This is a genomic window from Rhizobium sp. Nf11,1 (assembly GCF_050587665.1).
GTDB lineage: Bacteria > Pseudomonadota > Alphaproteobacteria > Rhizobiales > Rhizobiaceae > Rhizobium.
The window spans coordinates 169,823-285,165 of record NZ_JBOBHU010000002.1 but is presented as its reverse complement, the minus strand read 5'-3'; the positions used below and the strand labels follow the sequence as shown (position 1 = coordinate 285,165).

Genomic DNA, 115,343 nt, shown 5'->3' with positions numbered 1-115,343 from the left:
ATGAAAATGCCGTGCGCAGAGTGACCGAACACCTGCTCGATCTCGGGCACCGGCGCATCGGGATGATCAATGGCCTGCGTGGCAAGACCTATTCAATCCATCGCGAACAGGGTTTTCGGATAGCCCATCAGGAGCGTGGGCTCACCGCAGATCCCAGCCTGATGGTCTGCGATAAATTTTCCGACGAGAGCGGCTTTCGCCACGCCCGCTCTTTTCTGGAGAGCGCCAATGCCCCGACCGCCATCGTTGCCGGTTCCACCATGACAGCTCTTGGTGTCTACCGTGCCGTCCGTTCGCTTGGGATGACAGTGGGGCAGGATGTTTCCGTCATCGCCCATGACGACGTCTTCCCCTATCTGACGGCCGAGAATATGGTCCCGTCGCTTTCGACCACACGATCTTCCATGCGTGCCGCGGGCACGCGCTGCGCCGAGCTGACACTACAGCTCATCGCTGGCCGCCCCGCAGACGAGATCCACGAATTGTGGCCAGTCGAGCTGATCCTGCGGGAGAGTACCGCGCCGCCGCCCTGATGAGAGCAACCACTCGATGCACGACTGTGCTGCAGCCGAAGTCCATCAGCCGGCATCGCGCCGCACTCCACCATTTGCCCGCACCAGCGCCATCAGCATCGGGCCGATCGCAAATTCGCCTCTCTCGGTCCTGCGGGTGAGATCGCGGAGATAACCGCCGGGCGAATTGATGTGTCCGCCCCTTTCCAGAATGCAGGCGATCACCGTCGCGGCGTTTTCCGGCCCCATGCCGGCGCAGGCTTCCTCATAGGCCGAGGGGCTGACGCCGAGCATCGAGCGGACGACGACGGCAGCCGACATCAGGTCGCGCCAGTTGCCGATCGTTCCGCCCGGCCCATAGTCGAGAATTTGCGGGCAGGCCTGAAGAACCAGACCAAGCGGGAAGGATTTCAGCGTATGTCCCGCCGCTGGTTCAGCCGCGCCGGATTTCCTGCCGCTTATTGCGCCGGCCGATGCCGGATGTTTCAATCTTCGCTCGTCCTGCGGGCCGGCGACCGGGTCGTTATCGGTCGCCGGCTTCGCGCCCTGCTTCGTGTCGAAGCTTGGTTCAAGTTCAGAAGTGGAATTGGGGTTTGAATTCTGTTTGTGACGCTCAGTTTGAGACTCATTGGCGTCTAATTTTTGTAATTTTATATGTCTTTCCAGCAGGTTGACGGCTTCGTCGCGCAGCAGCCCCATCTCGTCGAGCAGTAACGCCAATTCCTCGGCCCCCGCGACGCGTGGAATCCTGCGTACGAGACCGCGAAACATCAGCGACATCTGCTCCCAGTCGCCAGGCACACCTTCCTCGATCGCTACTGCGATCAGCTTCGAGATATCCCGCCGGCACACGGTGAGGCGCTCCCTGGTCGCTCGGATGAGTTCTCGATCGGCAACCACCTCGGCGGCCAGGTTTTCGATTTCAACCGCGCGCGCCAGCAGTGGCGCGACGCTGAAGCCGAAGGCCTCACCGATCTCCCCTTCCCTGTCGCGACGCGCATAGCGCTTTCCGTTCGGGCTGTCCTTGCGCAGGATCAGGCCAGCCTCGACCAGCACGGCAAGATGCCGCCGCAGCGTCGCCGGCGTCATACCCCGGGCGCGAAGCGAAAGCTGCGCATTCGAGGGAAAGACGATCAGGCCCTTCTCCTCGGAAATCTCGTCATCGGGATAGAAGGTCAGCAGCGCATCGAGCACCGTCAGCGCCCGATCGGTCACACCAAGCGCCGGCCGCGCCTCGCAGATCGCCCTGAACAGTTTCCACTTGCTGCGTCTTATCCCCGGCTCGATGCTCTCGGCCAGTTGCTGGCTTGCCAGCATGCCAAGCGACATCGGCCGCCGCCCAAAGGGCGTCGTCACATATCCACTCTCCATTTGCCTTCACCTTCGTTCAGGCAAAAGAAAACAGTCCACCACTTTGGTGCCTAAGACGCTTGACTGTGATTCGTGGAAATGCGATTCTCGATGTGCTTAAGATCTGAGAAGGGCTTCCACGACGGCGTCGTTGGGGGCCTTTTTCTTTTGCGCGCTACGCTCCTCTGTGCTTTTTGAACTCCTGGAACAGGCCCTGTAGCCGTTCCTGGACAAATTGGTCGAAACCGGGCGCAGTCTTGCCGTCGAAGACAAAGGTTGCGCCGGATGCTGTTTTTTTAACGGTCACCGGCACGCCGCTGACCTCGGATTTGACGACTGCCGGCTTCGATGCCGCGGCCTTTTTCTTTGCCAGAACGAATGCCCGGTGAAACCGCTCGTCGCTCGTCATCTTCCGCGCGTCGTCCGCGGACAACTCCGCGATGATCTTCTCGACATCGGCATTTTCGAGCTGCTCGCCGAGTTCCAGCCATCGCCGCCGGCCAATATCAGGCGCAGCACCTATGGCGTTGATGAGCGCCAACGGCACCTGCCGTATTACGATCAGCATCCTCGACAGCGCCGCCTTGTCGACGCTCAGCGCCGCCATGATGACGTCGCGGGCAAAGCCGCGTTCTTCCAGCCGCGACGCGAAGAGCGCGCGCTCGATATAGGAGAGATTGGTGCGGGCGCTGTTTTCCTGGCCTTGGCTGACGACCAGCTGGCCGTCGGTCAGGTCACGGACGACCGCGCGGACTCTGATGCCGATCTCTCTCGTGGCCGCCAGGCGGCGATGGCCATAGGCAACCTGATAGCGGCCTTTGGCTTCCGGATGCGGACGCACGAGGATCGGGACCTGCTGCCCATGCTCGCGGATCTGTTCGACCAGCTCGGCGAGTTCGCCAGCATCGATCGCCAGGCGATCGCTGACGAAAGACGCGTCGATCACGCCGGGATCGAGCTCGACGATCATCTGGCCCGCGGCAAGCTGCCGCTCCAGCGCGCTGGCGCGCTCCATCTTCTCGGTGATGTTGCCGAGTGTCTTGGTAATGCCGCCGACCGGCCCGCCACTGCGCTCCTGCGGCACGAAGCCGGCAATCGGACGATTTTCGCGCGGCGCGACCGCTTCCGCCCTCGCCGGGCTCGGTGCGGAAAATTCGATCAGGTTCTTGCGCGCCATCCTATCTCCTTCCCCAGGTGGAGCGAATATGCGCTTCGATCTCACCGTTCACGAGGTTCAGCGACTCGAGCGCCCGATCATAGGTTCCGCGTGTGAATTGCGAGCGCTCGACTTCGTAGAGTGTCTGCTTGGTGACGCCGGCATCGGAAACGGCCGTCGATTTCACCATCGCGTTGTGGAGCATGCGATTGCCGAAGATCGCCCGCATGAAGCCGGTCATCTGGCTTTGCGGCCCGTCATTCGGTTCGAACCGCGTCACAAGATAGCGCATCCAGTCATAGCTGGTGCGCCCGCCGGCCTTCTCGACGACAGACATGAGTTCACTGGTCATCGTCAGGAACTGCGACATCGACATGACGTCGAGCATTTGCGGATGAACCGTGATCAGCACCGAGGTCGCGGCGCAGAGCGCCGACATTGTCAGGAAGCCGAGCTGCGGCGGGCAGTCGACGACGACGATGTCGTAAAGGCTCTCGATATCGGTCAGCACCTCGCCGATGCGGGCAAAGAACATCGTCTCGGCCCTGCCCGACGTCATGGCCTTCGGTGTCTCGTGCTCGAATTCCATCAATTCGAGATTGCCGGGAATGAGATGCAGGTTCGGCGTATAGGTGGCGCGCACGATGTCGGCGATCGGGCGCGGATCGTCATAGCGGATCGCGCCGTAGATCGTTTCGCCCTCACCGACGTCGAATTCCGGCTGATGGCCGAACAAAGCAGACAGGGACGCCTGCGGGTCGAGGTCAACGGCAAGGACGCGGTAGCCCCGGAGCGCCATGAATTGCGCGAAGTGGGCCGCGGTCGTGGTCTTGCCCGAGCCGCCCTTGAAATTCATCACGGAGACGATCTGGAGCTTTTCGCCCGGCCTGCGGGCCGGCACATATTTCGGCGTGCCGTTCCGCTCGTCGAGGACCCGGCGGATCCGGTCCATGTCGGTTGCGCTATAGAGCCGTCGACCGTTTGCCAGCGGATCCGGACCATGGCCATCAGCGGCCACCTGCCGGAGATAACCTTCGCCGATGCCGATGAAGGCCGCAGCCTCCGCCGGAGAAAATGTCCTGATCGTCTTTTGCGACAAAGGGGGAAAGATTTTCGCCTGATGCTGCTGAAGTTGATAGGACAACTCCTGCGCATCTGTTGCCAGAAGTGACGGGAGATGCTCTTGATCGTCTTGGAGAGCAAGCCTCGGCTGCATATTGGTTTTCCCAAATAACTGCGCAATTTTGAACGAAAGCGCCTCAGTTGCGCAGTTACTATATGCCGCGATTCGTGGCTGGATTACAAATGCTTAACCAAAACACGCATCAGAGCCAGTAAAACGGGCTCCGAAACGCGGAGGTTTGGCGGATTGGACGGCGGTGATTCGCACCGCTCGCGATGCCGACGGGCAAGGCCTTCATTCTCGTTATGCATTTGGAATCATTGCGTTTTTGCGGCACGCTCCCGCGGCACAGACAGGCTCAAGGTAACGGTAGCCGGTCATCCTTCAGGTTTTGTTGCCGTTGATCAGCACGACACATCAAAGCGTCGTGCGGTTTGAGAATGCTTGGGGCTTTCCGTCTTGCCGTTCGTACGGCAAACCGGCAATTTCACCGCGGCGATGGGCGATCGGTTTCGTCCAAATAGCGTCGGCCAACGCCACGCTTGCGGCGATATACCGGTGGTCATGGCACTATGTCCTTGATGAGCAGCCGACAATCCGCCTGGCTGCTTCTTAGTCCCGGTTAGCAACCACCGGCAAGCTTCCTTCGTTTGGAAGACGGGATTCAGTCTGCCGTGCGGCGGAGGCAAGGCGTCGCTTTGCGCGGATCGAATGCCATTGTTGGTCGATCAGGACCCCGATGAGAATCACGCCACCCATGACGGCGAAGTTCAGCGACGAGGGAATGCCGAGCAGGTTCACAAGGTTTTGCAACTCCTGCAACAGGACTGTGCCCAGCACGGCCCCGACGATCGATCCCTCACCGCCGCGGAGTGAAAAGCCGCCGAGCACGGCGGCGGCAATTGCGTAGAGCTCGTAGAACTGGCCATGGCTGGCCGGCGAGATCGAGCGCGTATACATGGCGAAATAGATCGCCGAAAGCGCCGTAAGCAGTCCGCAGATGACATAGGCCGTCATAATCAAACGGTCAGTCCGGATACCTGAATAGCGAGCAGCCTCTTCGTTCTTTCCAATCGCGTAAAGATAACGTCCGAAGACAGAGCGATGAAGCACCAGCCACATGGCTACGGCAATGACGACCATAGCAATGAAGGTGCTCGGAATGCCATAGAATCGCCCGGCGGTCAGAAGTTCAAGCTCCGGGAAATTCTGGCCGAAAGCAAATCCCGCCGTTCCGTCGGCCGTATAGAAGCGCGCTGCCCCGCGGTAGATCAGCAGGCCGCAAAGGGTGACGACGAAGGGCTGCAAGTTGAGCCGGGTGATGAGCCAACCGTGGACGGCGCCTATGACTGCGCCGAGCAGGAGAATGAGCGGTAACGCCAACGTCCAGGGCATATCTTGAACGGCAATGAAATCGACGAACAGTACGCCAAGAAGCGCTACGAGCGAGCCCACCGAAAGCTCGATACCGCCCGTAATAATGACAAAAGCTTGGCCCATCGACAGGATTCCGAACAGGCCGATCAGGTTGGCGGTGTTCGCAAGGTTGATCGGCAGCAAGAAGCGCGGGTTGATGATGGCGACGACGACGCCGACAACGATGATCAAAAGCAGCAGTCCAAGATCTTTCTTGATCATTCGAGACCCATCCCCGATACCCATAATGGCCGCAGCCGCTATTTTACGCTTTTGCCGACAGCAAGCAAAAGGACGCTTTCCTGACTGAATTCGTCCTCTTCGAGAATGCCGGCGATCTGGCCCTCGTGCATGACGGCGATGCGGTCGGAAACGCCAATCACCTCTTCCATGTCGCTGGAGATCATCAGGATCGCGACACCGGCATCCGCAAGCGCTCGCATCAGGCCGTAGATTTCATTCTTCGCGCCGATATCGATGCCGCGTGTCGGCTCATCGAAGATCATTACCCTCGGGCTCATCGACAACCATTTGGCCAGAACCACCTTCTGCTGGTTGCCACCGGATAGAGTGCCGGTTCGCGTCGAAACGGAGGGCGCTTTGATACCGAGACGAACACGCTGCTTTTCAGCGGCCTCGATCTCCCGTTCAGCGGAGACCATGAAGCGGCTAGAAATCCTGGGAAGATCGGCAAGGGTGATGTTCTGGGCGATCGGAAGATCAAGAAGAATGCCATTACGCTTGCGATCCTCCGGCACCAGAAAGATGCCGCGGGCGACAGCGTCCCGAGCAGAACCGATCGCAATTTGGCGTCCGTCCTGCAGAATGGCTCCGCCGTAACTCCGGTCGATGCCGAAGAGTACCCTTGCAAGCTCGGTGCGGCCAGATCCGACGAGGCCTGCAAGCCCCAGGATTTCTCCGTACCTGATTTCCAGGTCAACGGGGCGGCTGGGATAGGCCTCGGTGCGCACACCATTTACCTTCAATGCGACCGGGCCTGGCGAACGCTGCGGTTTTGCCGTCCTGGCCGCGAGCAACCGGCCGATCATCAGCTTGACCATCTGATCATGGCCAATGTCCTTCTTGGCGAGCGTACCGACGAGCGTGCCATCGCGCAATACGACTACCCGGTCCGCTACGCGCTCAACCTCGTGGAGACGGTGCGAGATGAAGATCACACTGATACCATCCGCTTTCAGCGATTTGATGATGTTCAGGAGCCGCTCGGTTTCAGCCAGGGGCAGGCTGGAGGTGGGTTCGTCGAAGATGACAAGCCTGGCCTTGATCGACAGTGCCTTGGCGATTTCCACCATCTGCTGTTCGGCGAGGGAGAGCGCCGCAACGGGTGTATCGGCGGAAAAATGTGCCCCTACACGCTTCAAGAGCGGGGTCACCATCTCGCGAAGCCGAGCGCGATCGACAAACTTGAAAGGTCCCGCTTTCAACGGCTCACGGCCCAGGAAGATATTGGCGGCGACGTCGAGATTGTCAAAAAGGTTGAGTTCTTGATGCACAAAAGCGATGCCGGATGCGATGCTCGTCTCCACAGTAAGGTGGCGAAGCTCTGCGCCATCGAGCAGGATCGTGCCCCGATCCGGAGCGATCACGCCGCCAAGAATATTCATCAGCGTCGATTTTCCGGCCCCGTTCTCGCCGACCAAGCCGATGACCTCTCCCGGCACGATGTCGAGCGACAACCCGTCAAGCGCTACGACGCCTGGAAAAGTCTTGCCAACGCCGGAAAGCGAAAGGAACGGCGTCGCAGGCGCGTTCGGTGACGGGATGTCTGAGCTATGATTCATTGCCTGTCCATGACTGCGGGTGCTGCGGCATGAAACGTCTTTCGCGGCGGGGAGTACCCCCGCCGCGAGAGAGAATTACTTTCCAGCCATGGCCTTCAGGTTAGCGGCATATTTATCGACGTCATCCTTGCCGATGATCACTGTCGGAATGATGATCAAGCCGTTGCTGGGAATACCGGACTTGTCTCCCTTGAGGTAGGCGGCCATCAGCTTCATCCCCTGATAAGCCCATTCGAATGGCTGCTGCACGACGGTTGCCGCGACCGTGCCTTCTTTGACGCCGCCGAGCGTGATCGGATCGTCGTCAAAGCCGACGACAGTGATCTGACCAAGCTTTCCGGCGTCGCGCAGCGCCTCATAGATGCGTGGCGTGTTATAAGAGTAAAAGCCGACCATGCAGGTCACGTCCGGGCTGGCCACCAGCGCATCCTCGACATTCTTTTTTGCGCGTGTCTGGTCGATATCGTCGCCGCGCACATCCGTCAGCTCGATCTTCGTGCCCTTAAGTCCGTCCTTCATGCCCTGAATGCGTTCCTTGGCGTTATCGGCGCCGAGGAGCCCGACAAAACCGATGCACTTGCCGCCATCCGGCATTGCCTTCTTCGCGATTTCGGCCGCCTGCAAACCGGCGTCGATATTGGATGAGCCGATATAAGCGACGCGGTTGGTCTGCGGCGCGTCGCTGTCGGTCGTGAAGAGAGCTGTTTGTGAGCCGATCTTGTTCAAGCCCTCGGTCTGAGTCTTGGGATCGACTGCGGAAACCATGATCCCCTTGACGCCAGCACTGACCAGGTCTTCCATCAGGCGCTGCTGGATGGCTACCGATGCCTGCTCAGGGTACTTAAGCTCCAGTTGGTAATCTGGCAATTCGGCCTGAGCCTTCTTCACGCCCGCTTCCGCAGCTTTCCAGAAGTCAGACGCTCCGTTGACGACGAAAGCAAGAGTCGGTTTGTCGGCGGCATTGGATACTGCAATCGGCGCCGCGCTCAGCATCAGCCCGGCAAGGAACAAGGCTGCATTCCGTTTCAGCTGTTTCATAATATACCTCCCGAGGGGCCGCAGTCGCATGGGCCCGTTTGCGATTTACGGCCGGCCGAATGCGCGCCCCCTCCCAGGGCCGCCGCAAAAGCGACGAGTGGCATAGGTTCCGATCGCCCTCTGACGGTATACAAGAATCTTAATTAGTAAATAGTATTATCAATGCACATCAAAACATTTCATCGCGGAATAGTGAGAATGAAGTTCCAAAGTGAGCATTGCCAAGCATTGCAGGTGCTCGCGCGATTGCCAGCACTTTCGGATAAGTGCTAATATTAATTACCTAAAACGTAACTTCTTCCAAGATCCGGAGATCTTTCCCCCGAATGCGAAAGCCTAAGACCCAAAAGAATCCTGAAATGGATAAGCCTGCCCGCGTGACCATGATGGACATTGCCGCGGCGGCCGGCTGCTCACAGGCTGCTGTTTCCTTCGTACTCAATGACACGCCCGGCACCCGCATCTCACAGCAGACTCGCGACCGCGTATTGGAGGCGGCGCGCGCCCTCGGCTACATGGGGACAAGCTATACCATGAAGGCCTCTTATTCGGGCCTGGACAACGTGATCGGTTTCGCCGTGGATCAGCTCGCTACCAGCCCGGAAGCGATCGTCGCGATCGAGGGCGCCCGCCAAGCGTCGTGGAATACGGGAAACGTGCTGCTGGTTACCCAAACGCTCGGTGATCCCGTCATGGAGCCAAAAGCAATCAGGGCCCTGACGAACGGGGGCATATCCGCACTCATATATATGACAATCTATACCAGAGAGATCCAGCTCCCCTCTTATGTCTGTGAACTCAACATCCCGACGGTATTGTTGAACTGCTACACGGCGGATCATGCCTTTCCAGCCGTAGTGCCAAGTGAAATCGCCGGAGGCCAGAGCTCCACCCGGCATCTGATCACGCACGGCCACCATCGCATAGGGACGATCACCGGTGAAATCTGGATGCAGGCTGCACAAGACCGGCTGACGGGATACCGCCGTGCACTAGCGACCGCCGATATACCCTTCGATCCAGAATTGGTCGTTGAAGGCGACTGGTCGGCCGGTGCCGGCTACGCCGCTACGATGCAATTGCTTGCTTTGCAGGAACCCCCGACCGCGATCTTCTGCCAAAACGACCGCACTGCAGTGGGATGCTACGAAGCGCTCAAAGATGCCGGACTTCGCATTCCCCAGGACATGTCGGTGGTCGGTTACGACGACGAAGAAATTTCGAGACATCTGGTACCGGCGTTGACCACTTCGGTCCTTCCGCACCTCGCCATGGGTCAGTGGGCGATTGAACATCTCAACCTGCAGACCATGCCCGGCAAGCGCTATCCAATTACGAAGCTCGAATGCTCGCTGGTCAATCGTCATTCCGTCGCTGCGCCGAGGGCCAAGGCGCGGCATATCTTCGATGGGGCGCATGGGCCGCGATAGACTGGAGGTCGAGCCGGCGGGCACTGCACGGATGGAGCATGATCTCTCGTCTGGGTCTGCATCATTCTCTAGTTATTCAATAGGCTTCATCCTTTGGTGCGAAGACCAAACCGGCCGACAGTGTTGGAGCCGCCGCAAAAGCTTGAGCCGCCGCTGCACGAGATTTGATGAAATCTGCCATAACGCAGGTCTTCGCCTCACGAACTGGGCGCTATCAATTTCAACGAGGGGAAATAGCTGCGATAGCGGCCGCCATCTCGCGTCAGGAGCGGCAGCTGCTGCACGGCGGCATGAGCGCCTATGAAGAAATCGGGAAGCACGCCGGTGCGCGTACCGCCTGCTTTGCGATATTGCGTGAAAACCTTGCCGGCGAGAAACAAAGCGGATCTCGGCATCGGCGTCATCTCGAGGGCAGCCTGTTCAACAAAGGCTTCCAGCGCCTCGATCCTGTCGTATCGAACCGCAAGTTCGGCATAGACTACATCGTTAATGAGCAGGGGGCCCTCGATACTCGCGGCTTCCAGCTGCGCAATAGACCAGTCCGACCATTCCGGGTCGTCGGTTACGAGGTCTAGGAGCACATTGGTATCAACAAGGGTCACGTTTCGCCGCGCGTTAAAGCCATGATAGCGTCGGTATCGAGGCCCTTGCCGGCATGGCCGCGCAGTTTCTCAAAGCGGCTCGCCGGCCGCTTCTTGTCGGCGCGCGTCAGAACCACACTGCCGTCGGCAGCACGATGAAAATCGACCTGGCTGCCAGGAACGATGCCGAGCATGTCCCGTACAGGCTTCGGAATGGTCACCTGCCCTTTCGCAGTAACGGTGGTGGTCATAGCGAACGCCTTTGTAATACTCTCCAAGAAGAAGGTATTACTTCATTCGGCAGAATTCAAGATGGCCGCTAAGCCGCCATCGATCGGTAGAGCCACTCGGAGAGCTTCTGGGTCGCCACGCGCGCGCCGACATGAGGCAGCAACACGTCACCTGTCAGTTCGACCCCGAAATACGAGGTGGAGGGATCGGTTATCACCTGCCGCTGGTCTTCGTTGGCGGCGAGATAGATGCGGGCGACGTCGTCGATGGCGAATTGTTCGGGGCCGCAGATCTCGATGATGTTGCCCAAGGGATGTCCTGTTGCCAGTTCCGCCAGGAATGCCGCGACTTCACGAGCTGCGATCGGCCTCACGGAGGCCGGAGGCAAGCGAACGACGTTGCCTTCGGCACCGATGTCGATCACGCCGTTGATGAATTCGTAGAACTGGGTCGAGCGGAGGATCGTGTAGGGGCGAGTTGAAGCTCGAATGAGATTTTCCTGCACCGCCTTCGCGCGGAAATAATCGCTTTCGACCAGGCGCGGCGTGCCAACGACGGAAAGCGCGAGATAGTGCCGGACGCGGGATTCCGCCGCGGCTGCGAGCAGGTTCTTCGTCGATGCCTTGAAGAAATCGAGCGCCGAACTGTCGCCGAAGGAGGCGGCATTGGTCACATCGACAACGACGTCGGCACATGTCATTGCCGCTTCCAGGCCCTTGCCAGTCACCGTATCGACGCCGAGCGACGGAGATGCCGCCGTGACGTCGTGGCCCGAACGCCGTAGATCCGCCGTCAGTTGCGTTCCGATGAGGCCGTTTGCTCCCGCTACCATGATTTTCATCTCGGCATCCTCTGTTGCATCGTCTGTATGCTTGCGCCGACGGAGATTGACCGCAGCGCCGGACGGCTTCCATCATGCTTGAGGTCGGACGTTCGAGACGCAAGGCATAGCGGAGCCAGCCCAAAGTCCAGAATGCTCCATCGCTTACATTCCCGCGCAATGCATGGGTTTCCATGAGTTGCGGTTGTGGTGCGCCAGGATTACGGTTCCAATATGAGCGCGCCGGCCCCGAAGTGGAAAACAACTGCTGTAGGAAACACTGACGATCCCCAGGCTTTGCCTGTCCGGCCGGAGCGGTTGATGGAGAGGGTCTGGTTGCACCGCCCGCCATTCCCGCGTCTGGGGCTTTTCTTCCTCGCCTATGTGCTCGCCTGCGGCTTCGCCCAATCTCTGGCGATCGTGCCTGGAACCGGCATTTCCATCTGGCCGGCGAGCGGGCTTTTCATCGCGACGCTTATTCTCAGTTCCGGATACAGCTGGCCCTCGTGGGTGCTGGGCGGCTGCCTGGCGGAGATGTTCAGCAATGTCCTGTGGTTTCACAGTCCACCGCTTGCCGCCTTCCTGATCTATGTCGGCAACGCTCTGGAAGCGGTGGCCGGCGCCTGGCTCGTGAACCGCACTCTGCAGCGGCCTGTGCGGCTGGAAAGCCTGCAGGAGGTGCTGACTTTTGTAGCGCTCGGCGCCGGGATTGCTCCGATCGTCAGCGCCACCATCGGAAGCGCAACGCTCGCGTGGTTTAGCATCCTCTCGCAATCCTTCCTGACGGCATGGCCTCTCTGGTGGATCGGCGATGCGACCGGCGTTCTCATCGTGGCGCCGCTGGCGCTCGTCGTGCTCCACAGCTGGCGGGGCAGACCGCAGCTGTCGACCACGCAATGGATGGAGGCTTGCGTTCTCGGCCTCATCTTCCTCGCCGTCGCCGCGCTTTCCCTGAGCGGCTACCTTCCGTTCGCCTATATCATCATGCCGCCTCTTTTGTGGGCGGCAGTCCGCTTCGAGTTCAAGGGCGCGGCAATATCGCTCGTGCTGCTGGCACTGATTACGGCGGTCTTCACGATAACCGGCGCCGGTCAATTCGCGGGCGATCCGGAGTCCCAGAAACACAAGCAGATCATGCTGCAGCTTTTTCTGGCCATCTCGGCGCTTTCGGCGCTCATCGTCGCGGCCATATCCCGCCAGCATCAACTGGCGTCGCTTTCGTTGCGACAAAGCGTTGACGCATTGCGCGAACGGGAGCGCGAGCTATCGCAACTGGTGGACATGGTTCCGAGCCATGTCTGGCGTCTGACGCCCGCGGGCGAGCCGACCTTCTTCAACAAGCGCATGGTTGATTTCCTCGGCCTTGACGTGGCCGATGCCGACAAGCCGGATATGAGCCGCCTGGAAGCAGTCCTTCAAGCCATCATTCATCCCGATGACACCGCGGCGTTCAGAGAGTCGCTCAGCCATTGCCTCGTCGCGGGCGACAATTTCGCCATGCGGTATCGGCTGCGCCGCGCCGACGGCGTCTATCGCTGGATGTCGAGTCGCGCCGAGCCGATGCGCGATCAGGCGGGAAGCATCGTTCAGTGGTACGGGCTTTGTCACGATATCGACGATCAAGTCCATGCCGAAGAGACGCTGCGCCGGAGCGAACAGCAGTTGCAGCAGATGATCGACGCCGTTCCTGTCCGCATCTGGAGCGTGGAGCCGGCGGGCGGATCAATCTACTTCAACAAACGCTATCAGGATCACTTCCGCGCCGTCATCGCCGATTTCGACGCCGACGGCGAACCCCGCATCGACGAGTTGCTGCAGCAACTGATCCATCCTGATGAGGCGCCCGACGTTCAGCGCACGCTGCGCAAATGCTTCGAAAGCGGCAGCGGCACCGCGATGCGGTTTCGCTGGCTTGAAAAGGACGGCGTCTATCGCTGGGCGGAATGCAGGGTGGAGCCGCGGCGGGACGACGACGGCAAGGTCGTGCAATGGTACGGCGTTTCCCTCGATGTCGACGAAGAAGTGCGTGCGCTCGAGGCACTACGTGACCGCGAGCGCGAACTGTCACAGCTCGTCGACATGGTTCCGGTTCACATTGCCCGCATGGCGCCGAATGGCGAGCCAACCTTCTTCAGCAGGCGCACCCTGCAATCCATCGGGATGGATGATGTCGCAGCCTGGGACAAACCCGATCTCAGCCGTTTGGCGGTGCTCATCGGAGCAACCGTGCATCCCGACGATGGACCTCGCATGCGCGAGGTGCTCGGTCGTGCGCTCGCGACCGGCGAGCCCTATACGATAAAGTATCGCCGGCGCCACGCCGACGGTGCGTATCGGTGGATGGAGGGGCGCGCAGAGCCGTTGCGGGATCAAAATGGAACGATCGTGCAATGGTATGCCGCTGCGGTCGATATCGATGACGAGGTGCGAGCGCAACAGGCACTGCGCGAGCGGGAACGGGAGCTGTCGCAGCTCGTCGACATCGTGCCGAGCCTTCTCTGGCGCTTGAATGCGGATGGCGAGCCGACTTTCTTCAATAAGCGGCTGATCAATTTTCTCGGCCCGGACATTGCAAACCCAGAAAAGCCCGGCACGAACCGGCTGTCCGCCATAATAGAAGCCGCCATCCATCCCGACGATGCGGAGAGCCTTTCCGAGGCGCTGAAGCATTCCTTCGCCACCGGCGAGCGTTTCTCGAAGCAATATCGCCTGCGGCGCGCTGACGGCGTCTATCGCTGGGTCAGAGGCAGCGCCGAGCCGCTCAGGGACGAGAGCGGGCAGATTATTCAGTGGTATGGCCTGACGCATGACATCGACGATCAATTGCGCATCGAGCAAGAGTTGCGCGAGAGAGAGCGTTCGCTTTGGCAGATCGTTGAAACGCTGCCAGCAATGATCGATTGCGCGGCGCCGGATGGGGAGCCGGTCTATCGCAATCCACAGCTGCGCGACTTCCTCGGATACAGGCTCGAAGCGCTTGATGGAACGGGAAAAAGCCGGCTGGACGGCACGCTCGATGCCGGCGTTCATCCCGACGACGTGGCAGGGGTCAAGGAGAACTACGCCCATTCATTGCGCACCGGTGAGCCCTATGCGCGCAGGCATCGCCTGCGGCGGTTCGACGGCGAATACCGCTGGGTCGAGACGCGCGCTGCGCCGATGCGCAATGCCGAAGGCGCCATCGTCCAATGGAATGTCATCTGCCTCGATATCGACGGCGAGGTTCGGGCGGAGGAAGATCTGCGTCAGGCGCGAGAGGGTCTCGCGCGAGCGAGCCAGGTCGCGAGCCTTGCCGAGCTTTCGGCCTCCATCGCCCACGAGGTGAACCAGCCGCTCGCTGCCGTCGTCGCAAACTCACACGCCTGCCAACGCTGGCTCATGGCCGAACCGCCGAACATGGAGCGTGCCCAAAGGACAATCGAGCGCATCATTCGGGACGCCAACTCGGCCGCGGATGTCGTCAGCCGCATCCGCGCCCTGTTCAAACAATCCGCAGACAGGAGGGTTCATACGACGATGCCAGACATCGTCAACGAAGGGCGCAACCTCATGGCTGACGAGATGGCGCGCCGTCACGCCCGCATGGTTTTGCAGATCGACGGCAACCTCCCGCCGATCTCCGTCGATCGCACCCAGATCCAACAGGTTCTGATCAATCTCATCCGCAATGGCATGGAGGCAATGGAGGCCATTGCCGGCGACAGGGTGATCGAGGTGCGCGTGCGTCACATCGGCAATGCCGTACAGACGGAAATCAGCGATCGTGGCCAGGGGATTGAGTTTCCCGAAAAAATGTTCGAGCCGTTCTTCACGACGAAGGAAGACGGCATGGGCATGGGCCTGGCGATCTGCCGCTCGATTGTCGAACTGCATGGCGGACGGTTGTGGGCGGAGCAGAACAATCCGCGCGGAGCAACGTTGATCTTCACATTGCCCATTGAAACACAGGTGGCGTCATGACGGCGGACGACCATATTGTCTTCATCGTCGATGACGATGAACGCATTCGCGAGGCGCTCGGCGAGCTGCTGGACTCGCATGGCATACGCGCCATCGCCTTCGAGTCGGCCTGCAACTATGTGAAAGCGGACAAGCCGGATGTCCCCGCCTGCCTCATCCTCGATATCGAACTGCCCGATATCAACGGCCTCGACCTGCAGAGGCAGATAGCCGACGGCGATCATCCGCCGATCGTTTTCATCACCGGACATGGCGATATCCCCTCCTCCGTGCGCGCCATCAAGCGCGGCGCGGTGGATTTCCTGACGAAGCCGTTCAGCGACGAGCACCTGATGACGGCAATCCAGGCGGCGATCGCCCAGGATCGGGAAAAGAGGACCGAGCGTGCCGAACTCGGCATGCTGAGGCAACACTATCTCGACCTGACACCGCGTGAACGCGAGGTGTTGCCGCTCGTCGTCAGCGGCCTTCTCAACAAGCAGGCGGCGGCAGAACTGGGGATCAGCGAAGTCACGCTGCAGATCCACAGAAGAAACGTGATGCAGAAGATGGCGGCGGCATCGCTCGCCGACCTCGTGCGCATCGCGGAGAAACTGGAAATACCGATAACCCACTCGCGCCGGGTGGGAGGGAATTGAACATGAACAAGACAAGACATGTCGTGGCAATTGTCGATGACGATCCAAGACTCCTTGAATCGATGAGCGACCTTCTGGAATCGGCGGGCTATGTCGCCCGCGGCTTCTCGTCGGCAGGCTCGCTGCTCGTCAACGGACTGTCGGACCTCGATCTGCTCATCACCGATATCGGAATGCCCGGCATCGACGGCTTCGAACTCCGCGATCTCGTCAGGAAGTCACGCCCGGAGCTGCCGGTTTTCCTGATTACGGGTCGCCACGAGATCGCAGATCAGGGCCGCGCTCAAGGCGCCGGCGGATTCTTCCGCAAGCCATTCGATGCCCAGGCCCTGATCGCGGCCATCGCCAATGCCTTACACAAATCGAGAGATGGAGGGTGACATGAGGGTTGACCAGCCGTTCGTTCGTAGATCGGCGCCTTTGTCAGCGCAGCGTGAACGTGAAGAGGATCAGCCGCTCGTCATGATCGTGGACGACGACGCATCCATTCGCGAGGCGCTGTCGGAGCTGATCCTGTCGGCCGGTTTTCAGCCGGTCAGCTTTGCTTCGACGCGCGAACTGCTCGACGCGGATATATTGAACAGACCCGGCTGCCTGATCCTCGATGTGCGCATGCCGGGGGCAAGCGGTCTCCATCTGCAGAGCCATCTGGCCGAGAACGGCATTGCCAAGCCGATCATCTTCCTGACCGGCCATGGAGATATCCCGATGACCGTCCAGGCGATGAAAGCCGGCGCCGTGGATTTCCTCACTAAGCCGGCGCGGGATCAGACGCTGCTTGATGCCGTAACCGCCGCCATTTCAATGGACAGCGAACGACGAGCGGAAGCGGCGATCGCCAATCGCAATATCGAACGGCTGGAGACGCTGACGCAGCGCGAGCGGGAGGTTCTGCACGAAGTCGCACGCGGGCGCCTCAACAAGCAGATCGCCTTCGATCTCGGCATCAGCGAAGTGACGGTCAAGCTGCATCGCAGCAACGTCATGCACAAGATGGAGGCCGCCTCGATCGGCGAACTGATCCGGGCCTGGGAAACATTGCCGGCGCAGATGCGTCAGGCGGGGGCACGTTAGCTTTAATCAAGGTGCCAAGAACGCCGGCTGTCCATTTGATGCACGCCGTATCCGATTCACGCCAAAAAAGACGATGCGGCGCCGGCAATGGGTTTCGGCCCCGCACGCTTGCGTTATCTCTAAATTAAAGTTCGGGGATATGACACCGCACCCGGCTTTGGTTCCCCAAAGGAGATCTCGCCTTGAACAATCAATCGTCAGTCGCGCCTTCCCCTAAAACCAATGCCTTCGACACCGAAGCAACCTTCCTGTCGGCTATCGGGAATTCCAAACGGCTTCACATTCTGCATCTGTTGAGCGAAGGAGAAATGTCCGTAACAGTCCTGGCTGACGAAGTGGGATTGAGCCAATCTTCGACGTCTCAGCATCTGGCAATTCTTCGAGACCAGGAACTCGTGCAAACACGAAGAGCTGCGCAGACGATCTACTATTCACTTCAATCTGACGGGGTCAGGGCAATGCTCGATACGCTCGCGGACATCTTCGGATCTCATCGCCGTACGGCGGCAGAACGTTCCCGAGCCGTCGGCACCTGACGCCAATGGCGGAACGCTGATCTTGCCGCTCATGATTGGTCTCCAATTCTGCTGACATGCCCTTCGACCGCATCGATCGCTGATGTACGTTTGATGTACGCCTCCTAGACCACGGTGTGATTACGCCTCCATTGCGAATGGAGATAATGAACCACATCGGGAACGGAACGAACGGCCCGGCGCATGGAGGCGATCATGGACGTATATGAGGCAGTCACAAGCCGACGGTCGGTGCGCGGATTTAAAGACCAGCCTGTGGCGATGGAAATACTTGAGCGGGTGCTGGCTGCCGCGGCATGGTCCCCGTCAGGATCGAACATCCAGCCGTGGAATACCTACGTGATGACCGGCGCGCCGCTGGCCGAACTCAAGACATCAGCCGTCGAGCGCGTGGCGCATGGCGACGCCTGGGACAAGCGGCAGTATGAGATGTACCCCTCCGTGCTGAAGCCACCCTACGGCGAGCGCCGCTCCGCCTTCGGCAAGGAACGCTACAGCGCGCTCGGCATTGCGCGCGAGGATTGGGAGGCGCGCCAGCGGGCAGCAATCGCCAACTGGAACTGCTTCGGCGCGCCAGCCGCCCTGTTTTGCTACATCGACCGCGACCTTGGCCTACCCCAATGGGCCGACGTCGGCATGTATCTGCAGACCGTCATGTTGCTGCTTCGCGCCGAAGGACTGCACAGTTGCCCACAGATGGCATGGTCGCAGGTTCGCGAGACGGTCGCCGAGGTACTGTCGCCGCCCGATGGGCTGATCCTCTTCTGCGGCATGTCGATCGGCTACGAAGACCCTACGGTAAGTTACGCCCGCACGGGCCGCGCCCCGCTGGCCGAGACGGTCACGTTTATCGGCGAATAGTTGCTTGACCCAAAGGACAGAGACCCCATCGAGAATTCCGCGTATGATATGTCCTTTATCATGCGGGATACTGGAGAACGCCATGACCACGCATAAAGTAGGTTATCTTATCGGCAGCCTCGCCAAGGGTTCGATCAACCGCAAGCTCGCCAAGGCGTTGGTGCGCGTCGCCCCGCGGGAACTTGAAATGTCAGAGATATCCTTCAAGGACCTGCCACTCTACAGTTACGATTACGACGCCGATTACCCTCCGGCCGGCAGGGCATTCAAGGCGGCAATCGCGGCCGTCGACGCCGTGCTGTTCGTGACGCCCGAATACAATCGATCCATCCCCGGCGGGCTGAAAAACGCAATCGACTGGGCGAGCCGTCCCTACGGCACCAACTCGTTTACACGCAAGCCGTCGGCGGTGATCGGCACATCGCCGGGCGCGATTGGCACAGCCGTGGCCCAGCAGAATTTGCGCAGCGTGCTCAGTTTCTGCAACTCTCCGCAGATGAATGCTCCGGAAGCCTACATCCAATTCACTCCAGGGCTGATCACCGATGACGGCGAGGTCACGAACGAGAGCACCGCCGATTTCCTGCGAACGTTCATGCAGGACTTCCACGTCTTCATCGCGAGGGTTCGCTCAGTGCTGCCGAAAGACGCCTAGAGGCGCATGGAACTGGATCGCGATGTTCATGCAATGCCGGCAAACGTCGCCCCGCGGAAGCTGGCCGCGTCAATCCGGCGGCCAGCTCTCATTTAGCGTGTCACGCCCTCAAGCGAAGGCATAGGAGCCGTCCGGCCGCTTCGGCACGCGCCGCTGCCAATGGATATAGCCTTCCTCCTCCATCGCTTTTTCATCCATCTCGACGCCCCAGCCGGGCCGGTCGGGGCGCAGTTCGAGATAACCATCCTTCGGCAGATAAGGATCGACGACGTAGCGGGTTTCTCCCTGCCGCTTCTCGATGTCGAGGCCGCCATAGACATAGGCTTGGCCTTTTGGCAGCCGGTATTCGAGAATGCGGAAATTCTGGGCCGCGGCCGAAAAATGCACATTGACCGCCGTCGCCAGGGGGCCCATCGGATTGTGCGGAGCGACGCCGACAAAATAGGCTTCGGCAAGCGTGGCGATGCGGCGCATTTCGCTGATGCCGCCGACGACGCAGATGTCGGGCTGGATCAAGTCGGCACCCTTGACCTGCAGCAGCCGCAGAAATTCGTTCCTGTTATAGAGCGACTCGCCGGTGGCCAGGACGCAGTTGAGCCCCTGTTTCAGGTCGCCCCAGGCCTCGATGTTCTCGGGACGCAACGGCTCTTCGTAGAACAGCGGATCATAAGGCGCCAGCGCATTGCCGAGTTGCCTTGCGGCGATCGGTTCGAAAATCTTGGCATGAGCATCGAAGGCGATCTCGTATTCGTCATTCACCGTCTCGCGAAGAGAGCGGAAATAGTCGGCCGAGGCTTTTACCACATTACCCCAGCGGTGGGCATGCATGTCGATACGCCAGGGGCTGAGTTTGAATGCAGTGAATCCCCATTCCTCTTTCAGGCGATCGAACTCGTCGCGTGCGGCCGGCGCGTCTGGCGCGGTATAGACCCCGGCATAGACCTTGATGCGGTCGCGTACCTCGCCACCTAATAGTTTGTAGACCGGGACATTCGCGGCCTTGGCCGCCAAATCCCACAGGCAATGGTCGAGCGCGGAAATCGCGGCAAGGCCAAGTGCGCCAGGCGGGAAGCGGCTCTGCTGGATTAGCAGGTTGACGAGATAATCGACGCGTGTCGGGTCTTGGCCGGAGAGAAAGGCGTAGAGATAGTCGAGCAGCGGCGGCAGCGCCTTGTCGGGGCCGTGATTGTAGCATTCGCCCCAGCCCGTCAGACCGTCGTCGGTATCGAGTGCGACGATCACGCGGGGCCGGTCCTTGTCGCGGGTCATGAACACCCGCATGCGGTCGATCTTCATCATTCTGTCCTTCTAGCGATTGAAATAACTGCGGCGCGCCACGCGCGTCTGCACGTAGAGATGCTCGTTGTAGGTTCCGGGATTGTAGGAGCCGGCGGCCTCCGGCACGGGAACGGAGACATTGCCGCCGCTCGGAAACCGGGCGACGAATTCCTCGTCGATATCGCAGCCGAGTCCCGGGGCGTCGGGAACCGCGATCAGCCCGTCGACCTGCTCGGGATGCGGCACGATCGTCTGGCGACGGCCGTCCCAGTCGTCGTCGAGCCGCTCGAGGATCAGCGCGTTCGGGATGGCCGCAAGCAGATGCAGGGCCGCATATTCCGCCACCGGTCCGAGCGAGCCCGAATGCGGTGCCATCTGGATGTGGTGGGCTTCGGCCATGGCCGCGATCTTCTTCATCTGGGTGATGCCGCCGGCCCGGCCGGTATCGGGCTGAATGACATCGACCAGCTCTCTTTCGATGAGCTCGCGCTCCCCGAAGATCGTCGCCGAGCGTTCGCCGGCGGCAAGCGGCACATGGGCGGCATCGCGAATGCGCTTGTAGCCTTCGAGATTGTCGGGCGCGATCGGATCTTCCACCCACATGAGTTCATAGGGTTCGAGCGCCCGCACCAGACGGCAGGCATCCGCAGGGGTCAGCCATGGCGGCCCGTGCAGGTCGATAGCGATGTCCATATCGTCGCCGACCGCCTCGCGCAGTGCTGCGACCTTGCGGACGGGATCGGCCACGCCGCCGCACTTGATCGCCTTGATGCCGCGCTGTTTGCCGGCGAGCGCACGTTCGGGCGTATTGGCATGCGAATAGATGGGGATCTTGTCGCGCACCTTGCCGCCGAGCAGCATCCAGACCGGCACGCCGAGCGCCTTGCCCTTGATGTCCCAGAGAGCCATGTCGATGCCGGTCATCGCGCCGCCTCCGACCGTACCGAGCATGCCGTGCCCCATCATCGCGATATACAACTTCTGCCATAGGCGTTCGATATGGGCGGGATCTTCGCCGATCAGGAGCGGCGCCAGATCATGAATCGCCGTCTCAATAACGCGCGGCCAGCCGGAGCATTCGCCGATGCCGGTGACGCCCTCGTCGGTGTCGATCTTCAAAAACAGCCAGTTCCTCGTGCCCCGTAGCTGCTCGGATGCACCGTCTCCCGAACGCTCATCGGAGGCCCATTTCGACGGTTCGGGCTGACCTGCGTGCATGAGAAACGTTCTGACGCCGGTGATCTTCATCGCTGGGAGCTCCCGTTCTTCAGACTGTCGGGAGCAACATAGCGGAAGCGCCGCGAACGATCGCGGTCGCGTGGGTCAGGGCGCGGAATGGCTGATATGAGCGCCTGCGTATAGGCGTGCTCGGGGGTGCGGCAGACCTTCTCCGCCTCGCCGATTTCGACGAGCTGGCCCTTATACATGACGCCGACGCGGTCGCACATGTAGCGGATGACGCCGATGTCATGGCTGATGAAGATGTAGGCGAGCCCGAGTTCGTCCTGCAGGCGCATCAGGAGATCGAGCACCTGCGAGCGCACGGAGACGTCGAGCGCCGAGGTCGCCTCATCGGCGACGATGACGCGCGGATTGAGGGTGATGGCGCGGGCAATGCCGATACGCTGGCGCTGGCCGCCGGAGAAGGCGTGCGGATAACGTTCGCGCGCCCTGGGATCAAGGCCGACCTGCTCCATAAGGTGGCAAACGCGCTCGTCCAGCGCCCTCCCCTTGGCCATGCCGTTGACCAACAACGGCTCGCCGATGATCTGGGAGACGGTCATGCGCGGATTGAGGGAGCCGAAGGGGTCCTGGAACACCATGCGCAATTCGCGGCGCGCGGCGGCAAGCGTCTGACCTTTTGCCGCTGCCAGGTCGATGATGCCGCCATCGGCCCGGCGATAGAGGATTTCGCCGGCGGTTGGATCGAGCAGCCGCATGATCGAGCGGCCCATCGTCGTCTTGCCGGATCCGCTTTCGCCGACAATGCCGAGTGTCTCGCCGGGCAGAAGCGAAATAGAGACGTCGTTCAGCGCTTTCACTTCGCCAAAATCCATCGACACGTTGCGCAGTTCGAGGATCGGCGCTTTCGTCCTGTCCAGCGGCGGGCGCGCCAGGCGAATCTCAGCCTTCTGCTCCAGCTTCAGCACCGAACCAATCAACATGCGGGTATAGTCGTCTTTCGGTGCGTGAAAAATTTGCTCGACCGGCGCATATTCCTTGGCGACGCCATTGTGCATCACAAGCACATCGTCGGCGATCTGCGCCACGACGCCCATATCATGCGTGATGAAGAGAACGGCCATGCCGTTGGCCTTCTGCAGCCGGGCGATCAGGTCTAGGATTTCGGCCTGCGTCGTCACGTCGAGGGCCGTGGTGGGCTCGTCTGCGATCAGCAACTGCGGCTTGCAGGCGAGCGCCATGGCGATCATCGCCCGCTGACGCATGCCACCGGAATATTGGAATGCGTATCGATCCAGCGCCTTTTCAGGCGCGGGAATTTCCACCTGCTTGAGCAGCGATATGGCTTCCGCCCGCGCTTCCGCCTTGCTCATCCTGGTGTGAAGGCGAAGCGCCTCGATAATCTGGTTGCCGACAGTATGGATGGGCGACAACGACGACATCGGCTCCTGGAAGATCATCGCGATATCGCGGCCGCGGATCGCCCGAATCCGGCGCCCGCGCGGATTGAGGCTAGTCAAATCGATCGAGCCGCCCTTGGGGTGGTTCAGTGTGATCGAACCGCCGGCAATACGGCCGGGCGCATCGACGATCTGCAGGATCGAGCGCGCCGTCACCGACTTTCCGGATCCGCTTTCACCGACCACGCAGAGCGTCTTGCCCGGCTCTATTGTAAAGGACAGGTCGTTGACGGCGCGAAAGACGCCGGTGCGCAGCGGGAATTCGACGGTGAGGTTCTTCACCTCGAGCAGCGGCCTGCCGGCAATGGGAACGATGTCGGTCATGCCGTCCTCATTTGTTGTAGGGATCGGCCGCATCGCGCAGGCCGTCGCCGAGGAGATTGAGCGCCATGACGGCGACCACGACCGCGCAGCCCGGCAGGAAGAGCCAGGGCGCCGTGGCGATCGAGCGAATGTTCTGGGCCTCGCGTAAAAGCACGCCCCAGGAGATTGTCGGCGGCTGCAGCCCGAGGCCCAGGAAGGAAAGAGAGGTTTCGGCCAGGATCATCGCCGGCACCGCGAGCGTGATCGAAGCGATGATATGGCTGGCAAAGCTCGGCAGCATGTGGCGAAAGATGATGCGGCCTTCGCGAACGCCATCCAGTCTGGCGGCGGCGACGAATTCCTCGGTGCGCAGGGACAGGAAGCGGCCGCGAACGACGCGGGCAAGCTGGGCCCAGCCGGTCAGCGACAGGATGATCGTGATCATCATATATTGCAGCGTCGCCGGCCAATCCTGCGGCAGCGCCGCAGCCATGGCGAGCCAGATCGGTATCGTCGGCAGCGACAGCACGAAATCTATCACACGCTGCATGAAGAAATCGATGCGGCCACCGTAATATCCGGAGATGCCGCCGATCACGATGCCGAGCATCAACGACAGGAAGACGCCGACGAGGCCGATCGACAGCGACACCTGCGAACCCTGCACCGTCCGGCTGAAGACATCGCGCCCAAGCCGGTCGGCACCGAAGAGAAGCAGCGGCGTCGTCTTGTCGGGCGAGGCGATCAGATGGATGTTGGTGTTGAACAGACCGAACACGGAATATTCATAGCCGCGCCCGAAGAACTGCATGTCGATTCGCTTGGCCGTTTCTTCCTTGAAGATGGCGGCGAGAGTTTCCGGATCGCGGGTCAGCTTCATCGGATAATAATGCAGGCCGAAGGAAAACCCGTTCTCGGTATCGATCAGATGCACTTTCTGCGGCGGGTGAAAGGTCGCCCGCGCATTTTGCAGGTTGGGATCGTTGATGGCGAAGAAGCCGGGAACCAGGGCAACGATGTACATCATCACGGTGACGACGAGCGCCACCATGGCTAGCCGATGCCGGCGGAAAGCCCACCAGATCAGCTGCCACTGGGATGCGACGGCGGCGCGGTCCGGCTGAATATTTGTGACGGCGATGTCGGCCATATCGGGCTCCTATTCCAACCGGATGCGGGGATCGACCAGCGCAAGCAGGATGTCGCTGATCAGAGAGCCTATCAGCGTCAGCGCGCAGATCAGCAGAACGAAGGCGCCCGCCAGATACATGTCCTGGGCCATCAGCGCCTGTAGCAGCAAGGGCGCCGCGGTCGGCAGATTGAGGACGATGGCGACGACAACCGAGCCGGAGATGAGATTGGGCAGCAACCAGGCGATCGTCGAGATGAACGGGTTGAGGGCGATCATCAAAGGATATTTCATCAGCAGCCGGAACTCCGAGAGTCCCTTTGCCCGCGCCGTCGTCACGTAGGGCTTCGGCAGTTCGTCAAGCATATTGGCGCGCATCACGCGGATGAGGCTCGCCGTCGAGGACACGGCAAGAATGATGACGGGAAGCCAGAGATGCGAAAAGAGATCGCCCATCTTGGCAAAGCTCCAGGGCGCGTTCTCATATTGCGGCGAAAACAATCCCCCGACGTCCTGGCCGAATTCGACCGCCGCAATATACATCAGCACCAGCGCCAGCAGGAAGGACGGAACGGCCAGGCCGAAGAAGGTGAAGGCGGTGAAGAAGTAGTCGCCGATCGAATATTTGCGGACGGCGGAAAAGACGCCGATCGGCAGCGCGATTGCCCAGGTGGCGATCAATGTCGAAAGAGCGAGAACCAGGGTCAGCGCCATACGCTCCCAGATCAGATCGGACACCGGCTGCTGCCATTCGAAGGAAATGCCGAAGTCGCCGCGCGAGAGGATGCCCCATATCCATTTGAAATATTGGATGAGCATCGGGTCATCGAGGCCGAAGCGTTCGCGCAATTGTGCCGCGGTGTTCTGATCGACGATTTCGTTGGAAGCCGCCAGCGTCGCAATATAGGTCGTGACATAGTCGCCCGGCGGCAGCTGGATCAGCACGAAAGCGAGGAAGCTGACGGCAAAGAGCGATGGAATCATCCACAGCAAACGTTTGGCGATAAAGACCAGCATGGGCGCCTCTTGCATTGAGTACCGCCCTCCGGGCCTTACCAGCTCTCATCGCCGGCAAGGCATCTCGGAAGGCGAACCGAAGAAAGCGCCGTACCGTCGGTACGGCGCTCGATCAAAATCAGCTCGTGAAGGTGAACTGCTGCGGCATCGCAGGTCCCGGATTGGGCCAGGACCAGCTATCCGGCTGCTTCTCGGGAACATTGCGCAGATTATTGCGGATGATGCCGAAGCCGCCGACCGCAAGACAAAGGCCCACGGTCTCGAATTCCTCCGCGGCGATGTCGAAGATCTGCTTCATGATCGCGCCGCGTTTGTCGAGATCGGCCGTCGAACGCGCTTCGTCGAACAGCTTCATACGCTTCTTCTGGCTTTCCGGCGGCTCCTCGCCGCGCGCACCGTTTGACGTATACCAGAGCGTCCACGGAATGGCGTAACGCGAACCCTGCGGATGGAAGGCGAAGAAATCGCGCGGGTCGAGCATCGGGTCGAGCCCGCCCGGCCCCGGCCACACCTGCGCATCATGAGCATTGTCGTCGCCGCGGGTATAATAGAGCGCCCGCTCGATCGTATTGACCTTCATGTCGATGCCGATCTGCGACCAATGCGTCTTGACCAGTTCCAGGGCATCGACGAGATCGGGATAAAGCGTCGGAATGACGTCGACCGAGAAGAACACCTTCTGACCGTCGGGCCGAACGCGAAAGCCGTCGGGCCCCTTCTTATAGCCGGCCTGATCAAGCATCGCGCCTGCCTTGTCGGCGTCGTATTCGGTGAATTGACGCGCATATTTCTCGTGATACCACGGATGGGTCGGACGCGGCCCGGCCTGATAAGGCTCACTCTGCCCGAAATACACGATGTCGATGAGTTCCTGGCGATTGATGCCGATCGAGAGCGCCTGTCGGAACGACTTATCCGCAAACATCTTGCGCATGGCAGGATCTTTGTGGGTGATGTTGAAGTAGATCTGGCACTGTTGCGAGGCGGAAGGCACGAGCGTCAACAGGCGATAATCGCCCTTCTGCATGTTCTGGGAGAGCGTCGGCTTGTTGGCCAGGACGCTGATGTGACGTTCCTGAATGTCGATCTTTCCGGAGATGACGTTGAGCATCAGCGACTCGACGTCTTGCGATATGCCGAAATTGATCTCATCGATGTAAGGAAGCTGGTTGCCTGCCGTATCGACCTGCCAGAAATATGGGTTCCGGGCCATGACGACGCGCGTGGCGCCGCCGACATAGGGTTCCTTGACGACCCAGGGATCGAGCGTCGGCTTGTCGACGTTGCCCCAGCGCGTCGGAATCTCGATGTCACCGCAGCGGCTGCGGAAGAGCTCCGTCCAGCTAGTGACGCCCGCCTTCTTGGCATCGGCTTCGATGTTGGGATTGTATTTCGGCAGGAATTGGCTGCAATAATGCTTCGGGAAGAGCGTCGGATGCTGGCCGAGTGGCGTGGCAAGGTTTTCGAGATAAAGCGCGTTGGGCGCCGCGAAGGTGAATTTCACCGTATAATCATCGATCTTTTCGACCGTGACCGGCTTACCGGCAACGGCAAGCTGCGCCGGCGTCGCGCTGTAAAGCTCGGTGTTCTTCACGCAGTCTTCGATCGCGAAAACAACGTCGTCGGCGGTGAAAGGATGGCCGTCGGACCAGCGCACGCCTTCGATCAAATGGAAGGTGAATTGCGTCGCGTCGTCGCTGACTTCCCAGCGCTGGGCGAGGTTCGGCTGCACGGCGGTGAATTCCAGATTCCAGCGCACGAGGCTCTGGTTGCCGACCATGCGCAGAATGCCGTTATGGTCGGATGAACCGCGCAGGCCGCGGCGCAACGTGCCGCCATAGGTGCCGACCTTCTCGAACGGCGTTACCACCATCGGCTTCTTCGGCAGGCGCTCGGCCAGCGGCGGCAGTTTGCCGTCCTTGACCAGTTGCGCCAGCGCAGGCGCTTCCCCACCGGCGGCGAAGGCACGACCGGCGATGGACAGTGCTGCAGCACCAGCCATGCCGCCGAGAACGGCGCGGCGGGTGACACCGCGAGACAGAATTTCATTGGGCATCGATTCCTCCCCTTTTATGCCGGCACAGGCGGCTCCCGACCTGCCGTTTTGCGCCCTCCTCGGCGCTGGAACGAAACCATAGACACGTTCTCAAATGATTACAAGAGTTGACAGATAATTACAGATTCGATAGCCATGCCGCATCAAACACGACGCCAACCCATTGGCAATCCTGCCTTGGATAGGGATTGAAGACAGACCTGTCAGAAGCTGTATACAGGCCGCATCGCGGCCGGTGACGGCGCGACATCATCCCGGCGCATGGTCGAGTAGGCATATCCGGCTTCTGCTCGCCGGGCGAAGAGCCGATGGGGCGAATTCGTCACTTGGCGGGGGAGAAAAGAGCGATAATGACGTTTGCAGTCGATGCCGTTTCGAACCGGGGCGCAACGCGCTTCAGCGACATCATCTACGAGAAGATCGTAGGGATGATCGCGGACGGCAATTTTCCTGTCAACGAACGGCTGCCGTCGGAAACGAGACTTGCCGCCGATTTCGGCGCATCAAGACCCGTTGTGCGAGAAGCGCTCGAACGTCTGAGAGCCGATGGCCTCGTCGTTTCCCGCAAGGGCTCTGGTTCCTATGTCCGGCAGCGGCCGGATTCGTCGATGCTGAAAATGGTTCCGGTCGGCTCGCTTGCCGATGTCCAGCGGTTCTTCGAATTCCGCGCAGGTCTCGAGGCCGAAGCTGCGGAGCTTGCCGCGCGAAACTGGCAGCCGGCCGACAAGGAGCGGATCACGGAGGCGCTTCTTGCGATCGAACAATGTCTGAGGAACGGCGAACTCGGCGCCGACGAAGATCAGGCCCTGCACGACGCGATCGCGATGGCGACAGGCAATCAGTTTCACATCACCGTGCGCGAATGGTTCAAGCCACATTTCGCCATCGGCCATTCCGTAACGCGAAGCCTGAGCCTGAAACGGACGCCGGAGCAGATCCGCAGCGTTCAGGACGAGCATGCGGTCATCGTGGAGGCGATCTTCGCGCGACGGGAGGCCGAAGCGCATGACGCGATGAAGAGACACATACTGAATGCGCGCGCCCGCATGTTCCAGGGAGTTTGAACGACAATGGGAGGAAGGACGATGAGACGGATCGCAATGACGGGCGCCGCCGGACGTGTCGGGACGCTGTTGCGCCCGTTCCTCCGGCAGCATGTTGAGCATCTCCGCCTGATCGATATTCATGAGCCTACGGATCTGGGCGAGAACGAAAGCTTCGTCCGCGCCGATCTGTCAAAGCTCGAAGAGGCAACGGCCGCTTTGGGCGGCGTCGACGGTGTCGTTCATCTCGCCGGCCTTGCGGGCGGCGTTGATATCAACGCGATATTGCAGGCGAATGTGCTCGGCACCTACAATCTCTACGAAGCCGCCCGAATCAATAAGGTCCAGCGGGTCGTCTACGCCTCAAGCAACCATGCGACCGGCTTTTATCCGCGCGGCGAGGTCATTTCGCCGCTCGATCCCATGCGACCCGACAGTCCTTACGGACTTTCCAAATGCTGGGGCGAGCTGGTGGCGGGACTTTATTACGACACATCGGGCATCCGCTCCCTTTCCATCCGCATCGGCAATGCCGGCACCTACCCAAACAGCGAGCGCACGATCGCGATCTGGATCAGCGCCCGGGATCTGGCGCAACTGGTGCGGATCGGCCTCACCCATCCGCAGATCGCCGCAACGGTTGTTTACGGTGTTTCCGACACCGACACGAAATGGTGGGACAATGATCTGGCGACGCGGCTTGGCTATCAGCCGCAGGATCGGCCGCGTGATCACGCCCGTATCGAGGACGGAGCGGAGGGGCGGGTCGCCCGCTCGTTCCAGGGCGGCGGTTTCTGCGAATTCAATCACGACGGCAACATCCGCATGCGCGATGCCGAGGGCCTCGTCAAAGATCTGGAGACGGTCTCGTGAGGGCGCCGCGCATCATTGAACCGAAGATCCGTTCCGTGCTGCAGCAACCGCTGACGGTCGGTGAATCGCCGGTATGGGACGAGGAAACCGGCGCTCTCTGGCTTGTCGACATCCTGGCGCCGGCAATCCTGCGGCTTTTCCCGCAAGGCAAGGTCGATCGCTTCGAGATGCCGGCTGCGGTCGGCAGCCTCGGGCTCTGCGGCGACAACAGGATCATCGTTGGTCTGCAGACGGGCGTCCATCTCTTTGATTCTGTCTCAGGCGATATCGAATTTCTCTGCGATCCGGTCGGGCGCGACATCAATGGCCGTCTCAACGACGGCAAGGTTGGCCCGGATGGGCATTTCTGGGTCGGCTCGATCAGCGAGGCCAAGCCGCAGGTGAATGATGCGGCGCTCTTCCGCGTCGGCGCCGATGGCAGCACCCGGACCGTCGCAACGGGGCTAACGAGTTCCAACGGCCTTGCCTGGTCGCCGGACGGCCGGCGGATGTATCACTCCGACAGCCGACAGTGTTTTCTGCAAGCCTTCGATTTCGATCCCGCAACGGGCGAGCTCGGCGAGGGACGCCGCCTTCGCAGTTTCACGGAGGAACAAGGGCGGCCGGACGGGGCGACGACCGATCGCGACGGATTCTACTGGAGCGCCGGCGTTTCCGCCGGCCGCCTCAACCGGATATCGAGCGAAGGCGAAATCGTCGAAATCTACATTCTGCCGGTCGCAGCACCGACAATGCCGTGTTTCGGAGGGCCGGATTTCAGCACCCTCTACGTCACGAGCCTGTCGAGCGACCGCACCGGACGTTTCGAGGCGGGCACGGTCATCGCCTTCGATGTCGATGCGGAGGGGCTGCCGCCCTTCCGTTTCGGCTGACGATCAACTGGAAGAAAGCGAACGGGGGAGAAAAATGAGCATCGCGAGCATGCGCAAGGCGCTTAGGGGCGTGTCGGGCGTTCCCGTCACGGCTTATGACGCCGGGGGTGAAGTCGAGCCCCGGATTACCGCGAAGGTCTATGAGCGCGTGGCTGTAGCCGGCATTCACAACATCGTCGCCGCCGGCAATACCGGGGAATTCTATGCTCTGACGCCGCAGGAAATCCGGATCGTCCACGAGGCGGCGGTATCGGGAGTCGACGGCCGCGCGCCGGTGACGGCGGCGATCGGCCGGTCGCTGCGGGAGGCGATCGGCATGGCTCGGGATGCGGCCGCGATCGGCGCATCGGCGGTCATGTCGCATCAGCCCGTCGACCCTTTCGCGGCACCATCGGCCCAGATCGATTATTTCTGCAATCTCGCCGATGCTTCCCCCCTGCCGCTCGTCGCCTATGTCAGGGCAGAAGGTTTCAGCGTCGCCGAGATCGTCCGTCTTGCCAATCACGGCAATATTGCCGGCATCAAGTTCGCCACCACTGATCTGATGCTGCTGTCGCGGGCGATCCCCGCCGCCGATCCGAATGGCGCGCTGTTCGTCTGCGGCCTGGCGGAGAGCTGGGCGCCAACATTCACCGCAGCCGGCGCGCGCGGCTTCACCTCGGGTCTCGTCAACGTCGCTCCGAAGCTTTCGCTCGCCGTTCACGAAGCGCTTGAAAAAGGCGATTTCGCCGCGGCGAGAGCAATCGTCAACAAGCTCGAACCCTTCGAGCGGATGCGCACCAAGTTCCGCAACGGCGCGAATGTCACGGTCGTCAAAGAGGCCGTCACCTATTCCGGGCTCGATGTCGGCCCGGTGCGCGTGCCGGGATTGCCGCGGCTCGACGCGCAGGATCGCGACGAGCTGCATCGACTGCTTCGAGGCTGGGAGGCCGAGGGCGACATTCAAACAGACCGACGGGACGTCAAGGCAGCCGGCTAAGTTCGAAACATCATTTCCGCAAGCAACAGGATTGGGAGGTCTTGAGATGCTGAAACAGCTACTGACGACGATCGCAATGACAGGCGCCCTGATGGCGGCGCAGCCTAGCCTGGCGGCATCGCCGCCCAACATGCTTGTCATCGGCACGAATCTGACAGGTATCCGCACGCTCGATCCGGCTCAGAACAATGCCCGCACGGTATCCGAGCTGATCTCGAACCTCTACGACAATCTCGTGCAGCTGTCGCCTGATGACCTCAAGACGCTGAAGCCGATGCTTGCGACGAAATGGGTCGTCTCGCCCGACGGTAAGGTCATCACGTTAACCCTGCGCGACGACGCGGTCTTCCAGAGCGGCAACAAGGTCACCGCCGAGGATGCGGCCTGGTCGATCCAGCGCGTCATCAAGATGGGTCAGGTCGGCTCCACCGACGTCGCGCTCTGGGGCTTCACTGCCGATAACGTCGAAAAGCTCGTCCGCGCCAAGGACGAACACACGCTGGAGATCGAGCTGCCGCAGGCGGTCAATACCGACCTTGTGCTCTATTCGCTGGCAGGCGCCTCGATCGGCATCGTTGACAAGAAGACGGTGCTGTCGCATGACGCGAACGGCGATTTCGGCGGCGCCTGGCTCTCGGCCAATTCCGCCGGCAGCGGCCCGTTCAGCCTGGCGCAGTGGCGACCGAACGACGTGGCGATCTTCAATGCGCAGCCGAAATACTGGGGCGGCAAGCCCGCCATGGCGCGCGTCATCGCCCGCCATATTCCGGAATCCGGCAATCTCAGGCTTCAGCTTGAAGCCGGCGACGTCGATGTCGGCCAGTATGTGGCAAGCGGCGATCTCGATGCGCTCTCCACCAACAAGGATATGATCATCGAGAACGTTCCGGGTCTCGGCTTCTATTATATCGCCCTCAACCAGAAAGATCCCGATCTGCAGAAGCCGAAGGTTCGCGAGGCCTTCCAGCACGCTTTCGACTGGAAGGCGATCTCCGGCAATATCATGCGCTATACCGGCTTTCCCTGGCAGTCCATGATCCCGCGCGGGATGATCGGCGCTCCCGAAGAGGCTGATGTCCGCTACGATTACGATCCCGCTAAGGCCAAGCAGTTGCTGGCGGAGGCCGGATATCCCAATGGCCTGAAGAAAGTGCTCAATCCGTCGGGGGCACCAACCTTGCCTTTCGCAGAAGCGCTGCAGGCGAGCGCACGGGCGGCCGGCTTCGAGCTCGATCTCGTGCCTGGGGAATTCACGCCCGCCTTCCGCGAGCGCAAATTCGAAGTGCTGCTCGGCAATTCCGGCGCCCGCTTGCCCGATCCCTTCGCCGTCGCCACGCAATATGCCTTTAACCCCGACAACAGCGACGAGGCACGTCTCGGCAGCTATTATCTCTGGCGGACCGGCATGAAGGTGGACGAGCTCAACACGCTCATCGATCAGTCGATGAAAGAGCGCGACACGGGCAAACGCACTGACATCTTCAAGAAGATGGACGGCATCTATGCCGGCATGGCTTCCCCGCTGGTCATCTTCTTCCAGCGAACCGACCCCTATGTCATGCGCGCCAACGTCAAGGGCTATCACGGGCACACGACATGGTCGACGCGCTGGCATGACGTGACCAAGGAGTAGAGCGCGTGGCGAGCGCCGATCTGACATCGAAGCAGGAGGCGGGCCGCCGCTCGACGGAGGGCGGGTTCGCGGAGGCGGCCCCGCACCCTCTGATCAGCCTGCTGCGGCGCCTGGCGGGTCGCGTGGTGGCTGTCGTCACGACGCTGCTCGGCCTGCTCTTCCTCACCTTTTCGATGGGCCGCCTGCTGCCCGCCGACCCGGTGCTATCAATCACTGGGGCGGAGGTCAGCAAGGAGGTTTATGATCGCGTTTATAACGAGTTGGGCCTCGGCCAGCCGATATGGATGCAGTTCCTCTCCTACGTCGGCAAGATCGCCACAGGCGACCTCGGCATGTCGGCGACGACAGGTCAGCCGATCTTGACCGATCTGATGACGATATTTCCCGCGACGATCGAGCTTGCCATCATCGCCATGATCATCGGGGCGATCGTCGGCATCCCGCTCGGCATCACGGCCGCCGTCAGGCGCGGCACCGTCATCGACCACATTGCCCGGATCGTTGCCCTTGCCGGCCATTCCATCCCGATCTTCTGGACCGGACTGATGGCGCTCTTCGTCTTCTATGCGAAGCTGAAGCTCGTTGGCGCATCAGGCCGGATCGACGTCTTCTACGAAGGCCTTGTTACACCCTTAACGGGCTTTCTGCTGATCGATGCGGCGGTCCAGGGCCAATGGGACGTGTTCCACAACGCGCTCGGCCACATCATCCTGCCGGCGGCGATTCTCGGCTATTATTCCGTGGCCTATATCAGCCGCATGTCGCGAAGCTTCATGCTGGAGCAGCTGAGCCAGGAATACATCATCACCGCGAGGGCAAAGGGGCTCGGCACCCGCAAAGTCATCTGGCGCCATGCCTTCAGGAATATCCGCGTGCAGCTCCTGACGATCCTGGCGCTGACCTTCGGCGGCCTGCTCGAAGGCGCGGTGCTAATCGAGACCGTTTTCGGCTGGCCCGGGCTCGGGCAGTACCTCACCCGCGGGCTGCAGATGAACGACATGAACGTCGTAATGGGCTCGGTGCTGACGATCGGCGCCGTCTTCCTGACGATCAACATCCTGTCCGACGTCCTCTATCGCATCCTTGATCCGAGAACACGGTGACGCCATGACGATCTCCACCGAAGACGCAGACAGCACCCATGCCGGCCTTCGCAACTGGCTACGGGCACCGGAGCCTCAGGGGTGGTTTCAGTCGTCGGCGCAGCAGATCCATCAGGGCTGGCAGAAATTCAGCCTGCATCCGCTGGGGCTGGCAGGCCTCATCGTCATCGTGCTGCTGATCGTAGCGGCGACCGCTGCCCCGTTACTGACGAGCTACGATCCGATCGTCCAGGATATGGCCGCACGGCTTGCGCCGCCTTCGGCAGAACATTGGCTCGGGACCGATAATTTCGGCCGCGACGTCTTTGCCCGTGTCATCTACGGCGCGCGCACGACGCTCTATATCATCATGCTGGTGACGATCATCGTCGCCCCGCTCGGTCTGCTGATCGGCACATTCTCGGGCTATTTCGGCGGCATCGTCGATGAAATCCTTATGCGCATTACCGATATCTTCCTTTCCTTCCCCGGCCTCGTGCTGGCGCTCGGTTTTGCCGCCGCCCTCGGCCCCGGCATCACAAATGCGATCATCGCGATTTCGCTGACCGCCTGGCCGCCGATCGCGCGGCTGGCGCGCGCCGAAACGCTCAGCCTGCGCAAGGCGGATTACATCGCCGCCGTACGCTTGCAGGGCGCGACCTCGCTCGCAATCATCACTCGCCACATCCTGCCGATGTGCATTCCCTCGGTGATCGTCCGCGTCACGCTCAACATGGCCGGCATCATCATCACCGCCGCCGGCCTCGGCTTTCTCGGCCTCGGCGCACAGCCGCCATGGCCGGAATGGGGCTCGATGGCCGCAAGCGGGCGTGAGTTCATGCTTGACAGTCCCTGGGTGATCGCAGCGCCCGGCATCGCCATTGCGCTCGTCAGCCTTGCTTTCAATCTCGTTGGCGACGCACTTCGTGACGTCCTCGATCCCAGGGGGGCGGAATGACCAGGCTGATCGACATCCAAAACCTCGAAATCGCCTATGGCGGCGGCCATATGCGCGCGGTGCGCGGCGTGAGCTTCACGCTCGGACAGGAAAAACTCGGAATCGTCGGCGAATCCGGATCGGGCAAATCGACCGTCGGGCGCGCCATCATGAAGCTCTTGCCGCCGACGGCACAGGTCAGCGCCGATCGAATGCGCTTTGGCGATGTCGATCTGCTGAAGGCGGACGAGAAAACGATGATGACGATCCGGGGACGGCGGATCGGGCTCATCCTGCAGGACCCGAAATATTCGCTCAACCCGGTCATGCGGGTCGGCGAACAGATCGCCGAGACCTATAGCCTCCATCATCCCAAGGAGCGCACCGGGAAAGCTTATGGCCAGGCGCTCGAAATGCTCGAAGCGGTCCAGATCCGCGATCCCGAGCGCGTCGCCCGCCTCTATCCGCACGAGATATCCGGCGGGATGGGCCAGCGCGTGATGATCGCTATGATGCTGATCGCCGAACCCGAAGTGCTGATCGCCGATGAGCCGACCTCGGCGCTCGACGTGACGGTGCGGCTCGAAATCCTGGCCCTGCTCGACGAGCTGGTCTTACGCCGCAATCTCGGCCTGATCTTCATCAGCCACGATCTCAACCTCATTCGCAATTTCTGCGACCGCGTCCTTATCATGTATGCCGGCCGCGTCGTGGAAGTGCTCGATGCCCGCGATCTCGACAAGGCGAAGCATCCTTATACGCAAGGACTGCTGGCATCGCTGCCGAAGATCGAGGATCCGCCGGCCCGGCTGCCGATCCTGAAGCGCGATCCCGCCTGGCTTGACGAACTCGCAGTGGAGCCGCCGCGATGATCAGGATCGACAATCTCACCATCCGCTTTGGACACGGGCAAAGGCCTGTGGTCAGAGACGTCAATCTCGCCGTCGAGAGCGGCACGGCCTTTGGCCTGGTCGGCGAATCCGGCTGCGGCAAATCCACGGTCCTTCGGGCGCTCTCCGGCCTCAACGCCAATTATGATGGGCAGATCGCGCTCAACGGCCAAACGCTGGACAGGCAGCGCACCCGGCCCTTCTTCCGCCGGGTGCAGATGGTGTTTCAAGATCCGTACGGATCGCTCCATCCGCGCAAGACCATCCGGTCGCAGCTGCAGGAGCCGTTGCGCAACCAGGGTCTGGACAGGAATTCCGTCGATGTGAACGCCGTACTCAGATCTGTCGGCCTCGACCCGGCGCTGAGCTACCGGTTTCCGCATCAGCTCTCCGGCGGGCAGCGGCAGCGCGTGGCGATCGCCCGGGCTCTGATGCTGAACCCCGACGTCCTGCTGCTCGACGAACCGACTTCGGCGCTAGATGTCTCGGTCCAGGCGGAAATCCTCAATCTGCTTCAGGACCTGCGCAAAGAGCGCGGCCTCACCTATCTCCTCGTCAGCCACGATCTCGCCGTCGTCTCCCACATGTGCAGCCGCGTCGCCATCATGGAAGCGGGTGAGATCGTCGAACAGGTCGGTATCGAGGCCTTGCGAAAAGGCGCGGTCGAACATCCCTATTCGCAACGCTTGCTGCGGGCGAGCCGAATGTATGGCAGAGCGTAGAATTCCTCCATTTACCGCTGACAGAAAGCAGGTCGCAGTCTTCAACGACTGTATTCGCCGGCCGGCCGCTCCCACCAAGCGCACGCTTGTGGCGTCTGTACACAAGTGAACACTTGACATCGGCCGCTTTAAGGCTGAAGCCGCACCTGGCCGCGCATGCGCGGCCATTTTTGCGAGGATTCGAGGAATGAAGACCAATACGGCCGTCGCCAATGCCGGAAACCTGATCATGACTGGCGTCGTATTGATGCTGCTCGGCGATCTGCTGTTCGCGCTGAACGATGCGATGGGCAAGTGGTTGATGACCAGCTTTGCCGTCGGCCAGGTGCTGGTGATCCGCTCGGTCGGCGCCTTCATCGTGCTCGGGCCGATGATCCTGCGGCAGGGGCCGATGGCGCTCTTCCGCGTCGAGCAGAAAGGCTTGCAGTTCATGCGGGTCGCCATGGCGACCGGCGATGTTGCGCTGTTCTACGCCGCCGTCGCCTATCTGCCGCTCGCCGACGTCATGACCTTCTACATGGCCGGGCCGATCTACATTGCGGCGATCTCGCATTTCTTTCTCGGGGAAAAGATCGGCTGGCGCCGTTGGCTTGCCGTTCTTGTCGGCTTCGCCGGCGTCGTTATCGCGCTGCGCCCTTCGACGGCGATGCTGTCGCTTCCGTCGCTCTTCGGCCTTGCTGGCAGCCTTTCCTTTGCACTCTCCCTGGTGATGAGCCGCTATCTCCGCTCGACCAGCGACACCACTCTTGTGACATGGCAGACGGTTGCGGCGCTTGCCATCGGCATCGTACTCAGCATCGGCCACTGGCAGCCGGCTACACCCATCGACTGGTCAGGCATGCTGCTGCTCGGTATCGTCGCCACTTGCGCGCATCTGCTCATCACCCGCTCGCTGAAGCTCGCACCGGCATCGCTGCTTGCGCCGCTGCAATATACGCTGCTGCTATGGGCGATCGTACTGGGCTACATCTTCTTCAATGACATTCCCGATACGCAGATCATCATCGGCGCCGCAATCATCGTCTTTGCCGGTCTCTTCATCTTCCACCGGAAGAATTTGAAGGAAACGATTCCGGCCGAAGCCGTGCCGTCTGACGCTCATTGAGGTTCAATCCTCCCCGGGCGGCGGCTCCCAGCCGAAGACGCTGCGGCCTCCGAAATCGGCGGATTGGCGGAATTCGCCGGCGATGATCTCCTTAAGATCGAGACCCGTAACATAGCGTTCCATCTGCCGGGACTGATCGTCCAGGCGCTTCAGCGCCTGCAGTTCCTCTTCTCGCCCGAGCTTGCCCTTCAGCACCGCCGATTTCATCACGCCGATCGTTTCGTCATAGACCTTCAGCGGCACCGGGAAGGGGTGGCGGTCCTTGCCGCCGTGGGCGATGGAGAAGCGCGCCGGGTCGGAAAAACGGCAGGGCGCGCCGTGCACGACCTCCGCCACCAACGCCAGAGCCTTCACCGTCCGGGCGCCCACGCCTGGAACGAGGAGCAGTTCTTGAAAGTCCGCTGGCCCGCGGTCGGCCGCAGCCGCCAGATTTCCATGCAGGCGGCGCATGTGGACATCGCTCTCGCGGACATCATGATGAGCAGGCATGACCAGGTGCGGCAGCATCGGCTGTTCGGCAGGTTCCGGCGTCGGCTCCTCCGCACGCATCAGCGCGGCCGCCTCACGGATAATCCTGTCGGGGCCGAGGGTTGCCAGCAGATCCAGTTGGCCGCGCCGCGAGTGCTCTGCGCGTTTGTCGGCGAGATTGACGATTTCGCCCTGACTTCTGCCTTCAATTGCCGCATGCGGCGAGTCGACGAAACTTTCGAGCCCTTCCGACAGCCAGTGATAACGTCGGGCCTGACGCCGGTCACCGTTCATGCCCTGCTGCACCACCACCCAATGGCCGTCATCGGCGACGATGAAGCCGTGAAGATAAAGGTCGAAGCCGTCCTGAAGCGCGGCGCTGTCGACCTTCGCGATGAGGCGGCTCGTCGTCGCAAGGCCCTCCCCGTCAAGGCCGACGCGCTGGCCGATCGACACCAGCTCCTGAGGGGTCTTGCGCGAATGCGTGCCTCGGCCGCCGCAAACATGCAGGCCGAGCTCGACGGCGCGCGGCTTCAGCCCGCGCTTCAATGCACCGAGAACGCTTGTCGTAATGCCGGAGGAATGCCAATCCATGCCCATGACTGCGCCGAAGGACTGAAACCAGAAAGGGTGGGCGAGCCGGCGCAGGAATTCATCGCGGCCATAATGATGAATGATCGCTTCTGTGATCAGCGTTCCCAGTCGCGTCATCCGGTCGCCAAGCCAATGCGGCACGCGTCCCCCGTGAAGGGGAAGGTCGGCACTGCCTGCTCGTCGTGACATTTCTTTTCCTACATCTTCTATGCCCGTCCGCCTCGGCAGCAGCGTCCTGGTCGGAACCGCGCGAAATTTCAGGCGTTTGCTTTCAGTCAAATCGCAGAGGCAAACATGACCGCATTTCAAACCATGTCCGATCAACCGTACCTGACCCGAACAAAAGCGCAACATCCGAGCGGCGAAAAAGAGGGATCTACGGCATTGCGGCTCCAGGGACGCGCGGACAAAGCCGCCTTTCTGATCAATGGCAACACATATTTCGCCGAAGTCTCGCAGGCGCTGCGGCAGGCCCGCCGCAATGTGTGGATCGTTGGATGGGATTTTCATCCAAACATTCGAATGGAACCCGAAAAGTCTGAAGACACCTTGGCCGACCTGCTGCATGCGCTGGCAGCGGAAAATCCCGAGCTCGAAATTCGCATACTTATCTGGGCGCTCGGGCCGATCTATTCGGACAAATCGATAGATCTGCTTCGAAAGAAGAATTTCCCCAGAAATGCCAGAATCGATTTGCGTTTTGCTCTTCAAGGGGCGCTGCGCGGCTGTCATCACCAGAAGCTCGTCTGCATCGACGACAAGGTTGCCTTCATCGGCGGCATAGACTTGACGGCACGACGATGGGACACCAGGCGCCATCGCGCCAGGGACAGGCTGCGGCGCGATCCCGAGGGCGCCCCTTACGACCCGCTCCACGACGTGCAGGCAATGGTCACGGGTGACGCCGCCCGGCTGATCGGCGATATCGCCAGGCGGCGCTGGGAGGAAGCCACCGGCGAAAAGCACCTGGCGCTCGCCGACAGCATGCCGTTCGCCTGGCCGGATACCCTTTCCGTTTCGCTGCGGGACGTCCCTGTGGGTTTCGCCCTGACAGAGCCGGCGACCACCTGGCGTAGCGGCATCAGCGACGGCATCGCCTCGACCTTGGAGATCATCGCCCGAGCCCGGCGCCAGCTCTACATCGAGGCGCAATATCTCGCCTCCTTCCGGGTTGCCGACGCCATCGCCGCACGATTACAGGAAAGGGACGGGCCGGAGGTGGTCGTCATCTGCACGCGCAGCTCTCACGGACTGATCGAAAAGCTCGTCATGGGCGGCAATCGCGACCGTGTCATCCGCCGCCTCAAACGCGCCGATCGCGCCAACCGCCTGCGGGTCTACTACCCCGTCGTGCCTGGACCGCAAGTGGCCGGGCCGCAAGTGCCTGGGCAGTCAGTGCAAGCAGGCAGCGAGGTTGAAGTGCTCATCCATTCCAAACTGATGATCGCCGACGACGAGCTCCTTCGTATCGGATCGTCCAATCTCAACAATCGCTCGGAAGGCCTGGATTCGGAATGCGATCTGCTGTTCGAAGCTGAAACCGCCGAGCATCGCCGCGCGATGACGGAACTGCGCAATCGCCTGCTGGCGGAATATCTCGGAGTGGCTCCCGGGGCCCTTGCCGCGGCCTATGCACAAAGGGGCTCGATGATCGAGGCGATCGACGCACTCAACCAAGGGGCTCGCGGCCTCAGGGAATTTGCCGTCGAACTGTCTGGCAAAGTCTCGCCGATCGCAGGCACGGCGATCTTCGACCCGACCCGGCCCTTTCTGCTCTTACACCGACTGGGCCTCGGCGCGCTCGTCCGCCTTTTCGCTCGCACTGCGTGATCGTCGGAAGATGAATTCGCTGGTGACGAGGAGTGTGGTGCCTAGCGCCAGCGGGATGAAGAAGTAAGCGCAACGGAAAGCGATCAGCGCACCGATCGAGGCCTGTTGCGGCACGGCGTAGGAGACGGTCGCCTCCAGCACGCCGAGGCCGCCCGGGATATGGGTTGCCAGGATCGCCGAATTGGCGAGCACGTAAGCGGTGACGGACCGGAAGAAGGCAACATCGCCGAAGGTCGAGAGCATCTGGTGCAGACAGGCGGACACCAGCATGAAATTGATCGTCCCGACGCCTACCTGCGCCACCGCGATCGGGAAGCGCGGCAGTTGAAACGACCATCGCCACAGCCGCAGCTTGCCGCGGATGAAGAACGCCAGCCCAGCGTAGGCGGCCGGCACGATCAGAGCCAGCAGCCCGAAGGCCTGGGTGCTTTCCGCATCGAGACGCAGCAGACGTGCCGCGTCAGCTGGATTGACGATCAGCGCAAGGCCGCCGAGCGTGATGAGGCCGAGCCCCACTGTAACACCGCAGAACAGGATGATCTTTGCGACGTCCTCCGTAGTCAGTCCCCAGCGGGAATAGTAACGATAGCGGAAGACGCCGCTACTCAGACCTGCAAAGCCGATATTGTGGCCGAGCGAAAGGCTGATGAAGGAGGCGAGCAGGATCCTCCGGTAAGGCAGAGATTTGCCGAGAGAACGGATCGCCAGCAAATCGAAACAGCTGAGGCATAGATAGGATGCCGCCGCGAAGAGCAATGCGGCACCGAAGGTCGCAAAATGTATGCTGCGGACCGATTGAACGATCTGCTCCAGGCTATACTGGCGGAAGATCCGATAAAGAAGAAAGCCCGCAATACAAAGGGCGGCAACGAGCAGTCCATTCCAGATTACGCTTTTCAGATTCATCGATTGTCCGTTTCCGAAGTGCGAGCCTCCGCGGCTCGATCATCTGGAACGATCAAAAGAGTTCTGTGTTCCCCTCGGGGAGAACGAGTCCCGTCTCTCGAGGGGAGATCAGTTTCAGCGGACCTATGCCGGATAAATCGATCAAGCTCCTGACTTATAATGTGCATAGCTGCATCGGCAACGACCGGAAGCTCGACCCCGGGCGGATCGCTTCGGTCATCGCCGAGGCTGAAGCCGATATTGTCGCTCTGCAGGAGGTCGACGTCCTCAGGCGCAGGACCGGCGGCGTCGATCAGGCCCATGCAATCGCCTCCCTTCTAAAGATGCAGGCTCATTTTCACCCGGCGCTCTCGATTGCCGAGGAGCAATATGGCGATGCAATCATCACTGCATTGCCAACCGGCGCGGTCAAGGCCGGCCCGCTGCCGTCCATCGGCGAAGCGAGGGGCGCGTTATCTGTCGAAATATTGGTCGGCGGCAGGAAGTTGCTCGTGGTCAATACTCATCTCGGCCTTCGAGGGCGCGAGCGCATTCGGCAGATGACGACGCTCTTGAATTCCGGCTGGCTGCGCGGCCCGTCGCACGAACCTGTCCCGAGCGTCCTCTGCGGCGATTTCAACGCCATTCCGTCATCGGCGACTTACCGGCTTGCTACGCGTTCATTGACCGACGCCCAGCTCGCAGGCAGCGAGGCGCCGAGAGCGACCTTCCCCTCCCGCTATCCGCTGATGCGTCTCGACCACATCTTCGTCACTGAAGACCTTGTCGTCCAACGGGCAACAGTGCTCCAAACCCGGCTGACGAGGGTCGCCTCCGACCACCTCCCTCTTCTTGCAGAAATCAGCTTCGTCTGATCATTCGCCAGCGCCGAGCGGCACGGAGTCTCCGGCAGAAAACGACATTCAACGTTGCCCACAGCGACATTGAAACGAATATTTCACTAATTGTGCGTTATGAAATATTCATTCCGCCGATACGATACGTGTCGGGACGGAGACGGATAGAGTCGATTCGAGCGGATCGGGACCTTCACTCGAGATCGGCTGTTTCCTGCAGAGGTGGAGGGGTTTGATGTTGGGAAGGCTGTTATCGCGGGTTCGCATCCAGACGCAGGTGATGCTGTTCATCATTCCGTTCGTCTTGAGCATCATGGCCGTAGGCACGACGGGCTTTTATGCATCGAGTCTGCTTCAGGGGCGCATGGATATTTCCAACTCCGTCCTGCAGTCCTTGAGCGGCTTTCGCAATCTGTCGGCGGCAATGGCCGAGTTCCTCGCCAATGCCACGCAGGAGAACCGGGAGGCCGTCAACGCCAAGCTTGCCGACCAGCGCAGCCTTCTGAAATCCAGTATCGAGCGGCTCAGCGCAGATCGCAGTGGCCAGCAGGAACTGGAGCAGGTACTCTCTTCCATTGACGGAATTGCAGCCCGCATGGATTTGCTGTGGCAGCTTCAGGAGAGCAGGGCAGCACTGCTCTCCGATCTTCAGAAAGCCCAGAGCGTCGTCGTATCGTCTCAGACAGATATTGTCGAAGGGACCAAGGCTCTCCAGCGTACCGCCGACCTTCAGGAAGATGAATCCCGCAACACCCTGGCCGACGCACAGCGTATTTCGGACTTCGCGTCCTTCGCCCAATCGCTGCACGACAAGGCCCAGGCAGCAGGCACGATTGCCGGCCCGGATATGGAGGAGCTCGCCCGGCAGCAGCGCATCGTGGGAATGGCTCTTGGCGGCGAAGCGCCGGATGCCAAAAAGGCGATCGACGACGCCGTCGCTTCCCTGAAGCCGCTCGTCGAAACCTCCGGCCAGACCGAGGAACGTGCAGCCGGCCTCAGGGATACTACCAGTCAGATCGTCGCCAGGCTGCCCGAATTGCAGGTGGTCGCCACACGACGGATCAAGGCCGTGACCGACAAGGCGGCCGAGACAGCCAAAACGGTCGAGCGCGCCAAGACCAGTCAGAGAGACGGTCAGAAGCTGACGACCTCGGCTTACGTGATCCAGATCGTCCTGGCGAAGCTGACGCTGGCCCCGACGGATGCCAATCTCCAGCGGCTTTCGCAGGAGATCACCACCGTCAGAAAAGGTCTGGACATGATGATTTCCAATGCTGGCGGTGTCGCACAATTCGACAATCTCAAACCGAAGCTTCTGCCGGCGCTGGACAAGATGCAGAAATCCGCTGCCGACCTCGTCCGCATCAGCGCGCAGCGCCAGGACGAATTCCGTGCCGCCGCCGCCGACGTGGATCGGATGTGGTCCCAGCTGACGGCTTTCGCCGAAATGCAGAGGCAGAACGCGGCCGACGAACGCAACAACGCCAACTCCATGTCGCTCGGCACTACGGTCCTCGGCGTAGTGATCGCAATTCTCGCCGGCATCGGCCTGACTGTGACACTGAAGGGGCCGATCAACCAAATTACCTCGGCAATGCGGCGACTGGCGGACGGCAGGCTGGAAACGTCGATCGTCGGCGAAAGCCGCGCCGATGAAATCGGCGACATGGCCCGTGCGCTTGGTGTTTTCAAGAACAATGCGATCGCCAAGGTCGAGATCGAGGAACGCAGCGAGATCGAACGGACGAGGGCCGAGGAAGAAAGGCACCGCAATGACGAGGAGAAACGCGCGGTCGAGCAGCAGATCGATTTTGCGGTGACGGCACTGGCCGAGGGGCTCGGGCGCCTGGCACGTGGCAACATCTCCCAGACGATCGCAACGCCTTTCTTCGGCCGGCTGGAGCAGCTTCGCAACGATTTCAATTCGTCACTGCTTCGTCTGCAGGAAACGATCGACCAGATACGCACCAACACGCGGATGATCGAGGGCAATGCCGGTCAGATGGATCTGTCCGCCAGCAACCTCGCGAAACGCACGGAACAGCAGGCCGTCGCGCTCGAAGAGATCGCCGCCGCCATCGAGGAGATCACCACAACGGTTCGTTCGTCGGCGGCCTGCGCCGACGATGCCCGTGAGATTATCACCAATACCAAGAAGACGGCCGATTCTTCATCCGAGGTGGTTGCGAGCGCCATCGACGCGATGAGCAAGATCGAAGCGGCTTCAGACGAGATCGTGCAGATCATAGGCGTTATCGATGATATCGCCTTCCAGACGAACCTGCTCGCGCTCAACGCCGGCATCGAAGCCGCCCGCGCCGGCGAAGCCGGCAAAGGTTTTGCGGTCGTGGCCCAGGAAGTCCGCGATCTCGCCCAGCGCTCCGCGGAGGCCGGCCAAAGGATAAAGCAACTCATCGGGCGTTCGCGAGCGGAGATTACCAATGGGGCGCGGGTCGTTCGCGAAACGAGTGAAGTCCTCGAAAGCATTTCCGCAAAAGTGGTCACCGCATCCGAGCAGATGGATGTCATCGCCCGCTCGAGCCGGGAGCAGTACAACGCGCTGCACGAGGTCAACTCCTCCGTCAACAGGATGGATCAGATGACGCAGCAGAATGCCGCCATGGTCGAGGAAACCAGCGCAGCGACGAAGGAACTTGCCGATGAGACCAGAACGCTCCTTCAACTGATCGACCAGTTCCAGCTGGATGACACCGGCGCAGGCCGCGTTGCCGCTGCTTAGAGCGATGTTGTGATGCTCAAACGTGTGCGGGCGTCAGTGACGGCTGTAGAGCGGCGGCGCCACCTCTTCATCGGCGAGTTCCGGGTAGAGGTGCCTGCGCGTGCGGGCGAGTGCTTCCGCCTCCCGGCGGTTCCGCTCCAGCAACGTGGCAGTAACATCCTTGTACGGTTCGCCCTCCGATACGGCGACGCGGACAGTTCCGCCCTGCGAGAGGAAATCGCAGAACGACTGTACCGAGCGAAGACGCGTCGTAATCTCGACGTAGCGATCGTCATGTCCAGCCATGTTCGCCTCCGTTTAAAGCGCTAGGATGTCACGAACACTTCGGCGAGATGATGGCGTTCCTTCCATGGTGAAGAAACCGACGCGCGATCTCACCTAAACCCATCGGTGCCTGCGGCCATCACCGCCGGGCGAGCTTTCGATTCATCGCAGCGACGGCCAAGGGTAACGCCGTTGTCACCACGCTTCCCCAAGGCAGCCGTCTCAGCCCCCTTGTGATGACGAAGGCACCCGCCATCGCGCCGGCGAGCTTCAGCCACGGTTGGTCGCCGAGTTGGGCATGGGCGCTGGAATCAGCCCACCGGACGTTTTCGGTGACAACCGTCGTGGCCTGGCGTCTGATCCCATGAAGGCGGGCGCGAAGGATTTCGAGTTCCCACCTCAGTTCCTGCAGCCGGCTTTCCAAAATGTGCTCCCCGGAGGTCTGCACCGGTGCTCCGACATGATCTTCGGTCGGGGCGGACATATCTCCGCCCAAGGTGGCAAAGTAGGCGCGGTATTCGGCCTCGCTCGCGAACCCCTCACGCCGAACGAGATCCGGATTGATGGTCGATTCTTCTCCATTCGGCATTGAAGCGGCGGCATCGCCGCGATCATTTTCGGCGCCGAAGGCGGCGGCCTCATCCTTGATCATGATGCGTCTCCCGTTGGTTCCTTTCGGCAGAACGTTCGATGGCTCAAATTGATCCGTCCGACGTCAGGCTGGCGACCATCCGCATCGTGGCTGTCACCGGGACGCCGCGCTGAAGCGCTCAGGGCGGAAGTCGGAAAGCAGCGGATGGCGGCGGCCCATGGCGATCTCGTCGGCCAACAGCTCGCCGGCAATCAGGCCAAGGGTGGCGCCGCTATGGCTGAAGGCGACGAAATAACCCGGAATCGATGACAGCTCGCCGAAAACCGGCTCGCCATCACCCGGAATCGGTTTCGGACCGACCCCATAATCTTCGATCTCAAGGACCGGATTGCCTTCGAGGACTCTCGACGCTTCTCGCAGCAGTCCCTGCAGCGTCGATTGCCTGACATTGTAGCCGCCGTGGGGGTTGGCGCTCACCTCTTCCTCCGACCAGGCGGAATCGAGTGCGAAGCCGCCATTGGGCATCGGTCGAATGGCGATGCGCGGGGTGTTGAGCACGGCCTTCAGCGGGTGGCTGATCGGCTTTGTCCTGACAAGAAGGGCGATGGGTGTCGCATCCTCGATCTGCTGGCCAGCCTCAGCAACAATTGCCGGAACCTTGCTGCCTGCAGCAAGTAGCACGGCGTCGGCGTCGTAACGCGCGCCGTCCGCCGTGATTACGCCGTGGGCGCGCCCGTTGCTGACATCGACCGCCGCGCGTCCGGCATCCGTGATGATCTCGCCGCCAAGCGCACGGAATTCTTCCGCAAGCCTGCCGATCAGAGATGGAAGATCGACCCACCCCTCCCCCGGGTTGAAGATTGCGCCTTGCGGCGTCACAGCGCTCGGGTCGACGCCGGGCGTCACCGCAGCGATCTTCTCCGGGGTGAGCCATTGAGCGTGATAGCCGAGGTCACGTTCATGGTCGAAGATTTCGGCGATCTCATTGCTGGCGTCGTCCGCATCCCAGGTCAGCCCGCCGTCAAAGCGCAGCCATGAGGCATCGGGGTATCGAGCAGCCAGCGTGCGATAGCGGTCAATGCCTGCCAGACGCAGCCGGTGATAGGCATCGGAGCGTTTTCGCGCCGAGTTCAGCCAAGCGAGAGATCGGCCGGAGGCACCGTTGGCAAGCGCGCCGTCATTGACAAGCAGAGTGTCAACCCCAAGCCGAGCCAAATGCAGCGCGCTCGAGACGCCGAAAATCCCGCCGCCGATGACAACGACCTTCGAAGGTTTGGTGTAAGCATTCATGTGGGGTACCCTGTTCCTGCTCTTGTTTGATCGAACCGAATTGCGCGCGTTGCCGGCCTGGCGCCTCAGAGAACTTCCGCAAGGAAGCGCTTCAGCCGCTCGCTTTGCGGATTGTCGAAAATCTGCTGCGGCGAGCCGGCTTCGACGATACGGCCCCCGTCCATGAAAACCACCTGGTCGGCCACGCGGCGGGCAAATCCCATCTCATGCGTCACGACGGCCATGGTCATCCCCTGACGGCCGAGCGTGGCCATCAGGTCGAGCACGCCCTTCACCAATTCGGGATCTAGCGCGCTCGTCACCTCGTCGAACAGGATGACCTCCGGATCCATGGCCAGCGCCCGAGCGATCGCGACGCGCTGCTGCTGCCCGCCGGACAGGCCCGCCGGCCGGTGATCCCCGCGCGCGGCCAGACCGACATCGGCCAGGCGCGCCTCGGCGACGCGTCGCGCCTGCTGCCTCGGCATCTTTTTGATCTTCGTCAGCGCAAGCATGACGTTTTCGAGAGCGGTGTGATCGGGAAACAGGTTGAAGTGCTGGAACACCATGCCGACCCGGCGACGAAGCTTTTCCGGCCTTATAGTCAGGATGCTTTCGCCGTCGAGCCGTATGTCGCCACCCTTCGGCTCGACAAGCCTGTTCATGCAACGCAGCAGCGTTGATTTTCCTGAGCCGGAAGGGCCGATGATGCAAGTGACGGTTCCGGCGGGGATATCGAGATCGACACCCTTGAGTACCTCGAGCTCGCCGTAGGACATGCTCAAATTCCGGATTTGCAGGGTCCCGCCCCTGAAATGCCGGTTATCGCAGCTCGCGGCGTCGACGATGGAGTGGGGACCGGCTGCCGCCGCAAGCTCGCTCACCTCGACCAATCCGCTCGCAGGACTGGGACCGCGCCCCTGCTTACCCAATCGCAGCCTCGCATCGATATAATTGACGAAATGGGTTAGCGGCACGGTGATCACGAGGTAGAAAACGCCTGCCAGCAGCAGCGGCGAAAGATTGCCGGTGACGACCGCCTGGTCCTGCCCAACGCGGAAAATCTCCCGCTCGGAGGCGAGCAATCCGAGGAAATAAACGAGGCTCGAATCCTTGACGTTGCCGATGAACTGGTTGACCAGCGCCGGCAGTACGCGCCTGATGCCCTGCGGTATGACAATCAGGCGCATGCCTTGCCCATAGCTCATGCTGAGCGCCCGGCAGGCCTCCATCTGCCCACGCTCGACGCTTTGGATGCCCGAGCGAAAGATTTCGCCGATATAAGCGCCAGCGATCAGGCTGAGCGCAAGAATTCCCAGCGGGAACGGCGACGGACCGAAGATATCGCGTCCAATCCGGGCAAAGCCCTGGCCGATGATCAGGATCGTGACGATCGCCGGCAGCCCGCGGAAGATATCGGTGTAGATGCGCGCCGGCAGCCGCAGCCACCGAGACTGAGAGATACCCATTACGGCAAGAACCATGCCGATGATGACGCCGAGCACGGTCGAAGCCGCGGCCAGGATCAAAGTATTCTTCAGGCCGACATTGATCATGCTCGGCAGCACGTCCGCCATCGCCTCCCAGTCGAGGAAGCTGCGGCGCAGATTCTCAAGCCAATTCATAAAAATCCCCATCGAAGCCCTCGCCGGGCGTGCCGCCATCGAGGTCAGCCGTCCGTTTTAAACGGACGGCTCGCGGCCTCACTTTTTGGGGAGGTATTGATCCGGCATCGGCGAGCCGGGGAACCACTTCTCATAGAGGGTCTTCCAGGTACCGTCCTGCATTGCCTCGTGAAGAGCGCCGTTCAGCGCCGTGCGGAAGGTATCGTTTCCCTTCCTGATCACAAAGCCCGCCGGTGCATCGAAGGACGGAATATTGACGGCGACTTTCAGCGCAGGATAGCGCTCACCATATTGTTTGGCCGCCTCGTAGTCGAGGAAATGCGCATCGATCGTGCCGTTGTTGAGAGCGGCGACGGCGGAATTGTTGTCGGGAAATTTCACGAGATCGGTTTCGCCAAAATTCTTGGCGGCGTAGACTTCCTGTAAGGTTCCCTGCACGACGCCGAGCCGCTTGCCATTCAGCCCGGTCGCGTCCTTGATGGCGGAGTCCGACGTCAGCACGGAGAGATAACCGGCGAGATAGCCGTCGGAGAAGTCAACGGTCTTCTTGCGGGCTTCGGTGGTTCCGATCGCGGCGACGGCAACGTCGAACCGCTCGTTTGCCACCGATGGCAGGAGCGCCGAAAATTCCTGGCCGGTGAACGTGACCTTGTCTTTCGCAAAGCCGAGCCGGGACACGACGTTGAGAAACAGTTCGATGTCGAAACCGGTAAACTGGCCATCCGCTGTCGCGAATGTATAGGGTTTGGCATCTCCCATCGTGCCGACACTGATGACGCTGGGCTCGATCAGATTGTAGGGATTGTCAGCCGCAGCTGCAAAGCCCACTCCCATAGCCAGAAGGCAGGCCGCGAGGCCCGCTTGCAGGGGCGCAATGACTGCCGGAAATGATTCAAAAAGCTTCATGTTGGTTCTCCGCTCCGGAAAGAATGCTCTTGTCGGCACTGTCTGTTCAACCGCCATCGCCGCCCTTCTGCGGCGGGGCAATCTGCAACGATACCGGTCTCCACTAAAAAGAGACCGGTCTCACAGCATATTTGATAACTGTCAATTGACCGGCCGTCAACAACTCTTGTAGTGCTGCGGCATGGAAGATTCCGCTGCGCCAAAACGTTCAGTCACAGTCGCCGATGTCGCGAAGGCGGCACGGGTGTCGAAAGCGACGGCCGCCCGCGTGCTCGGCGGTTACGGCGTCGTCAGCGGCAAGATCAAGGATCAGGTCATGGCGGCGGCGGTCGCCCTCGAATACCGGCCGAACGAGCTTGCGCGCAGCATGAGCACCGGCCGGTCCGGCATCATCGGGATCGTCGTCGGCGATATCGAAAACGCCTTCTTCAGTCTGGCGGTGCGTGGCATCAGCGATGCGGCTCGGCTCGCCGGCTTCGATGTAATCATCTCCAATTCGGGCGAGAAGCTCGAATCGGAAAAATCAGCCGTCGAACTCCTGATCGGCAAGCGTGTCGACGGCCTGATCGTGACGCCCGCCCGCTGTGACAGCTTCGACCATCTCCGACACGTCGGCCGCGCCGGTATGCCACTGGTCCTCTTCGACCGGAGCATTCCGGAGCTCGATGTCGACGCCGTGACCGGCGATGATCGCGAGGCTGCCATCGCCGCTGCCCGATTTATGGTCGACGCAGGACATCGACGTCTCGCTTACGTCTCGGCCATGGACGCCGAGGACGGCGGACTCACCGATATCAGCCGGATATCGAATTCTGCCGTGCGTGAACGCGTGGAAGGCTTCATAAGCGTGCTGACGGAAGCGGGCTTGTCCGACCCCCTTCACTCTGTGCGGCTTGGCGCGACCGATCAACCGCAGACGGACACCGTGATCAAACGCCTGCTGGCGGACCCATTGCAGCCAACCGCGGTCCTCGCATCGGACAGCCTGGTGGGGCTGCGCGTCTTCAAGTCGCTGCAATCACTCGGTCTCTCAATTCCCGGCGATATCTCGATGATTTCCTTCCTGGATGCCGATTGGACAAGCGTGACCGTGCCGCCGATTACCGTCGTCGACCAGCGCGTCTACGAGATGGGCAAACTCGCCGGCGAGCGGCTCGTCGCCCGCATCGAACAGATCCCCCTTGCCGTTGAACGGCTGCGGGTCAGTACGAGCCTCGTCATCCGCAGCTCGGTCGCAAGGATTGGCGGGTGAGCTTGTTCCAAAGCAGGAATGAAGCGGCGTCTAATCGAAAAGCTCGCCGTGGCCGATCTGCTCCCGCTTGCCCGGCACGTCGCTAATCACGGGATCGTCGGCAGGATCTGGATCTTTTTTATTTGCTTCGGTCAAAAATCGCGCCGCCTCGAGGAATGCGACCGAGATTTCCTCGGTTCCCCAACCGGCTTCATTGGCGGCTGCAATCAGCCTCTCCAAAGCGTCGCGCGCAGCAGCACTCGCTTCTTCGAAGCGCTGAGCGGGAGCCTCGGCTTTTGGTGGTGGAAAGGTCATCGGCGTTCCCTCCATGGTCTGGCTATCAGGATGAACGCAGCTCTTCCTAAATGGATGCACGACGAAGACAATTTAGCGGCGGATGCGCCTGATTTCTCGATCAGATGACCGTCTGCAGCAGAAACGGGGACCGCTCCAGCGGACGCTGGGCGAGGATCCTAAGCATCGCCGGACCCTGTATGCCGGTTGTCGTGCGCAAGCGGCCGTCGTGATAGACGACCGTCATGACCTGGTTGAGAATATCATAGCGTATCTCAGCGATCGTCCGGGTGTGAACCGGAAATACGCATTCGTCGGGCTCGGATATTTGCCCGGAGGTGTTCAAAGTCATCGCGATGCCCCAACGATAACAGCGCTCTGTCCCTCGCCCCCTGTTCAGTGCATCCGGCCCGGAAATCATAAGCGCTAAGCGGCCCAATCAAGCATATATTGCGCCCATGGTCGCGTGACATCAGCGTGACATGCAGTTTCGTCTGAAAAAATGCATAGAAATCAGCAGCTTATGCAAGCGGCAAGTGCCTGTAAAAGTCACGCGATTAATGCAATGTCGTCTGCAATGCGTGGACCCGAGCGACCTGCGGCCAACGTTCGCTCCTGCGCGCGAGCGACCGGACGGCCTCGTCCACCGCAAGAACGGCGTCCCTCAGCCGTTCGATCTCATAACCGAGTTCATATCGCTCGACCTCATCAAGATCATGCCTGTCCAGCAGCCCTCTCGCCGCTTCGATCAAGCGCTCCGCGCGCCGGACAATATCGAGAGCGCTTCGTATAAGGACGTCGAGCATGCATTTCCCTCCTTGCCCGACAGACAGTCGGGCAGAATCGGGATGCTGGCAATCCTAAAATCTTGTCAGATCCGCTCGCGCATCCTTTCGTACAAATCCTTGAGTTCGCGCAAGGCCGACGGCCCACGATGGCGCGGTGGGGAGAGCTGACGCGAGGCAAGCGCCAACAAACCCGCGACAGCAGCCATGAGGGCAAAGGATGATAGCGGATAATGTTTCACCAGAGCTCCGGTCTGGCGGGCAGCCTCTTCGGCGCCGGCCTTTGCCGATCGCCCGGCGCTGATCACTTGCTGCTGAAGCCTATCGACCTGTTGCCGCAGATCGCTCAATTCTGTGCGCAAATCATTCTCGGCCTGGCGGGGGACCCCGACGGAGGCGGTGTTGATATCGATGATCGCTTTCGGAACCGGCTCGCCGATTTTGGCTCCTTCGGTATCAAGCGTCGTCCCGACAGTGTTCTTGCGGCGCGGCATGATCAGGTCTCCTTCCTAGTCGTCATCGAGCGAAAAAACCGGTCGGTAATGGCGCTGGGAAATCACCAAGCTTCGGTCGGGCTGGATAATATAAATCTCCTCGACTTGCCGCCCCCATTGATCCGTGAAGGTGTGCGGAAAGGATGAACCGACCGGCGATCTGGTCAACTTGGTGCGCGGCTGACCGTGATAGGTGATGCTGCCTGGGATGGGCTCCAACCCGGCCGACGAGTAATTACCTGCGCTGGTCATGCAGCCTGTCAGCGCGACGGCCAAAATCAGCGCCAGTCCCATGCTCCGCCTCATCGAATCCTCCGGCTGCTTCGGCATTTGCCTGTCGCACAAATAACAAGGCGCGGCGGACATTGTTCCGGAACCCGGTGGTAGCAGGCAGGAGTTCCTCTTCGAACAGGAACACCGGGGCGGCGGTTATTTCGAAGCGAAGCGCGGCGCTGCGTCGATGCGTATCGCCGACGCGGAAGCGCCGAACTGGCGCGCCAACGTTTCATCCAGGCCGCCCATTGCGGCCGGTGTCCTGGCGTAAAGGCAAGAGAGGCTCCGAAGCGCTCGAATAGCGGCTCCGTGCGCTAACGCACCAAGGAAACAGGCCGCTTGGTATCAAACGGGGCGGCTACTATCTTGATTAGGTGAAGAGCGATGACGTTAACCGGCAATCGTGGCGGACTTTCATGTCGATTTTCTACCGACCGATACTCCCGCAGGATTTCAGATGCCTGTCGAAGGCTGTCATGAGCTGGTATCGCCATTTCGGCGTCTCGGTAAGCGAACACGACAGCCAGATCCTGTGCAGCGCCGCCATCCAGCTCTTCAATGAAGGCAAGACCGATGTCGACGAACTCGCCGCAGGATTGATCGAGATGTTTCCCGCCCCGGATCTGCTCAAGATCAATGCTGCCACCTCTCACTCGATCCACTAACATCTGCTAACCTTTGCTTCGGCGAGCCGAAGTTGCCGCAAACAAGAGGCGAAGCTCCTCCTTCGCGCGGTGCCACCCACTCTCGGAACAGGGTGCGCTTTGCCGCGTTCTCACGGTCTGAAGGAGGTGCGTTATGGCCAAGACAAAGATTCCGAAGAAGATTGCAGGTTACAAGGTGCCGAAAGCCATCCGAAAGAATTCCATACTGAAAACCTTACTGGCGAGCCCCACCGGTCGTGACACGCTGGGAAAGGCGCTGATTGCGGGAGCCGGCGCTGCTGCGGCCGTGCTGGTGGAGGACCGCGAGGACATTGCCGGCGCCGCAAAATCGAGTACGCGCAAGAGCGCGAAGACTCTTGGGCTGGTCGGGCAGGCCTTCCATAGTGCCGCCGATGCGGCCATCGATGTTGTGCGTGAGGCCGCCAGTTCGGCGCTTCCGAAGAATATCCGGAAGCAGGCGGAAGAAAACCCTCGGAAGGGCGTCGCCGTGCATTAGATGCGACGCCGCCCCGAAAGCATTCGAAGCGAAAGCTGGAATCTCTCTTGCGCAAACGCGCCGATAAAGGCGTCTTGTCTCAGGCCAAAGCGGCCGCGACGGCCAAGGCGCTCGGAAAGCTTGTGCGCAAGCACCCTCTTATCGCGGCCGAGATTGCCCTGGCGGGAACGGCCAGAGGAATCGCGGTCGCGGCCGAGGAAGTAAAGCATCGCATTCTACCTGATCATGATGTCCAGGAAATCGGAGACAAGGATTCCGGGGAAATCGACTGAAAGACCAGGATCTGAAGGAGCCTGGCGAGGCCATTCTGAAGGAAACGCGGGCCAATATCACACCGAAGCAGCTGATCAAGGATGAAATCACATCCGCAGGCCACCAAGAAAGAGATCGTTCGTGCGGCCTTCTACGCTCTTATTGCACATGCCGGCAACGACCCCGAAATGGCCGGCATCCTTCAGGAGTTCGCGATCACCCAGCGTGCCGACGAAATCGAGTGAAACTGCGGCGGCCGAAGATATCGGCTTCCCAAGCGTGGATGAAATCCTGGCCCGCCGTCGACCGGACAACTAAAGCTCGTCGCTGCGGCGCTTTACCGCGTGTTTTACAGCCAGCAAATGTCGGCGCCGTTCGATCATGTAGTCAGCATAGCCGACGCAGATGTAAAGCAATGTCGGGCCGGCGTAGATGACGATGAGAGCCAGTGCAACAAGGATGAATGCGGTCGTCATGGTCTGTTTTCCGTCATGTTGATCATGTGAAGCGGTGGACCTCGTGCTTTGGGCTCATCGGGTTCCACCGCCAGGTCTGTCCCTCACTTCTCTCTTGCGTCGTGGGTGTGGTGGCGATCATGCTCGCCGCCGCCGCCCGAAACCTTGCTTCGCGTACGTCTATCCGGCTCGGCTGGCGGCTTCGGTATCTCGAGCGGCGCCTTGGCGTTTTCATGGGATGCGCCTGGGCCGCCCTGGCGGATAGTCGATGGGCTCTTCTTCGACGTAGACATAGATGCCTCCTACCTGTCCTGCTGGTAACCCTGATGGGTGGTGTTGACTTTGGTGTTTCCTAGTTGACCCTTCTTATCAGGGTTTTCGTTGCCGCTTGCCACCGCAGTATCCTCTGACTCGGTCTGCCGGGGCTTGCCGGCTCCCTTGTTACTGACGTTGTCGGCGGGAATGGGAGGTAATCTGCTGCTCATCACCTTGTCCTCATTTAGGATTCCGATTGGAGCTGTGATCCGAGTATTGCTCGGTCTGAATCGTCTTGCCGTCGAGACCGCGCTCTTTGGAGTGCCGGGTCTTGTCACGGTTCGAAAGAACTGTGTTTGCGGGAAGCTTTTCCTCGTCGAGATTGGTCATCGCGCCGCTTCCGTCGCCCTTCCCCTTCGCGCCCGCGCCAATATGTTTCCGGTCGGCATGTGCCATGGTTTTCTCCTTTCATTTGTGGAGTCAAACACGCCAAGCTCATGGAGGTTCCGGGATGCGAAACTCAAATCGCCTGACGCTCGAGCGGACAAGCTGAGACGTCCTAAGGCTTGTCCAGGTGCCGCTGCAGTTCGCCCTTGGGAATGAAATTGTCGGTGCTGCCCGGCTCATGATCGGGATGCGATACCTTCACGTCGAGATCGTCAGGAAGCGACAATGCCTGCTTGGCGTTCATGATGCCCAGCGGCACCCGTCCTTCCTCGGTTTCTACGGCAACTTCGACAAGTGGTCTTCTGGCTTTCATCTCGGCGATCCTTATCCCTGTCTATTCGAAATCCGCCTGCTTCCTGATCGTTCCGTTGCCGCGTGAATCCGTGGCCTTTCTTCCCGCATCGCCGCCGTAATGCGATGCAGCAGAGGGTTCGACGCCAGCTCCGCCAACGACAGCGACAACTTCAGCTTCCAATTGGGGTAACTGTCGCTCGTGCCAGGGATATTGGTGGGCCTTTTCTCGTCGGTCATGTCGGCAAGCCGAACCGCCACGAGAAGCGACGGAGTACGGGCCACGAAGCGGTAGGCGCTGACCGTCAGTTCCCTCAAGGTCTTCCGGCTCGCCCTTGCGCTGAGACGGGCCGGCACATCGATGTCGGCAGCGCGGAGCGCCGCCTTCAGATTTCGTCGCTCGCGCCGGCGGTGCTGGAGATGTTTTGCCGTGAGATCGGGCGGCACGATGCCGTGGTCGCGGCGATCCTGGATGTCGGCGCTGCGCCACCAGCCGGCGAGCGTCTGATGGTCGTGCGTTGAAATGCAGGTCAGGCCAAAGACGGGATAGGCATCCGGCGGCTTGAAGCCTTTTTCGTCCTGTTCATAGGAGAGAATGCGATACGAAAGGATCTGCGCCGCCGCCAGCTCGTCAGGCAAATCCGGCGGGATCATTCCCAGCGCTTCGCCGATGACGAGGCATCGATACTTGGCGGAGGTCTCGGCCAGGATCTGCAGAAGCTGATACTGGGGGTAGCGGACATAGGCGCCGCCATCCGGCCTGCTGCCGAGCGGCACCAGAAACAGGCGCCGGAGCGCCGGGGCGTGATCGATCCGGATCGCACCGGCATAGCGCATGGCGGCGCTCACCATGCGCCGGTAAGGCGAGCTGTCTCCCGAAGCGATCGCGGAAGGCAGATATCCGGCTAGATGCCAGTCCTGTCCCTCCACCGCGAATGGATCGGGAGGGCTGCCGATGGTCGCCTTCGAGATATAGACATCCGGCTCGCTCCATGTGGCCGATCCGTCGACCGCCTCGCCCACGGCGAGATCGAGATAAAGTCCGATCCGCAGGCCGGCTTCCCGCGCCCGGTCCGCTGCCTGAAGCAGTTGCTGATGAGCGAGCCACTGCAGCCACATGTGGAAGCGGACCTCGTCCGCATGCTCGCGCGCGAATTCGGCGACGGCGGCGCTGTCAGAGCGCCGGAAATCTGCCGGCCACCCCCGCCAGCCGGCGCCTGCCCCGCGTTCCGCCATGGAGAGCGAAAGACATTCAAAGAGCGCATGGCGCCGCAAGCTGTTGCCGCCGCGCGCGACGAAGGCATCGAAATCAACGGGATCGTAGCGTTCATCGGTTGCACCCGCCTGCAGCCAGGCGCTCCATAGGTCCCGCAGAATTCCAAGCTTGGTCCTCGCAACTCCGGCATAATCGACAAGGTCGCTTCGGCGAAGTCCCTCCAGTTGCCGTTCGAGTTCGGCACTACTGACAAAACCTGGCAACCTATCGACCGCGATATAGAGCGGGTTGAGATGCTGACGGCTTGAAGGTTCATAAGGGCTGCAGCGATCGGGATCGGCAAGAAATGGTGCGTGCAGCGGATTGAGACCGATAAAATCAGCGCCAAGCTTCCCCGCCAGGTCGGCCACGTCTGACAGATCCTCGAAATCGCCGATGCCCCAGTTTCGCGCCGAACGCAGTTCGTAAAGCTGCAGGCTGATACCCCAGACCCGCGTGTTGAGCAGGAAGTCCGGCAGAAATGACTTGGGACTTGCGTCATTCGCCGGCCCCGGCTCCTGCTCCCGCCGCGGTGCAACCGTCTGCCGATGGGTGGTTCCTGACAGATCGACTTCCAAAGCCGAGAGTATCTTGCGTTTGGTGTCGGCGGAAATCGCCACCTCGCGATCCTCGGGACTGGGCCTGGTCGGGCTGATCCCGTATCGCCGGGCGAGCTTTTCGAGCTCGGCGGATTTCATCGTCCGATCGCCTTCATGCCAGGCCCTCACGCGAGATGCTCCAGATCACCGTCCAGGGCGCCAATTGTCCTCCATCGCTGCCGCCGAGGCGGAAGATCGTTTCGCCTTCTTGGCGCCGCCGCAGAAGCGGCGCCGCCTCGCCGCCGAGATTGGCATCCAGATGAAGGCGCCGGTCGCCGGCCAGGACCCAATCCACCGCGAGCGTTGCACCTGCGGAGCGGTAGACCCCGTTTCCGCCTCTGGCTCCTTTCAGCAGGGGTACGATCCGTCGATGTCGGAGGTCGAGAAGCGTCTTGTAGAATTCAAGCATTTCAGACGCGCGTTTCGACCAGTCGAGCTTGGCAGCCGCAAAGGTCGACGGCGCCGTCGGATCGAGATGCTCGTCCACATCGAAACCCGGCAGGCGCGAAAGCTCCTCACGCCTGCCCTTTCTGACCTTTTCGTTCAGATCCTCGTTGAAATCGCAGAAAAACGGAAAAGGTTCTCGCGCACCCCATTCCTCACCCATGAACAGCATCGGTATCTCAGGTGCCAGCAGGTAGATCGATGTGACGGCCTTGATGGCATTGGTCGGGCTCGAAGCCATAATCCGGTCCCCCAGCGCCCGATTGCCGATCTGATCATGGTTCTGGATAAAGGAGACGAAGGCGGTGGACGGCAGATGGCCGCTCGGCTTACCCCGGCTCCCGCCGCGATAGGGCATATGCTCGCCCTGGAACACGAAGCCTTCCGCCAGAGCCCGGCCGAGCTTGCCGGCGTCACTCACGTAATCGGCATAATAGCCGAAGGTTTCCCCCGTGGCAGCGATATGCAGCGCGTGATGCAGGTCGTCGTTCCATTGGGCGTTGAACAGCCTCGCCTCACCGTCTGCGTCACGCTTCAGAAGGTCGCTGTCATTCTCCTCGTTTTCCACGATCAGATGAACATGCCGGCCACCGGCCGCAGCTCTGACGCGGCGCGCAAGCGCGTGAAGAAGATGCTCAGAACTGTCGTCCATGATGGCGTGGACGGCGTCGAAGCGAAAACCGTCAAGTCTGAACTCGCTGATCCAATAGATGGCGTTCTCTATGACGAATTCGCGGATCATCTCAGAGCCGTCGCCGTCATAATTGATGCCGTGGCCCCAGGGCGTCTTGTGATGATCGGTAAAGAGCGGTGCGTAGGAGGGAATATAGTTCCCGTCTGGCCCAAAGTGGTTGTAGACCGCGTCGAGAAAGACCGAAATGCCACGTTCGTGCGCCGCATCCACCAGCGCCATGAGATCTTCCGGCCGGCCGTAACTGCTGTCGGGCGCATAGGGAAGCACGCCGTCATAGCCCCAGTTGTAGCGGCCGGGGAAGTCGCTGAGCGGCATGATTTGCAGCGCCGCGACGCCCAGTTCCCGCAGATGGTCGAGACGTTCGATCGCGGCCCTGAAGGTCCCCTGCGGTGTAAAGCAGCCGATATGCAGTTCGTAGATGACCATCTCTTCCCATGGCCGGCCCGTCCAGTCGCCCGTTTTCCAGCGATAGGCGGAAAGGTCGACCACTTCGCTCGGACCATGCACATCCTGCGGCTGGAAGCGCGAAGCAGGATCGGGAATTTGAAGACCGTCCGGCAGGATGAAGCGATACTGCGTACCAGGGCCGGCATTCGCGACCGCGCACTTATGCCAGCCATCTTCAGCCGCTTGCATCGGGCGCGGATCAGAGCCTTCGATTTTCAACGAAACGCTTTCATGCAGTGGAGCCCAAAGGCGAAACAGAACGCCATCTTCGGTGAATGCGGGGCCGAACATCGTTTTGGTCAAGGGGAAGCCTTCGGTGAGTGAGGATGGGTTTGAGTAACTTTCAGCAGAGCGAAAAGTTTCGCCGGGGTAGAGTACGCGCGACGAAATCTCATCAGCGGTCGCGGCGTGTTCATGCTGAAAGGTTCACACGGACGAAGAGCAGTTTTCCATGTTAACCGCGGGCCTCATGGGCGGCATCCGCGGGCACGGCAGCCGATTCCTCCGCCACTCAGGCTGGTGACTTAGGGGTGAATGAAGAAACGTCGATTATGCAGCATCCCCCAACGGCTGCCGCTTCGATCATCATGCCGCTGCGACCTTGTCTCTCAGCGCCTCGTCCATGGCCGCTTGGAGCTGCTCTTGCGTGAACGGCTTCGCCATCCTGAGCATCCGGCCGAGCCCCTGATCCTCGGCAAGCTCGACATAGCCGGAAGCGAGGATAACGGGCAGGTTGGGGAAGGCTGAACGAAGATGGCGTGCGAGCTCGGCGCCCGTCATGCCCGGCATGGCATGATCGGTGATGACGAGATCACACTCCTGTCCGCCGGCGAGGAATTCCAAAGCTTGGGTAGCGGAAGCCGCTTCCCGCGGCAGGTGCCCGAGGTCCTCCAGCATTGCCACGGTTCCGGTCCTGACGAGTGCGTCGTCGTCGACGACGAGGATGGCAAGCGATCGCGAGACCGGATTCAGGGGTTCCGCGGTCGCAGGCACGACTGCCGGCTGCGCCTTGGCAATGGTCTGCGCGACCGGCAGCCAGAGCGAAACGGTCGTGCCCTTGCCTCTCGTGCTCGAAATCTGGATCGAACCGCCCGATTGCGCTGCCAGGCCGTGCACCATCGACAGGCCGAGCCCGGTGCCCTTGCCGATCCCCTTCGTGGTGAAGAATGGCTCGGCAGCGCGCAGAACCGTCGCTTCGTCCATTCCCTCGCCATCGTCCGACACCGATATCTTGATGTAATTTCCACCTGCAAGACCGGCCGGCCGGGTCTCCTCCGCCGCAGCCGCGACGGTCACCGCACCGCCGCTTTCGAGCGCATCCCTCGCATTGACGAACAAGTTGAGCAGCGCCAGTTCCAGCTGATTGCTGTCCACCAGCAGCGGCTCCAGATCCGCAGGGATGCGCTTTCGGATTTCGACGCGCGGTCCGACCGCCTTGGCGAGCAGATCCTCGACGTTTTCGAACAGGCGGAGGAAATCGACCGCCTGCGGCTTCAGCTCCTGTCGGCGAGCGAAGGCAAGCAGGCGCTGGGTGAGCGCCGTACCGCGTTCGGCCGCCTGAATGGCGTTCGTCACCAGACGTTCGCTGCGCTCATCCGCCGGAAGCCGCTTCTTGAGCAGACTGAGGCTGCCAAGCACCGCCATCAGAAGGTTGTTGAAGTCGTGCGCCACGCCGCCTGTCAGGTGGCCGATCGTATCGAGCTTCTGTGCCTCGAAGAGCTGCGCCAGCGCCTCCTCGCGTTCGCGTGTCCTTTGGTCGATGCGGTGCTCCAGCTCCTCGTTCAGCTGACGCAGCTGCGCCGCCGACGCTTCGAGCTCAGCGGTGCGCTGATGCACCCTGGCCTCCAGTTCGGCGTTCAGACGTTCGAGTTCCCGCGTCTTCCTGTAGAGATCGGCAAAGACCCTGACCTTGGCCCGCAGCACTTCAGGCACGATCGGGACGGAGACGTAATCGACGGCGCCTACCGCATAGCCGCGCAACCGGTCGGGTTCGGCCAGCATCACGGCGGAGACGAAGATGATCGGTGTGTGTTGATAGCGCGGATGCTGGCGGATCATGCTGACCAGTTCGAATCCGTCCTGCTCGGGCATGCAGACGTCGACGAGGATCACGGCAATTTCCGTGCGCAGCAGGTGCTCGAAGGCTTCGCGCGCCGATTGCGCCTTGATCAGATTTTCCTCGAGCTCTTCGAGAATGACCTCGTAGCTCAGGAGTTTGGCGGGCTGGTCGTCGACGAGGAGGATGTTGACGGGGTTCATGGCCGGATCCTCAGCGGTGCAGCCACATACGCAGAGCCGAGAGGAGCTGCTCGGTGTTGACGGGCTTTGCCAAGTAGTCCGACGCGCCCGCTTCCAGGCATTTCTCCCGGTCACCCTTCATCGCCTTAGCCGTCAGCGCCAGGATCGGCAGCCGTCGGAAGCGGGGCTCCGACCGGATCACCTGCATCGTCTCGTAACCGTCCATCCCGGGCATCATGATATCCATCAGCACGATCGCCACCGAGGGCTCGGTGTTGATGACCTCGATTGCCTCGCTACCGGTCGTCGCGGTCAGCACTTTCATGCCGCGACGTTCGAGAACGCTGCTCAGCGCAAAGATGTTGCGGGCGTCATCGTCGACGAGCAACACGGTCTCGCCGACGAGATCCTCGTCCGAGCTGTGCAACTCCTGCAGCGTCGCCTGCTTTGCCGCCGGCAGGTCGGCCACCACCCGGTGCAGGAACAACGCCGTTTCGTCGAGCAGCCGCTCGGGCGACTCCACGCCCTTCACCACGACGCTGCGCGCCATGCTGTGCAGCGTGGCGTCTTCCTCAGGCGAAAGCTCCCGGCCTGTGAACACGACGACCGGGACTTCGGCGATCTCGGCGTCGTCGCGGATCTGCTCGAGCACTTCGAAGCCGGACATGTCAGGCAGTGTGAGGTCGAGCACGACGCAGTCGGCCGAGCCCTGCCGGAGAACCGTGAGTGCCTCCGATCCGGAGCCGACGCTTGTTATGTCGATGTCATCGTGCCCAAGGAGGGCGGTGACGCTCATGCGTTCGGCTTCGTTGTCTTCCACCAGCAGCAGCTGTTTGCGGCGCGGCTCGGCATAAGCCTTCAGCCGCGACAGCGCCTTGCCGAGACCTTCCGGCGTTGTCGGCTTGCTCATGAAGGCGAAGGCGCCGCGAGTCAGCCCGTGCTGGCGGTCCTCGTCGAGGCTGATGATCTGCACCGGAATGTGTCGCGTCTGCGAATTCTGCTTGAGCTGGCTCAGCACCGTCCAGCCGAGCATGTCGGGCAGGAAGATGTCGAGCGAAATCGCCGACGGCCTGTATTCCTGTGCAAGAACAAGCGCATCGCTGCCGCGCATCGCGACCAACACCTTGAAGCCGTTGTCGCGGGCGAGATCGACGAGGACGCGGGCATAATGCGCATCGTCTTCGACGACGAGCAGCACGGAGTCGCCGGGCTCGATCCGGTGGCGGTCGTCCGCGACATGTTCGGCGGGTTTCTCAGCCCGGCGGGCAGCCGCCTCGGCGAATTCAACGACATTCGCCGCTGCCGGAGCCGACTTCGGCGCGACCGCGCCGGCGCCGACATAGGTGAGCGGCAGGTAAAGCACGAAGGTGCTGCCGACACCCGGCGTGCTGCGCAGCTGGATCTCGCCGCCGAGCAGGTTTGCCAGTTCGCGGCTGATGGCGAGCCCCAGGCCGGTGCCGCCATATTTGCGGCTGGTCGAGGCGTCCGCCTGCTGGAACGCCTCGAAGATGATGCGCTGCTTCTCAGGCGGAATGCCGATACCGGTATCGATCACTTCAAAGGCGATGACCGATGGCGCATGCCGGAGCGAGGGATGCTCCGGCGACCAGCCGCTCGCCGCCGAGGCGACGCGAAGTGTGATGCCGCCCTGCGCCGTGAATTTGAAGGCGTTCGACAGCAGGTTCTTGAGGATCTGCTGCAGCCGCTTCGAATCCGTAATGATGCTCTTCGTCACATCGGCGCCGACCTCGATCGCGAAGGACAGGTTGCGGTTTTCCGCCTCGTGCCGGAATGGCCGCGCCATCACTTCGAGCAGATTGCTGACAAAGATCTCCTCGGCGTCAACCGAGACCGTACCGGACTCGATCTTTGACAGATCAAGAATATCGCTGATGAGGTTAAGCAGATCGGTGCCGGCGCCGTGGATGGTCTTTGCGAATTCGACCTGCTTTGCCGAGAGGTTGCCGTCGGGGTTTTCGCCAAGCTGCTGGCCGAGGATAAGGATCGAATTCAACGGCGTGCGCAATTCATGCGACATGTTGGCGAGGAATTCGGATTTGTACTTCGAGGTGAGAGCAAGCTCCGTCGCCTTTTCCTCGAGCGCGCGGCGGGCCTGCTCGATTTCCTGGTTCTTCGCCTCGACTTCGACGTTGCGTTCCTCGAGCTGCTGCGCCTTCTGGCCGAGCTGCTCGTTGGTCTGTTGCAACTCGCGCTGCTGCGTCTGCAGTTCGGCCGCGAGCTGCTGCGACTGCTTGAGCAGGCCTTCGGTCTGCATGGTCGCTTCGATCGAGTTGAGAACGATGCCGATCGACGTCGTCAGCTGGTCGAGGAAGGAAAGCTGCAACTCGGTGAATTCACCTGCAGAGGCAAGCTCGATCACCGCCTTCACCTGCCCCTCGAAATGCACCGGCAGGACGATCGCGCTTCGCGGCAGCGTCGTGAACACGCCCGAACTGATCGGAACAACATTGTCGGGAAGATCGGTGACGAGGATGCGGCGGGCGTCGCTGGCGCATTGGCCGACGAGGCCTTGGCCGAAGTCGAGCCGCAGCGGATGCGCCGCTTCGACGCCCTGCGCATAGACCGAGAGCAGGGACAGGAACGGCTGCTCTTCGTCGGCGTCCACTTGGTAGATGACGCCCTGATGCGCGCCGACCAGCGGCGCCAGCTCCGAAAGCAGCATCTTGCCGACCAGCGTCAGGTCGCGCTGGCCCTGCAGCATGTTGGTGAAGCGCGCCAGATTTGTCTTCAGCCAGTCCTGCTCGGTGTTGCGCTCCGTCGTCAGGCGCAGATTGTCGATCATCGTGTTGATGTTGTCCTTGAGCTCGGCCACTTCGCCGCGCGCATCGACCTTGATCGACCGCGTCAGGTCGCCCTTGGTGACGGCGGTGGCGACCTCGGCGATGGCACGCACCTGCGTCGTCAGATTGGCGGCAAGCAGGTTGACGTTGCCGGTCAGATCCTTCCACGTTCCCGCGGTACCGGGAACATTCGCCTGACCGCCGAGGCGGCCTTCGACGCCGACTTCGCGCGCCACCGTAGTCACCTGATCGGCGAAGGTCGCAAGCGTGTTGGTCATGTTGTTGATCGTCTCGGCAAGGGCTGCCACCTCGCCCTTCGAGGCGACGGTGAGGTTCTGCTTCAGGTCGCCGTTTGCGACCGCCGTCACCACCTTGACGATGCCGCGCACCTGTTCGGTGAGGTTGGCGGCCATGACGTTGACGGTGTCGGTCAGATCTTTCCAGGTGCCGGCGACGCCGGGCACCTGCGCCTGACCGCCGAGCTTGCCTTCGGTGCCGACTTCGCGAGCGACGCGTGTGACTTCGCCGGCGAAGGCGTTCAGCTGGTCCACCATCGTATTGATCGTGTTCTTCAGTTCGAGGATTTCCCCCTTCACGTCGACGGTGATCTTGCGCGAGAGGTCGCCGCGCGCCACGGCGGTCGTCACTTCGGCGATGTTGCGAACCTGCGTCGTCAGATTGGCGGCGAGCAGGTTGACGTTGTCGGTCAGGTCCTTCCAGGTGCCGGCGACGCCGGGAACGACGGCCTGCCCCCCCAGCCGGCCATCGGTGCCGACTTCGCGGGCGACACGCGTCACTTCGCCGGCGAAGGAGCGAAGCTGGTCGACCATAGTATTCAGCGTGTCCTTCAAGAGCAGGATCTCGCCGCGCACATCGACGGTGATCTTGCGCGACAGGTCGCCATTGGCGATCGCAGTCGCCACCTCGGCGATGTTTCGCACCTGCGCCGTCAGGTTGCCCGCCATGGAGTTGACACTGTCGGTCAGATCCTTCCAGGTGCCGGCAACGCCTGGTACCTGCGCCTGGCCGCCGAGTTTGCCTTCGGTGCCAACTTCGCGGGCAACACGCGTGACTTCGCCGGCGAAAGCGTTCAGCTGGTCCACCATGGTATTGATGGTGTTCTTCAGCTCAAGGATTTCCCCCTTCACGTCGACAGTGATTTTGCGTGAGAGGTCGCCGCGCGCCACGGCGGTCGTGACTTCGGCGATGTTGCGCACCTGACCGGTGAGGTTCGAAGCCATGGAGTTGACGTTTTCGGTCAGATCCTTCCAGGTCCCGGCCACACCAGGCACCTGCGCCTGACCGCCGAGCTTGCCTTCGGTGCCGACCTCTCGGGCCACACGCGTCACCTCGGAGGCGAAGCGGTTCAGCTGATCCACCATGGTGTTCAGCGTTTCCTTGAGCTCGAGGATTTCGCCCGAGACCGACACCGTGATCTTCTTCGACAGGTCGCCATTGGCGATCGCCGTGGAGACTTCGGCGATGTTGCGCACCTGCGCCGTCAGGTTGCCGGCCATGGAATTGACGCTGTCGGTCAGGTCCTTCCAGGTGCCGGCCACGCCAAGCACGTTGGCCTGGCCGCCGAGCCGGCCTTCGGTGCCGACTTCACGTGCGACGCGCGTGACCTCGCCGGCAAAGCCGTTCAATTGATCGACCATCGTATTGATGGTCTCTTTCAGTTCGAGGATCTCACCCGACACCGGAACGGTGATCTTCTTCGAAAGGTCGCCCTGGGCGACGGCAGTCGCGACTTCGGCGATATTGCGCACTTGGCCGGTCAGGTTGGAGGCCATGGAATTGACGCTGTCGGTCAGGTCCTTCCAGGTGCCGGCCACGCCGCGCACGTTCGCCTGGCCGCCAAGCCGGCCTTCCGTGCCGACTTCGCGCGCCACGCGCGTCACTTCCGAAGCGAAGGCGTTCAGCTGGTCGACCATCGTGTTGATGGTTTCCTTCAGTTCGAGAATTTCGCCCTTCACGTCGACGGTGATCTTCTTCGACAGGTCGCCATTGGCGATGGCTGTGGAGACTTCCGCGATATTACGCACCTGCGCCGTCAGGTTGCCGCCCATCGAGTTGACGTTTTCGGTCAGGTCCTTCCAGGTGCCGGCGACGCCACGTACGTTCGCCTGACCGCCGAGCCGGCCTTCCGTTCCCACTTCGCGGGCGACACGCGTCACTTCCGAGGCAAAGGCGTTCAGCTGATCGACCATCGTGTTGATGGTTTCCTTCAGCTCGAGGATTTCGCCCGAAACCGTCACCGTGATCTTCTTCGACAGGTCGCCATTGGCGATCGCGGTGGAAACTTCGGCGATGTTGCGCACCTGCGCCGTCAGATTCGAGGCCATCGAATTGACGTTGTCCGTCAGGTCCTTCCAGGTGCCGGCCACGCCAGGCACCTGCGCCTGGCCGCCAAGGCGGCCTTCGGTGCCGACTTCACGCGCCACACGCGTCACCTCGCCGGCAAAGCCGTTCAACTGATCCACCATCGTGTTGATGGTTTCCTTGAGCTCCAGAATTTCACCCGAAACGTCGACGGTGATCTTGCGCGAGAGATCGCCGCGCGCAACCGCCGTCGTCACCTGCGCGATGTTGCGCACCTGGGCTGTGAGGTTGCCGCACATCGCGTTGACCGAGTCGGTCAGGTCCTTCCAGGTGCCGGCGACACCCGGCACCAGCGCTTGGCCGCCAAGCTTGCCTTCGGTGCCGACCTCACGGGCGACGCGCGTCACTTCGGAAGCGAAGGAGCGCAGCTGATCGACCATGGTGTTGATCGCTTCCTTAAGCTGCAGGATCTCGCCGCGCACGTCGACGGTAATCTTCTTGGAGAGGTCGCCGTTAGCGACCGCGATCGTCACCTCCGCGATGTTGCGCACCTGCGCCGTCAGGTTCGACGCCATCGAGTTGACGCTTTCAGTCAAGTCCTTCCAGACGCCCGTCACCTCGGGCACCTGCGCCTGCCCACCGAGCTTGCCGTCAGTGCCGACTTCGCGGGCAACGCGCGTCACCTCCGAGGTGAAGACGCTGAGCTGCTTGATCATCGTGTTGACGATATCGGCCGAGCGCAGGAATTCGCCCTTCAGCGCCCGCCCGTCGACATCGAGCGGCACGGTCTGCAAGAGATCGCCTTTGGCGACCGCGGTGATCGTGCGGGTGACCGCCGTGGTCGGCCACAGGAGATCGTCGATCAGGCCATTGATCGAGCCTTCCATTTCCGACCATGAACCATCCGACAGGCCGAAGCGCACCCTGGTACTTGTCCGCCCGTCGCGGCCGACGACCTGGCCGACATGTTCGAGCTGCCGGGCCATGCGCTGATTGGCGGCGATGATGTCGTTCAGCGCATCGGCGACTTTGCCGGTCACGCCGGTCAGGTCAGAGCGCATCCGCACGGAAAAGTCGCCGCGCCTGACCGCGACCAGCACTTCTAAAAGGGCGCTGGCATCGTCGTACGCCATGCTTTTGTGGTCGTACCCGTTGATGCTCTCAGCAGCAGCGTCGTCGCGCGAAAATTCACCGGTTTGCGTGCTCACGAAATCCCCCCTGTTCGACAGAGGGTAATTAGTGCTCGACTGGAAAAAGGCTATGGGTGTGCCGCAGGGTTGCAGAGGTAGGCCTAACCCAGTGTCGACGGCCAAACTTTGCCGGCGTGGGAACAGTTTCCCGCTGGCCGTCGTTTCCGTCCTGACAAGGAGAACGACATGTCGAACGTCTCAAGGACAGGGAAAGACGAGATCAACAATGCGACCAGCCCGACGACCTTCGGAAAGTCGGTCGAGAGCCAAGCGCAGATGCAGGATGCCGCGGCGGAGGCATCGTCCGAAACCGGCGGCGAGGTGCTGAACATCTACCGGCTTGAGCCGATCGCCAAACCCGACGATCCCAGATGGGGCAATGCGCCCAATCACGGCGCCATCGTCGTCGCTGCCCGGACGCCGGGCGATGCCAGAATCGTTGCCGCGGCACGCGAGCTCGATTTCATGGAAGTCGATGCGGCGCCTGCCGAAGATGTCACCACGGCCAATGCCAGCGCCTTTCGTGACGACAAACTCTACACCGTGATCGAGATCGATCGGGACAGACGTGATATAAAGCGGGGTATCCTAGACGGCACGGTCTCGGTCGACACAATCCGGCCGGTCGAACAGGACTAGAAATCCTTTCTTCACCCGGGAGTTCTCATGAATACCGCCAATCTGCAGCTCAAGGGCCTGATCATGGCAATGGCCTCGATATGCGACGCGATCGTCGAAAAGGAATTGCTTACGCGCGCGGAAATCGATGCCGCGCTCTCGAAAGCCAAAAGGGCTATCGAGGAGGACGACGACCATGAGCTCTCCGGCGCCAACCTGGCGGCAATCCTATTTCCAATCCGTGTGCTGCAGCTTGCCGGCGAAGCCGGCAGCAAAGGCGAAGGGGCGACATTTTCGGATTATGCCAAGCTCGTGGGCAAGCTCAGCTGACCATGTTCCAAGGCTTTTCTCTCGATTCCGTCGACGTCGGACCGGGTTCGCTTCGCGTCCGACACGGCGGATCAGGACCAGCCGTTCTTCTCCTCCACGGCCATCCCAGGACGCATATGACCTGGGGGAAGGTGGCTGAGCTGCTGGCGCCCGACTACACGGTCGTCTGCCCCGACCTTCCCGGCTTCGGCCGCTCCTACCAGCCGGCCGATGCTCCCGACAGCAGCAACTCTTCGAAGCGCGCCAAGGCTGAAGCGCTGGTCGCGCTGATGCGGCGACTGGGGCACGAAAACTTCGCGGTGGTCGGCCACGACCGCGGAAGCCTGACTGCCTTCCGCATGGCGATGGACCATCCCGATCGCGTGCAGAAACTCGTCATCGCCGACGGCATCCCCGTTATCGAGCATCTCGAACGCGCCGACTGGAAATTTGCCCGGGACTGGTACCACTGGTTCTTCTTCGCTCAGCCGGAAAAGCCGGAGCGGGCGATCATGGCCGATCCCTTGGCATGGTACGACAAACTCTCGCCTGAACTGATGGGAAGGCCGGCCTATGACGACCTTATCGACATTATCCACGATCCAGCCGTGATCCACGGGATGATCGAGGATTACCGCGCCGGCCTCAGTATCGACCACCGCCACGACCGCGAGGGCCGCGATACCGGCCGGAAAGTGATCTGCCCCATGCTGTGCCTCTGGTCGTTGCGCGACGATATGGAACAGATCTACGGCGATCCCGTCGCTATCTGGCGAAACTGGGCCGAGGACGTGCACGGCTTCGGCATCGACAGCGGCCATCACGTGGCCGAGGAGAACCCACGAGCTCTCTCGCAGGCGATCCGGAAGTTTCTCGAAAACGATAGCAGTATCTGGACTTAGGACATGGTCTGGCAGGCGAGTTAACTGGGCGCAGTGTCCAGCACCGTCGATTTCTGCGATAAGTTGATCCATTTGGTCTTGTTTTCCTGCGCCTCCTGTGGCTATACCCCCGCCCATAAACTCACGCACCGGGATTTCTACGTGATCTGCTTTAAATCACTTCTGGCCGCCTGCGGCCTCTCCGCTCTAATCGGCCTTGCCGCGGCCCCGTCATTTGCCGGCTCGACCACCTACCCGCTGACGCTCGAAAACTGCGGCGCTGAGGTGACCTTCAAGAAGGCGCCCGAACGGGCGATCGGGCTTGGCCAGAACAGCGCGGAAATCCTGCTGTTGCTCGGCCTTCAGGACAAGATGGTCGGCACCGCCTTCTGGCCGAGCAAGGTTCTGCCGCAGCTCGCCGAGGCAAATGCCAAGGTCAAGCTTCTCACCGTCGAGATGCCGACCTTCGAGTCGATGCTCGCGGAAAATCCCGATTTCGTGGCGGTGGCCTTGCCAAGCCTGGTCGGCCCGAACAGCAAGATCGCCAAGCGCGAGGATTTCGACAGGGTCGGCGTCTCAACCTACCTCTCGCCGAGCACCTGCCTCAGCACCAAGGACGTCAAGGACCAGTACGGCAGCCGCCGCGAGTTGTGGAACATGGATCTTCTCTACAAGGAGATCGACGAACTCTCTCAGATTTTCGATGTCGCCGATCGGGGCCAGGCGCTGATCGCCGATTTCAAGGCGCGTGAAGCCAAGCTTCGCGGGAGCGTTGCCAAGGACGGCCAGAACCTGTCCTACGTCTTCTGGTTTTCCAGCCCCAGCCCGTCGGCCGACGCCTATGTTGGTGGTAAAAACAGCGCCTCCGGCTTCATCGCCGATCTGCTCGGCGGACATAATGCGATCACCGCCGACGCAGAATGGCCGACCGTCGGCTGGGAAGGCATCATCGCCTCCAACCCCGACGTCATCGTCGTCGCCAGCCTCGACCGCAACCGCTGGGAGCTCGACAAGCCCGAAGCCAAGATCAACTTCCTGAACTCCGATCCGGCCGTCAGCCAGATCCCGGCCGTCAAGAACAAGGCTCTCGTCGTCATGGACGGCCAGGCCATGAACCCGACCATCCGAACGATCTACGGCGCCGAGCAGGTAGCCGAGCAGCTGAAGGCGCTCGGTCTGCGGAAGTGACCGACGCAGGCCGTCTCTTCCGGCAGCTGGGAGCGGTCACCGCACTGCTGCTCGCTTCCTTCTGCCTCATCGCTGTCGCCATCGGCGTCAGCGTCGGGATCGGCGATCTGCCGATTCCGCTGGCGACCACCTTTTCGGCGGTCACCAACCGGCTCGGATGGACCGCGGTCGAGCTGAACCGCATCCACGAGACGGTCATCTGGGATTACCGCCTAAGCCGCGCGCTCGTCGCCGCCTTCTGCGGCGCCGGACTGGCGCTGTCGGGCGCCATCATGCAGTCGCTGCTGCGCAACCCGCTTGCCGAACCCTATGTGCTCGGCATCTCGGCCGGCGCTTCTACCGGCGCCGTCGCAATCGTTATCCTCGGGCTCGGCTCGGGCGCGGTATCGCTGTCATCAGGCGCGTTTGCCGGCGCCTTCGCAGCCTTCTTCTTCGTCGCATTGCTGTCGAACGGCACCCGCGGCGGCGCCGACCGCACCATTCTCGCCGGTGTCGCCGCATCGCAGCTCTTCAACGCCTCGACCTCCTATATCGTCACCACCTCGGCCAATGCCCAGCAGGCCCGCGACGTCATGTTCTGGCTGCTCGGCAGTTTCGGCGGCGTGCGATGGCCGGAATTCGCGCTTGTTTCGGTCGTCGTCGGCCTCGGCCTTGCCGCCTGTGTGCTCTATGCCCGCGTGCTCGACGCCTTCGCCTTCGGCGACGAGGCGGCATCCTCGCTCGGCGTCAATGTCGGGCGCGCCCGCATGGTGCTCTTCGCGCTGACGGCCATGATGACCGCCACGATCGTCAGCATGGTCGGCTCGATCGGCTTCGTCGGCCTCGTCGTGCCGCATGTCGCCCGCTTCGTCGTCGGGCCGCTTCATATCCGTCTTCTGCCGGCCTGCGCCATATCAGGCGCCATCTTCATGGTGCTCGCCGACATCGCCGCGCGTGCCCTCATTCCCAACCAGATCCTGCCGATCGGAGTCGTAACGGCGCTGGTCGGCGTGCCCTTCTTCTCGATCATCCTCTACCGGTTCCAGCGCGCGTCATGAGCATCAAGGCCGACAACCTCACCTGGAAAATTGGCAGCAAGACCATTCTGGACGGCGTCTCCATGGAGGCGCAGCCCGGCCTGATGCTCGGCTTGCTCGGACCGAACGGCTCGGGCAAGACCTCGCTGCTGCGGCTTCTCGCGGGCCTGAAGCGGCCGCATTCCGGCCGCGTCACACTCGACCGGAGCGATATCGGCACGATCAGCCGCCGCTCGATCGCCCGGCGTATCGCCTTCGTCGAGCAGCACGCAACGACGAACGCCAATCTCAAGGTCATCGACGTCGTCAAGCTCGGCCGTTTCCCGCACCGGTCGATGTTCTCCGGCTGGACGAAGGCTGACGAAGAGGCGGTCGAGGCAGCGCTCGCCCGCGCCGGCATGGCCGAAAAGCGCAACGATCGCTGGCAGAGCCTATCGGGCGGCGAAAAGCAGCGCACCCACATCGCCAGGGCGCTTGCCCAGTCGCCGCAGGAACTCATCCTCGACGAACCGACAAACCATCTCGACATTCAGCACCAGATCGGCCTGATGCGGCTCGTTTCCGGCCTGCCGATCACCAGCATCGTCGCCCTGCACGATCTCAACCATGCCGCCATGTTCTGCGACGAGCTTGCTATCATGCAGCAGGGCCGGATCGTCGCGTCAGGCGCGCCAGAGGATGTGCTGAGCGAGGCGCTGCTGCGCGAGGTCTTTTCGGTCGAAGCCCGCATCGAAGCCTCCGCCCATCATTCGCGCCCGCATATCCACTATCTCAGGTGAGAACGGCCGCTCTCACGTCACGATCTGCAGCGGCAAAGCGGTCGTCTTTTTAATCGTCTTGAGGACGATGCTCGATTTGACCGACGCCAGATTGTCGGTGACCCGGATCATTCTTTCGAGAAACTGGCTGAGATGGTCGAGGTCACGCGTCATGACCTTCATCAGAAAGTCGGCGTCGCCTGTCTGCGAGTAACATTCCAGGATCTCCGGCGCAGTCTCGATGAAACGATGGAGCCGCTCGTTTCCGCCTTCGGTATGGGCTCGAAGGCTGACGAGCGTATGTGCGACGACGGTGAAACCCAGTTTCACCGGATTGAGGATAGCGACGACGCTCTGGATATATTGCTCTTTGCGCAGTCTTTCCAAACGGCGCGCGCATTGAGTGGCGGACAGGTTGACCTTCTGGGACAACTCGCCCTGCGTCATCTCGCTGTTTTGCTGGAGGGCGGCGAGCAATTTGATATCGAACGGATCAAGCATGACCATCACTCCAGACGGTGATTTTCTGCACATTATAGGCCGCTTCCGCCGATTGTCTGCACGATCGCGGACTCCAGGGGTGAAAATCGCAGAAATTCGCCGTGACAGTTCAGTTAATCTCCAGCCACAATGCAAAAGCGAGGTGGAACCGTGTTTGACCAACTGAACAGCCGGCCGGCCGATAGCCTGCTCGCCCTCATCAAGGCCTTCCAGGCCGACGATCGTGCCGGAAAGATCGACCTCGGCGTCGGCGTCTATCGCGATGGCATGGGACGCACGCCCGTCATGCGGGCCGTCAAGGCGGCGGAGCAGTTTCTCCTGGAGACCCAGGGCAGCAAGAAATACCTCGGCCCCGAAGGCGATCTGCAATTCGTGCGCCTGCTTGAGCCGATCATCTTCGGCAACGCGCCGAAATTCACCCAACGGCTCGCCGGTATTCAAACGCCCGGCGGCAGCGGCGCGCTCCGTCTCGGCGCGGAGCTCATTCAAACGGCAAACCCATCAGCAAAAGTTTTTTTGGGAAGGCCGAGCTGGCCCAACCATGCACCGATTTTCGCTTCGGCACGCTTGGGCGTGAAGGAATACGCCTTCGTGGACCTGACTTCACAGCAGGTGACATTCGACAGCGTCGTCTCCGCCTTGTCTTCCGCCGGGGAAGGCGACGTCGTGCTGCTTCACGGTTGCTGCCATAACCCAACTGGCATCGATTTCACCATCGAGCAGTGGCGAAAGATTACCGACCTCCTCGTCGCGCACAGGCTGGTGCCCTTCATCGATCTTGCCTATCAGGGGCTCGGCGACGGCCTCGAACAGGATGCCGCCCCGACACGCATGATCCTCGATGCGGTCGACGAGGCGCTGATCGCCTATTCCTGCGACAAGAACTTCGGCCTCTATCGCGAACGCGTCGGCGCACTTTATGTCGTGGCTCGCAATGCCGATGACGTCAGAAAGGCGGAAAGCAACATGGCGGCGCTTGCCCGCGTCAACTGGTCCATGCCGCCGGATCATGGGGCTGCCGTCGTCAGGGCCATTCTCGAAAGCGCAGAAATGACGGCAATGTGGCGCGCCGAACTCGAAGAAATGTGCGAGCGCATTAACGGCAATCGCGCGGCGCTGGCTGCTGCCTCGACCGAACTGGCCTTCATCCGCCGGCAGCGCGGCCTGTTTTCCAATCTCTCCATGCGTAAGGAAACGGCGATCGCGCTCAGGGCAAACCATGGCATCTACATGGCGGATTCCGGCCGCATGAATCTTGCCGGCATGCAGCCCGCCGATGCCGGCGCCATCGTCGCCGCGCTCAGGGCCGAAGGCTGCCTGAAGTAAATAAATCAACACTCCGTTGGAGCCTCCGAATGAGCAGGAAAGAAACGACCGGCCAGGCGATCACCCGATCGCTTGTCGCCCATGGGATCGACACGGTCTTCGGCATCCCCGGCGCCCATATGTATGATTTCAACGATGCGCTTTATGACGCCGGCGACAAGATCCGGTTCATCCATACAAGGCACGAACAGGGTGCGGCCTATATGGCCTACGGCTATGCCAAATCCACCGGCCGGATCGGCGCCTATACCGTCGTGCCCGGCCCGGGCGTCCTCAATTCGGGCGCGGCCCTCTGCACCGCTTACGGCGCCAACGCGCCGGTGCTCTGCATCACCGGCAACATCATGTCGCACCTCATCGGCCGAGGCAGAGGACAGCTGCACGAACTGCCGGATCAACTCGCGACAATGCGCGGGATTACCAAGACGGCGGAACGCATCAATCACCAGTCCGAAGCCGGTGTCATCATGGCGGGGGTTGTCGCCAAGATGCGCTCCGGCCGCCAGGGCCCGGGAGCGGTTGAAGCCCCTTGGGACGTGTTCGGACAATCCGGCCCTGAAGTAGACATTCCCATTGGCGCGAGAGCGCCTCATCCGGCAATCAATCCCGATCAGATCGCCGCCGCGGCGGCGCTGATATCAAGCGCCAGTAATCCGATGATCATGGTTGGCGGTGGCGCGGCGGATGCCGGCGCGGATATCGCCGCGCTTGCGGAACTGCTGCAGGCACCGGTGACATCGCATCGCTCCGGCAAGGGCATCGTCCCCGACGACCATCCGAATTATCTGAATTTCGTCGCCGCCTATGAATATTGGAAGAAGGTCGACGTGCTGATCGGGATCGGCAGCCGGCTCGAATTGCAGTTCATGCGCTGGAAGTGGCTTCCCAAGGGGCTCAAGATCATCCGCATCGATATCGATCCGACCGAAATGGTCCGCCTCAAGCCGGATGTCGGTATCGTCGCGGACGCCAAGGTTGGAACGAAGGCGCTGATCGATGCGCTGGCCGGTTCCGGCCGCGAGGATCGCACAGGTGAATTTGCCGAACTCAATGAAGAGGCAAGGTCTCGTTTTTCGGCGGTGCAGCCGCAGCTTGGCTATCTCGAAGCCATTCGCGAGGCCCTGCCGAGAGACGGCTTCTTCGTCGAGGAAGTCAGCCAGATGGGCTTTACCGCCCGCTTTGCCTTCCCGACCTACGGTCCTCGTCAATATGTGACATGCGGCTATCAGGACAATCTCGGTTTCGGCTTCAACTCCGCCTTGGGCGTGAAAGTCGCCCATCCCGACAAAGCCGTGATCTCCGTTTCGGGTGATGGCGGCTTCATGTTCGGCGTTCAGGAGCTTGCCACCGCCGTACAGCACAGGATCGCCGTGGTCGCCATCGTGTTCAACAATTCCGCTTATGGCAATGTGCTGCGCGACCAGAAGCAGACCTATAAGGGCCGCACTCTCGGCTCGGATCTGACCAATCCCGATTTCGTCGCTCTCGGCGAAAGCTTCGGCATCCGATCCTTCAAGGCGACGAGCCCCGGCGAATTAAGGGACGTGCTGGAGAAAGCCCTTGCACTCGACGAGCCCGTCCTCATCGAAGTTCCAGTTGAAAAGGGATCGGAGGCAAGCCCCTGGCCCTTCATCCATCCGGCTCCGCACGAATGACCGGAAGGAGGCGAAGCCCTATCAAGGCGACTTGAGAAAGATCGTCGCCAGCGGCGGCAGCGTCAGCGAGAGCGAATGCGGCCTCCCGTGGGCAGATACTGGTTCGCTCGACACTGCGCCGTTGACGAGGCCCGAGCCGCCATATTCGCCCGCGTCCGTCGTGATCTTCTCGATCCAAACGCCATCCTGCGGGACGCCGATCCTATAGCCATAGCGCGGCACCGGCGTGAAATTCGAGACGACGAGCACCGACGAGGAGCGGTCAGGGGCATAACGCAGCATGCCGAGGACGGAATTCACGGCGTCATCAGCCGCCGCCCATTCGAAGCCTTGGTGATGGAAATCGCCAAACTGCAAGGCCGGCTCGTCTTTGTAAAAGCCGTTCAGATCCTTGACCAGCCGCTGGATTCCCGCATGCGCGGGCCGATCCAGCACATCCCAGCTGATTGAGGCGTCGTGGTTCCACTCGCCAGGCTGAGCGATCTCGCTTCCCATGAATAACAGCTTCTTTCCGGGATGGCCCCACATGAAGGCGAGGTAACTGCGCAGGTTGGCGAACTTCTGCCACTCGTCGCCGGGCATCTTGCCGAGCAGCGAGCCCTTTCCGTAGACCACCTCGTCGTGCGAAATCGGCAGAATGAAGCGTTCGGAATAGGCATAGATCATGCTGAAGGTCATCGTGCCGTGGTGGTAACTCCGGTAAACCGGATCCTTCTCGATATAGCTCAGGCTGTCATGCATCCAGCCCATGTTCCACTTCATGTCGAAGCCGAGCCCACCCTCTTCCGGCGGTTTCGTCACGCCGGGCCAAGCGGTCGACTCCTCTGCGATCGTCATCGCATGCGGGCAGCGCTCATGGACGATGCTGTTCAGGTGCTTGAAGAATTCCACCGCTTCCAGGTTCTCACGGCCGCCATACCGGTTGGGAATCCATTCCCCCTCGTTGCGGCTGTAGTCGCGGTAGAGCATCGAGGCGACGGCATCGACGCGCAATCCGTCGATATGGTAGCGTTCGAGCCATTCGAGCGCGCTGGCGATCAGGAAGCCTTTCGCCTCATTGCGACCGAGATTGTAGATCAGCGTGTTCCAGTCGCGATGAAAGCCCTCACGCGGATCCTCGTGTTCGTAGAGCGCGGTGCCGTCGAAGCGGGCGAGCCCCCAGACGTCGGTGGGAAAATGCGCCGGCACCCAATCGAGGATGACGCCGATCCCGGCGCCATGGCAGCGGTCGATAAAATAGGCGAGATCCTCAGGCGTGCCATAACGGCCGGTCGGGGCGAAGAGGCCTAGCGGCTGATATCCCCAGGAGCCGCCGAAGGGGTGCTCCATGATCGGCAGCAGCTCGATATGGGTGAATCCCATCTCGCGAACATAGGGAACGAGCCGCTGGCTGAGCTCGACCCAGTCGAGCGACCGCCCGCCATTCTCCCGCAGCCAGGACCCGGCATGCACCTCGTAGACGGAGATCGGCCCTTCCAGTCTTTGCTGCCGCGACCGGCCCCTCATCCAATTGTCATCAGTCCATCGAAATCGCGTCGAGGATGCGACGATCGAAGCGGTGGACGGGGCGGCTTCGCTCGCTCTCGCCACCGGATCGGCTTTCTGCGGTAAGCAGTTTCCATGCGGATCGATGATCTCGAACTTGTATCTCTCGCCAGGCGCCAGCCGTGGCACGAACAGCTCCCAGACGCCCGCCGGCTGCCTTAGCCGCATTGGGTTTCGTCGCCCGTCCCAGGCGTTGAAATCGCCGACAACTGAAACGCGGCGGGCATTCGGCGCCCAGACGGCGAAGCGGACGCCCGCGACGTCGTCGACCGACATTTCGACCGCGCCGAGCGTCCGGCTTAGGCTGTAATGGGTGCCCTCGGAGATCAGGTGGAGATCGAGCTCTCCGAGCAGAAGCCCGAAGCTATAGGGGTCCTCGGTTATCTGCTCGCCATCCGGCCACGTGATCCGCAACCGGTAGGGCATCCTCGAACCCATCGCCGCCGCAAACAGGCCGGAGGGGTGAGCGATGCTGAAGGGTGTCACCACCCTGCCGCTCGCCGCTTCGATGAGATCGACGCCTTCGGCACCCGGCAGATAGACGCGCACGATCGTCATGCCGCCGCTTTCATGCGGACCGAGGATCGAGAAGGGATCGCCGTGGCGTCCCTCGATCAGGGCCCAGAGGGCATCATGCCCGATGCCGGCGAGAAGTTCCGAGCGTTCAACATTCATGCCGTCACCCTCGCCAAGCGCGATACGATTTCGGCAAGGCCGGCAAGCGGGATCGGCAGCCACTTCGGCCTGATGCGGGCCTCATAGGCGATTTCATAGGCTGCCTTTTCGAGAAGAAAGGCATCGAGAATCCTCCGTCTTTGTTCGGTCGGCATGGCGAGCGCCCTCGATACGGAGACCGCCTGCCAATAGGCATCGAGAAAAGCCTCTTCGGCATTGCGCCCGAAACGCGCGATCGCGTCCCGGCGCACCTCGTTTTCGTGTTCGGTGACCGCGTCATTGTCGAGCTGGGCAGTGGCGACGAGATAGCTCAGCGATCTCAAAAGCCCGGCGACGTCGCGGAGCGGAACGGTCTTGGCGCGGCGTTCGGCGAGATTTTTGGCGGGCTCGCCTTCAAAGTCAATAATGACGGCGTCACCCTCGCTGACCAGGATTTGGCCAAGATGGAAGTCGCCATGGGTGCGCGTCATCAGCGCGCCGCGGGCGCTCTCCGCCAGACGCGCGCCAAGCTCGATGAGTTCGGAACGGCGCTCCAGAAGCGGGCGGGCGAGTTGATCGATCGCGGGCTCGGCATTTTCCTCGCGTTCTGCCAGTTTCGACATGGCATAGGCGACTTCGCCCGCCACCGCCTTCTTGATCGCCTCGACCTCATCGTTGCCGGCGACGACAGGGCTGAAAGCCTCGTCCGCATTTTCACCGGACAGCACGACGTGCAATTCGCCAAGCCTCATGCCGACCATGGCAACGAAGTTGATCAGCGGCTGAAAGACATCGTCGCCGGGCTCGACCGCCGGATCGTTCAACACGAGCTCGTCGGCCGCGCGGCGCAGATTGTTCAGCATCCAGTTCCAGGCGTCGCCCTGGTTGCGGATCGCACCCTGGACGATGATCAAGGTCGAGCGGCGGCCGCTGGAATCGGTGTGGGCTACTTCGCCAAGCAACGGCGCGGTATGGTCGTAACCCGCGCAGGTCAGAAACCGCGTCATTTCGACCTCCGGATGGACGCCGGGGAAGATGTGCCGGATTAGCTTGATCATGGCGACGTCGCCGACGATCAGCGAACTGTTGGATTGCTCGGCCGAGAGCCAATGAACCGGCATGTCGTCGGTAACCTGCAGGCGGTCGAGTCGCTCGGTGCCGAGAAATTCGAGTGTGCCGGTGCGTCCGGTGATGCGCGAGCGGTCGGCCAGCCCGCGCAGGATGCCGCGCGCCATCGGCTCGATCGCGAACCCATCCGTCAGGAAGCCGACCCGCCTGCCCTGACGAACCCGCCCGAGGGCGAGCTGCTGCGTCAGAGCGGAGGGTTGCGCATCATCCCAGGCGACCGCCAGCGGCAACTGATAGGATTCGCTGTGATCCGGCAGATCCACCTCCAATTCGCCGAGAACGATCCCCTCGGCATAGGGGATCGGCGTTGCCGAGATCAGCCGAGCCGCCTGAAGCGGCTGGTCCTTCGCCCCGAACCAGCGCCGCTTGGCGAGATAAGCGGGCAGAATTTCGTTGCTAAGGACGCGTCCCAACCGCGGCTCATCGACCAGATCGAGCAGACCGCGGCGGATCACCATCGTCACGAGATCGGGAAGCTGTTCGGGTGGAGCAGTGCGCCATGCCGGCGGATCGGCATCGGCCTCCAGCTGAAACCAGAAGAAGCCATAGGGCGGCAGTGTCAGGAGATAGGTCAGTTGCCCGATCGGTGGAAACGGCGACATGCCCGTCAGTTCGATCGGCACGCGGCCCTCGAAGGCCGAGAGGTCGAGCTCGACCGCCTGGGGCAGTCGCGAGAGGTTTGCGACGCACATCAGCGTCTCGCCGTTATATTCCCTAAGATAGGCCAGGATCTTGCGGTTCTCAGGCGACAGGAAACGCAGCGATCCGCGTCCGAAGGCCGGATGCCGGCCACGCAACGCCAGCATCTTTCGCGTCCAGTTGAGCAGCGAATGCGCGTCGGTGCTCTGGGCTTCGACATTGACGGCCTCGAAACCGTAGAGCGGATCGGCGATCGGCGGCAGGACGAGTCGCGCCGGATCCGTCCGGGAGAAGCCGCCATTGCGGTCGGGCGACCATTGCATCGGCGTCCGCACCCCGTCGCGGTCGCCGAGATAGATGTTGTCGCCCATGCCGATCTCATCGCCATAATAGATCACGGGCGTTCCCGGCATTGACAGAAGCAGCGCGTTCATCAGCTCTATGCGCCGGCGGTCGCGCTCCATCAGCGGCGCCAGGCGCCGCCTGATGCCGAGATTGATGCGGGCGCGCTTGTCGGATGCATAGGTCTCCCACAGATAGTCCCGCTCCGCGTCGGTGACCATCTCAAGCGTCAGCTCGTCATGATTGCGCAGGAAGATCGCCCACTGGCAATTCTCCGGGATTTCAGGCGTCTGACGCAGGATGTCGGTGATCGGGAAGCGGTCTTCCTTGGCGATCGCCATATACATGCGCGGCATCAGCGGGAAGTGGAACGCCATGTGGCATTCGTCGCCTTCGCCGAAATATTCCCGCGTGTCCTCGGGCCACTGATTGGCCTCCGCAAGCAGCATCACGCCGGGATGAGTGGCGTCGAGAGCGGCACGGATGCGCTTGAGGATCGCATGGGTCTCGGGAAGATTTTCGTTGATCGTCCCCTCGCGCTCGACGAGGTACGGAATTGCGTCGAGGCGGAAACCGTCGATGCCGGTCTCCAGCCAGAAGCGCATCACCTTCAGCAGCTCCTCCATAACAAGCGGGCTGTCGAAATTGAGATCGGGCTGGTGAGAATAGAAGCGGTGCCAATAATAGGCGCCGGCGACCGAATCCCACGTCCAGTTCGATTTCTCCGTATCGAGGAAGATGATGCGCGTTTCCGGGAACTTCTGGTCGCTATCTGACCAGACATAGAAATCCCGCTCCGGCGATCCCGCAGGTGCATGGCGTGCGCGCTGGAACCAGGGATGCTGGTCGGAGGTATGGTTGATGACGAGCTCGATAATGACGCGGATATTTCGCTGATGGGCGGCGTCAACAAAGGCGCGGAAATCCTCCATGGTCCCGTAATCCGGGCTGACATTGCCGTAGTCGGCGATGTCGTATCCATCGTCGCGGCGCGGTGAGGGAAAGAAAGGCAAAAGCCAGATGGCGTTGACGCCGAGCGCTGCGATGTGATCGAGCTTCTGGTGCAGTCCGGCAAAATCGCCGACACCATCGCCATTGGCGTCGTAGAACGACTTGATGTGCAACTGATAGATGATCGCATCCTTGTACCAGAGCAGCGGGTCGACGCTACCGGGATTCATCGTGTCCATTCATGCCTCCGCTGCGCGAACGCGCCAGATCGCAAAGGGCAGGATCTGAGGATTGAAACTCACTCTCTGCCATTTGCCGTTCCACCTGAACCGGTGCCCCGTGACCAAATCCTCGGCGTCGAGCGCGCCGCCGTCCCCAAGCCCCCATTTCCACAGAGGCAGCTCGACATTGCTCTCCTGAAAATTGTGGGGATCGAGGCTGATCGCGATCAGCAGGACATTGTCGCGGGCGCGGCTCGCCTTCTCGAAGAACAGGATACTGTCATTCCACGCGTTCAGCAGCGTCAGCCCGAGATGCGAATGCAGCGCGGTGTTTTCGTTCCGGATGCGGTTCAACATCCGGATTTCGGCGATGATGTTGCCCGGCCTGTCGTAATCCCAGGCGCGAATCTCGTATTTCTCACTGTCGGCATATTCCTTGCGCTTGGCATCGGGACGCCCCTCGCAGAGTTCGAAGCCGTTATAGACGCCCCACAGTCCGGAAAGCGTCGCGGCCAATGCCGCGCGGATCAGGAAGGCCGGGCGCGGCGCGTTCTGGAGGAAATCCGGATTGATGTCATGGGTGTTGACGAAGAAATGCGGGCGGAAGAATTCCTTCGGCGCCGTCTCGGTCAGCTCCCGCATATATTGCTCGAGCTCCCACTTGGTATTGCGCCAGGTGAAATAGGTATAGGACTGGGAGAAGCCGATCTTCGCCAACCGGTACATGACCTTCGGCTTGGTGAAGGCTTCCGACAGGAAGACGACCTCGGGGTGGCGCGCCCTGATATCGCCGATCAGCCATTCCCAGAACGGGAAGGGTTTAGTGTGCGGATTGTCGACCCGAAACAGCTTGACGCCCTGGTCGACCCAAAGCTGGACGATATCCCTGAGTTCCACCCACAGGGAGGGCAGCGCGTCTTTCGTATAGAAATCGACATTGACGATGTCCTCGTACTTTTTCGGCGGGTTCTCCGCATATTTGATTGTGCCATCGGGCCTCCAGTCGAACCAGCCGGGATGTTCCGTCAGCCAGGGATGATCCGGCGAAGCCTGGATTGCAAGATCGAGTGCGATCTCCAGCCCATGCCGACCCGCCTCCTCGACCAATCGGCCGAAATCCTCGAAATCTCCAAGCTCTGGATGAATTGCGTCATGGCCGCCCTCCTTGGAGCCGATGGCATAAGGACTTCCCGGATCGCCGGGTGCTGCCTTCAGGCTGTTGTTCCGCCCCTTCCGGTTGGTCGTTCCAATCGGATGAATCGGCGGGAAATAGAGCACGTCGAAGCCCATGCCGCGGATATCCGGCAGTCTCGGGATGACGTCGTCAAAGGTCCCGTGCCGGTTCGGATCTCCGCTTTGCGAACGCGGGAAGATCTGGTACCAGCTGGCGAAAGCCGCCGACTTGCGTTCGGCATCGACGGAGCTTGTCGTGGAGCGAAGCCGGAAAGGCCGCTTATCGGCCCGGTTCATCAACTCGGCTGTCTCGGGGTCGAGCAAGATCGTCGTGCGCTCGGCATCGGAAGCGTTTTCAAGACTGTCGATGAGCGCCTGCAACTCTGCGCCGAGTGCCGCCGGCGCTTCGGCCTTCGCGGTGTGGACGAGGTCCAATCCTTCCTGCAGCTCCAGTTTCAGGTCCAGCCTGGCATCGTTCTTCTTGGTCAGCTCGTAGCGGAAGATCGCGAACGGGTTCTTCCACGCTTCGACCGCGAATTCATAGCGCCCGACGCGTTCCAGCAGGAATTCGGCACGCCAGCGGTCGTTCTCGACCAACTGCATCTCCGTCTCGTTCCACTCCGCCATGGGATCGTGCGGCCGCCAGAGCAGCACGGCGGCGATCGGGTCGTGGCCGTCCGCGAATATATCGGCCTCGACTGTGACGGTTTCGCCGACCACACGCTTTACGGGAAATCGTCCGTCATCGACCCGAGGCATGATGTTTTCGATCGCAAGCCGCGGCGAAGCGATTGCCTGCTCAACGTCGATAGCTGGCCGGGATGCGATCGGCTCGGGCGCTTTGGCTTCGATGATCCGCATTTCCCCTGCCCGCAAGCGCAGGACCGCATCGGCGGCGACGGGAAGATAACCGGAGGCAGCTTCGCGAAGGGCCGTCATTGGTGCGGAAGCGCTTCTCCTGAGGTCCTTGTTAATCAGGACGAACCGCACATTCGATGCGCTGCGAAGATCCTGCTCCTCGGATTGCACAAGCGCCGAAACCGGCCCATTGGCGTTGCGGATCAGGCGAAGCGATGGAGCGCGCGCGTGGCCGGACCTGCCGATCTCGGCATTGGCGACGCGTATTTCGGAGGAGATGTCGAAGGCGAGATCATGGCGCAGCCTCCGCAGCCCGGAACCATCGCCATGGGTCGGATCGAGCGGTGTCGCCGCACCATATTCGAAACCGATGGGAACCATGAGACCACCGCCGAGCGAGGCGGCAAGCCGCAGCGCTCTGACGGCACGCCGCTCGAGGATTTCACGGCTCTCGGACCCATGCGCGATCCGCCTGGCAAAGGGCGGTTCGGGAAAGGCAACCTGCCAGCCGAGCGCCTCCTGGACGCGGTGCTCCTCGACGAACCATCTCTCGTCGAGATCCCACCAGGCCATCGATGAAAAACAGCCTGAAAAGCCTGCATCGGCGATCGCTCTTCTTACCGCAAAATCGGTGCCGGGCGTCCAGGCGAGAAATTGAGCGTCAGCCTTCTCGCGCACCGCAGCGATCAGCGATTTGAAAAGCGACGGTGCGGCGCGATCGATCCCGAGCACCCGGTAGCCGGAGAGGCCGAGTCCGGACAGCCGCCATAGCCGTTCGGTCCACTCTCCCAACAAACGCAATTGCCGCTCGGACCCGATCGTGTTCATCGGCTCCGCCGGATCGAGCGGCGAGCGTCGAGGATCGACCGGACGAAAGCCGGCTTGCGCATCGCCGACTTTCCCGTCGAGCATCAGGTCCATCATCAGGCCGACGCCGCTCTTCTCCGCGGCCTCCACCAAGCGCGATAGCCCATCATCGACCGCGCTGCCGAGCTGCAGGTCAGGATCGAGGCGATCGAAGTCCCGGGAGGTAAAGACGCTGCAGTCCCCGCCCCGCTCGAAGAGCGGCGCGGTCAGAACATAATCAAAGCCGGTATCCGCCGCATGGCCGAAAACCTCACACCATGCATCGATACCTTGGAGAAGTAGCGGGTTGACATAATAGATCCGGGGTGGGGTGCTGAAAGCACCCTGCTTCGCAGAGAGTAACATCGGCCGCCGCCTCGAGTTGCTTTTCAGGCAAACTTCCTTTGGCGGAGGTTGTTCCACTCAAACCGTCAATTCACGGCTGCATGGGGCATGCGGGACGGGAGACGACATCATCAGCCAGGTCGTCGCGCTCAACGAGAGAAGGAAGTCCTGGGATTTGCCGGTAGAGATATTGCCGCCATGCGCTAAAAGATCCTCTGACTGTTTCCAATCCGGTAATCATCGAGCGGTTGAGAGCCCACCCATCAATGCTTCGATCAATAGTCGTCATTACCGCCCTCACGGCTTGCATACCCTTCCTCGCCTCCTGGAGCATCGAGACCGACCGCTCGACACCTGATAAGCACGGCCTGTTCGAAATCCGCGAGGAGGCCAGGCGTTTCATCACGCAGGAGACCGCCAGGGGGCACCAGCGCTGGAACGTGCTGGAACCGAACGCGAAGGTGCTGGTTCCCCGATGCGCCGTCCCGCTCCAGGCGCAATGGACGCCGAAGAACCTCGGCCGCTCGAAGCCCAGCGTAATGGTGATCTGTGCGGTCACTGTGCCGAACGCCGTGATGGAACGGTGGGATGTGCCAGTGCCGGTGGAGCGGACATCTGGGAGCCCTTAGCGGGCGAGCATCCAAACGAGATTTGATGTAGTAGATGATATCACTGCGATTGCAACGAAGGCGGGCAGACGTGAACCCAGCGGTAGAATTATGCTCCCATCCCGGACTTGACGAGCGCATCATTATCCTCCGGGCTGGAGACGAGGTCGATGCCGTGTTTGTGCGGACCGAGAGGTTCAATGTCCTGATCGATACGCTCGGCACGCCCGAACTGTGCCGGATGGCGCTGGATCTGCTTGGCGACAGAGGCGAGGATCGCCCGCTGATCGTCGTCAATTCGCATATGGATTGGGATCACTTCTGGGGAAACTCTGCGGTTTCGGGGCGTGCTCCGATCATTGCGCATGCCGCAGCGCTCGACCGTCTGCGTGATGCTTCCACGCAGCAGATCCTGAAGGACAAGGCTAGCCAGGAAATGCGGTTTGCAAATGTCGAACTCATCGGCCCGGATATCACCTTCTCCGGCTCGATGGTTCTGCACGGCGGCGATCTGACGCTGGAACTCATTCATACGCCGGGACACACGCCTGACCATATCGCCGTCTGGATTCCGGAACTCCGCATCTGCCTGGCCGTCGACGCGGTGGAATATCCCATTCCCGAAGTCGGGAGCAGGATTGCCGATGATCTTCGCCAGATCCGCTCCTCGCTCAGACGGATCCGTGACCTTGATGCGAAACTGGTCATTCCCGCGCACGGCAGAACATCTTCGCCTTCGGTAGTGGATGAGAACCTTGCTTATTTCGAAGCCCTGGCTGTTCGCGTCCGCGGTCTGAGTGAAAGCCGGCTGGCTGACCCTGAACTCGGCAGTACAAGTGGTTTCCGGCTTGACGACTTCGTCGCCATTCCCGACGGGATGCCTTTGGACACGGCGGCGTTCTACCGGAACTGCCATGAGACGAACCTTGCCGCTACGGTTCAGGCCCATATCGAAAAACTGAAATCTGGAGGCCATGCGTGAAATTATTGGAGGGCGGGCGAACCGGACAGATCTGGCGCGACGGCGATACCGTCATCAGACCATCCGGCGCATGGACGCCGACCACGCACCGGTTCTTGCGCCATCTCCGAAGCAAAGGCTTTTCGGCGGCTCCGCAGCCCGTTCAAATTACCGGCGACGATCAGGAAGTCGTCAGCTACCTCGCAGGGCGCGTCTGTGAAGACCTCAGTGATCCCCTTGTCGGATCGGAGCGCATGCTGATGTCAGCAGCGAGACTTCTGCGCGATTTTCATACTGCATCTCAAGGCTTTCTGGGATTGGATGACGATGCTCAGATATGGATGCTGCCGCCGCAGGAGCCACGTGAGATCGTCTGTCACGGAGACTATGCGCCCTATAATGTGGCGACAGTCAATGAGGAGGCTGTCGGGATCATCGATTTCGACACTGCCCATCCCGCCCCGCGCCTTTGGGATCTCGCCTATGCGGTCTATCGCTGGGCGCCCCTCTCCGATCCTGCCAACCCCTCGGTGGCATTCGGTCTGGACGACCAGCTGCGGCGGGCGAAAATCTTCTGCAACGCCTATGGCGCGACGATGGAAGAACGGCGCCGGCTTCCCGAGATGATCTGCAGCCGGCTGCAAGCCCTCGTCGATTTCATGTTGGCAAGGGCTGCGGCCGGCGACGAGATCTTCGCGGAAGACGTCGATGCAGGAGACGCCAGGCTCTATCTGAACGACATCGGCTATATCGGCATACACCGAAATCGGCTGTTGAAAGCGCTGTCCTGACTAAAGCCATTTTCGCCGGCGGAAGAAGCCGAATAGGCTGAGGCACAGGACAGCGATGACGCCCAATACGACGAAATAGCCATACTGGAATTTCAATTCCGGCATATCGCTGAAATTCATGCCGTAGATGCCGGCGATCGCGGTGGGAACGGCGAGGATCGCCGCCCAGGCGGCGAGCTTGCGGGCGATCGCCGTCTGTTCCGTCTGGCCGATCATGACGCTGGCTTCGAAGGCGAAGGCGAGCACCTCGCGCAATGCATCGATATCTTCCTGAACCCGGCGCACGTGATCGGTGACATCGCGAAACAGCGATTGCAGCGTCGGATCCATGCCGGGAAGATCGATATGCTCGTATCGTCGGCAGACGTCGACGAGCGGCACCACGGCGTTGCGCAGCCGCAGAAGCTTGCGCCGCAGCATGTAAAGCCGCTCGATGTCAGATTTTCCCAGCTGTTCGCGCAGCACGAGATCCTCAAGCATCTCGACCTCTTCCTGCACCACCTCGATGACAGGCATGTAGTTGTCGACGATGAAATCAAGGATGGAATAGAGGATGTAGTTCTCGCCGTGGGCAAGGGCGGCGGGCGTCGCCTCGCACCGCTGCCTGACCGCAAGATAAGAGGAGGATTCGCCGTGACGAACGGAGACAACGTAACCGCGGCCGACGAAGAGATGCGTTTCGCCGAAGATGATTTCGCCATCCTTCATATGGGCGGTGCGGGCGACGATGAACATCGCCTCGCCGTAAATTTCCAGCTTCGGGCGCTGGTGGGGCTGCGCCGCGTCCTCGATCGCTAGCGGATGCAGATTGAACTCGGCCTGGATCTGGTGCAGCAGCACTTCATCCGGCTCGTGCAGGCCGATCCAGACGATGGCATTCTCCCGGCTTCGCCACTCGCCGGCTTCCTCTATCCTGATGTCGCGAATACGCTGCCCATGCTCGTAGACGGCCGCGGCCACGACGCCGCGCCGCTCATAAGGAGGCGACGCCGACCCGCTGCCGACCCGCGCGGAAACACTGTCCAGATCCTTCAGCCGCTCCAAATCCTGCCGTCCTCCCCGTCCCGCGGATCACGTATCCGCAACAAACGCCGGTCAGGCGTTGCGCCGATCATAATGCCATTTCGCAAAACATGCATCCGCTTCTGACAGAAGATGAAGGCGCCCGGCGACGGCCAGGCGCCTTTGTTGCGTCATGAGGCGAAGGCCGGATTGCGCCGAGCGCCCATTCTCAGCACGAAATAGATCGCCCCGCCGATGGCGACGCCGAAGAACCAGCCATAGGTGCCCCACCAATCCGGCAGGACTGAGGTGAAGGTCGGCAGGATCGACGAGAACAGCGCACCGACCGCAAAGGCTATGAAGGCATTGCCGTGCCAGCCGTTCTGGAACCGGAATTCGCCATTCTCCCGGTAGAGCGCCTCGACGTTCAGCTGGCTCTTCCGGATGAGATAATAGTCGACCATCATGATGCCGAAGATCGGCCCCATCGTCGAACCGATGAAGTTGACGAAATGCGCAGCACCCGTCTCCCAGGGAGCAAACGGATAGAGCACGAGGGCGATCAAAGCGGCGATATATCCGCCGCGCTTGAAGTTGATCTGGCGCGGGAAGACATTGGCGAAATCGAAGGCCGGCGAGACGAAGTTTGCCACGACGTTGATGCCGAGCGTTGCAACCGCGAATGTCAGCGCCGCAAGCAGCGCCAGGAACCAGCTGTCGAATTTCGCCGAGATCATTTCCGGATGCAGCAGGACTTCACCGTACACGGTGAAGGCGGCCGTGGTCGTGACACCTGCGACGAGGCAGAATGCCAGGAGGTTGATCGGCAGACCCCAGAGATTGCCCTTCCGCAGCGCCTTTTCGCTCGTCGCGTAACGCGAGAAATCGCAGAAGTTCAGGTAGAGTGCCGCGAAATAGGTGATCCAGGTGGCCGCCACGGCGGCAAGTGCGGCAATGGAGCCGGGCTCGCCCGGCACGCCGGCATCCTTGGTCTTTTCGATCAGCACGTCACGCGGGATTTCTGAACCGAACGAGAAGGTGCCTGACTTGACGACCAGATAGACGGCCAGGATCAGCATCATGATCCAGACGGCAGGACCTGCCCAATCCTGGAACCTGCGGACCGTTTCCATGCCGCGCTGAATGATCAGCAGCTGCAGCGCCCAGACGATGATGTAGCAGATGAGTTCGAGGGTCGAGTGGCCGAGCATGTGGCTGTTCTGGTGGAAGGCGAGCAGGCTCTCGTTGCGGATCAGCAAGGCGACGATCGCGCCGGATGCGGCGGCGGTCTGCGCGCCGTACCAGAAGCAGGCGACCACCGCCCGGACCAGAGCCGGAACGTTGGCGCCGAACGTGCCGAAGGAGGCGCGCGCCAGAACCGGAAAGGGTACACCGGTGCGCACGCCGGCATTGCCGACCAGGCTCATCAGGAAGAAGATGACGAGGGAGCCGATGCCGATAGCGATGACGAAGTTCACAAAGCTGCCGCAGAGCAGGAACAGGCTTGCCGCCAGATAGTAGCCCCAAAGACTATGGACGTCCGACGTCCAGACGTTGAAGATGCTGAATGCGCCCCACTTACGCTCCTCCGCGGGCGCAAGATCCTCGTTGTACAACGAGGGAGACGGATTTTGAATGCTCATAATGCCCTCCCATGTCCCCAGTGGCCGACTCGGCCACGATGGAAGTCTGCGCTTCGTTTAGGCATCTGACAATTTAATAGTCACATTGTACACAATCCCGATCGACCAGATGAGCAGGCTATCGGTCTATTGCGGGCGAACGACACGCCCAGCCAGGCGAAACGGGCTTGCGACTGCAGCGCCTGCGGCATCGAAGACGAAGGCGCCGACATCGCCGGCGGTCGACCGCCTGCCGCTCTCGAAGGAAGCAAGCTGGGCGCCGAACTTCGCGAGCGATGCGTAGCGGTCGTGGCCCAACCCGTCGGAGGTCTTGATCGAGGTAATGTCGATGACCCGGAGCCTCGCCTGCAAGGCCGCCTCCTGGATGACGGGATCGTCGATATCGAGGCGGCCTACGCGCGCCCGTTCGCCGGCGATGAAGCTTGAGGCCACAAGAGCCCGGTCGTCCTTGGAAACCAGAAGGGAGATCGGGTTCGGCATTGGACCGATGTCCTTCAGCTGCGACCGGAAGACATCGACGTCGATGTCTGGAGCGGCGAGCACCACCGCCAGCTTGCCGATCACGGCCTTGCGATGCTGCAGCTTGAGCTCTCGCACCGTTTCCATCACCAGGAACCCGCCCATGCTGTGCCCGAACAGGATGACGCGCTTCACCTTGCCCGACGCCGAGAGAGATGTAACGAGAGAATCGAGTTCGCTGCGCGAGGAAAGCGCAGCGTCGCGGTCGGCGACATATCCGGCGACGGATGCCGCCGAAGGCCAGGAAAACAGGATCAGAGCACCCGGGATCTTCGCGTCGGCGGCAATCTGCGCGGTGCGGTAAAGCGCCTCCTGATAACTGTAATTGTAGCCGTGGACGAAGATGCCGACGGTGCCGTCGGGCTGCACGGAGGCGAGCGCCTGCTGCACGAAAGCATCGCTCGGCAGCTGCCTGCGCTTGACGACGGCAAATTGCCGCTCCGGATCCGGCTTTGACTTGGGATAGATGATCACGGTATCCTTCCTGACGGGAGGAACCGAGAAAGCGTATTGCTCATAGGTCAGCTTCTCGGCCCATGTGCTGTCGAACCCGCCCCGCACGCGATCCGGGGTCCTGTTGGTCGCGACGAGCACGCTCACCCTGTCCGGCGCCGTTTCCGAACGGGCCAGCACGCTCAGATGAACAGGCGTCAAGACCTCAGCCGATGGCCGCGTGGCGCAGCCGGCGAGCGTCGCCAGGCCGATGGTGACGATGATCGCGCGCATTGGCTTTGGCAGGCCTCGGAAATGTCGCTGCATTATCGATCCGTTTCCCTCAGATCCAGACGCTCTCCGGCGTGTGGTTCTGACCACGTCATCGTTCGCCATGCCATTCCCGCTCCGGGGTGGGACGGCATCGCCTGCGCCATCCCACCTATTTCGTCGCGGCCCGTGTTGCAGCGGCCGCCGCGGCGGCCGTAGGCGATGGCCGTCGAAGCCCGGTTTCATGCCTCTGCCAAGGCTTCCGCCCGAACACTTTCATCCCTGGGGATCCTGAACCACGCGACATAGAGTGCCGGCAGGAACAGCAGTGTGAGCGCGGTGCCGATGACGATGCCGCCCATCATGGCGTAGGCCATCGGCCCCCAGAAGATCTCGCGCGAGATCGGGATCAGCGCCAGGGTTGCCGCCGCCGCCGTCAGCATGATCGGCCGCATGCGGTGTTCGGTCGCCTCGATGACAGCCTGCCATGGCGCCAATCCCTCGGCACGCAGTTGCTCGATCTGCACCACCAGGATGACGGAGTTGCGGATCAGGATGCCGATCAGCGCCAGAATCCCCAGGATGGCGACGAAGCCCATCGGGGCGTTGCTCAGCAGGAGGGCTGCGACCACGCCGATCAGCGCCGTCGGCGCGACCGCAAAGACGAGGAAGAGGCGGCTGAAGCTCTGCAACTGGATCATCAGAATCGTCGCCATCGTAAACAGCATCAGCGGAGCCACCGCCGCAATCGGCCCTTGCGCCTCGGCGCTGGATTCGACGGCGCCGCCGATTTCCACCTTGTATCCGACAGAAAGGTTCTTCTGGAATTCCTCCACCTTCGGCTTCAGCTGATCGACAATCGTAGCAGGCTGTGTCGAACCGATGACGGCCGCCTTGAGCGTGATGGTGGGCTGCCTGTCGCGACGCCAGATCGTTGGCTGCTCAAGTTCGAAGCGGAAATTCGCAACGGCCGAGAGCGGCACGACCTTGCCGTTGGAGGTCGAGAGCTGCAGATTCTCAAGCGTCTGGACGGAATCGCGCTCGGACGCCCTGGCCCGGCCGATGACATTAACCAGGTAGATGTCGTCGCGGATCTGCGTCGCGGTCGAACCTTCGACAATGCCGTTGAGGGCGGTCGCGATGTCCTCGGAAGAGACGCCGAGCTGGCGCGCCTTGTCCTGCAGCACATCGACCTTCACCACCCGCGAAGGCTCGTTCCAGTCCAGCACCATGTTCGACAGCAGCGGATGGGTACCGACAACGCCTGCAAACTGCTGGGAAATATCACGGACCTTTTGGATATCCGGGCCGCTGATCCGGTACTGGACCGGTTTGCCCACCGGCGGGCCGATATCGAGAAGCTTCACGAAGGCGTCGGTGCCGGGGAAGGTCTTCGTCAGATAATCCTGCAGCTCCGCCCGCACCTTGTCGCGCACGTCGAGACCTTTGGTGACGATAATGGTCTGCCCGAAGGTGACATCGGGCGTCTGCACGTCGAAGGACAGGATGAAGCGCGGCGCGCCCTGGCCGACATAGGTCGTCCAGTGATCGACATCCTTGTTGTCCGCCAGCATCTCCTTTTCGAACTTGGCCATCTGCCTGTTGGTCTCGGCGATCGAGCTGTTGTGCGGCAGGTTCCAGTCGATTACGAGCTCGGTTCTGTCCGAGTTCGGGAAGAACTGCTGCTGCACCAGCCCCATGCCGCCGACCGAAAGCGCAAAGACGCCGATCGTCAGCACGATGGTGATCCAGCGCCAGCGCATAGCGAGCGTCAGCAGCCAGGAGAAGACGGCGGCGAAACGCCCCTTCTTCTCGTGATGCGACTTCATCGTCTTCGGCAGGATAGTAACCCCGAGAAGCGGCGTGAACAGCACGGCGACGATCCAGGAGACCACAAGCGAAACCGCGATGACGACGAAAAGCGTGAAGGTGAATTCGCCCGCCGCACTGCTGTTGAGACCGACCGGGATGAAGCCTGCGACGGTCACCAGCGTTCCCGTCAGCATCGGAAAGGCCGTCGATGTGTAGACGTAGGTCGCAGCCTTCCTCAGATCGTCGCCCGCCTCCAGGCGGGCCACCATCATCTCGACGGCGATCATGGCGTCGTCGACGAGCAGCCCGAGCGCTATGATGAGCGCGCCGAGCGAGATGCGCTGAAGCGAAATGCCGGAATATTCCATTACCACGAAGGTGATGGCGAGCACGAGTGGAATGGAGATCGCCACTACCATGCCGGCGCGCAGGCCGAGGCTGATGAAGCTGATGACGAGCACGATGACGATCGCTTCGAAGAGCGCGCGGGTAAAGCCCGAGACGGCTTCGTCGACGACATGGGGCTGGTCTGAAACGCGGTGGACATCCACCCCGATCGGAAGATCTGCGACGACCTGTTTCATCCGCGCGTCGAGCGCCTCGCCGAATTTGAGCAGGTTGGCGCCCTGCTTCATGCCGATGGCAAGACCGATCGCCGGCTCTCCATTGAAGCGGAACAGCGCCGAGGGCGGATCGACGTAACCACGCTTGATCGTGGCGACATCGGTCAGCGGGAAGAAGCGGTCGCTGATGCGAAGGTTGATCGACCTGAGACTCTCCTCGGACGTGAACTGTCCGCTCACCCTCAATGCGATACGCTCCGGACCCGCGTCGACGAAGCCGGATTGCGTGACGGCATTCTGGGCCTGCAGCGTCTGGATGACCGACTGCTGGTCGATGCCGAGTGCCGCTATCTGGCGTGTGGAGAATTCGAGATAGATTGCCTCATCCTGGGCGCCGATCACATCGACCTTGCCGACATTCGGGACCGTCAGAACTTCTGAGCGGGCATTTTCCACGAGATCGCGAAGCTGGCGCTGGGTGAGCCCATCGCTGGTGAAGGCATAGATGTTTCCGAACACGTCGCCGAAGCGGTCGTTGAAGAAGGGACCAACGACCCCGCTCGGGAAATCCCCCTTGATGTCGGCGATCATGTTGCGGATGCGCAGCCAGGTCGGCGCGACGTCCCTAGCCTTGGTCGTCGGCAGCAGCTCGACGAAGACGGTCGTCTGGCCGGCGACGGTCTGGCTCTTGGTGTAGTCGAGCGATTCCAGTTCCTGGAGTTTCTTCTCGATCCTGTCGGTCACCTGCCGTGTCACTTCCTCGGCGGAAGCACCGGGCCACTGGGCGGTGATCACCATTGTCTTGATGGTGAAGTTCGGGTCTTCCTCGCGGCCGAGGTTCAGATAGGAGAAGGCGCCTGCGAGAATGAAGACGATCATGAAGTACCAGACGAGCGAACGGTGCTCGAGCGCCCAGTCGGAAAGATTGAAGTACTTCACTGGCTGATCTCCTGGTCGATCCTGATGGCCTGGCCATCCTCAAGTTTATGCACGCCCGCCACAACCACCCGCTCTCCCGGAGCGAGCCCTTCGGTGACGCGGACGGTGCCGCCGTCGACGACGTTGCCGTCGATCTTCACGCGGCGCAGCGCCACCTTCTTGGCCGGCACGTCGACGATCCAGACGCTGGCGCCGTCGCTGCCGGCAAGGATCGCCGAGGAAGGCAGCACGATCTCGGGGTCGGCGGCGATGGTTGCGGAGGCTGTGATGACCGCGCCGAGCCTGAAGGCTTCAGGCGGATCGGCAAGTGCGATCTTGGTCCTGCTCGTGCGGGTGGCGGTTTCCGCCTCCGGCGCGATTTCGCGCACGACGCCCGTCGTGCGGATCGAAGGCTCGAGCTGCAGCGTCACGTCGAAGGGCGCGTCGATCTTCAGTTTCTGGGCAGCGGCCTGAGGCACGTCGACAACGGCGTCGCGCTTGTCCGGCCGGGCTATCGTGACGACCGTCTGGCCGGCCGACACGACCTGGCCGACCTCGGCCGACGTCGCCGTGACGACGCCATCGAATTCCGCCTGAAGCTGGGCATAGCCGAGCTGCTCCTTGGCTTTGTCGAGATTGGCCTGCGCCTTGGCGACGGCGGCCGCGGCCGTCCGTTTCGCCTGCTCGGCTTCTTCGAGCGAGGCTTCCGTGCCGGAGCGCGATTCTACCAGCGCGCGCTGGCGCTGCTCCGTCGTCACTGCGTTTCGAAGCTGGGCATCGCTGTTCTCGACGTCGGACTGAGCGCTGCGCACGGCAAGCTCCAGCGCCAGCGGATCGATGGCGGCAACGACATCACCCTTCTTGACGACATCGCCGACATTAACGTTGCGGGCGATCATCCGCCCGAGAATCCGGAAGCCGAGCTCGGTCTCGATCGTCGGCTCAATCGTGCCGGTAAGGCTGAGGCTTGTGGCGGGCGTCTGCCTGACCGTCATCGACAGCACGGGACGGGGCGCCTCCTGCGTGCTTTCCTGCGGCTTCGTGCAGGAGGAGATCAGGGCCGTACCCATCATCAGGGCCATTATCTTAGGACGAATACTCACTTGGATACTTCCTTCACATAAGACACGGTTTCACCGGGCCTGAGGAATTTGGTCCCGTCGGTCACCACGACATCTCCCGCCGACACACCTGATTTGACGACGAAGCTGCCGGTCTCGTAGCTGGCGACATCGATCGCTCTCATCGAAACCGCTGAGGATGCAGGATCGACGATCCAGACGGCTGGCTTGCCGTCCTTGGAGGTCATTGCCGACCAGGGCAGCTGGATGACGTCCTGGGGGACATAACTGAATTTCCCGACGACGGGAGCGCCGAGCGGAATGGGAGCATCGCTCGTAATGGCGACTTTGACCCTGATGGTGCCGGTGGAAGAATCGATCGTCGGCGAAATCTCGCGGACCTTCGCCGTGATCTTCTGCAAGGGGTTCGACAGCAGGTTCACAGTGCCGTCGCCTTCGATCGGACGCAGGAACGCACTCTCGACGACTTCGAAGACGGCGTCCCGGTCGCCGTCATGGGCAAGGGTGAAGACAACCTGCGCGGCCTGCGCCACCTGCCCGACCTCGGCATTGCGGGCAGTGATCACTCCGTCGGCATCCGCCTTCAGCTCCGTATAGGACAGGGTGTCCTGCGCGGTCTCGAAGAGCGCCTGCGCCGACTTCGTCGAGGCCTGCGCCGTCAACAGCGCCTCCTGCGCCTGGTCGAGTGCGGCCCGCGTCGTCACCTGCGTTCGAAAGAGGCTCTGCTGACGGTCGAAGGCGAGCTGTGCCTGGGTCTGCTGGGCTTCGGCGGACTGAAGATTGGCCGCCGCCACATCGAGATCGGCCTTCTGCTCTTCGGGATCGATGCGCGCCAGTACCTGCCCCGCCTTTACTGACTGACCGACGTCCACCAGCCGTTCGATGATCTTGCCGCTGACCCGGAAGGACAGATCGGTCTGGACCCGGGCGCGCACCTCTCCCGTCAGCGCACCGCCATCACTCAGCGGCTCAGACCTCGCGACGACGACGCCGACCTGGCGCGCGGCAGGTTCGCTCGGCCCGCCTGGCTCGCTGCAGGAGACGAGACCGATCGTGCATACGATCGCTGTGGCGATCAGAATGGTTCTCATAGTTGACCTCTTGCTCTCAACGGCAGCTGCTATATAATTGACTGACGGATTAGTCAATGAAACTTTTGCACAGGAACGATTGCGCAAAACAAGGGAGGCGAGGCACGCATGGCAGCTCAGAAGAAACTCACACGCGCGGAACAGAAGGCGCTGCGACCCATCCAGATCCTGGATGCTGCATTCGAGGAATTCGTCAGAAACGGGTTCACCGGCGCCCGCGTCGACGACATCGCAGACAGGGTCGGCGTCACCAAGGGCACGGTCTACGTTTACTTCGAGACGAAGGAAAAGCTGTTCGAAGCCATGATCAGTCACTTCTCCGTCCCCTTTCAGGAACTGCTTGAAATCACCGCCCGCCTCAGCGGCAGCGCCACTGACAGGCTGATGTCCATTCTCGGTCTCCTTTACGACCAAATCGCGGAGGATCGTACAACCCGCGAATTGACGCGTCTGGTCATTTCGGAAGGACAGCGCTTCCCCGACCTGATCGATCGCCACCACGATCAATTCATAGCGCCGATTATCGCCAGGATAGACGCTCTCATCGAGGAAGGCGTTGCGTCAGGGGAATTTCGCAAAATTTCTGTCGAATTTTCCGACCTCGTGGTCGCGCCGATTCTGACGACGACGGTTCTGCGGCTGATATTCGATGATCGCCGCGTGCCGACGCCCGACAAGGATGCCTTTATGCGAGCCTATTTCGACCTTCTGTTCAACGGGCTGCTTGCCGAACGCCGCTGATTGCGAATGACGAAAATATCGACGCAAGCACATAGCTTTTCTAAAGTCTTTATGTGAAAACATCGAGTTAGCTTATGCTTCGAAGGTACGATCTGAATTCCTGGCGGAAAAAGTGGAACGTAAAGTCAATCTCAAAGATGTCGCACGCGATGCCGACGTGTCGCTGAGCACGGCCTCGCACGCCCTGAACGGAACTGCGCCGCTCACGATCGAGGTGCGGGAAAGAGTGCTGGATTCGGCAAAACGTCTCGGCTATCTCGACCGCCGCAGAAAGAAGGCGACGATCGCCGCCTTGCACGTTCTGCTTCTCGCCATTCCTGACGATGCCGCCCCGGAGAGCGATCTCAACCTGGTGAGCTGGACCATTCTCAACGGTCTTCGCAGGGAATGCGAGCGTCGAGGCATCCGCATCGTACCCTATGTCAGCAGCGGCCGGCGCATCGACGGCGCCCAGGTCAGGCAGATCGCGATAGCAGAACGCGCTGACGGCATCGTGGTACTGAACGATGATCAGCCCGAACTCATCCGCAGCCTCGCCTCGGCTGATATGCCCGTCGTCATCGTCAACGGCGAGGATCCCGCCATGCTGGTCGATACTGTGACGCCTGAAAACCGCTTCGGCGCACGGCTCGGCATCGAGCACCTCATGGCGCTCGGCCACCGCCGCATCCTGCATCTGACCTGGAAGGGCCGCACGACCATCCAGCGCCGGTATGACGGTTTTTCCGATGCCTATTTGGCCGCACAGCTTCCGGTGCCGAAGGACATGATCATCGAGGCCGAGGGATATGAGCCCCGGCATGGCGAAGCGGCCATCAACGCGCTGCTCCATCGCGACCCCACGCTGAAAGGCGCCACCGCCGTCTTCTGCGCGGCCGACAATCTGGCGCTCGGCTGCCTGAAGGCATTGGCCGATCGCGAGATACGCGTGCCCGACGCAATATCTGTGCTCGGCTTCGACGACATCGTTCCCGGCGAGTTCAGCCGCCCGCCGCTGTCCACCGTGAGCGTGCCGACCGACCGTCTCGGGGCGGCAGCGCTCGCGCTCATCGAACAGCGGCTGATCGCCAATGATCCGCAACGGCCGGCTCATCGCCTCGAACTCGGCTGCCATCTCGTCCTGCGGGGCAGCATCGCACCGCCGCGCTGAAGGGCCGGAAGAGCCAGCCTTTCGAAGGTCCGAAGCTCACATCAGCGCAAACGCTCAGCCCGTAACCGCGTATCCCTCGGGCTTTCACCAAAAGTGCTGCGGTAGATGATGGAGAACCTGCCGGCGTGCGCAAAACCCCATATCGCGCAGATTTCGCGGACGGATTGCTGGTTTGTCGGATCCCGAAGCTGCTCGCGGGCCGCCTGCAGCCGGATCGTGCGGAGGTAGCTGGCCGGTGAGGTTCCCCTGAACGCCTTGAAGCCCGTTTGCAGCGCCCGAAGCGAGACGCCGACGCCATCGGCAACCATCGTCATAGTGATAGGTTCCGCGATATTGGCATGCATGTAGTCGATAGCGCGTCGGACATGCCAAGGTGCGATCAACGATACTTTCTTTTTTTCCAGATGATCGGAAAACCGATGCCGGCCAAATCGGATCACGAGGTGAGCAAGAGTTTCGCTCATCGCGGCTGCGGCAAGGGGCGAAGATAGCAACGGACCGGCGCCGCGCATGCCCTGCACGATCGTCTGGAGCAGATTGCCGATGAGTTGGCCTGACTGCGTCGCGCGATCCAGAATCGGGTCGAGATCGAACGACTCCGAGAGGGGCTTTTCCACCAGCGAGGCGAGGACCCTTTTCACAACCTTCCAGTCCAGAAAAAGGACGTCCGAGCGGTGCGGTCCTCCCTGGACCACACGATCGCCGACTTCGTGATTGTTGGCCATGAGAAAGTAACCGGCGCCGCTTTCGACCGTTCTCTTTCCTATCGACAGTCGAAAAGAGCCTGTGTGCGGCATGAAAAACGCGAGATGCTGCGGAGACTCATCAAGCGTCTGGATCGTCCAGGAACTCTGATAGACCGAATGAAGCACCGTGAGCGCCTCGGTCCTTCTCAGATCCGCGGCCCAGGCGAAGTTTCGGTCATCCTTCAACGGCTGTGCGCCGAAAACGCCGTAACCAGCCGTAAAGGCCTGAACCATTGATTCGAAGCTGGTGCCTCCATGCGTGGGCTCGAATCCGTAACCCCGATGCTCGGCAATTGCCATTTTCTCCCGTCTTAACGCATCCATGCCGCTCGGTTCTTTTCTTCTGCCGCCTGACATCATCGCGACTGGTCTGGCCAATCTTGATGGGTTAAGCAGGACCGGCAAAACCACGGATGATTTCGTTGCCCCGCAGAAGCAAAGCGTCCCCTCCACCTGCTTCACACTTACAGTGTAAATCAATATGTTTGGAAAATGAAGTACGCTCCGCTGGACCACGTTGCCCCACATTTCCTGCGAGACACAGAGCCCGCGAGAGTAGCCTCGCGTAACGAACGGGACCTTTTGCGGTTGATCTGGAAGTCGCCCGGCATCGAGCGCTCCAGCCTGACCGATCCACTCGATCTCACCCAGCAATCGCTGCACAGAATCGTCGGCCGGCTTCATGATCGGGGAATGATCGTCTTTTCCCAATCGGAAAACCGGCGCGCCGGTCCACCAAGTCCGGAGCTGACACTGCGAAGGGAGTGGTGTCTGACACTCGGCATCTCCATCAACGTCGGAACGATTGGCCTTTGCCTCATGGGTTTCGGCGAACCATTGGACAATATGGAAATTCCCCAGGCCGGCTCGTCGCTACCCCTGGAAATGGAGCGGATCGAAGCAGCCGTCGAACAGATCCTCGCCCGGCGCGGCGCCAAGCGGCGCGACATCCTCGGCGTCGGCCTCGCAGTCTCCGGCCATCGTATGCTGGATACGGCTTTCAATTGTCCCCTGCCGCTCGCCCACTGGTCGCTGATCGACCTGGCGCCATTGCTTGGGGAGCGGATTGGCCTGCCGGTCTGGGCGGACAATGTCGCCAGGACTGCGGCCTTGGCGGAAGCAATTTTCGGCGTCGGACGTGACGTTGCCGATTTTGCCTATATCGCCCACCTTCATGGCTATGGCGGCGGCCTTGTCTCCGGCGGCGTGCCGTTTCGCGGCAGTTTCGGAAATGCCGGCGAAATCTCCGTTCTTTTCGGGCGTCACGACTACGATGATCGCCCCGCTCTCAACCAGCTGCTCGAGCATCTTCGCAGCAAGGGGCGCGGCGGCCTGACCCTGAAGGATCTGAAGAACGAAAATATGGTGGAGTGGGATGGTGTCGAGGAATGGATCGACCGCGTCACTCCGGCCCACAATCGAGCCGTCAATGCGATCTGCGCGATCTTCGACCCGGCATTGATCGTGCTTGGCGGCGAGCTTCCACATTCACTTGCGAGAATGCTGATCGAACGGACCGAGTTCAATAATCTGCCTCGGCATGGCGCCTTGCGCGACGTTCCGGGGCTGGCCGTGGCGAAGATCATCGATGCCCCCGGCGCGATCGGCGCGGCCTTGATCCCGCTCTTCGAAACCGTTTTGTGATGGTGGCTCAGCTAATCAAGCTCGCGCGGCCTCCCCTATGGAGCAGTTCAGCTTTTCATGGAAGCGCTGAACCGCTCTAAGTCTTTTTTTACGCAATTCCCCACGGAAACCCGCTTCACACTTTTCCTGGAATTGCTCTAAACGGACTGAAGCGCACCGCAGGACCAGATGCGGTGCGCTTCAGCCGGCGCGATGAGATGGGAAGGCAGTCTTCGATGCTTGGGAGGTTTCCTCATCTCGACCCCAATCGGGGCGCGCCAGGATTCATTCATTTCATTCCCGTACCGGCAATGCCTGTGGTGATGTATTTCTGCAGGAACAGGAAGACGACGGTGACGGGCAACAGGCTGAGGAACGTCATCGCCAGGATATAGTGCCACTGCACCGAGAACTCTCCCTGGAAGGCGTTGAGACCGACTTGCAGGGTGAAATTCTCACGGCTGTTGAGGACGATGAGCGGCCAGAGGAAATCGTTCCAGCGCCAGAGCACGGAAAAGATCGCCAGCACCGCAAGCGCCGGCGCCGTCAGCGGCAGGATGATCCGCCAAAAGATGCAGAATTCGCTCGCCGCATCGACGCGCGCCGCCTCGATCAGCTCGTCCGGTATGGTCAGCATATATTGCCGCAGCAGGAAAACGGCCGTCGGCGAGGCGACGGTCGGCAGGATGACACCCCAGAGGTTATCGGCACCGACCCCGACGATGACGAGATAGGCGGGAACCATGACGACGGCAAGCGGGATCATGAGCGTTGAGATGATGATGACGAACACAGTCGTATCGCCCCGAAACTTGTATTTCGACAGCGCAAAGGCAGCCATAGCGTTGACGATAAGCGTCAGCAGCGTGGCAACCACAGTGACGAAGACCGAGTTCTTCAGGAAGGTCAGGAAGTTGAAGCGCGTCAGCGGATCGGTGAAGTTCTCGGTGGCAACGGTCAGATGCTGCACCGGCGTGATTCCCTTCACGTCAACGCTGACCGGTTGTCCCGGATTTGCAGGATCGACCATCTGGGCCTTGAGACCGATGCGCCTGATCATGGCCATTTCACGCTGCTGGCCGTCAATCGTGACGTTCCAAAGGCTGAGCGGCTTGTCGAATCCGGGCACGGTCTGCTCCACGGCGGCCCGCGGAAGCAGCGACGGCGGAAAGCGGGTGATCTCGGCCGCCGGCTTCAGTGAGGAGAGGCCTGCCCAGACGACGGGGATGAGCACCGCGAGTGTTCCGCCGATCAGCCAGACCCATGACAAAATATCGGTGATATCGATGCGTCCGGCCCGGCGTGTGCGTGAGAGAAAACTGATCGGGTTCATCTCAGGACTCCATTCGTTTGCCCAAGCGCAGCTGTATGAGGGTGAGAACCAGAAGCACCAGCCCCATGAGAACCGATGCGGCCGACGCAAGCCCGAAGAGACGGAGATCGCTGCCGAAAGCCATCTGGTAGATATATTGGACGATGAAGCTGTTGGCCGTGCCCGGACCGCCACCATTGGTCAGAACCCAGGCTTCGTCAAAGATCTGCACCGACTTGATCATCAGAAGGATGAATACAACAAGCAGGTTCGGGGCAAGAAGCGGAAGCGTGATCCTGAACAGTGTGCGGCGCGGCGAAGCGGCATCGATCGACGCGGCCTCGTAAAGATCTTTCGGGATCGCCTGGAGGCCGGCGAGCAGAATCAGCGTGTAAAAGCCCATATGGAACCAGACCGACACGACCACAACGAAAAGGCGCGACCAGCCGACATCAAGCAGGAAGATCTCAGGGGGAACGCCAAGCATCTGAAAGAAGGCGTTCAGCAGGCCGTTGCGATCTAGGAACCACTTCCAGATCAGGCCGATGACGACGGGAGACAGTAGAACCGGATAGAAGAACATCGCCCGGAAGAAGCCACGCGCGAAGATCGCCCGGTTGAGGATCAGCGCCGTGATCAGCGCCACCAGCAATGTGGCGACGACGTTGAAGGCCACGAACCAAAGTGTGTTCCACACTGCCGTCCAGAACAGCGATTCTTGGCAGGTTCCTGGCTGGAGATAATTGCCGCAGGAAAGCAGGGTGCGGAAGTTGTCGAGACCGACGAACGGCCGGTCGGAGACGAAGAGATTAGTGCCGCCCGTGAAGGCGTAGCCGATCGCGATCGCGATGGGAAGGAAGGTGAAGATGGCGAACAGGATGAGGTTCGGCGCCAGGAACAGCCATGGCATCCGCTTGCGGCCGAACAGACGCTCGATCGCATTCATCGGCGCCTCGACCACCCTCATCGCCGTTTCGCCTGTCTGAGACAGCAATGTACCGGCTGTGAATTCTGCCATTTTAGCGCCTCCCCTGCCCGGACCGCCTGCCAAAGGCCAGGCCGCTTTCGGGATCGAACAGATGAACGCGGGCCGGATCGGCATCGATCATGATCCGGTCGCCCGAAACCGGCGCGAAATGGCCGGCTTCATGGATGATGATCTGATCGTCTTGCCCGGCGAGGTTGCCGTAGACATAGGTCTCGGTCCCGAGCCCCTCATGATACTGCACGACGAATGGCAGGCCCCGCTCGCTGGAGCGGGAGAAATGCGCGGGCCGGATACCGGCAACAACCGACTGACCGACCGCAATGCCGGCGGGATCGACATTGCTGACGATCGTGCCGCCGTTGCCGACATCTACGACGACGCCGCTTTCGCCGACGCCCGAGACCTTGCCCTTGATGATGTTCATGCGCGGCGAACCGAGGAATCCGGCGACGAAGAGGTTGCGCGGATGATCGAAGAGCTCCAGCGGTGCGCCGACCTGCTCGACCCGACCGGCGCGCAAAACGACGATCTTGTCGGCCATGGTCATCGCCTCGACCTGGTCGTGGGTGACGTAGATCATCGTCGTCTTGATGTCGCGATGGAGCTTGGTGATCTCGGCCCGGGTCTGGACACGCAGCGCCGCATCGAGGTTCGACAACGGCTCGTCGAAGAGGAAAATGTCGGGCTCGCGTACGATCGCCCGGCCGATCGCCACACGCTGGCGCTGGCCGCCGGAAAGCTGCTTCGGACGCCGGTCGAGATAGGGTTCGATCGCCAGCATCCTGGCCGCCTCAGCAATGCGTGCCTCGATTTCTGCCCGCTTGAACTTCAGATTTTCCAGGCCGAAAGCCAGATTCTTGCGTACGCTCATATGCGGATAGAGCGCATAGGACTGGAAGACCATCGCGATTTTACGCTCGGCCGGTGACAGCGCGCTGACGTCGCGTCCACCGATCGCGATTGCGCCCGAGGTCACCTCCTCAAGGCCCGCAATGACCCGCAAAAGGGTTGACTTGCCGCAGCCCGACGGACCGACGAAGACGACGAATTCGCCGTCCTTGATGTCGAGTTCGACGTCATGCAGGATTTTGACAGCGCCATACGACTTGTTGACGGTGGAAAGTTTCAGTTCTGCCATGCCCCACTCCCATCAGATGCCGTCGTTTCCATGACGACGTCGATTGCGTTCCAGCCTTGCGGCAGCGGTGCAGGCCTCGTAATCCGCACCTCGTTCATCAATATGCCGGCGACATCGGCCACGTAGACGGCCGGCATTCCGCCGGGATAGTCCTGCAGGCCGATCACCCGTCCGTCCGAACCTCGGGTCCAGGCATTGGCACGCCCGCCGCCATCCGCCTTCGGCGCGAGGTCGGCATTCGTCGGGCGCAGGTCGTAGGTCCGCCCCGTGCCGAGCTCTCCGGGCTGCTGATCGACGGCGATACGGGCCAGCGACACGTTCCGGATGCCTGACGGCGCGGCCGCAATGATGGTGATCGCCCCTTCCATACGGCCGGTCACATCTTCGACGATGAGATTTTCGACGGCGCCCGCGGGGCGTTCGGCGATACGGTCGACGACATTGACGGTCAGCGCCTCCCCCGAGCCCCAGAAACCATCCGGCGTTTCACGGCACTCTACCGAGATTCTGGAAAACCTCACATTCGAGATCCTGCCGCCGTCGCGGGAAAATATGCCGAGCGCCCGGTTGGAAGACGCGACGCTGCAATCCTCGAACAGGATATTGGTGACATCGCCATGTGTTTCCGTGCCGATCTTCAGCGCGCAGCTCAAGCTCTGAACGGAGCAGCGGCGCACGACAATGTTCTCGCACCGGCCAATGGCCACACCTTCAGGACCGATGCTCGTCTTCAGGCATATGCCGTCGTCGGCCGTCGATATGTTGCAGTCCTCGATGACGGCGCCGCGGCAGGCGTCGAGCACGATGCCATCCGTATTGGGAAGGCGGCGGTCGTTTTCGATGGTGACGCAGCGGACCGCGACATCGGTGCAGTCGACAAAATGCAGCGTCCACATCGGCGAGCGGCTGATGGTGACGGAACTGATCTCGACATCGTCGCAGCCTTCAAAGACGACGACGCGAGGACGGAATTCGGCCGGGATGAAGGTTCCGACCGTCTCGTCGTCTCCTGTGATGAAACTTTCGCAGCCGGCTTCGATGCGCCCTTCCCCCGTCAGGCTGATCCGCCGCGCATCCCTCGCCACGATCATGCCGCGATCCGACTTCTCGGCGATCACCGAAACCGTCGTATGCGCGTAAGCGGCATAATCGGGAATGGGACGCAGGATCGCGCCGGCGGTCAGATGCAGATCGACGCCGGAGCGCAGCTGAAGCCCCCGGCAGAGGTGGATGCCCGCCAGGAGCTCCAGGCGTCCGCCGCCGGAAGCAGAAAGGCCGTCGATCGCCGCCTGCAGACGGTCGGTGTTGTCGCTGTCGAGCGCCTCAATCGCGACAAGGGAGGGAGCGCTCATTGGCGGCGGCCGTTCTCAATCAGAACTTCGGTCAGCAGCAGCATGGTCAGCGCTTGGCCGTAAGGCGTCGGCAGGTTCGGGATGTGCCGATAGAAATCGAGATCATGGCCCATCGGCGTGCCATCGGAAACACCGTGGACGACGCCTTCGTCGTCGATCTGCGCCATCACGGCTTTGAGCGCGCGCTCCGCATGGACCCTGTCGCTCTCGTCGAGAATGCCGGCATCGATAGCGCGCAACATGCCGTAGGCGATGCCAGCCGTTGCCGAGGTTTCGAACGGCGAGGACGGATCGTCCAGAAGCGTCGTGAACATGCCGTCCGGCCGCTGGTATGCCTTCAAGGAGCGCACCTGGCTGACAAGGACATTCGACAGGAAACGCCGGTCCTTCTCGCCGAGCGTCGGGACGAGGTCGAAGAGTTCGGGAATGGCAACGGTGATCCAGGCATTGCCGCGTGCCCAGAAGGCGTTGGCGAAGTTGTGGCGGCCGTTGAAGGTCCAGCCGTGATACCAGAGGCCGCTCACCGGATCGGAGAGATAGCGCGTGTGGAGCACGAACTGATAGACGGCCTCGTCGATCCAGTCTTTGCGCTCGCAGAGCACCCCGGCCTGGGCAAGGAAGAGGCAGGCCATGAACAGCGTATCGTCCCACAATTCGCCGTCGTTGACGCGCTCCTTGCAGACATGCTGAAAGCCGCCGTCCTCGGTCTTCGGCAGTTCCTTGATCAGCCAGCCGGCCCAGTCTTCGACGAGGGCGCGAAAATCCGGGCGGTCAACATGCTGGACGAGGATTGCCAGCGGCAGCATCGGCGCCGTGCTGTTGATCTGGCGCGGCGGAATGCCGCGTTCGATCTGGGCGCTGTACCAGGTGACGAGCTCCTGCAGCGCCTTCTGGTCGTTGGCGCAGGAATCCGTAAAGGCCGACGCCGACTTCCCAGTCCCATTCGTCGAACTGGATGCCGGAGGCGGCATTGTCCGTCACGAGACCTTCCTTGATGCCCCTGAGCCGGCTGAAAGCCGTCGCCACGCGATCGATCGTCGTCAGGAGGGCGGCGTTGTCGACAGATGCTGTGTTCATGCTGGAGACCTATGTTAGCAGTAAAACGGCCCGTCAGTGCCGGCTTGGAATGCGGCGCTGTCGTGGGTGAGGATCGGATGCGGCTGTTCATGCGTGAACGGCCGGGGCTGACCGGCGATCGAAAAACCGTCGGCATAGGAAAGAGCGATCGCCGGGGCGCCCGGCGGCGTCAGGGAAAGGCGCCGAAGCGTCGGATCGAAGGACACCGCCGTCTGGCACAGGCGCTCTATGAAGGCTTTGAAAGCATCGTCATTGCCGGATGCTACGATGGCCGCCCAACCGCAGAGCGATCCATGCGAGCGCGCCTCGCGGCCGGCGGTCGGGCCGTCCGTGATCAGCTCCAGGCCGTTCGAGGCCCAGAGAGCGGCAAATCCCCTGCCCGACCGGGCGATCAGCCATTTGTCTTCGACAATCAGATCGTCGAGCCCGTCGCGGCCAATATAGGCGTGCGTCCAGGCATGCCGCGCGTCGCCCGTGTCCTCGATCAAAAGGGCGACGTCGCGATGCTGGGCAACACGCGGCAGGATGCCGTTGCCGGCCCAATAGGACGGCCGTTGATTGCCCCACGGATCGTCTTCGCCGGGATGGTTGACCCAGAGCCTCGCCATCGGATGGCCGGCGAGCCGGACATCCAGTACGTGCTGCTGATGCCCCTTTCGGCCAGTCTTGTGATCGACGACAGTCGAAAGCTGCGCGGCCTCGCTCTTGAAGAGCACGAGCTTTCCGCTCTCCAGCCCCTGACTGTAGCGGGCCTCGACGCTTCTTCCTCGCGAAAGCGAAGCAAGCTCGGCTAGATCGGCCGGCGGTTCATAACCGCCGGCGCAGAACATGGTGAGCGCCGCCACGCCATTGTTGAGCCAGCCCGTGCCGAAGGCGACCTGGGCGAAAGGCGCAAGCTCGGTCAGCGGGCCGGCGCGCAGTTCCTTGTCGTAGGCGCGCCCCTGCGACCCCGCCGGGACACCGGCAAGCGTATGAAGAGCGATCATGCGGAAGATGAGATCGATCTGGCCGCGGGCCCGGCCGGCGATTCCGCTTTCGGCCCAGCGCTCCAGCGCCAGCAGGCCAATGAAATCGATCGGGTAATAGGCGGCCGAGTTCCACTCGGCCAGACCATGGGCCTCGACGCTGTCGAACCAGCGCCCGAGGCGCTCCACGGCGAGTTCCGCCTGCTGCCGTCCCGTCCGCCCCGAGGCCGAGAACAGCTCGTCGGGCAGGAAAAGTCCGGCCAGAAGCTGGCTGGTATGAAAGCAGAGCACATGGTTCTCGCTCCAGAACCACATCGCGTCATTGCCTGGCTCGTCGACCCAGTAGCGATAGGAGAGAACGGAGTGACGGATGCGCTCGACCGTGGCCTTGGGCATGCGGTCACCATAGGCGCCGAGCAGCCACAGGAGCGGCACCATGATGAAATCCGAGCAATCCTCGCGCGCATCGATGGAGGCGAGCGTCGCATCGATAATGCGGTCGAAGCTCTCCCGGTCGTCGTAGCCGGTTTCCATCATGGCGATCAGGCGGCCGGCGCGGTTGGCGCCGAAGCGGGCGCTGTATTCCAGCGCCTGCCGCTTGCGGGCGGCAAGCGATGCCTCTGCCGGCAATGGCGAAATGCTGCCCATGAAGGCGGCATCGATGACGCGGGTGACCGAGCCCGGCCCGGAGCCGATCGTCATGTGGATGCCGTGATAACCGTCGGCAATGGTGCAGACATCGTCCGCCGTCAGCCGATTCTGGCCGGCATGCAGGGTCAGTTTTGCATGAGCGAGAATCGGGCGCTCATGACCATGGCCGACCACTTTTAGCTCCACCGGCAGGTCGCGCTCCGGCGCCGTATCGAAGATGATCTCCAGCGGCTCTCTGACAAAGACGTCGCGGGCCGGGCGCACGCCGCGCGAAAGTGCTTCCAGCTCCCGCACCTCATCCTGATCGAGCGATACAGGCAGCAGTACGCAGAGCGGCTCCTTGTCCAGCATTTCGAGTTCGAAGAACCAGGTCGTGTCTCGTTCGGCAAGATCTTCGGTATGGACGAGAATCTCGTTGTCGCCTGCTTGGAGCGGCAAACTTATCTCGGTTGCGCTCTCGACGTTGCGCTTGAAGGGTTCGAAGCGCACCGCCTCTTGGCCGTTGACCCAAATGCGCACGCCGCCGCAGGTCTTGAGCGCGAGGTTGAGCGTGCGCGGGGTGTCCGTCGTGAAGGTGCCCTTCAGCCATTTCCTGACATGCGTCGGCACATGCCAGAAGCTGGTGAACTCGACGCGGCGATTCGAGCCGGGAAGATAGAGGCTTTCGGTCGGCCAAGCTGTGTCGGGCATGAGCTCGCGTCCGACCATGGTCGACCAGAAGGCCTTGCGGCAAGGCAGGTCGCCGACGTCGACGAAGCCGTTGATGAAACGATAGTTGACGCGGTCTTCGGCAGGCGCCGGCTCGCCGGGAAAATAGCTGGCAATGAGGCCGGAAACCGCCCACGCGGTGATCGTCTGGCCCTCGGCCACGCTGTAGGCGGGCGCCATGCCGTCCGGTTGCTTGATAGATTCCGCGTTCACAGACTGCCTCCTCCGCAATCATATGAAAATTTTTTCACTGGTTACTTCGTGAGCATCATTTTCGGAAAATGCTCAAAAACCTCGCTATCGCCGCAGGAAATAGCTTGACGAGACGAAAGTCAAGTATATGAAATTGTCATATCGATGGCCGAGGCCGCGATTGATGAAAATGTTTTCATGGGAGGATGAAAATGAAAACGTGTCTATCAGGGGCTTTCGCACTGGCGTTGGCGACCGTTTCCCTCGCTTGGTCCAGCACTGCCATGGCGGAAACCAAGACGATCACCTTCTTGTTCACCGACGACGACCAGGCTTACGTCGAGCGGATGGAAGCGCTGAGCAAGGAATTCGAAACGGCGCATCCCGACGTCAAGGTCAACTTCGTCTCTTCAGGCTATGACGCGGTCGCCAAGCAGCTGCCGGTACAGCTTGCCGTCGGCGAGGGTCCTGACATCGCCAAGATCACCGATTGGCAGCTTGCGCCCTATTATCTCGACATGCGCCCCTACATGAAGGATCCGGACGGCTTCGCCAAGCTGCACGGCGATAGCCTGAACACGCTTCGTTTCCCAGGCGTCAACGATCCGAACTCGATCAACGGCTATATTGCCTCGCAGACCTTCAACCTGCCCTTCGTCAACAAGACGCTCTTCGAACAGGCAAACGAACCGCTTCCGAAGCCGACCGCCACGCTGAAGGAGATCGTCGAGGCCTCCGCCCGCGTCGCCAAGGCGACCGGCGCCCAGATCCCCTTCACGATGGACCGCTCGGGCCATCGCTTCTCGGGTGCTGCCTTCTCCTACGGCGCGAACTACGTCAAGGACGGCAAGTTCTTCTTCCCCGACGATGCGGCCAAGCGCTACATCACGGACCTCTACAACTGGACGAAGGACGGCTCCTTCCCGAAGGAAATGTGGGGTGCGGCCGGCGGAACCCAGTACAAAAACATGGGCGACGAGTTCGTCAACGGCAATGTCGTGACCTATATCGCCGGCAACTGGATGGTCAATCCGTTCCAGAAGAAGATCGCCGACTCCTTCGACTGGACCGCCATCAGCGCGCCTTGCGGCGATGCCGGCTGCTACGCAATGCCGGGCGGCACCGCGATCGTCGGCTTCAAGCGCACCAAATATCCCGAAGCCGTGGCCGCGTTTATCGAGTTCCTCGGCTCTGAAAAGGTCCAGCGCGAGATCGCCGAAAATTACGTCATCCTGACCGGCGCCGATATCAAGGACCCGCAATACAAGCTCGAGAGCAAGAATGCCAAGGACGCCATGGCCGTCTTCCTCGGAAGCCGCAACAGCGTGCCGCAGGCGGCCCGTGACCTCGAACGTCTCAAGGGATCCTCTGCCGTGTACCAGCTGATCGTCCAGCGGATGAGCCAGCTGATCGTCGGCGAACTTTCCCTCGACGACACCTTCAAGGCCATGAGCGCCGACGTCGACAAGATCAACGGCGCGCTTGCCGCCAAGTAATCTGATCACGCCTTCCCGCAGAATGTGCGCACGCATCAGCCACGGCCTCGCAACGGGCCGTGGCTGATCCATTTCGCCGCTGCTCAGCTTTTCGAAAGCCTCATTGCCCTCGGGCCTGCTCTGATTCAGGGCAAGCCGGTGCGGCAGATTCGCGCTGATAGACAGGACGGTTCCGCGGCGTCGTGACACGAGCTTTGCGAGAGGCTATAGGCGTTATCGGCTGGCGGGCTCGCCGGTGTCAGGCTCAACTTACGAACGTCGACCAACCGGCGGTCCAGTCCATTGAGGTGCCTCTCCATGCCACTCGGCTCCGAGCATCCGCTGCGAAGAGAACTTCACAATGAGCTCCATGCGCGCCCGTCGCTTTACTTCGACGGCGACACCGACGTCTGGCACATCGCCATCGTCGGCGACAATGCCCCTCCACCGTTCCCGGCTTCGCTGCCGGGACTGGAAGATGTCACCACCACCCGAGAGGGCAACCACGGCATCGGCCGTGTCGGCGACGGCCGGCTGAAATGGGAAGCTCATACCGAATTCCTGACCTTGACCTTCGTCGTGCCGGCGTCGGCAGAACCGGGCAGTCAGCCACCGGAAGCCTTTCAGGCGTGCTGCCGCCAGATCGACGGCAAGACCATAGCGGCCGTGCGCGTGCTGGTGCGCGACGAAAAAGACGGGCCTCCCCTCGAAAAACCGAAGCTCGACTATGTCGCCTCAAGGGTCGGCGGCGGCGATGCGGAGGTGCACTCGAACTTCCGTCTGACGGACAGCGGCTTCGTGGAATTCCTGTTCTTCAACCGCAATCTCAATGCCTATCGCACCGGCCGCATGGTCAGGCGTTTCCTGGAGATCGAAACATATCGGATGATGGCGCTGCTTGCCATGCCGATGGCACGCGAGACTGTCTCGAAGCTTTCCACCTTCGACCAGCGCCTCGACCTCCTGATCAGCCATATGCAGAGTGCGGTTAAAGTCGACAAGGCGCTGCTTTCCGAGGTGACCAGGCTCTCCTCTGATGTGCTCAATTTCTCGGCGCTTGCCCGCCACCGCTTCGGCGCGACAAAAGCCTATGCCGAAATCGTCGCGAGCAGGCTGTCGGAGCTTCGCGAAGAACGTGCCGAGCAGCGCCAGAGGATCGGCACATTTATCGACCGCCGGTTTCAACCAGCCGTCCGCTCGGTTCGTGCCGCCGAGCGCCGCCTCGACGAACTCGCCGAACGCGTTAGTCTCGCCGGCGACCTCCTGAGAACCACCGTGCAGGTTCAGCTCGAAGATCAGAACGCGTCGCTGCTGACCTCGATGGAAGAGCGGGCGCGCATTCAGGTTCATATCCAGCAGGCTGTCGAAGGCTTCTCCGTCATCGCCATCACCTATTATACCGTCGGCCTGGCGAAGATCTGTCTCGAAAGCATTTCCGAACTGGGTGTTGATCCGCATATTGCGAAACTCGCCGTTCTCGGAGCCATCCCGCTCGTGCTTTTTGCCGTCTGGACTGCAATTCGCCACGTCCGCCGAAGCATCGCCGGCGCCCCACAAGCTCCGGCATCCGGAAGCCACTGACGCGATCTTACACGCGCGTTCATCGCCGCCGTTCTCGCAGCGGCGATGTTTGCCTGCGTCAACAGCACTTATGACGCTATTGCGTAGTGCCGATGGACCGATGCCAGGCCACTGCCCGTCTTGAAGCGCCGCAGCAGTTCGGCAAGGCTTTCTGTCTCGTGCGTCAGGCTCTGGGCGGCGGCCGTGGTTTCTTCGACCATCGCCGCGTTCTGCTGCGTCACCTTGTCCATCTGGTCGCCGGCAGCCGAGACTTCGCGCAGGCTCGTCGCCTGCTCGCGGGCGGCGACGGCGATTTCAGCGACAGTCGCATTCATCGCGGAGACCTGCTCGACAATCTGCTCCAAGGAGAGACCGGATTCGCCGACCAACTCGACGCCCGTCTTGACCTGCGCCGAGGAGGTGGAAATCAGTTCCTTGATCTCCCTGGCCGCATTGGCCGAGCGTTGGGCAAGCTCGCGGACTTCCTGAGCGACGACGGCAAAGCCTTTGCCCGCTTCACCGGCTCGCGCAGCCTCGACGCCGGCATTCAGCGCCAGCAGGTTAGTCTGGAAGGCGATCTCATCGATGACGCTGATGATGTTGCCGATCTTCGACGACGAATTCTGGATTTCCGTCATCGCAGCGATGGCGCGGGAGACGATCTCGCCGCCCTTTTCAGCGTTGGTGCGGGCGGTTGCCACCACCGCCTGGGCGCGGCTGGCGCCCTCGGCCGTCCCGTTGACGCCGCGGGTAACGTCGCCGAGGGCTGCAACGGTTTCCTCCAGCGAAGCCGCCTGCTGCTCTGTGCGGCGGGCAAGATCGTTGGAAGCGGTGGAGATTTCGGCAAGGCCGGAGCGGATGGTGGTGACCGCGCGGATGACCGAGTCGACCGCTTCTTCAAGGCTCGCGACCGAGCTGTTGAAGTGATCACGGATTCGGACATAGCGATGGTCGACTTCACCGACGCGGACCGAGAGATCACCCTTCGAGAGCGCATCAAGCCCAATCGAAATCTGGTGGAAGGCATGTTCCATCACCTGCGCATCGCTGAGACGCTCGGCTTCCTGGCGCAGCCGCTCTTCTTCGGCCGCCAGACGCGCTCGCTCGGCATTGGCTTCGGCGATCAGCTTGGCGCGGCCGGTCTCCTGGAACACCTTCAGCGAACGCGCCATGGCGCCGAGTTCGTGCCGGTGCTCGACGCCCGTGATCACGATGGCATCGTCGCCGCGGGCAAGCTGTTCCATGGACTGTGCCATGCCGCGCACCGCTGAGGAAATCAGGCGACCGACGAAATAGGAAAGCACGAGGCCGATGACGATCAACAGGCCGCTGATGACAAGCGTCGTGCTGGTGGCCGAGGCAACCGTTGCTTCGACCGAGCCGTCGAGGTTTTTCTGCGCGCCTGTCACGGTCGCCTGCAGGTCCTTGAACTCGCCTGCGATCTTCGGCGCCAAAACGTTCAACTGCGTCTGGCGGATATTGCCGGAGGTCTGCAGCACCTCCTTCATGTCGCCGAGGCGCGCGGTGTAGTTCTGCATGAGCTGGCCGGCGCCCATCAAACGCTTCTTCTGCAGGTCGTTCTTGGCAGCCTTGGCGGCGGCGTCATTCAGCGCCACCGCCTGGACAAGCGCTGCCTGCGCCGTGTCATAGGCGGCAAAATCGTTGGAGTGGACGAAGCGCTCGGAGAAATAGAGGCTGCGGTTCAGGGCTTCCAGCGTTTCTGCCGTCATGTGCAGCAGGGCGACATCGTTCTGGCGCCAGGCGCTGCGCATGACGTCGTTGAGCGCGATGCTGGTCCAAGGGCCGAATTCGGTGACCTTGGAGATCAGCAGATCGCGCCGGGCCTGAAGGGTGACGATCTGTTCGAAGGCCTTTCCGTAGGCAGCGATATCCTGGCGGATCATCGCAAGGCCGGACTGCAGCTCCTTATTGCCGGCGAAACGCGGATCGTCCGCCTCGAAGGCCTTCTCGCCGGCGCGGAAATTGTCGACGACAGCCTGCGTCGGCGTCGAGCGGAAGGCTTCCGCCGACATCTGGATCTCGTGCAGCTGATCGCTGTAATCCGAGATGGCGAGGCTCTGCCCCGCCGTGGCGCGATAGGAGGAGAAAATGGCGGCAAGCCCGTTCATGCCGGAGATCGCGCTGACGGTGAGCAGGCTCATCAGAAGGATCAACGGCACGAAGCCGGAAGTGATCTGCGCTCGGATGCCGAATTTATTCCAGAAATGCAACATTATAGGCCTCTTATGCTCACTGGCTCTTCGGCAGGTATTTGGAGATGTTCTCAGGTGTGACGAGTTCGAAGGGAACGTTGTTTTCGCGCGGCACCTTCTCCTTGTTGACGAGCTTCACGGCGGCGTCGACCGCCGCGGCACCCTGTCCGACAGCGCTCTGGAGAATGGTCACGTCGAGATCGCCTGATACCATCGCGGCAAGCGCATCGTCGGTCGCGTCGACGCCGGCGACGACGACATCCTTCATCGGCATGCCGGCCTTCTTCATGGCGCGGATCGCGCCGAGCGCCATCTCGTCATTGTTGGCGATAACGGCGTCGAACTTGACGCCGGCCGCAAGCCACTCCTGCATCTGCTGGTCGGCATTATCGCGCGACCAGTAGGCAGCCTGCCGCTCGACGATCTCCAGGCCCTTGCAGTCGGGCGTGGCGATGACATCCGAGATATCCTGCGTTCGGGCGCGGGCCGCGGCGTGGAAAGCCTCGCCCATCAGCACGACGACGCGGCCCTTGCCCTTGAGCAGCGCGCAAACCTGCTTCGTCTCCAGCGTTCCGGATTCCTTTTCGTTGGAGGCGACCACGACCTGATTTTCGGGAAGATCGAGCAGGTTCGAAGGAACGTTGTTGATGTAAACAAGCGGAATGCCCGCATCCGCCGCCATCTTGGTCATCTGCGGCCCGAGATCGCCATCGGAGACCGCCAGGATGATGGCGTCGACCTTGTCGGCGATGAGCTTCTGAACCTGCTTCTTCTGCAGCTCGTTGTCGCCCTTGGCGTTCTCGGTAACCAGCTTGAGGCCGGAGACCGTCTGCCCGTGGGCGACGACGCCATTGAGAAGCGCCGTCCTGAATTTGTCGAGATCGGACATTGAAACGCCGATCGTCTGAGCGTTGGCAACAGAGACCGACATCGCCAAGGCGATGGATGCAAGCGTGGCCGTTTTCATGAATTCCCCTGCGCAATTCGGATAGAAGCGCGTTATTTCAAATTTTGGTTAAATTTTACTTTTCGCGCCGGAGCTAGAAGTATCGGCGGGGACGTGATCTTGCCGTGGCGACAGCCCCTTCTTCGACTCCGGCCGCC

Annotated in this window: 97 protein-coding genes and 1 pseudogene (1 of these 98 cut by a window edge); 43 read left to right on the top strand and 55 right to left on the bottom strand. The window is 61.4% G+C overall.

The window, feature by feature from the left end; genetic code table 11:
- Window positions 1-533: the 3' portion of a substrate-binding domain-containing protein gene (locus ACQ7C1_RS04175; protein ID WP_430957435.1), read on the top strand. The gene continues 481 nt to the left of window position 1, outside the view; only the last 533 of its 1,014 coding nucleotides appear in the window; its start codon lies off the left edge, out of view; it ends in the stop codon at window positions 531-533.
- 45 nt (window positions 534-578) lie between these two features.
- Here the strand turns inward: ACQ7C1_RS04175 and repC are convergent, their stop codons facing one another.
- The 6 genes from repC to ACQ7C1_RS04145 all read right to left on the bottom strand — a co-directional run bounded on the left by repC (window position 579) and on the right by ACQ7C1_RS04145 (window position 8,397).
- A complete protein-coding gene (repC, locus tag ACQ7C1_RS04170) occupies window positions 579-1,883 on the bottom strand; it encodes a plasmid replication protein RepC (protein ID WP_430957434.1) in 1,305 nt (434 codons plus the stop codon).
- A 154-nt stretch (window positions 1,884-2,037) separates the two neighbouring features.
- The gene (gene repB, locus ACQ7C1_RS04165) at window positions 2,038-3,039 is read right to left on the bottom strand and encodes a plasmid partitioning protein RepB (RefSeq protein WP_430957433.1); all 1,002 of its coding nucleotides are present in this window, start codon (window positions 3,037-3,039) and stop codon (window positions 2,038-2,040) included.
- Window position 3,040: 1 nt separating this feature from the next.
- Window positions 3,041-4,234, bottom strand: a complete 1,194-nt coding sequence (repA, locus tag ACQ7C1_RS04160; protein WP_097600607.1) for a plasmid partitioning protein RepA — start codon at window positions 4,232-4,234, stop codon at window positions 3,041-3,043.
- 519 nt (window positions 4,235-4,753) lie between these two features.
- Window positions 4,754-5,779: an ABC transporter permease gene (locus ACQ7C1_RS04155; protein WP_430957432.1), complete on the bottom strand. Its 1,026-nt coding sequence runs from the start codon at window positions 5,777-5,779 to the stop codon at window positions 4,754-4,756.
- A gap of 38 nt (window positions 5,780-5,817) precedes the next feature.
- Window positions 5,818-7,359, bottom strand: a complete 1,542-nt coding sequence (locus tag ACQ7C1_RS04150; protein WP_430957431.1) for a sugar ABC transporter ATP-binding protein — start codon at window positions 7,357-7,359, stop codon at window positions 5,818-5,820.
- Between the two features lie 75 nt (window positions 7,360-7,434).
- On the bottom strand, window positions 7,435-8,397 hold the full coding sequence (locus ACQ7C1_RS04145) for a sugar-binding protein (RefSeq protein WP_097600605.1): 963 nt from the start codon (window positions 8,395-8,397) through the stop codon (window positions 7,435-7,437).
- A gap of 326 nt (window positions 8,398-8,723) precedes the next feature.
- Here ACQ7C1_RS04145 and ACQ7C1_RS04140 point away from each other — a divergent pair, with 326 nt between their 5' ends.
- Window positions 8,724-9,827, top strand: a complete 1,104-nt coding sequence (locus ACQ7C1_RS04140) for a LacI family DNA-binding transcriptional regulator (RefSeq protein ID WP_285194453.1) — start codon at window positions 8,724-8,726, stop codon at window positions 9,825-9,827.
- Window positions 9,828-10,024: 197 nt separating this feature from the next.
- Here ACQ7C1_RS04140 and ACQ7C1_RS04135 read toward each other — a convergent pair whose 3' ends face one another.
- The 3 genes from ACQ7C1_RS04135 to ACQ7C1_RS04125 form a co-directional block, all read right to left on the bottom strand.
- On the bottom strand, window positions 10,025-10,429 hold the full coding sequence (locus ACQ7C1_RS04135) for a type II toxin-antitoxin system VapC family toxin (protein ID WP_430957430.1): 405 nt from the start codon (window positions 10,427-10,429) through the stop codon (window positions 10,025-10,027).
- Window positions 10,426-10,659, bottom strand: a complete 234-nt coding sequence (locus ACQ7C1_RS04130; RefSeq protein ID WP_064693019.1) for an AbrB/MazE/SpoVT family DNA-binding domain-containing protein — start codon at window positions 10,657-10,659, stop codon at window positions 10,426-10,428. The genes ACQ7C1_RS04135 and ACQ7C1_RS04130 overlap by 4 nt, the downstream gene beginning before the upstream one ends.
- A 68-nt stretch (window positions 10,660-10,727) precedes the next feature.
- Entirely contained in the window at window positions 10,728-11,480 is a 753-nt protein-coding gene (locus tag ACQ7C1_RS04125; RefSeq protein WP_430957429.1) for an SDR family oxidoreductase, read from the bottom strand.
- A 300-nt stretch (window positions 11,481-11,780) separates the two neighbouring features.
- Between ACQ7C1_RS04125 and ACQ7C1_RS04120 the strand changes: the two genes are divergently transcribed.
- The 7 genes from ACQ7C1_RS04120 (at window position 11,781) to ACQ7C1_RS04090 (ending at window position 19,183) form a co-directional block, all read left to right on the top strand.
- Window positions 11,781-15,419: a PAS domain-containing protein gene (locus tag ACQ7C1_RS04120; RefSeq protein WP_430957428.1), complete on the top strand. Its 3,639-nt coding sequence runs from the start codon at window positions 11,781-11,783 to the stop codon at window positions 15,417-15,419.
- Complete coding sequence (locus tag ACQ7C1_RS04115) at window positions 15,416-16,057, top strand: response regulator transcription factor (RefSeq protein ID WP_430957427.1); 642 nt, start codon at window positions 15,416-15,418, stop codon at window positions 16,055-16,057. Before ACQ7C1_RS04120 ends, ACQ7C1_RS04115 begins: the two co-directional genes overlap by 4 nt.
- Window positions 16,058-16,059: 2 nt before the next feature.
- Window positions 16,060-16,437: a response regulator gene (locus ACQ7C1_RS04110; protein WP_064812570.1), complete on the top strand. Its 378-nt coding sequence runs from the start codon at window positions 16,060-16,062 to the stop codon at window positions 16,435-16,437.
- A 1-nt stretch (window position 16,438) separates the two neighbouring features.
- Window positions 16,439-17,131, top strand: a complete 693-nt coding sequence (locus ACQ7C1_RS04105; protein ID WP_430957426.1) for a response regulator transcription factor — start codon at window positions 16,439-16,441, stop codon at window positions 17,129-17,131.
- Between the two features lie 182 nt (window positions 17,132-17,313).
- Window positions 17,314-17,667 (top strand): ArsR/SmtB family transcription factor, encoded by a 354-nt coding sequence (locus ACQ7C1_RS04100; protein ID WP_430957425.1) that lies wholly within the window; start codon window positions 17,314-17,316, stop codon window positions 17,665-17,667.
- Between the two features lie 195 nt (window positions 17,668-17,862).
- On the top strand, window positions 17,863-18,528 hold the full coding sequence (locus tag ACQ7C1_RS04095; protein WP_430957424.1) for a nitroreductase: 666 nt from the start codon (window positions 17,863-17,865) through the stop codon (window positions 18,526-18,528).
- 82 nt (window positions 18,529-18,610) lie between these two features.
- Window positions 18,611-19,183: an NADPH-dependent FMN reductase gene (locus ACQ7C1_RS04090; protein ID WP_430957423.1), complete on the top strand. Its 573-nt coding sequence runs from the start codon at window positions 18,611-18,613 to the stop codon at window positions 19,181-19,183.
- Between the two features lie 108 nt (window positions 19,184-19,291).
- Here ACQ7C1_RS04090 and ACQ7C1_RS04085 read toward each other — a convergent pair whose 3' ends face one another.
- The 6 genes from ACQ7C1_RS04085 to ACQ7C1_RS04060 all read right to left on the bottom strand — a co-directional run bounded on the left by ACQ7C1_RS04085 (window position 19,292) and on the right by ACQ7C1_RS04060 (window position 27,608).
- Entirely contained in the window at window positions 19,292-20,479 is a 1,188-nt protein-coding gene (locus ACQ7C1_RS04085) for a galactarate dehydratase (protein ID WP_430957603.1), read from the bottom strand.
- 12 nt (window positions 20,480-20,491) lie between these two features.
- Entirely contained in the window at window positions 20,492-21,709 is a 1,218-nt protein-coding gene (locus ACQ7C1_RS04080; protein ID WP_430957422.1) for a mandelate racemase/muconate lactonizing enzyme family protein, read from the bottom strand.
- On the bottom strand, window positions 21,706-23,427 hold the full coding sequence (locus ACQ7C1_RS04075; protein ID WP_430957421.1) for an ABC transporter ATP-binding protein: 1,722 nt from the start codon (window positions 23,425-23,427) through the stop codon (window positions 21,706-21,708). Before ACQ7C1_RS04075 ends, ACQ7C1_RS04080 begins: the two co-directional genes overlap by 4 nt.
- Window positions 23,428-23,434: 7 nt before the next feature.
- Window positions 23,435-24,556, bottom strand: a complete 1,122-nt coding sequence (locus ACQ7C1_RS04070) for an ABC transporter permease (RefSeq protein WP_430957420.1) — start codon at window positions 24,554-24,556, stop codon at window positions 23,435-23,437.
- Window positions 24,557-24,565: 9 nt separating this feature from the next.
- Window positions 24,566-25,552 carry an ABC transporter permease gene (locus ACQ7C1_RS04065; RefSeq protein WP_285194484.1) on the bottom strand — a complete coding sequence of 329 codons (987 nt, stop codon included), beginning with the start codon at window positions 25,550-25,552 and terminating at the stop codon, window positions 24,566-24,568.
- 118 nt (window positions 25,553-25,670) lie between these two features.
- Window positions 25,671-27,608, bottom strand: coding sequence for an ABC transporter substrate-binding protein (locus tag ACQ7C1_RS04060; protein WP_430957419.1), 1,938 nt, complete (start codon window positions 27,606-27,608; stop codon window positions 25,671-25,673).
- Between the two features lie 350 nt (window positions 27,609-27,958).
- Here ACQ7C1_RS04060 and ACQ7C1_RS04055 point away from each other — a divergent pair, with 350 nt between their 5' ends.
- The 10 genes from ACQ7C1_RS04055 (at window position 27,959) to ACQ7C1_RS04010 (ending at window position 37,744) form a co-directional block, all read left to right on the top strand.
- Window positions 27,959-28,672, top strand: coding sequence for a FadR/GntR family transcriptional regulator (locus tag ACQ7C1_RS04055; RefSeq protein ID WP_430957418.1), 714 nt, complete (start codon window positions 27,959-27,961; stop codon window positions 28,670-28,672).
- A 21-nt stretch (window positions 28,673-28,693) separates the two neighbouring features.
- On the top strand, window positions 28,694-29,524 hold the full coding sequence (locus ACQ7C1_RS04050) for an NAD-dependent epimerase/dehydratase family protein (RefSeq protein WP_430957417.1): 831 nt from the start codon (window positions 28,694-28,696) through the stop codon (window positions 29,522-29,524).
- On the top strand, window positions 29,521-30,396 hold the full coding sequence (locus ACQ7C1_RS04045) for an SMP-30/gluconolactonase/LRE family protein (protein ID WP_430957416.1): 876 nt from the start codon (window positions 29,521-29,523) through the stop codon (window positions 30,394-30,396). Before ACQ7C1_RS04050 ends, ACQ7C1_RS04045 begins: the two co-directional genes overlap by 4 nt.
- 34 nt (window positions 30,397-30,430) lie before the next feature.
- A complete protein-coding gene (locus tag ACQ7C1_RS04040) occupies window positions 30,431-31,375 on the top strand; it encodes a dihydrodipicolinate synthase family protein (RefSeq protein WP_430957415.1) in 945 nt (314 codons plus the stop codon).
- A 46-nt stretch (window positions 31,376-31,421) separates the two neighbouring features.
- Entirely contained in the window at window positions 31,422-33,008 is a 1,587-nt protein-coding gene (locus tag ACQ7C1_RS04035; protein WP_430957414.1) for an ABC transporter substrate-binding protein, read from the top strand.
- Between the two features lie 5 nt (window positions 33,009-33,013).
- Window positions 33,014-34,111, top strand: coding sequence for an ABC transporter permease (locus tag ACQ7C1_RS04030; protein ID WP_430957413.1), 1,098 nt, complete (start codon window positions 33,014-33,016; stop codon window positions 34,109-34,111).
- 4 nt (window positions 34,112-34,115) lie between these two features.
- Window positions 34,116-35,048 (top strand): ABC transporter permease, encoded by a 933-nt coding sequence (locus ACQ7C1_RS04025; RefSeq protein ID WP_430957412.1) that lies wholly within the window; start codon window positions 34,116-34,118, stop codon window positions 35,046-35,048.
- Window positions 35,045-35,899 (top strand): ABC transporter ATP-binding protein, encoded by an 855-nt coding sequence (locus ACQ7C1_RS04020; protein WP_430957411.1) that lies wholly within the window; start codon window positions 35,045-35,047, stop codon window positions 35,897-35,899. The genes ACQ7C1_RS04025 and ACQ7C1_RS04020 overlap by 4 nt, the downstream gene beginning before the upstream one ends.
- Window positions 35,896-36,639: an ABC transporter ATP-binding protein gene (locus ACQ7C1_RS04015; protein ID WP_430957410.1), complete on the top strand. Its 744-nt coding sequence runs from the start codon at window positions 35,896-35,898 to the stop codon at window positions 36,637-36,639. Before ACQ7C1_RS04020 ends, ACQ7C1_RS04015 begins: the two co-directional genes overlap by 4 nt.
- Window positions 36,640-36,826: 187 nt before the next feature.
- Window positions 36,827-37,744 carry a DMT family transporter gene (locus ACQ7C1_RS04010; RefSeq protein WP_430957409.1) on the top strand — a complete coding sequence of 306 codons (918 nt, stop codon included), beginning with the start codon at window positions 36,827-36,829 and terminating at the stop codon, window positions 37,742-37,744.
- Between the two features lie 3 nt (window positions 37,745-37,747).
- On the opposite strand, the gene ACQ7C1_RS04005 is transcribed toward ACQ7C1_RS04010, so the two are convergent.
- Window positions 37,748-38,995 (bottom strand): DUF763 domain-containing protein, encoded by a 1,248-nt coding sequence (locus ACQ7C1_RS04005; protein ID WP_430957408.1) that lies wholly within the window; start codon window positions 38,993-38,995, stop codon window positions 37,748-37,750.
- A gap of 105 nt (window positions 38,996-39,100) precedes the next feature.
- On the opposite strand from ACQ7C1_RS04005, the gene ACQ7C1_RS04000 reads away from it, so the two are divergent.
- The gene (locus tag ACQ7C1_RS04000; protein WP_430957407.1) at window positions 39,101-40,636 is read left to right on the top strand and encodes a phospholipase D-like domain-containing protein; all 1,536 of its coding nucleotides are present in this window, start codon (window positions 39,101-39,103) and stop codon (window positions 40,634-40,636) included.
- On the opposite strand, the gene ACQ7C1_RS03995 is transcribed toward ACQ7C1_RS04000, so the two are convergent.
- Window positions 40,583-41,542 (bottom strand): lysylphosphatidylglycerol synthase domain-containing protein, encoded by a 960-nt coding sequence (locus tag ACQ7C1_RS03995; RefSeq protein WP_430957406.1) that lies wholly within the window; start codon window positions 41,540-41,542, stop codon window positions 40,583-40,585. The two genes, ACQ7C1_RS04000 and ACQ7C1_RS03995, sit on opposite strands and share 54 nt — an antisense overlap.
- A 125-nt stretch (window positions 41,543-41,667) precedes the next feature.
- Here ACQ7C1_RS03995 and ACQ7C1_RS03990 point away from each other — a divergent pair, with 125 nt between their 5' ends.
- Window positions 41,668-42,396 (top strand): endonuclease/exonuclease/phosphatase family protein, encoded by a 729-nt coding sequence (locus ACQ7C1_RS03990; RefSeq protein WP_430957405.1) that lies wholly within the window; start codon window positions 41,668-41,670, stop codon window positions 42,394-42,396.
- A 217-nt stretch (window positions 42,397-42,613) separates the two neighbouring features.
- Window positions 42,614-45,118 (top strand): methyl-accepting chemotaxis protein, encoded by a 2,505-nt coding sequence (locus ACQ7C1_RS03985; RefSeq protein WP_430957404.1) that lies wholly within the window; start codon window positions 42,614-42,616, stop codon window positions 45,116-45,118.
- 33 nt (window positions 45,119-45,151) lie between these two features.
- Here ACQ7C1_RS03985 and ACQ7C1_RS03980 read toward each other — a convergent pair whose 3' ends face one another.
- The 5 genes from ACQ7C1_RS03980 to ACQ7C1_RS03960 all read right to left on the bottom strand — a co-directional run bounded on the left by ACQ7C1_RS03980 (window position 45,152) and on the right by ACQ7C1_RS03960 (window position 49,774).
- Entirely contained in the window at window positions 45,152-45,403 is a 252-nt protein-coding gene (locus tag ACQ7C1_RS03980; RefSeq protein ID WP_430957403.1) for a hypothetical protein, read from the bottom strand.
- A 118-nt stretch (window positions 45,404-45,521) separates the two neighbouring features.
- Window positions 45,522-46,034 (bottom strand): hypothetical protein, encoded by a 513-nt coding sequence (locus ACQ7C1_RS03975; RefSeq protein ID WP_430957402.1) that lies wholly within the window; start codon window positions 46,032-46,034, stop codon window positions 45,522-45,524.
- A gap of 93 nt (window positions 46,035-46,127) precedes the next feature.
- Complete coding sequence (locus ACQ7C1_RS03970) at window positions 46,128-47,264, bottom strand: NAD(P)/FAD-dependent oxidoreductase (protein WP_430957401.1); 1,137 nt, start codon at window positions 47,262-47,264, stop codon at window positions 46,128-46,130.
- Window positions 47,265-47,329: 65 nt separating this feature from the next.
- Window positions 47,330-48,868, bottom strand: a complete 1,539-nt coding sequence (locus ACQ7C1_RS03965; RefSeq protein WP_430957400.1) for an amino acid ABC transporter permease/ATP-binding protein — start codon at window positions 48,866-48,868, stop codon at window positions 47,330-47,332.
- Window positions 48,869-48,946: 78 nt separating this feature from the next.
- Entirely contained in the window at window positions 48,947-49,774 is an 828-nt protein-coding gene (locus tag ACQ7C1_RS03960; protein WP_430957399.1) for an ABC transporter substrate-binding protein, read from the bottom strand.
- A 181-nt stretch (window positions 49,775-49,955) separates the two neighbouring features.
- Between ACQ7C1_RS03960 and ACQ7C1_RS03955 the strand changes: the two genes are divergently transcribed.
- Window positions 49,956-51,026, top strand: coding sequence for a LacI family DNA-binding transcriptional regulator (locus ACQ7C1_RS03955; RefSeq protein WP_430957398.1), 1,071 nt, complete (start codon window positions 49,956-49,958; stop codon window positions 51,024-51,026).
- 30 nt (window positions 51,027-51,056) lie between these two features.
- On the opposite strand, the gene ACQ7C1_RS03950 is transcribed toward ACQ7C1_RS03955, so the two are convergent.
- The 5 genes from ACQ7C1_RS03950 to ACQ7C1_RS03930 form a co-directional block, all read right to left on the bottom strand.
- The gene (locus ACQ7C1_RS03950; protein WP_097600623.1) at window positions 51,057-51,320 is read right to left on the bottom strand and encodes a hypothetical protein; all 264 of its coding nucleotides are present in this window, start codon (window positions 51,318-51,320) and stop codon (window positions 51,057-51,059) included.
- A gap of 100 nt (window positions 51,321-51,420) precedes the next feature.
- Window positions 51,421-51,651: a hypothetical protein gene (locus tag ACQ7C1_RS03945; protein ID WP_430957397.1), complete on the bottom strand. Its 231-nt coding sequence runs from the start codon at window positions 51,649-51,651 to the stop codon at window positions 51,421-51,423.
- A 205-nt stretch (window positions 51,652-51,856) separates the two neighbouring features.
- Entirely contained in the window at window positions 51,857-52,105 is a 249-nt protein-coding gene (locus tag ACQ7C1_RS03940) for a hypothetical protein (RefSeq protein ID WP_430957396.1), read from the bottom strand.
- A gap of 65 nt (window positions 52,106-52,170) precedes the next feature.
- Window positions 52,171-52,578: a hypothetical protein gene (locus ACQ7C1_RS03935; protein WP_430957395.1), complete on the bottom strand. Its 408-nt coding sequence runs from the start codon at window positions 52,576-52,578 to the stop codon at window positions 52,171-52,173.
- Window positions 52,579-52,593: 15 nt separating this feature from the next.
- A complete protein-coding gene (locus ACQ7C1_RS03930) occupies window positions 52,594-52,884 on the bottom strand; it encodes a hypothetical protein (protein ID WP_430957602.1) in 291 nt (96 codons plus the stop codon).
- A 383-nt stretch (window positions 52,885-53,267) separates the two neighbouring features.
- Here ACQ7C1_RS03930 and ACQ7C1_RS03925 point away from each other — a divergent pair, with 383 nt between their 5' ends.
- From ACQ7C1_RS03925 to ACQ7C1_RS03910, 4 genes are all read left to right on the top strand, one after another.
- Window positions 53,268-53,516, top strand: a complete 249-nt coding sequence (locus ACQ7C1_RS03925) for a hypothetical protein (protein ID WP_176536349.1) — start codon at window positions 53,268-53,270, stop codon at window positions 53,514-53,516.
- 133 nt (window positions 53,517-53,649) lie between these two features.
- Window positions 53,650-54,012: a hypothetical protein gene (locus ACQ7C1_RS03920; protein ID WP_097600563.1), complete on the top strand. Its 363-nt coding sequence runs from the start codon at window positions 53,650-53,652 to the stop codon at window positions 54,010-54,012.
- Window positions 54,013-54,059: 47 nt separating this feature from the next.
- Entirely contained in the window at window positions 54,060-54,284 is a 225-nt protein-coding gene (locus ACQ7C1_RS03915; protein ID WP_430957394.1) for a hypothetical protein, read from the top strand.
- Between the two features lie 81 nt (window positions 54,285-54,365).
- The gene (locus tag ACQ7C1_RS03910; protein WP_221112737.1) at window positions 54,366-54,509 is read left to right on the top strand and encodes a hypothetical protein; all 144 of its coding nucleotides are present in this window, start codon (window positions 54,366-54,368) and stop codon (window positions 54,507-54,509) included.
- Between the two features lie 69 nt (window positions 54,510-54,578).
- Here ACQ7C1_RS03910 and ACQ7C1_RS03905 read toward each other — a convergent pair whose 3' ends face one another.
- The 9 genes from ACQ7C1_RS03905 to ACQ7C1_RS03865 form a co-directional block, all read right to left on the bottom strand.
- Window positions 54,579-54,740 (bottom strand): hypothetical protein, encoded by a 162-nt coding sequence (locus ACQ7C1_RS03905; protein WP_164517833.1) that lies wholly within the window; start codon window positions 54,738-54,740, stop codon window positions 54,579-54,581.
- An 83-nt stretch (window positions 54,741-54,823) separates the two neighbouring features.
- Complete coding sequence (locus ACQ7C1_RS03900) at window positions 54,824-55,012, bottom strand: hypothetical protein (RefSeq protein ID WP_088685813.1); 189 nt, start codon at window positions 55,010-55,012, stop codon at window positions 54,824-54,826.
- Window positions 55,013-55,021: 9 nt separating this feature from the next.
- Entirely contained in the window at window positions 55,022-55,204 is a 183-nt protein-coding gene (locus tag ACQ7C1_RS03895; protein WP_430957393.1) for a hypothetical protein, read from the bottom strand.
- A gap of 10 nt (window positions 55,205-55,214) precedes the next feature.
- Window positions 55,215-55,430 (bottom strand): hypothetical protein, encoded by a 216-nt coding sequence (locus ACQ7C1_RS03890; RefSeq protein ID WP_097600560.1) that lies wholly within the window; start codon window positions 55,428-55,430, stop codon window positions 55,215-55,217.
- Between the two features lie 103 nt (window positions 55,431-55,533).
- Window positions 55,534-55,734 carry a hypothetical protein gene (locus ACQ7C1_RS03885; protein ID WP_183698362.1) on the bottom strand — a complete coding sequence of 67 codons (201 nt, stop codon included), beginning with the start codon at window positions 55,732-55,734 and terminating at the stop codon, window positions 55,534-55,536.
- 11 nt (window positions 55,735-55,745) lie between these two features.
- Window positions 55,746-57,665 carry a 4-alpha-glucanotransferase gene (gene malQ, locus ACQ7C1_RS03880; protein ID WP_430957392.1) on the bottom strand — a complete coding sequence of 640 codons (1,920 nt, stop codon included), beginning with the start codon at window positions 57,663-57,665 and terminating at the stop codon, window positions 55,746-55,748.
- A gap of 13 nt (window positions 57,666-57,678) precedes the next feature.
- Window positions 57,679-59,454, bottom strand: a complete 1,776-nt coding sequence (gene treZ / locus ACQ7C1_RS03875) for a malto-oligosyltrehalose trehalohydrolase (RefSeq protein ID WP_430957391.1) — start codon at window positions 59,452-59,454, stop codon at window positions 57,679-57,681.
- Window positions 59,455-59,736: 282 nt separating this feature from the next.
- Complete coding sequence (locus tag ACQ7C1_RS03870; protein ID WP_430957390.1) at window positions 59,737-61,410, bottom strand: response regulator; 1,674 nt, start codon at window positions 61,408-61,410, stop codon at window positions 59,737-59,739.
- Between the two features lie 10 nt (window positions 61,411-61,420).
- The gene (locus ACQ7C1_RS03865) at window positions 61,421-67,720 is read right to left on the bottom strand and encodes a HAMP domain-containing protein (RefSeq protein ID WP_097600555.1); all 6,300 of its coding nucleotides are present in this window, start codon (window positions 67,718-67,720) and stop codon (window positions 61,421-61,423) included.
- Between the two features lie 168 nt (window positions 67,721-67,888).
- Here ACQ7C1_RS03865 and ACQ7C1_RS03860 point away from each other — a divergent pair, with 168 nt between their 5' ends.
- The 6 genes from ACQ7C1_RS03860 to ACQ7C1_RS03835 all read left to right on the top strand — a co-directional run bounded on the left by ACQ7C1_RS03860 (window position 67,889) and on the right by ACQ7C1_RS03835 (window position 72,493).
- On the top strand, window positions 67,889-68,341 hold the full coding sequence (locus ACQ7C1_RS03860; RefSeq protein WP_183698366.1) for a hypothetical protein: 453 nt from the start codon (window positions 67,889-67,891) through the stop codon (window positions 68,339-68,341).
- A gap of 27 nt (window positions 68,342-68,368) precedes the next feature.
- Entirely contained in the window at window positions 68,369-68,650 is a 282-nt protein-coding gene (locus ACQ7C1_RS03855) for a hypothetical protein (RefSeq protein ID WP_221112738.1), read from the top strand.
- A 2-nt stretch (window positions 68,651-68,652) separates the two neighbouring features.
- Complete coding sequence (locus tag ACQ7C1_RS03850; protein WP_430957389.1) at window positions 68,653-69,531, top strand: alpha/beta fold hydrolase; 879 nt, start codon at window positions 68,653-68,655, stop codon at window positions 69,529-69,531.
- Between the two features lie 141 nt (window positions 69,532-69,672).
- Complete coding sequence (locus ACQ7C1_RS03845; RefSeq protein WP_430957388.1) at window positions 69,673-70,698, top strand: ABC transporter substrate-binding protein; 1,026 nt, start codon at window positions 69,673-69,675, stop codon at window positions 70,696-70,698.
- Window positions 70,695-71,735 (top strand): FecCD family ABC transporter permease, encoded by a 1,041-nt coding sequence (locus tag ACQ7C1_RS03840; protein ID WP_430957387.1) that lies wholly within the window; start codon window positions 70,695-70,697, stop codon window positions 71,733-71,735. Before ACQ7C1_RS03845 ends, ACQ7C1_RS03840 begins: the two co-directional genes overlap by 4 nt.
- On the top strand, window positions 71,732-72,493 hold the full coding sequence (locus tag ACQ7C1_RS03835) for an ABC transporter ATP-binding protein (protein WP_430957386.1): 762 nt from the start codon (window positions 71,732-71,734) through the stop codon (window positions 72,491-72,493). Before ACQ7C1_RS03840 ends, ACQ7C1_RS03835 begins: the two co-directional genes overlap by 4 nt.
- A 12-nt stretch (window positions 72,494-72,505) precedes the next feature.
- On the opposite strand, the gene ACQ7C1_RS03830 is transcribed toward ACQ7C1_RS03835, so the two are convergent.
- Window positions 72,506-72,973, bottom strand: a complete 468-nt coding sequence (locus ACQ7C1_RS03830; RefSeq protein WP_221127112.1) for an Lrp/AsnC family transcriptional regulator — start codon at window positions 72,971-72,973, stop codon at window positions 72,506-72,508.
- Window positions 72,974-73,123: 150 nt separating this feature from the next.
- Here ACQ7C1_RS03830 and ACQ7C1_RS03825 point away from each other — a divergent pair, with 150 nt between their 5' ends.
- Together ACQ7C1_RS03825 and ACQ7C1_RS03820 are read left to right on the top strand one after the other, a co-directional pair.
- A complete protein-coding gene (locus ACQ7C1_RS03825; RefSeq protein WP_430957385.1) occupies window positions 73,124-74,299 on the top strand; it encodes an amino acid aminotransferase in 1,176 nt (391 codons plus the stop codon).
- 29 nt (window positions 74,300-74,328) lie between these two features.
- A complete protein-coding gene (locus ACQ7C1_RS03820; RefSeq protein WP_430957384.1) occupies window positions 74,329-75,954 on the top strand; it encodes a thiamine pyrophosphate-dependent enzyme in 1,626 nt (541 codons plus the stop codon).
- 21 nt (window positions 75,955-75,975) lie between these two features.
- On the opposite strand, the gene glgB is transcribed toward ACQ7C1_RS03820, so the two are convergent.
- From glgB to ACQ7C1_RS03805, 3 genes are read right to left on the bottom strand one after another with little or no spacing between them, the layout of a single operon-like run.
- Window positions 75,976-78,174: a 1,4-alpha-glucan branching protein GlgB gene (glgB, locus tag ACQ7C1_RS03815; RefSeq protein WP_430957383.1), complete on the bottom strand. Its 2,199-nt coding sequence runs from the start codon at window positions 78,172-78,174 to the stop codon at window positions 75,976-75,978.
- The gene (gene treS, locus ACQ7C1_RS03810; RefSeq protein WP_430957382.1) at window positions 78,171-81,452 is read right to left on the bottom strand and encodes a maltose alpha-D-glucosyltransferase; all 3,282 of its coding nucleotides are present in this window, start codon (window positions 81,450-81,452) and stop codon (window positions 78,171-78,173) included. The genes glgB and treS overlap by 4 nt, the downstream gene beginning before the upstream one ends.
- Window positions 81,453-84,677, bottom strand: a complete 3,225-nt coding sequence (locus tag ACQ7C1_RS03805; protein WP_430957381.1) for an alpha-1,4-glucan--maltose-1-phosphate maltosyltransferase — start codon at window positions 84,675-84,677, stop codon at window positions 81,453-81,455.
- Between the two features lie 245 nt (window positions 84,678-84,922).
- On the opposite strand from ACQ7C1_RS03805, the gene ACQ7C1_RS03800 reads away from it, so the two are divergent.
- From ACQ7C1_RS03800 to ACQ7C1_RS03790, 3 genes are all read left to right on the top strand, one after another.
- Window positions 84,923-85,285, top strand: a complete 363-nt coding sequence (locus ACQ7C1_RS03800; protein ID WP_430957380.1) for a hypothetical protein — start codon at window positions 84,923-84,925, stop codon at window positions 85,283-85,285.
- Between the two features lie 70 nt (window positions 85,286-85,355).
- Window positions 85,356-86,246, top strand: a complete 891-nt coding sequence (locus ACQ7C1_RS03795; protein ID WP_430957379.1) for an MBL fold metallo-hydrolase — start codon at window positions 85,356-85,358, stop codon at window positions 86,244-86,246.
- Window positions 86,243-87,016 carry a phosphotransferase gene (locus ACQ7C1_RS03790; RefSeq protein WP_430957378.1) on the top strand — a complete coding sequence of 258 codons (774 nt, stop codon included), beginning with the start codon at window positions 86,243-86,245 and terminating at the stop codon, window positions 87,014-87,016. The genes ACQ7C1_RS03795 and ACQ7C1_RS03790 overlap by 4 nt, the downstream gene beginning before the upstream one ends.
- Here the strand turns inward: ACQ7C1_RS03790 and ACQ7C1_RS03785 are convergent, their stop codons facing one another.
- The 6 genes from ACQ7C1_RS03785 to ACQ7C1_RS03760 all read right to left on the bottom strand — a co-directional run bounded on the left by ACQ7C1_RS03785 (window position 87,017) and on the right by ACQ7C1_RS03760 (window position 96,348).
- On the bottom strand, window positions 87,017-88,060 hold the full coding sequence (locus tag ACQ7C1_RS03785) for a magnesium and cobalt transport protein CorA (RefSeq protein ID WP_430957377.1): 1,044 nt from the start codon (window positions 88,058-88,060) through the stop codon (window positions 87,017-87,019). It abuts the gene before it with no gap.
- 149 nt (window positions 88,061-88,209) lie between these two features.
- Complete coding sequence (locus ACQ7C1_RS03780; protein WP_430957376.1) at window positions 88,210-89,661, bottom strand: NCS1 family nucleobase:cation symporter-1; 1,452 nt, start codon at window positions 89,659-89,661, stop codon at window positions 88,210-88,212.
- A 126-nt stretch (window positions 89,662-89,787) separates the two neighbouring features.
- Window positions 89,788-90,939 carry an alpha/beta hydrolase gene (locus tag ACQ7C1_RS03775; RefSeq protein ID WP_430957375.1) on the bottom strand — a complete coding sequence of 384 codons (1,152 nt, stop codon included), beginning with the start codon at window positions 90,937-90,939 and terminating at the stop codon, window positions 89,788-89,790.
- A gap of 185 nt (window positions 90,940-91,124) precedes the next feature.
- Window positions 91,125-94,196 (bottom strand): efflux RND transporter permease subunit, encoded by a 3,072-nt coding sequence (locus ACQ7C1_RS03770; RefSeq protein ID WP_430957374.1) that lies wholly within the window; start codon window positions 94,194-94,196, stop codon window positions 91,125-91,127.
- A complete protein-coding gene (locus ACQ7C1_RS03765; protein WP_430957373.1) occupies window positions 94,193-95,278 on the bottom strand; it encodes an efflux RND transporter periplasmic adaptor subunit in 1,086 nt (361 codons plus the stop codon). The genes ACQ7C1_RS03770 and ACQ7C1_RS03765 overlap by 4 nt, the downstream gene beginning before the upstream one ends.
- A complete protein-coding gene (locus ACQ7C1_RS03760; protein WP_430957372.1) occupies window positions 95,275-96,348 on the bottom strand; it encodes an efflux RND transporter periplasmic adaptor subunit in 1,074 nt (357 codons plus the stop codon). The genes ACQ7C1_RS03765 and ACQ7C1_RS03760 overlap by 4 nt, the downstream gene beginning before the upstream one ends.
- Before the next feature lie 108 nt (window positions 96,349-96,456).
- On the opposite strand from ACQ7C1_RS03760, the gene ACQ7C1_RS03755 reads away from it, so the two are divergent.
- Window positions 96,457-97,089 carry a TetR/AcrR family transcriptional regulator gene (locus ACQ7C1_RS03755; protein WP_430957371.1) on the top strand — a complete coding sequence of 211 codons (633 nt, stop codon included), beginning with the start codon at window positions 96,457-96,459 and terminating at the stop codon, window positions 97,087-97,089.
- A gap of 112 nt (window positions 97,090-97,201) precedes the next feature.
- Window positions 97,202-98,239 carry a LacI family DNA-binding transcriptional regulator gene (locus ACQ7C1_RS03750; RefSeq protein ID WP_430957370.1) on the top strand — a complete coding sequence of 346 codons (1,038 nt, stop codon included), beginning with the start codon at window positions 97,202-97,204 and terminating at the stop codon, window positions 98,237-98,239.
- 41 nt (window positions 98,240-98,280) lie between these two features.
- On the opposite strand, the gene ACQ7C1_RS03745 is transcribed toward ACQ7C1_RS03750, so the two are convergent.
- Entirely contained in the window at window positions 98,281-99,309 is a 1,029-nt protein-coding gene (locus tag ACQ7C1_RS03745) for an AraC family transcriptional regulator (protein ID WP_430957601.1), read from the bottom strand.
- A 168-nt stretch (window positions 99,310-99,477) separates the two neighbouring features.
- Between ACQ7C1_RS03745 and ACQ7C1_RS03740 the strand changes: the two genes are divergently transcribed.
- The gene (locus ACQ7C1_RS03740; protein ID WP_430957369.1) at window positions 99,478-100,629 is read left to right on the top strand and encodes an ROK family transcriptional regulator; all 1,152 of its coding nucleotides are present in this window, start codon (window positions 99,478-99,480) and stop codon (window positions 100,627-100,629) included.
- A gap of 268 nt (window positions 100,630-100,897) precedes the next feature.
- Here the strand turns inward: ACQ7C1_RS03740 and ACQ7C1_RS03735 are convergent, their stop codons facing one another.
- The 6 genes and pseudogenes from ACQ7C1_RS03735 to ACQ7C1_RS03710 form a co-directional block, all read right to left on the bottom strand.
- Complete coding sequence (locus ACQ7C1_RS03735) at window positions 100,898-101,941, bottom strand: carbohydrate ABC transporter permease (RefSeq protein WP_430957368.1); 1,044 nt, start codon at window positions 101,939-101,941, stop codon at window positions 100,898-100,900.
- A 1-nt stretch (window position 101,942) separates the two neighbouring features.
- On the bottom strand, window positions 101,943-102,938 hold the full coding sequence (locus tag ACQ7C1_RS03730) for a carbohydrate ABC transporter permease (protein WP_430957367.1): 996 nt from the start codon (window positions 102,936-102,938) through the stop codon (window positions 101,943-101,945).
- A 1-nt stretch (window position 102,939) separates the two neighbouring features.
- Window positions 102,940-104,046 (bottom strand): ABC transporter ATP-binding protein, encoded by a 1,107-nt coding sequence (locus tag ACQ7C1_RS03725; protein ID WP_430957366.1) that lies wholly within the window; start codon window positions 104,044-104,046, stop codon window positions 102,940-102,942.
- Complete coding sequence (locus ACQ7C1_RS03720; RefSeq protein WP_430957365.1) at window positions 104,034-105,398, bottom strand: glycoside hydrolase family 28 protein; 1,365 nt, start codon at window positions 105,396-105,398, stop codon at window positions 104,034-104,036. The genes ACQ7C1_RS03725 and ACQ7C1_RS03720 overlap by 13 nt, the downstream gene beginning before the upstream one ends.
- Window positions 105,395-106,475, bottom strand: a pseudogene (locus ACQ7C1_RS03715) (glycoside hydrolase family 88/105 protein). Before ACQ7C1_RS03715 ends, ACQ7C1_RS03720 begins: the two are co-directional and overlap by 4 nt.
- A gap of 14 nt (window positions 106,476-106,489) precedes the next feature.
- Window positions 106,490-109,012: a hypothetical protein gene (locus ACQ7C1_RS03710; protein WP_430957364.1), complete on the bottom strand. Its 2,523-nt coding sequence runs from the start codon at window positions 109,010-109,012 to the stop codon at window positions 106,490-106,492.
- 191 nt (window positions 109,013-109,203) lie between these two features.
- On the opposite strand from ACQ7C1_RS03710, the gene ACQ7C1_RS03705 reads away from it, so the two are divergent.
- Complete coding sequence (locus ACQ7C1_RS03705; RefSeq protein ID WP_430957363.1) at window positions 109,204-110,487, top strand: ABC transporter substrate-binding protein; 1,284 nt, start codon at window positions 109,204-109,206, stop codon at window positions 110,485-110,487.
- Window positions 110,488-110,784: 297 nt separating this feature from the next.
- Window positions 110,785-112,047, top strand: a complete 1,263-nt coding sequence (locus ACQ7C1_RS03700) for a DUF3422 domain-containing protein (RefSeq protein WP_430957362.1) — start codon at window positions 110,785-110,787, stop codon at window positions 112,045-112,047.
- A 68-nt stretch (window positions 112,048-112,115) separates the two neighbouring features.
- Here ACQ7C1_RS03700 and ACQ7C1_RS03695 read toward each other — a convergent pair whose 3' ends face one another.
- Both ACQ7C1_RS03695 and ACQ7C1_RS03690 read right to left on the bottom strand, forming a co-directional pair.
- On the bottom strand, window positions 112,116-114,260 hold the full coding sequence (locus ACQ7C1_RS03695; RefSeq protein ID WP_430957361.1) for a methyl-accepting chemotaxis protein: 2,145 nt from the start codon (window positions 114,258-114,260) through the stop codon (window positions 112,116-112,118).
- 16 nt (window positions 114,261-114,276) lie between these two features.
- On the bottom strand, window positions 114,277-115,206 hold the full coding sequence (locus ACQ7C1_RS03690) for a substrate-binding domain-containing protein (RefSeq protein ID WP_430957360.1): 930 nt from the start codon (window positions 115,204-115,206) through the stop codon (window positions 114,277-114,279).
- Window positions 115,207-115,343: the final 137 nt, after the last annotated feature.

Bases quoted from the DNA above. Each gene is read 5' to 3' on its own strand.
- repC (WP_430957434.1), bottom strand. From the start codon at position 1,883: ATGGAGAGTGGATATGTGACGACGCCCTTTGGGCGGCGGCCGATGTCG.
- repB (WP_430957433.1), bottom strand. From the start codon at position 3,039: ATGGCGCGCAAGAACCTGATCGAATTTTCCGCACCGAGCCCGGCGAGG.
- repA (WP_097600607.1), bottom strand. From the start codon at position 4,234: ATGCAGCCGAGGCTTGCTCTCCAAGACGATCAAGAGCATCTCCCGTCA.
- ACQ7C1_RS04155 (WP_430957432.1), bottom strand. From the start codon at position 5,779: ATGATCAAGAAAGATCTTGGACTGCTGCTTTTGATCATCGTTGTCGGC.
- ACQ7C1_RS04150 (WP_430957431.1), bottom strand. From the start codon at position 7,359: ATGAATCATAGCTCAGACATCCCGTCACCGAACGCGCCTGCGACGCCG.
- ACQ7C1_RS04145 (WP_097600605.1), bottom strand. From the start codon at position 8,397: ATGAAACAGCTGAAACGGAATGCAGCCTTGTTCCTTGCCGGGCTGATG.
- ACQ7C1_RS04140 (WP_285194453.1), top strand. From the start codon at position 8,724: ATGCGAAAGCCTAAGACCCAAAAGAATCCTGAAATGGATAAGCCTGCC.
- ACQ7C1_RS04130 (WP_064693019.1), bottom strand. From the start codon at position 10,659: ATGACCACCACCGTTACTGCGAAAGGGCAGGTGACCATTCCGAAGCCT.
- ACQ7C1_RS04125 (WP_430957429.1), bottom strand. From the start codon at position 11,480: ATGAAAATCATGGTAGCGGGAGCAAACGGCCTCATCGGAACGCAACTG.
- ACQ7C1_RS04120 (WP_430957428.1), top strand. From the start codon at position 11,781: ATGGAGAGGGTCTGGTTGCACCGCCCGCCATTCCCGCGTCTGGGGCTT.
- ACQ7C1_RS04115 (WP_430957427.1), top strand. From the start codon at position 15,416: ATGACGGCGGACGACCATATTGTCTTCATCGTCGATGACGATGAACGC.
- ACQ7C1_RS04110 (WP_064812570.1), top strand. From the start codon at position 16,060: ATGAACAAGACAAGACATGTCGTGGCAATTGTCGATGACGATCCAAGA.
- ACQ7C1_RS04105 (WP_430957426.1), top strand. From the start codon at position 16,439: ATGAGGGTTGACCAGCCGTTCGTTCGTAGATCGGCGCCTTTGTCAGCG.
- ACQ7C1_RS04095 (WP_430957424.1), top strand. From the start codon at position 17,863: ATGGACGTATATGAGGCAGTCACAAGCCGACGGTCGGTGCGCGGATTT.
- ACQ7C1_RS04090 (WP_430957423.1), top strand. From the start codon at position 18,611: ATGACCACGCATAAAGTAGGTTATCTTATCGGCAGCCTCGCCAAGGGT.
- ACQ7C1_RS04085 (WP_430957603.1), bottom strand. From the start codon at position 20,479: ATGAAGATCGACCGCATGCGGGTGTTCATGACCCGCGACAAGGACCGG.
- ACQ7C1_RS04080 (WP_430957422.1), bottom strand. From the start codon at position 21,709: ATGAAGATCACCGGCGTCAGAACGTTTCTCATGCACGCAGGTCAGCCC.
- ACQ7C1_RS04075 (WP_430957421.1), bottom strand. From the start codon at position 23,427: ATGACCGACATCGTTCCCATTGCCGGCAGGCCGCTGCTCGAGGTGAAG.
- ACQ7C1_RS04070 (WP_430957420.1), bottom strand. From the start codon at position 24,556: ATGGCCGACATCGCCGTCACAAATATTCAGCCGGACCGCGCCGCCGTC.
- ACQ7C1_RS04065 (WP_285194484.1), bottom strand. From the start codon at position 25,552: ATGCTGGTCTTTATCGCCAAACGTTTGCTGTGGATGATTCCATCGCTC.
- ACQ7C1_RS04060 (WP_430957419.1), bottom strand. From the start codon at position 27,608: ATGCCCAATGAAATTCTGTCTCGCGGTGTCACCCGCCGCGCCGTTCTC.
- ACQ7C1_RS04055 (WP_430957418.1), top strand. From the start codon at position 27,959: ATGACGTTTGCAGTCGATGCCGTTTCGAACCGGGGCGCAACGCGCTTC.
- ACQ7C1_RS04050 (WP_430957417.1), top strand. From the start codon at position 28,694: ATGAGACGGATCGCAATGACGGGCGCCGCCGGACGTGTCGGGACGCTG.
- ACQ7C1_RS04040 (WP_430957415.1), top strand. From the start codon at position 30,431: ATGAGCATCGCGAGCATGCGCAAGGCGCTTAGGGGCGTGTCGGGCGTT.
- ACQ7C1_RS04035 (WP_430957414.1), top strand. From the start codon at position 31,422: ATGCTGAAACAGCTACTGACGACGATCGCAATGACAGGCGCCCTGATG.
- ACQ7C1_RS04025 (WP_430957412.1), top strand. From the start codon at position 34,116: ATGACGATCTCCACCGAAGACGCAGACAGCACCCATGCCGGCCTTCGC.
- ACQ7C1_RS04020 (WP_430957411.1), top strand. From the start codon at position 35,045: ATGACCAGGCTGATCGACATCCAAAACCTCGAAATCGCCTATGGCGGC.
- ACQ7C1_RS04015 (WP_430957410.1), top strand. From the start codon at position 35,896: ATGATCAGGATCGACAATCTCACCATCCGCTTTGGACACGGGCAAAGG.
- ACQ7C1_RS04010 (WP_430957409.1), top strand. From the start codon at position 36,827: ATGAAGACCAATACGGCCGTCGCCAATGCCGGAAACCTGATCATGACT.
- ACQ7C1_RS04005 (WP_430957408.1), bottom strand. From the start codon at position 38,995: ATGTCACGACGAGCAGGCAGTGCCGACCTTCCCCTTCACGGGGGACGC.
- ACQ7C1_RS04000 (WP_430957407.1), top strand. From the start codon at position 39,101: ATGACCGCATTTCAAACCATGTCCGATCAACCGTACCTGACCCGAACA.
- ACQ7C1_RS03995 (WP_430957406.1), bottom strand. From the start codon at position 41,542: ATGAATCTGAAAAGCGTAATCTGGAATGGACTGCTCGTTGCCGCCCTT.
- ACQ7C1_RS03990 (WP_430957405.1), top strand. From the start codon at position 41,668: ATGCCGGATAAATCGATCAAGCTCCTGACTTATAATGTGCATAGCTGC.
- ACQ7C1_RS03985 (WP_430957404.1), top strand. From the start codon at position 42,614: ATGTTGGGAAGGCTGTTATCGCGGGTTCGCATCCAGACGCAGGTGATG.
- ACQ7C1_RS03980 (WP_430957403.1), bottom strand. From the start codon at position 45,403: ATGGCTGGACATGACGATCGCTACGTCGAGATTACGACGCGTCTTCGC.
- ACQ7C1_RS03975 (WP_430957402.1), bottom strand. From the start codon at position 46,034: ATGATCAAGGATGAGGCCGCCGCCTTCGGCGCCGAAAATGATCGCGGC.
- ACQ7C1_RS03970 (WP_430957401.1), bottom strand. From the start codon at position 47,264: ATGAATGCTTACACCAAACCTTCGAAGGTCGTTGTCATCGGCGGCGGG.
- ACQ7C1_RS03965 (WP_430957400.1), bottom strand. From the start codon at position 48,868: ATGAATTGGCTTGAGAATCTGCGCCGCAGCTTCCTCGACTGGGAGGCG.
- ACQ7C1_RS03960 (WP_430957399.1), bottom strand. From the start codon at position 49,774: ATGAAGCTTTTTGAATCATTTCCGGCAGTCATTGCGCCCCTGCAAGCG.
- ACQ7C1_RS03955 (WP_430957398.1), top strand. From the start codon at position 49,956: ATGGAAGATTCCGCTGCGCCAAAACGTTCAGTCACAGTCGCCGATGTC.
- ACQ7C1_RS03950 (WP_097600623.1), bottom strand. From the start codon at position 51,320: ATGACCTTTCCACCACCAAAAGCCGAGGCTCCCGCTCAGCGCTTCGAA.
- ACQ7C1_RS03945 (WP_430957397.1), bottom strand. From the start codon at position 51,651: ATGACTTTGAACACCTCCGGGCAAATATCCGAGCCCGACGAATGCGTA.
- ACQ7C1_RS03940 (WP_430957396.1), bottom strand. From the start codon at position 52,105: ATGCTCGACGTCCTTATACGAAGCGCTCTCGATATTGTCCGGCGCGCG.
- ACQ7C1_RS03935 (WP_430957395.1), bottom strand. From the start codon at position 52,578: ATGCCGCGCCGCAAGAACACTGTCGGGACGACGCTTGATACCGAAGGA.
- ACQ7C1_RS03930 (WP_430957602.1), bottom strand. From the start codon at position 52,884: ATGAGGCGGAGCATGGGACTGGCGCTGATTTTGGCCGTCGCGCTGACA.
- ACQ7C1_RS03925 (WP_176536349.1), top strand. From the start codon at position 53,268: ATGTCGATTTTCTACCGACCGATACTCCCGCAGGATTTCAGATGCCTG.
- ACQ7C1_RS03920 (WP_097600563.1), top strand. From the start codon at position 53,650: ATGGCCAAGACAAAGATTCCGAAGAAGATTGCAGGTTACAAGGTGCCG.
- ACQ7C1_RS03910 (WP_221112737.1), top strand. From the start codon at position 54,366: ATGAAATCACATCCGCAGGCCACCAAGAAAGAGATCGTTCGTGCGGCC.
- ACQ7C1_RS03905 (WP_164517833.1), bottom strand. From the start codon at position 54,740: ATGACGACCGCATTCATCCTTGTTGCACTGGCTCTCATCGTCATCTAC.
- ACQ7C1_RS03900 (WP_088685813.1), bottom strand. From the start codon at position 55,012: ATGTCTACGTCGAAGAAGAGCCCATCGACTATCCGCCAGGGCGGCCCA.
- ACQ7C1_RS03895 (WP_430957393.1), bottom strand. From the start codon at position 55,204: ATGAGCAGCAGATTACCTCCCATTCCCGCCGACAACGTCAGTAACAAG.
- ACQ7C1_RS03890 (WP_097600560.1), bottom strand. From the start codon at position 55,430: ATGGCACATGCCGACCGGAAACATATTGGCGCGGGCGCGAAGGGGAAG.
- ACQ7C1_RS03885 (WP_183698362.1), bottom strand. From the start codon at position 55,734: ATGAAAGCCAGAAGACCACTTGTCGAAGTTGCCGTAGAAACCGAGGAA.
- malQ (WP_430957392.1), bottom strand. From the start codon at position 57,665: ATGAAATCCGCCGAGCTCGAAAAGCTCGCCCGGCGATACGGGATCAGC.
- ACQ7C1_RS03870 (WP_430957390.1), bottom strand. From the start codon at position 61,410: ATGAACCCCGTCAACATCCTCCTCGTCGACGACCAGCCCGCCAAACTC.
- ACQ7C1_RS03860 (WP_183698366.1), top strand. From the start codon at position 67,889: ATGTCGAACGTCTCAAGGACAGGGAAAGACGAGATCAACAATGCGACC.
- ACQ7C1_RS03855 (WP_221112738.1), top strand. From the start codon at position 68,369: ATGAATACCGCCAATCTGCAGCTCAAGGGCCTGATCATGGCAATGGCC.
- ACQ7C1_RS03850 (WP_430957389.1), top strand. From the start codon at position 68,653: ATGTTCCAAGGCTTTTCTCTCGATTCCGTCGACGTCGGACCGGGTTCG.
- ACQ7C1_RS03835 (WP_430957386.1), top strand. From the start codon at position 71,732: ATGAGCATCAAGGCCGACAACCTCACCTGGAAAATTGGCAGCAAGACC.
- ACQ7C1_RS03830 (WP_221127112.1), bottom strand. From the start codon at position 72,973: ATGCTTGATCCGTTCGATATCAAATTGCTCGCCGCCCTCCAGCAAAAC.
- ACQ7C1_RS03820 (WP_430957384.1), top strand. From the start codon at position 74,329: ATGAGCAGGAAAGAAACGACCGGCCAGGCGATCACCCGATCGCTTGTC.
- glgB (WP_430957383.1), bottom strand. From the start codon at position 78,174: ATGAATGTTGAACGCTCGGAACTTCTCGCCGGCATCGGGCATGATGCC.
- treS (WP_430957382.1), bottom strand. From the start codon at position 81,452: ATGGACACGATGAATCCCGGTAGCGTCGACCCGCTGCTCTGGTACAAG.
- ACQ7C1_RS03805 (WP_430957381.1), bottom strand. From the start codon at position 84,677: ATGTTACTCTCTGCGAAGCAGGGTGCTTTCAGCACCCCACCCCGGATC.
- ACQ7C1_RS03800 (WP_430957380.1), top strand. From the start codon at position 84,923: ATGCTTCGATCAATAGTCGTCATTACCGCCCTCACGGCTTGCATACCC.
- ACQ7C1_RS03780 (WP_430957376.1), bottom strand. From the start codon at position 89,661: ATGAGCATTCAAAATCCGTCTCCCTCGTTGTACAACGAGGATCTTGCG.
- ACQ7C1_RS03775 (WP_430957375.1), bottom strand. From the start codon at position 90,939: ATGCAGCGACATTTCCGAGGCCTGCCAAAGCCAATGCGCGCGATCATC.
- ACQ7C1_RS03760 (WP_430957372.1), bottom strand. From the start codon at position 96,348: ATGAGAACCATTCTGATCGCCACAGCGATCGTATGCACGATCGGTCTC.
- ACQ7C1_RS03755 (WP_430957371.1), top strand. From the start codon at position 96,457: ATGGCAGCTCAGAAGAAACTCACACGCGCGGAACAGAAGGCGCTGCGA.
- ACQ7C1_RS03745 (WP_430957601.1), bottom strand. From the start codon at position 99,309: ATGGATGCGTTAAGACGGGAGAAAATGGCAATTGCCGAGCATCGGGGT.
- ACQ7C1_RS03740 (WP_430957369.1), top strand. From the start codon at position 99,478: ATGAAGTACGCTCCGCTGGACCACGTTGCCCCACATTTCCTGCGAGAC.
- ACQ7C1_RS03735 (WP_430957368.1), bottom strand. From the start codon at position 101,941: ATGAACCCGATCAGTTTTCTCTCACGCACACGCCGGGCCGGACGCATC.
- ACQ7C1_RS03730 (WP_430957367.1), bottom strand. From the start codon at position 102,938: ATGGCAGAATTCACAGCCGGTACATTGCTGTCTCAGACAGGCGAAACG.
- ACQ7C1_RS03725 (WP_430957366.1), bottom strand. From the start codon at position 104,046: ATGGCAGAACTGAAACTTTCCACCGTCAACAAGTCGTATGGCGCTGTC.
- ACQ7C1_RS03720 (WP_430957365.1), bottom strand. From the start codon at position 105,398: ATGAGCGCTCCCTCCCTTGTCGCGATTGAGGCGCTCGACAGCGACAAC.
- ACQ7C1_RS03705 (WP_430957363.1), top strand. From the start codon at position 109,204: ATGAAAACGTGTCTATCAGGGGCTTTCGCACTGGCGTTGGCGACCGTT.
- ACQ7C1_RS03700 (WP_430957362.1), top strand. From the start codon at position 110,785: ATGCCACTCGGCTCCGAGCATCCGCTGCGAAGAGAACTTCACAATGAG.
- ACQ7C1_RS03695 (WP_430957361.1), bottom strand. From the start codon at position 114,260: ATGTTGCATTTCTGGAATAAATTCGGCATCCGAGCGCAGATCACTTCC.
- ACQ7C1_RS03690 (WP_430957360.1), bottom strand. From the start codon at position 115,206: ATGAAAACGGCCACGCTTGCATCCATCGCCTTGGCGATGTCGGTCTCT.